Origin of the sequence: Streptomyces sp. NPDC059787 (assembly GCF_042732315.1) — a bacterium.
GTDB classification, from domain to species: domain Bacteria; phylum Actinomycetota; class Actinomycetes; order Streptomycetales; family Streptomycetaceae; genus Streptomyces; species Streptomyces atrovirens.
Genome location: NZ_JBHWHX010000008.1, coordinates 71,808 through 159,562 on the forward strand (window position 1 = coordinate 71,808; position 87,755 = coordinate 159,562).

Sequence of the window (87,755 nt, forward strand, 5' to 3'; positions counted from 1 at the left end):
GAGGCGGTCCCGAGCTTCCGGGGCGACCTGGTGGTGCCGGAGCGCGCGCCCGAGACCGTTCCCGAGGAGCCGGACCCCGAGCCCGAGGCGGAGGAGCCGCCGGCCCCCGCGGCCTCGGCCGGGGCCGCGTACGCGGACGTCCTCATGCCGCGTTCCGTCAGCAGCCACCGGGACCGGCTCATCGGCTCGACCGACCGTCAGGCCGAGGCGGACGGCGTCCGTCCGGGCCGCCGCGCGGCGGTGCCGAGCTGGGACGAGATCGTGTTCGGGACGCGACGGAAGAAGCAGGAGTAACTCGTTCGGGCGGTCCGTGTCCGCGGCCGACCGACGACATGAGGGCGCTCGCCACATCCAAACCCCCCGCACAACCCGCCCCCGGCCGCCGACAGGAGCGGATCTCCCGGCGGAACGGCCCGCCGACGGCGTGTCGCCGGGAGATCCGCTCCCCTCACAGCCCGAGGGCCCGCGTCCGGACTCCGGTCCCCTGCTCTACTGCGGATCCGGGCCCACCGCGACCGGCCGCTCCGGGTCGGAGGACCACTCCGACCAGGAACCGACGTACAGCGCCGCCGGGACGCCCGCGACCGCCAGCGCCAGCACCTCGTGCGCGCCGGAGACACCCGAGCCGCAGTAGACGCCGACCGGTGCCCCCTGGGACACGCCCAGTTCCCTGAAGCGGGCGCCCAGTTCTCCGGCGGGCAGGAAACGGCCGTCGGCGCCGACGTTCTCCGTCGTGGGCGCCGAGACCGCGCCGGGAATGTGCCCGCCCACCCGGTCGATCGGCTCCACCTCACCGCGGTACCGCTCCCCCGCGCGGGCGTCCAGCAGCACCCCCGAACGCGCCAGCGCCGCCGCTCCGTCGGCGTCGAGCAGCCCGTCCGCCCCCGGTACCGGTACGAAGTCCCCCTCGGCCGGCTGCGGCACCGACGTCTCCAACGGGCCCTGCCAGGACGGCAACCCGCCGTCGAGGACTCGCACGTCCGGGTGACCCGTCCAGCGCAGCAGCCACCACGCGCGGGCGGCGCCCCAGCCCAGGCCCCCGTCGTACACGACCACCGGCGTCCCGGACGACACGCCCGCCCGCCGCATCGCGGCTCCGAACACCGCGAGGTCCGGCAGCGGATGGCGGCCGTGCCCGCCCGGAGCGGAAGCCAGTTCCTGGTCCAGGTCGACGAAGACGGCGCCGGGAAGATGCCCGGCCCCGTACGCGGCCCGTCCGTCGAACGGCGGCTCACCGGCCGCCGTGGCCAGGCTGAGCTGCCAGCGGACGTCGAGCAGTACCGGCGGGTTGGCGCCCGCGAGCGCGCCCGCGAGGTCGGATGCGGAGATGATGGCGTTCATGGCCACCATCCTCGCGCACGGGGTGGCCGAGCCGCCCGCGTCCGGCTACTCTGCTCGGCCGGACAGGACCGGTCACGAGGCGTACCGGATCGGGCACATACTGTGTCGACCGCGGCGCGGGAACGATCCGTCGGGACGCGAGAGGACAACGGCCGGTACACGCGGCCGAGAAGAGAGTGACGATGACCGACGCACGGGGGAACGCCCGCCCGAACGGCGGGGCGCCCGCTCGGCACACACCCGGCACACCCTGCTGGGTGAGCCTGATGGTGCACGGCCTGGATGCGACCGAGGAGTTCTACGGGGCGCTGTTCGGCTGGGAGTTCCACCCCGGCCCCCAGCAACTCGGCCCGTATGTGCGTGCCCTGCTCGACGGCCGTGAGGTGGCCGGCATGGGGGTGCTGCCGCCGGACCGTGATCTGCCGGTCGCCTGGACGCCGTACTTCGCCTCGGACGACGTGGATCTGACGGCGGACGTGGTGCGGTCGTGCGGCGGCACCATCGGGGTGGGCCCGCTGGACGCCGCCGACGCCGGCCGGCTGGCGATCGGCTCCGACCCCGGCGGTGCCGTCTTCGGCGTCTGGCAGGCGGCCACGAGTCCGGGCACCGCCGCCTCCGGCGTGCCCGGCACCCCCGCCTGGAACGAGCTGACGACCTTCGAGTCGGCCCGTACCGCCAAGTTCTACGAGACCGTGTTCGGTTACGACGAGGAGCCGGCGGTCTCCGCCGACCCCGACCACGTCACCCTGCGCCTGAACGGCCGCCCGGTGGCCGGCGTCCACGGCGTGGGCAGGTCCCTCCCCCGGGACCGGGGCCCGCACTGGACGACGTACTTCACCGTCGCCGGCACCGACGACGCGGTGGAGCAGGTCCTCCGCCTGGGCGGCCGGCTCCTCGCCCCGCCTCACGAGGGCCCCCACGGCCGCGTCGCCACGGTGACGGATCCGGAGGGGGCACGGTTCGCGGTGGTGGAGGGCCCGCGCTGACGCGCGGACTCCCGCCTGCCACCGGTGGAACTCGATCTCGTGCTCGGCGTTGTCCGCGCTCTTCATCGGTGGAGCGTAGAGTCGATCGGGTCACGCGGACCGTACATGAGTACGAGGCAACTCCTTCTGGTCCTGGACGGGTTCGGTGACGGCGCCGCATCCGGTCCACCCCCGTGGGTCCGGAATGCGGCGGCAGCACAGAGTCTTGGCGGTCGGGTCCTGTCCGGCAACGATGTGCGATGTCCGGGACAGAACGAGACTGTCCGGCCTGGTCAACGACTTGCCCTGACCGTGCGGTCGGGCTGTCCGATAACCGCCGGACACCGGTTGCCCGTTGTGGCGGGTGTGACGAGAATGACCGCATGGTGGTCTCGGGGGGCGTGAACCCCGCAGAGGCGCGGACGGCGCGCGAGTATGTCGCCCTGCTGCGGGAACTCAAGGAGCACAGCGGGCTGACCTTCCGTCAGCTGGAGCAGCGGGCCGCCGAACGCGACGAGGTACTGGCCCGCAGCACCCTGGCGGACGCCCTGCGGCGGGACGCGCTGCCGCGCGCGGAGGTGGTCGCGGCGCTGGTCCGGGCGTGCGGTGCCGGGGAGGACGTACCGGAGTGGCTCGCGGCCAGGGAACGGCTCGCGGCCGGGGAGGAACCCGCGGCCGCCGGTACGGATCAGGAGCCGGGCCCCCCGGACGGGCCAACGGATCAGGAGCCGGAGCCCCCGGACGGATCGCCGGAACCGTCGGACCCCCGCCGCGGCAGGACCGCCATGACCGCCATGCTGGCCTCACTCGGCACGGTCGTCCTGCTCGCCGTCGGCGCGGTGGTGCTGCTGCCACAGGACGACGGGACCGAGAACACGAAGTCGACCGCCACCCCAACGAGTTCGGGCTACTCACGCATCCGCCCGGCGCGCGCACCCGAGTTGTGCCTGACCGACGGGGACGTCCGCGTGGACGGCGAGTCCAAACTCCTAGCGGTGCAGCGGCCTTGCGCGGAGGCCGTCCCGCCGCGCGTGTACCTCCAGCGGGCGGACGACGGCCGTTACCAGATCCAGTTCCGCCACCCGGAGCACGGCACCGGCTGCCTCACCGTCCTGGGCGACGGGGTGTTCAAGGGCACGCTCGAACCCTGGGAGGACTGCCGGGCGGGCGGGAACTCCCAGTGGTTCCGCGTCGAACGGGCCGACGGCGGCGACCGGTGGCGGTTGCGGTCGGCGCAGGACGACGCGCTGTGCGTCGGCGTCCGCGGGAGTGCGGAGGAGGCGGGCGCGGCGGTCGCGGCGGAGCGCTGCGCGGAGCGCGGCGGTGACGATCAGGTGTTCCTGATCGGGCGGGAGTGACGGGCCCGGTCGCCCCCTCGGCCCGCCCCGGGGTGTGTCAGTGGTGGTCGGCGGTGGCGAAGTCCGGCAGTTCGGTGGAGAGCAGCTCGGCGGCGGCACCGTCGAGGAGCCGGGCCGTCTCCGTGGAGCGGGGAAGCATGGTCTTCTCGTAGGCGCGGACGGCTTCGCCGACGGTGTCGTGGTGGGCGAGGGCGAGGGCGAGTTCGCTGGCGTCCAGCATGGCGAGGTTGACGCCGACGCCGAGCGGGGGCATCAGGTGGGCGGCGTCGCCGAGCAGGGTCACCGTGGGGTCGTGCTCCCAGGTGTGCGGGACGGGAAGGGCGTGGATCGGGCGGTCGACGTAGCGGCCGTCGTTGTCGGTGATCAGCCGGCGCATGCGGGGTGACCAGTCGCGGTAGCGCTCCAGGAGGTGGGCCCGGATGCCGTCGGTGTCCTGGAGGGAGAGGCCGCCGGCGGTGATCCAGTCGGCCGGGACGCGCTGGATGAGGTAGACGCGGATGTGGTCGCCGCCGTTGCGCTGGGCGAACAGGCCGCGGTCACCGTCGGCCGCCGCGGCGCTGCCCTGGCCGACGAGTTCGGCGATGTCGGGGTGCCGGGTCGTGACGTCGTGGAACCAGGCCTCCAGGAAACTCACGCCGCTGTACCGGGGAGTGGCCGGGGAGACGGCCCGGCGGACCTTGGACCAGGCGCCGTCGGCGCCGATGACGAGGTCCGCCTCGACGGTGGTGCCGTCGGTGAAGTGCAGTTGCCGGGGGCCTTCGGCGGGGCCGCCGACGGAGCGCAGGGTGTGGTTCCAGCACACGGTGCCGGGCCGGAGCGAGCCGAGCAGCAGGTCGCGCAGTCGGCCGCGGTCGATTTCCGGCTTGAACCGCTCGTCCGGCTCGGGGACGTGGTGGAAGAGGACCGTGCCGGCCGGGTCCAGCTGGCGCATCTCCTGCCCCTCGGGGCGGGACAGCCGGAAGAACTCCTCCAGGAGACCGGCTTCGCGCAGGGCGATCTGGCCGTTGTCGGCGTGCAGGTCGAGGGTGCCGCCCTGGTCACGGGCGTCGGGGCCGGCGTCGCGGTCGTGGACGGTGACGGTGATGCCGTGCCGCTGGAGGATGCGGGCGCAGGTCAGACCGCCGGGGCCGGCGCCGATGACGGCGATGCGGGGCGCGGGATTGGTGTTCATGGTGTGTTCCGTTCGTTCGGTGCGGTCCCACAGAGGGAAGAGCGGCCGGGCAGCGCCTCGCAGCCGCCATCCCAGAAAAACACACCGACTCAATAAGTGCAACAACTCAACTTTTGAAGTGGGTCAACCGGAGAGATAGGGTGCCGGTATGCCCAGAACGACGACCGACACCGCGACAGACCCCTCCCCCGCACCCGTGGGGCGCCGCGAACGCAAGAAGGCGGCCACCCGCCGGGCCATCGCCGACGCCGCGCTGCGCCTGTTCCTGGAGCGCGGCTACGACGAGGTCGGCATCCGTGAGATCGCGGACGCCGCCGACGTGTCCACCACCACCCTGTTCAAGCACTTCCCGGTCAAGGAGGCCCTCGTCTTCGACGAGGACGCCGACCAGGAGACCGAGCTGCTCGCGGCCGTCCGCGAGCGCCCCGAGGGCCGGTCGATCCCCGCCGCGCTGCGGGAACACGCCCTGACCACCCGGCTGGTCTCCGCCGACGGCGACGCCCGCTTCACCGCCTTCATCGACCTGGTGGCCGGCACCCCCGCGCTGCGCGACTACGGCCAGAAGATGTGGCTGCGCCACACCACCGCGCTCGCCCGGGTCATCGCCGAGGAGAGCGGCCTCCCCGCGGACGACCCCGCCTGCACCGCCCTGGCCCACTTCGCCCTCGAAGCCCCCCGCGCGGCCTACCCCCACGACACCCCCCGCGAGGTCGTCGACCGGGCCTTCGACCTCCTGGAACGGGGCTGGGGCGCACTCGCCCGGAGCGGGGCGTGAGCGGGCACGCCGCGGCGAAACGGCTTGCGGTCCGGGCGGGCGCCTTCAAGGGGCGCAGGGACCGGTGAGCCGGGTGGCGCCGGTGGGATCGACGGGTTTCGCCGTCATGACCCTCACGACCCCGTCGGTCGCTTAGCGTGATCAGCGGTGACGCTACGACATGGGGCGGCTGTACCCGTGTTGTACGCGCCTGTCGGAGCTGCGCGCCGTGACGGCGTCCCTTGCGGGGCGTTGAGCGAGAGAAGGCAGTGGTGGACATGGCGGAGCACACAGGTGCGGAGGCCGGAGCCCAAGAGGTCTCCTGCTGTTGCCCGTCGGCCTGGTGTCCGGAATGCAACTGCCACTGCGGATTGACGCGGTCGGGGCCGTGATGTTCCTCGGGCTGGTGCCGACGGCCGTCGCCCGCACCGGCTACTTCGCAGGCTTGCATCACGCTGGTGCAGCCGCCGGAGTTCTCGCAGTCCTCCTCGAACCACTCACCGCCACGCTGCCCGCGGTGCTGTTCGGCCACGATCGCCTGGGCGCGGCACAAAGCCTCGGTGCCTTCCTTGTCATGGTCTCAATCGGCACCCAGCAGGCTCCGGTCAGGACGACCGGCACATCGTGGACGTCCCCTGTCCGCCGGCGGTTGCCTCTCCCACGAGGCGCTGAGCAGGGTGCTCGGGCAAGCAGGACCGTCCATCACCCGAGCACCCTCACGGAGAGAAAACAAGCCGGCGAGCCCTCACCCCAAAAATGGCCCATCTCAAGCTGCCTCCCGGGCCATCCCACCACGCCCGAACTTCATCAGCCTCCTCCCCAACGGCCGAGCTGCGTCCGTGGTTTGACGCCACTGACCGTCAGACTCGGCGACTGACCGGGCTCTCAGAGAGGGACCCGTACCGTCTCCACCCAGCCCGGGGGCTGCGGCGCACCCTCGCCGATCAGGGCCGCGATCAGGCGGCAGGACGGGGTCTCGTCCGGCCAGGGGGTGAGCCCGTCGGTGAGGACGATGACGATCGAGGGGCGGTCACGGGCCGCGAGGGCGGCGTCGATGCCGACGCGCATGTCCGTGCCGCCCCCGCCGCCGAGGGTGATCTGCTCGGTGGCCGTCACCCGGGACACGGCGTGCACGTCGGCGTCGCAGGCGAGGACGGTGACGCGGTTGCCGCGCACGCCGACCTCCCGCAGGACACCCGTGACCTCGCCCAGGGCGGCGGCGAGTTCCGCGTCGCCCATCGAGCCCGAGGTGTCGACGACGACGGCCACCCGGGGCAGCGGACGGCGGAGGCTGGGGAGGACGACGCCGCGCAGCGCCGGGGTGCGGCGCGAGGGACGGCGGTAGGTGTAGTCGACGGCCCCGGCGGCCCACGCGGCGGCTTCCCGGACCGCGCCGGACAGGGCCTGCCGCCAGTCCACCGTGGGTTCCAGGAGTTCCTCGGCCCAGCGCCGCCAGCCCTCCGGGAGGGTGCCGCGGGAGCGCTGGTGGGCGCGCATCGCCTCGGCGGTGTGCCGCCGCAGCGCCTGGGCCTCGACGTCACCGAGCGCGGCGGGGCCGGCGGAGCCGGGGAGTTCCCAGGGCGCGGGACGGCCGTGGGCACCCGATCCGCAGTCGTGTTCCCGTACGTGCGGGGGCAGTTGCGGCAGGTACGCCTCGAACAGCTGCCCGTCGGGCAGGCCGAGGAGGCGGGGCTCGACACGTCCGGCGGGCAGGCGCAGGCCGTCGGCGAGGAGGTCGTCGTTGATCTCGCAGTCCTGGGCGACGTTGACGCGGTACCGGTCGCGCTGGTCGGCGGCGGGGAGCCGGCCGGCGCGGCCGTGGTGGTCGCGCAGCAGATGCGCCACCTCGTGGATCCAGACGCCCGCGAGTTCCTCCACGGGGGTCGCGTCGACGAAGGCGGGCGACACGTAGCAGCGCCAGTGACGGTCCACGCCCATCGTCGGCACGTCGGGGCTCGGCACGATGGTCAGGGCGTACAGGGCCGACGCCAGGTAGGGGCGGTCGCCGGCCGCGCGGTAGCGGGCGGCGAGCAGTTTGGTCGTGTCCAGGCCGCTGCGGGGGTCCGTCATGCCCGCGTGCCTCAGCGGCTGCCGGGCAGGGCCCCGGACATCCGCAGCAGGTCCAGGAACCCGTCGATGCCGGGGGGTACGGGCCAGTCCAGCCGGCGCATCGACGCGAGGTCGGTGGCGGCACGGGCGGCCACGTCCGGTACGCCCGCGTCCACGGCCTTGGCCAGGACCGTCCAGCCGGCCTCCCAGCGGGGCCGGGTGAGGTCGCCCTGGATGGCGGCGACGACCGCGATGAGGAAGGCGAGCTGGCGGTCGCCGCGCTCGGGCAGGGCGAACGCGTCGGGGTCGGCGAGGACCCGCTCGGGGTCGGGCAGATCGAGGTGCTCCAGGTACGACAGCAGTTCGATGCCCGCGCCGTCCCCGACGGCCCCGGTGAGCGCGGCGGCCGTGGCCTCGCGGCCGGCGCCGGTCGCGTATCCGGTCGCGAGCAGCCGCAGCGCCATCTCCCAGGTGCGCGGGGACGGCCAGGAGCGGCCCCGGCTCTCGGCGTCGGCGGGTATGTGGTGCACCAGGCCCGGACGGGCCGTGAGGAAACCGGAGACGGCACCGCGGGCCCGCGCGACGGCACCGGGCACCTTGGCCGGATCGACCGCCGGAACGGCCACCTCCGGCCAGGTGCCGGCCATGCCGCGGGCGACCGTGGCCGGGTCGTGGGTCCAGTCGAGGTGGACGAAGCGGTTGGCGAGCGGCGGGCTGAGGTGCCAGCCGTCGGCGGCGCTGGAGGGCGGGTTGGCGGCGGCGACGATGCGCACCGCGTCGGGCAGGACGAGGCTGCCGACCCGGCGTTCGAGGACGACCCGCAGCAGCGCCGCCTGCACGGCCGGTGGCGCGGAGGACAGTTCGTCGAAGAAGAGCAGGCCCTGTCCGGCGCGGGTGAGCCGGACCGCCCAGTCCGGCGGGGCCATCGGCACGCCGGTGGTGGCCGGGTCGTCACCGACGATCGGCAGTCCCGCGAAGTCCGACGGCTCGTGCACGCTGGCGATGACCGTCTCCAGCGGGAGGCCGAGTCCGGCGGCGAGCTGCTCCAGGCCGGCGGACTTGCCGATGCCGGGTTCGCCCCACAGGAGGACGGGCTGGTTGGCCGTCACGGCCAGGGCGAGCGCCTCCAGCCGGTGGTTGGCGGCGGGTTCGGTGCGGTGCGTGCGCAGCCTGCCGACGAGGTCGTCGGCGGCGGCCAGCGGGCCCGGTGCGGTGCGGTGGGTGGGGTAGGTGCTCAAAACGGCGGTTCCTTGCTGTACTCGACGGGCTCGTCGGGCTCGGGCTCGGACTCGTCGGGCTCGGCAAGCTCGTGGTCGTCCGCTTCCTCCTCCTCGTTGCGGTCCATGTACTCGTCCCACCACTCGGCCCCGAGGCCCGGGTGTTCCTCCCGGACGCGCTTCCGGAGGAAGGCCAGGTCGGAACGCTTGTAGCGGCGGACGACCTGGGCCAGCGACAGCTCCATCTGGTCTTCCACGTCGATCCGGGCGCCGGCGTCGAGGAGTGCCTCCACGAGGGCCCTGGAACCGCCGTCGTTGACCGCCACGAACAGCGGTGTTCGGTCCCGCTGGTCGCGGGCCTCCAGGTCGAGCCCCGCCGCGAGCAGCCGGGGCAGGAGCGGTTCGTGGTCGAGGAGGTGCAGTACGTGGAGCAGCGAGCGTCCGGAGGCGTCGCGGACCCGGGGGTCCACGCCCGCGTCCAGGAGTTCGAGCACGCCGTGCGTGTCGCCGTGCTGGGCGCGCAGGAACAGGTCCTGCCGCTGGGCGCGCAGCGCCTTCGGCAGCCGGCCGTCGCCGGACGCCCAGGTCTGCTCGACGGCGAAGCACCCGGCGACGGCGCCGCCGAACGCGCGCAGGGCCCGCTCGCGCTGCTGCTCCTCGTCGCTGTGCGGCATGCGGAGCAGACCGCCCGGACGGAAGCCCACCTCGTGCCATTCGCCGCGGCATCGCACCCGGACGGGTGCGGGGGCGGCGGGGCCCGGTGGGCCGCCGGTCCCACCGGTGACCCGGAGGTCGGGGAACAACGACTCGCGGACCAGCGGATGCAGGTGTTCCGGTTCGACTCCGCCGACGCGCAGCAGGTCGAGGTCGGGGAGCCTGCGCCAGAGCGCCTCGGCCAGGAGGGGCAGGCCGTCGGCCTCCTCGCGGCCGACGGCCCGCACCCCGAGACCGGTGGCCGTCGGCTCCAGCAGGATGCGCGTGCGCCAGTCGCCGAGGACGAGGAAGCGGTCCCCGACGCCCTCGTCCTTCAGCCGGCGGACCTCCCGCTCCAGGCGGGTGTGGTCGAGCGCGAGCCGGCCGAGGAGCGCCGGCGGATCGGCCCGGTACCAGCCGGGGCCGCCGGCCGGGGGTGTCAGGTCGACCTCGATCCCGGCCGCGGCGAAGGCCGCCTCGACCTCGCCCTTCTGGTGCAGCAGGGTGACCCACTCGGCCCGGGCCGCCGCGTCACCGGGGCCGGGGTCGGCGGCGGGCAGTTCGTCCGTACGGCACGGCCGGCCGTCGGTGTGGAAGAAGGGGAGCCGTTCGGTGCCGCCGCCGCACCGCTCGCGCAGTTCGGCGGTGTGCCGGGCGTCCCACAGGTGCCGGGCGTACCGCCAGTCCTCGATCCCGCCCCCGAAGACGCCCGCGGCCTTCTCGTCCGGGACCGTGCGGAACCGCAGGGTGACCCGCTGCGGGCCCTCCACCATCACGGGCGTGGTGAGGTGCAGGTACGGCGTGGAGCGGGGGCCTTCGCCCGCCCGCACCGGCCGGTAGCGGGCGAGGACGACGGTGCGGCCGGTGGCGAGGGTGGTCCGTCCGCCCAGCAGCCGGGGCAGGTGCCAGCGCACCAGGTCCGGGACCAGGTGGCGCAGGTCGTCCTCCAGCGCCGCGGCGACGTCGTCGCCACAGTGCTCGGCGACCTCCGGCAGGTCGATGTCGACGTCCACGCCGGCCGCCGCGCACGCGCCCCGCCAGTCACCGGCCGTACGGCGTTCGGTCGCGCGCTCGATCATCCGCCGGGGCACGGCGTAGCGGCGGACGCGTCGCCGGCTCGCCGCCTCCTCCGGTGGGAAACAGGGGAGTTCGGGGCGGCGGCTCACCGGTAGACACTTCCTATCGCGCGCAGGTCGGGGTGGGCCCCGGCCATGGGCCGCAGGCGCTGGGTGAAGGAGCGCTTCACCTTCCGGGGCAGTCCCGGTCCCAGGCCGACGTACTCCAGCGGTGAGCCGTCCGGCACGGCCGCCAGCAGGGACTTCGCGCCGCGCCCGGTGAGTCCGGTGTGGCACAGCTCCAGCCTGCGCAGCGGGCTGCCCGCGAGGGCGGCGGCCAGGGCGTGGGCGCCTTCGTCGCCGGTGGCGTTGGCGGGGGCGCCGAGGCTCCGCTCGGACATCGGCCGTCCCAGGTCGAGCGTCTCGATGGCGCCCAGGGCGTCGGCGAGGGCGCGCGCGCCGGCGGGGCCGATGCCGTTGCCGCCCAGGCCGAGGCGTACCGGCCGTCCGGCGTCGGCGGCGGCTGCCGCGAGGACGGCGGCGCCTTCGTCGCCGAGGTGGTTGGCGGGCAGGTACAGCTCGCGCACGCCCGCCTCCCTGATCAGCGCCGCCAGCAGGCCGGCGGCGTCGGCGGTCAGACCGTTTCCGCCGAGGAAGAGGCGTTCCACCGGGCGCGGGCGGCCGGTGAGGGCGTCGAGCAGGGCGCGCAGGCCCTCGGTGGTGACACCGGTGTTGACCAGGTCGAGGGTGCGCAGCGCGGTGTTGCGGCGGAGTGTCGCGGCGAGTGCCACGGCGCCGTCGTCGCCCACCGGGTTGCGCTTGAGCCACAGGGCGCGGACGGTGTCGTCCGCGGAGAGTGCGCCGGCGAGCACGGCGGCGCCTTCCGGGCCGATGCGGTTGCAGCCGAGGTAGAGCGTGTGCAGGCCGTGGCCGGCGGTGAGCGCGCGGGCGACCGTCGACGCCCCTTCGTCGCCGATGGCGTTGGTGCCGAGCAGGACGTGCCGGGCGTGCGGCGATGCGGCGGCGACGGGCATCAGCCGGGCGGCGCCGGCCGCTCCGAGGCCCTGCTTGCACAGGTCGACACGGCCGTCCGCGCGCACGGTGCCGAGCGGGAACGTCTCGTCGCTCTCCACCGCCCGGGCCGACCTCAGCCGGGCCAGCAGCGGATCCAGGCCTACAGGGTCACTGATCGGGATGTCCGGGTGCTCGATCGCCGGGCAGCGCACGGGTGTCGGCTGCGTCATCACCACTCCACCGGTCCATCGCCGGTGCCCGGCTCGCCGAGGGCGGCATCGCCCTCCGCCCGCCCAGGACGGACCGACGCCAATCGACGTTCCTCCACGACAAGGGCGGCAAGGCCGGTCGGATTCGAACCGACGTCCTCCAGCTTGATGCTAGGGCGCGACGACCTCTGCGCTACGGCCTTGCCGTGGAAGATCATAGCGGGATCGGCCGCAATGTCGATCACTTGTTTGAATAAAATCTCCGGGCGTCGTCCACCCGTAGGAGGCCGCCGGTGCGTCAGGCGGAAGAAACGGGCAGCACGTCGGGCGACAGTGCCGCCGCGCGGGCCACCGTGACCGTCATGCGGCAGCGTTCGGCACCAGCAGCCGCACGATCAGGGGTCCGGTCCCGGTGTCGTACTCCCAACGGGAGGCAGGGGGCATGGGCTGGGTGGACGCCCGAGAAGCCGTTCGGCTCACAGACCGTGTTCGTCCATCAGGCACATCAGGTTCCGCTTGCGTCTCTGGGCGATGCGCAAGGCGGTGACGTAAGCGGCGAACTCGTCTTCCGTACCCAGGCGGCGATGACAGTCGCGGATGCTCAGCAGCAGGCCGACGAGCCGCTCGTAGACCCTGTTGCCGGTCTCCTTGGCCAGCGGCTCCGCCAGGCGCAGGTAGACGCCGAGCGCGTCGGCGGGACGGGTGGCCCGCGACTGGTCGGCAAGTGTGAGCCACTGCCGGTCATGGGCACCGGTTTCGGTGGCGGCCTGCCAGGCGGCGTCGACGTCCTCGTCGTCGAGCAGAACGTCGACCAGGACGGGGCCGTCGTGCCGGCTCTGTCGCGGTCGCTCCGCGTCGGCGCGCAGCAGGGCGAGGGCTCCCTCGCGCTCGGCCGGCCAGCTGTCCGCGGCCCGCGCGGCGGCGCGCAGTTGCTGGTACGCGAGCAGCGAGCGGCGGGCGCCGAAGTGGTCGCGGCGCACGGCGACGGCGTCGGCGATCCGGCCCGCCCGCGCATAGCGGTCGCAGAGGTGGTCGACGAGGGCGGTGTCCACGGCGGAGAGTTCCCGGGCGTCCCGGATACCGCGTTCCGCCCACTCCAGGGCCTCGTCGAACCGTCGGGCGGCCTCCAGTTCGCGGGCGATGACCAGGTGCGTGTGGCCGCTCGGTGCGAGATCGGCCGCGTGCACGGCGATCACCGCGTCGACGTTTCCTCCGGCCTTGGCCAGACGCTCCATCAGGTACTTCTCCGCCCAACCGCGGCGGTTGCGCCGCCACGCCTCGGCGGCCAGCTTCCGCAGGACGGCCATGCCGTCTTCTCCGAGGACGTCCTCGTAGTCGAGCGGATCGATGTCGGTCAGGCCGTCGTCGGCGTCGCCGAGCACATGGCCGGCCAGCCAGCGTGCGAGCTCCTGGGGGTCGGGGCGTGCCGCGCGGCACGCGTCGAGGTGGGCGTCGGCGAGGTCCGCGCCGATCTGCCCGAGCCGGCCGTCGGAGTCGTCGACGGTCTTCACCGACTCGGCCAGCAGCCGCATCGCCTCCCGCGCCAGGGTGATCGCGTCGGCGGCCCGGCCCGAGCCGGTCAGCGCGCCGATCGCGGACACCGCCTGCCGGGCCTGGTCGGCGTAGGCGCGGGCATCGGCGTACTCGGCGTAGCCGTACTGCGCGAAGGGACCGATGTCGAGCAAGTCGCGGATACGGGACCGGACCGCGGTGAGGTCCCCGCGGGCGCTCGCGGCCCGCAGTTCCAGGCGTCGCCGCAACTGCCGGTCTCCATCGAGCTGTTCCCGCAGCAGGGCGAGCAACTCGTCCTTGGACAGGGCGGACAGCCACCCGTCGAGGTCCCGCGCGCGCTCCCGGGCCGCCTTCCGCTGCCGCGGCAGGCTCTCCGGCCGGGCGAGCACGGTCAGGCCGAGGGCGACCAGGTGCTTGCAGAAGTTGCCCTCGAGACCGTACGGGCAGTCGCACGCGCCGGACAGCCCGCCGGGCCCGTCCAGGGTCAGCTCCGCCTCGTACCGCTCCGTCCCGTGGACACTCGCGGTGACCCAGCCGTCCCCCACCTCGACCCCGGACACCGCGTCGAGATACCCGAGGGCGCGCTCGAAGGAACGGCCACCGGCCAGCGTCTTGAGGTTCGCCTCGGTGAGACCGCGCATGATTCTCTTCCGCTCTGCTGTGATGATGCAGTCAACGCCCCAGCCCAGGGGGCCGAGGTCGCGAGCCTACGGCTTCGCTGGATATGACCCTCAACTCGCCCGATGTCAGGGGTGGTCTGCCGCTCAGGCGCCCCCGGTCCTCGTGGGGTTCACGATCCCCGGCTGCCACCCGAGGACGATGACCGACCCGAGGCTCTGACTCTCGCAGTCTGCCAGGAGCCACGGCACTCTCAGCGAGAAGGAGTCCGCGTGCGGCCCGTCCGGCGTACGCCCACAACCCTCATAGAGGTAAGGTCCAGCTGTACAGATTCCGTTAAGGTCAACCTGAACGCTTTCGGAGAGGGTATGCCTGGACAGCTCGGCAAACCGGAGCGGCTGCTGGACCGTGATCACGAGTGGGCGCTGCTGAACGACTTCCTCGGCGACCCGGCCACCGAACTGCGGCTGGCCATCGTTTCGGGAAGGCGGCGGAACGGGAAGTCGTTCCTGCTGGAGGCGCTCACGGAGGCGGTGGGTGGGCTGTACCTGACTGCCGTGCAGGAGGAGGGCCGGGTGCCCGCGCTGCACCGGTTCACCGAGGCGATCGCCGCACACGCGGGAGTTCGGCCCGGGGCGATGCGACTGGACGACTGGCGGGATGTGCTCACCGCCGCGCTGGAGGTGGTGAACCGGGCCTCGGGGGCACCACTGATCGTCATCGACGAGCTGCCGTATCTGATGCAGCATTCCCCGGAGATCCCCGGATTCCTGCAACTGCTGTACGACCAGTCGCAGTCCGGCAAGGCACCCGGCGGCCGGATCGTCCTGTGCGGCTCGGCGATGAGCGTGATGTCCGAGCTGCTGTCCGGCACCAAGCCACTGCGCGGCCGAGCCGTGCTGGACCTGCGTTTGCCGGCCTTCGATTACCGCACCGCCCGTACCCACTGGGGGATCGAGGACCCGGCGGTGGCGCTGCAGGTCGACGCCGTGCTGGGCGGCGCCCCCGGCTACCGGCCGCTGGCCGCGGGGCCGGTGCCGCAGGACGAGGCGGAGTTCGGCCCCTGGGTGGAACGCACCCTGCTGGACCCGGGGCGGGCCCTGTACTCGCGGGTGGAGGCGGAGTTCCTGCTGCGCGAAGACCCGCGCATCACCCACCGCACGCTGTACTACGACGTACTGTCCGCCGTCGCCCGGGGTGCCTCGACCCCGGCGAAGGTCGGTTCGATGCTGGAGCGTTCCCGCTCCGCCATGGTCGCTCCGCTGGAGGTGCTCGAGTCCACCGGCTGCATCCGCAAGGAACAGGACCTGCTCAAGGCACGGCACCCGGTCATCAGCGTCGCGGACCCGGTGATCCGCTTCAACCAGCTGATCACACTGCCCACGGTGGACCTGGTGGAGCGGCGACGCGGAGCTCAGGTGTGGCAGTCGTCCCGGCCGACGTACCACTCGAAGATCCTGGGCCCGCACTTCGAGGAGACCGCGCGCGAGTGGGCCCGCTCCTTCGCCATCGACGAGACGGGGTTGTCACTCGGCGCGGTGGGTGCGGCGGAGATCGCCGATCCGGCCGCCCGGACCAAGCACGAGGTCGACCTGCTCGCCATGGCCCCCGGTGAGCGCCCGCGAAGCCCCCGGGCGGCCATCGCTCTGATCGGCGAGGCCAAGGCCACCGTCCAACCCCGTGGGCTCAAGGACCTCGAGCGTCTCGAACATATCCGTGGCCTCCTCGCCGAGCAGGGGCATCGGCCCGATGACGCCGTCCTCGCCCTGTTCTCCCTGCACGGCTTCCATCCCGACGTCATCGAGGCCGCCGAGCACCGCCGCGATGTCCTCCTGATCGACATCGAAGCGCTGTACGGCGATGGCCCCGTCCGCGGCCTGGCATGACAGGTGCCGGTGTCGTGGAACCGGCATGCCCACGGGCCCGGCCTCGGTGCCCGGGTCAGGGCTGGGCCGGATGCCGGCCAGGAAGGCGAACCTGTGGCCAGTACGTCCGCCGCCCCCGGTCATTCCGCCATGCCGGTGCACGGCAACAGCTCACACCCACGATTCCCTGCCCTCCCCCGAGCCCGCCGGTGCCTCGCGGCCGCCCGACGTGACCGGCAATACGTCGGGCGACAGTGCCGCCGCGTGGGCCGTCGCGACCGTCATGCGGCGGCGGTGGTGACGTCGGCACAGCACCTCGTAGCCGGCCTCCACGGCAGTGCGGTTCCCACCACCGACGACAGCCTGCTCGCCTTCACCACCATCTCGCCACGCACCATGCGGGCATGGTGCGTGGCACGCGCCCCACACCAGCACATCGTCTCCATCTGGAGCACCTCCATCGAATCCGCCGGCTCGATCAATTGCTGCGAGCCCGGGAAGCGCAGGTCGTCATGAAGGCATACATCCGTGGTGTCTCGACCCGCTCCGTCGATGGACCTGTTCAAAACCTTCGGCTCGGACGCCGGCATATCCAGGAGCGAATCCCCCGGATACGCCCCGGCCCCGACGAACAGGTCGACAGTGTCGAACACTGCTCCTCGACGACACCCGGGCGTCCTGACCCTGCGGGCTACCGCGCCGCCATTCCGGCTGTGGCCTCCGTGGTTCGCATGGCCCTGGTGACCAAGGCTTCGGCGACGTCGGCGGCCAGGAAGAACGGCAGTCGGCGGTTCACCTCGGCCTCGTGGTCGCGGTAGCGGGCGAAGGGGACCAGGGAGGCGAACAGGGCCCACTGGTATTCGAGTTCGTTGAAGGCCCAGTTCGCCTGTTCACAGGCCTTGAGAATGCCCCGCAGTCTGACGACACAGGCCAGGATCCGCCGGGTCCGGTCGTCCGCGGCCTCCGGGAGCACAGGGCTCCACAGGCTGTCACCGTGCAGCGATTCCGCAAACCACTGGCGGATCAAACCCACCTGTTCCGGGCTCCACACGAACGTCCGCGACCATAGGGCCGCTTCCAGGCGGGCGAAGTCCTTGGCGATGTGACCACGGTGGGTCGTCTCGAAGTCGATCACGTACAGGTGAGGGTCATCAGCGTCAGGGCCGCTGACCAGAATGTTCGAGCAGTGCAGATCGCCGTGCGAGACGCAGGTGAGGTACCGGGTCGTCAGACCGTGATTCTTGTCGTTCAGCAGCCAATCGAAGAGCCGGGTGCATTCCGGAGCGGGCCTCGCGACGTCCGCGATGTGCGCCACCAGCCAGAGCGGGTTGGTCCGCTCCTTGTCCGACGCGGTGCCGCCGACGAGAGTGGGGTCGCCCAGCAGCTCACCCAGAGTGCGAAGTCGCCAGGTCAGACCGTCCTGGACGCCGAAGACCGCGCCGGCCTCCGGTGACTCGAACTTGCGGAGTTCCGATTGCGCGTTCTTTCCGGGCCGGTATCCGGCGCGCTCGAAGCCGGCCGGCCGCAGAGCCGGATACTCGCCCCGTAGGTCACCGACGGTACGGCTGGCGTTGCTCAGCCAGGGACCGAGCGCCTTGACGAAGAGCTTGTCGATCACTCCGCCGAGCCGCTCTTCACCAACGGAGTTCGACCGCAGGAGCCAGTCACGGAACGTGCTCGGTTCGTCACTCTCCCGGAAGACGTACGACGTGAGGATCGCCTGGTGACGGCTGCCGTTGGTGCGGTTGACGATCGTCGTGGACGAGACCGTGCACTTGCTCGACCGGTAGAAGGGGGGCAGTAGTTCGCCGAATTCGTCGAAGTTGCGTTTCTCCCGCTGTACCTTGCTCGCCTCGTCGATCTTCAGCACGCCGACCGGACCGAAGACGTCACGTGTCAGGAACGTCGGCACACGACGGCCTGCGAACAAGGCGCCCTGCACCATGAGTCCACCGGGGCGGGAGGTCAATTCGGCGGCCATACCCTGGAGCAGCCTGGTGGGCAGCCGGACCACCTGGTCGTGCTCTGCCAAGGACATCAAGTCCGCTGTCTCCGAGGGCACGCCGCGCTCCCAGGCGTTCTGCACGACGCTCACATCCCGCACTCTTTCCAGCAGGTCGACGGCCTGCCGGCGCCAGAACCGACGGACGTCCACGGCCCGCGCCGGCAAAACCCCGTACGGGCGGTGGTACAGCCCCGTGAGCAGGCGTTCCAGCCGCTCCTCCTTCCAGGCCGAAAGGCCCAGCAGTACGAAGGCGGTGCTGTGCCAGTGCTCCGGCTTGTCAACCCATTGGTCCAGCAGATGGGTCGCCCAGTCTTCAGCGTCCACATCCCTCACACGAGGGTCGTACTTGCTGTACTCCGCATCCGCGGGATTGGAACCGCCGATGAGCAGCTGGATACCGACGGCATGCCGTAGCCAGCCACACACGTACGCCAGCCGCAGCTCCAGGTCGACGTCCTGCAACTCACTGACGGCGACCAGTGTGGTCGCTTCCGTGGCGGCCAGCAGCAGTTCGCGCTGACCACTGTTGCGCCGGTGCTCGGCCTGAATGGTCTGGAGATAGCCGACAACATCGGCCACGAACTGGTAGTTGTTGGACTTCAGATGGAAGCACAGACAGAAGTTCAGCAGCGCGCTCCGGAGGAACTGGATCCGGGTCCACTGTGCCTCGGACGCCGTGCCGCCTTTGACATAGCGGCCGAACGCCGTACGCGCCTGGAACCGGGCCGTCATCGCTCCCTGATGCAGGGGCGAGTACTCGTCGGCAGGGACCCTGACGCCGTCGAGGCCGTCCCTCAGCATCCGCAGATCCGCGACGATGAGGGGCTGCAGAAGCTCGGCGGGGGCCGGGGCGTGCGTGGTCACGAGCCCCCGGAGGTGTGCCTCGAATTCGTCGAGCCGTTGCGCGAAGGACTTCTCCCACGGCTCGTCGGACCGCCAACGGTCGAACGGATCCGCCGCAGGCTGATGGGCGGAGAGGGGGCCGCCGGGCTGCCTGGGAATCCCGTCCAGGGCCGGCTCCGCAGAGGTCTCCGGCTTGGCCCCGGGCTCGTCGGCCACCGGGTCACCGTCCCGGTCCGGGAGCACGGAATCGAGCTGCGCAAGCCCTGTGCTGCACTCCTCGATAGAACCCACATACCTCTCTGATTGGTGGAACTTGTAAAAAGGGACGGCCAGTTCGAACAGCATGCGGGCCCGCGTTGGGTCCACCTCCGTGTAGTGCTTCCCCGCGTGCTTCGCTGCGTTGGCGATCTTCCACGCGGGGCCAACGCGTTTGTCGGCCTTCAGTTCCTTTTCGGCCGTGACGAGATCACCGCGTGACTTTTCCAGATCCCGAACCAACCGCGGATCGGGATCGGCGACCTCCCGCAGGGCCGTCGAGACGGTATCGAACGCTCGATGGAATTCCTCTGGTGACAGCGAAGAAGTGATCATCAACCTGTTCCTTTCGAAGGATCGTGAAGGTTTCCCGGCAGGCAGAAGGCAGACCGGGGCGAAGTGGGTCAAGACAGGTGGCTCGGCGACGCATGCCGTCGAGCGGGCCGAGCCGCGGTACGCGCCGGGCTCCGCCGAAGGGGTTTCCGGACGGTGAACTACTGCGGGGCGCCTCAGGACGCCGCCGTCAGGTCCTCCCGGATCCGGCGGTCACCCGCGACGAAAGCCGACTGCGGCAGGACCAGATGGGTTTGCGACCGCCCGCGAGCGATATCGCGCCGGGTCACTCCGATGACCCGGGGCTCCTCGGCGTCCGCAGCCAGCTTCAGCACGGCCGACCGGAGTTCGGTCGACTCCGGTTTGTCGGGGACGAGGTCGTACACCTCGAAGAAGCGGATCTGCCGGTAGGTCTCCCCCGGCACCTTCCAGGGCCCGTCGATGCAGCTGTCGACGGCCCGGAAGCCGGCCTCCCTGGCCAAGGGGACGAGTTCCCTGTGGCCCACCTCGCCCAGCTCCTCGACGAGTTCGCGGCGCAGGCATTCAGTCGCAGCCTCACGGTCCGTGCCGCGCTGGAGCCAGCGTGTGAACCCAAGGACCCGCGGAGCGGGCAGAAAGCCGCGCAGATCGTGCCGCATTTCGGCGCGGGTGCGGACCTCTGGCTCGAAGCCGAGCCGCTCGAGCCGGGGCTTCGCCCCTTCGTGGTACTTCACCACGCCACCAGGCGGACCAAAGGCACCCGGGCGGGTGACGGAGGAGAACAGGACGTAGTGGTCCTCGTCGTTCACCCGCAGCAGCACGGCGACAGAGACGCGCACACGGCTCCATGGTGTGAGCAGGACGCAGAGCAGGGCGAGGTGCCGCCTGTTCTGCCAAAGTATCCGGCCTATCGCCGTGAGCAGAGCCACCACGATGCCACCCACGATTTTTTCTACCACCAAGACACCCTCACCGAAATGTGCACGTCTCCCTCATCGGAATCAACGCGTGTGCGGATTCCGCACCCCTGAGACCCACCCCGTGTATGACCCGTTGAACCGATCCGGACCAGCACCGGAGAAGCATGAGGTTCGGCTGAAGTGACCGGTTGCCATGCCCCGGGATCTCCGTAGTGACGACGCACTGCAGTGGGGTGAAGCCGCTGACCACACCCTGCCGGTCTGCTGTCAGCGGGGGCGATTGACCTTGAGCATCGGGGACTGCGAGGTTTGTTCGCCACCTGGCGGCAGCGGTCATAATCAATGAATCAATCTGAACGTCGGGGGAGGTAGTCCGCGTTGGCACGCAAGCCAGGGCGTCGGGAGCAACCGCTCGATCCGCAGGCGGGTCCGCTGGAACGCTTCGCGCTGGACCTGCGCGAACTACGTGAGAGGGCCGGACTCACCTACACGGAGATGGCCGATGTGGCCCATTTCGCGGCAAGTACCCTGTCTCAGGCCGCCGCTGGACATCGGTTCCCCACCCGAGAGGTACTCCGTGCCTACGTCCGCGCCTGTGGCGGGGATCCAGATCGGTGGGAAGAACGCTGGGACGGCGTACGGCACGACCTGTACGGGCTCGGGGAGCAGCGGGAGGCGGACCGCCTCGTCCCGCGTGACTTCGGTGACGTGGAAGCCACCAGTTTCGTGGGCCGTGAACCTGAGCTGGCCGCCGGCAGTGAGCTGCTGAAGCGATGCAGGCTGGTCACGTTGACCGGGATCGGCGGAGTGGGTAAGACCCGGCTGGCGAGGCGACTCCTTCGTGAGGTGGCTGAGTGGTTCGCGGACGGTACGTACTGTGTGGAGCTGGCCGACCTCAGCAGCGACCACGCCGTCGCCGAGGCGGTCGCCTCCACCGTGGGCGTACACGCCGGGGCGGGGCAGGACCCCTTGTCCGCGCTTGCCGGGGCGCTGCGCGGACGGAGCGTTCTCCTCCTGCTCGACAACTGTGAGCATGTACTGGACGGATGCGCCCGCACCGTGCGTGGGTTACTCACGTCCGTGCCGGAACTGCACATCCTCGCCACCAGCCGACAGCCACTCGATGTCGGTGCCGAGCATGTGCTGCAGGTGAAACCGCTGGGCCTGCCTGCCATGGCGAATGGGCACCTGCACGAGACACTCGCCGTGGAAGAGGGCCCAACGGCCTCGCCGGCCATGACCCTCTTCGCCGACCGGGCCGAGGCCGCCTCCCCCGGCTTCCGGGTCACCGAGGCGAACCGGCACACCATCGCTCGTGTGTGCCGGACGTTGGACGGCCTGCCCCTCGCCTTGGAGATCGCCGCACGACGACTGCGCACACTGACCCTTGACGAACTTCTGGAACGGCTCGACCGCAGGTTCCGTCTGCTCGGCCCGGGCGGCCGCGACCGCGCAGCACACCCTCGCCACCAAGCGCTGCGTGCGCTCTTCGACTGGAGCTACGAGTTGTGCACCGAGGCCGAGCGAATGGCCTGGCAGCAGCTGTCGCTGTGTTCCGGCGGCGTGCTGCTGACGGATGCCGAGCAGCTCTGCGGGCACGCCGAAGAAGGCGAGGTCCCCGATGGTGCCGCAGCCGACAATGCTTTCGAAGCATTGTCCGGGCTTGTGGACAAGTCACTTCTCACCAGCGTCGAGACAGGCGGTCGCACCCGTCTGTACATGCTCGAAACTGTTCGGGCTTACGGGCAGGAGCGTCTCGCGGAGAGTGGCCGGGCACAGCTCGCCCTGCTTCGTCACCGGGCGTGGTATCTCGACCTCGCCGCGCAGGCGGGTGTCGCTTATGGCACACCCGGGCAGGCCGCCTGGCTGCGTCGTCTGCGCGCCGAGCATCCCAATCTGCGGCAAATCATCACAGCGCCGACGCCGACCGATGAGCCCGCGGAAAGAGTGCTGTGTGCCTCCCTCGGCTTCTGGCTGCACTGTCTGACGTCGGCCAATGTGGGCGAGGGTGCTCACTGGATGCGAAAGATCCTTGAATGGCACCCGCGGCCTCCCTCCCCCGGGGCGACCGCCACTTGGTGTCAGGCCGCATGGGTGGCCGGCTTCTTGCTGCTCCTCCACGGAGACCACGACAGTGCCCACGAGGTGATCAGCCGGAGCGAACAAGCCCTGGCCGACATGCCGGCCATCTCGGATGCCGCGGACCGTTCGGCGCACTGTGCGAGCAGGGCCGAACTCACTGCCGCATTTCTACAGCTGCGCAGCTTGGCAGCACTGGTCACCGAGGACACGGAGACCGCAGCAAAGTACGCGGAGTCCTCCCTGGCAACCGGGCACTGGTCCGCCTCACTGCTGACACAGCAACAATGCATCGCTCAACTCGGTTTCTCCGCGGTCATCCAAGGTGACCATGCCCGCTCAACCGCCCTGCTCGAACAAGCACTCGCCCTGTCCGAGGCTCAAGGAAATGCATGGCACCGGTGCTATCTGCTATGGGCTCTCGCCGTCGACCATGGCGAAGCAGGGCAGCCGAAGATTGCCCTGCGGCTCCTCCACCGTGCGCTCCAGCACACCAAGGAGATCGACGAACGCATGGGCGAGGCAACCCTCAGCGAGACCTTGGCCTGGGTGCTCTCCTCCTACGGCAACGCACGCTCGGCAGCCGTCATCCTGGGAGCCGTGGACCGCGTTTGGCACCCGTCGGGCACTCCCCGACTCTTCGGTTTCGCCCAATTGACCGCACACCGCGAACGCGGTCTCCGGAACGTTCGTGGATCACTCGGCGAAACCGAGTACACACGGGCGTACGAGGAAGGCCGGCGTCTCGGTCTACGGCACGCGCTGGACAAGGCATTCCTCGACAGTGAGCCCTTTCAGGGTGGCCCCTGACCGGGTGCCGGGCTGGAGTTCAGCGACACACAAGGTCCCTGAGCCGTTGAGAGAGCGCATCGTCACCCGTGAGGTCGGCCTCCGCTGCCGGCTCCCTCCGCACCAGCCCATCTCGTCGGCCTGGTCTACTGCCGCCGGCACGACACGCCGGCACAGATCGCCGCGGGTTCGACATATCCGTCGGCGCCGCCCACTCTTACGCCGTCGTGGACCACCTGTACCAACAGGCCCCCGGCCTGCCGGCCGGCTTGTGGGAGACCGACCCTGACTGGGTCCTGCTCGAGGGAGCGCCCGCCGAGTGCAACCGGCCAGGTGACAGCCGGGCCCACTTCGCCAGGGCGTGCCCCTCCTCGCCGACCGCACCTGCACCGAAACCGGCCCCTGGGGACTTCGTCACCAGGCCGATCCCGATGTGGCGACCCCAGAAGCCCTCAACGAAGCCATCACGTCCCACGAACAACAACTGGCACACACCGCCCCGCTTACACTCTGGACAGAGTGCCGTCCACCGATGCCCCGCGGCCGCACGGTCAGCCGGAGGAGACCGGCAGCACGTCGGGCGACAGTGCCGCCGCGTGGGCCGTCGCGGCCGTCATGCGGCGGCGGTGGTGACGGCGGCACAGGACCTCGTAGCCGACCTCGTCCGCGGAGCCGGTGACGTCGCCGACGACCACCTGGGCGCCCTCGACGACCATGACCCCGCCGACCGTACGGGCGTTGTGCGTGGCGCGGGCGCCGCACCAGCACAGGGCCTCCACCTGGAGCACCTCGACCCGGTCGGCCAGCTCCACCAGTCGCTGGGAGCCGGGGAACAGCTTGGAGCGGAAGTCGGTGGTGATACCGAAGGCGTACACGTCGAGCTCCAGGTCGTCCACGACCCGTGCGAGCTGGTCGATCTGCTCCGGGGCCAGGAACTGCGCCTCGTCCGCGATCACGTAGTCCGCGCGGCGGCCCTGGGAGAGGTGGTCGACGAGGTACGCGTACAGGTCCGCGCCGTCGCCGACCTCCACCGCGTCCGTGACCAGGCCGAGACGGGAAGAGAGCTTGCCCTCGCCGGCCCGGTCGTTGCGGGTGAAGATCATGCCGACCAGACCGCGCGCCGAACGGTTGTGCTCGATCTGGAGAGCCAGCGTCGACTTCCCGCAGTCCATCGTTCCGGAGAAGAACACCAGCTCGGGCATGAGAGGTCGGGCACCTTTCGGCAGGGGTTGCGGGCGGATCGTCAGGAGTTCAGGAGCGTACTTCGAGCAGGGGGACCAGCTGCTCGGCAGGGGTCATCGAGCCGTGGTTGCCGACCATCGCCGACTCCCTGGGCTCCCGCTCGGAGGCGATCAGCAGGACGTCGTCCCGCGCGGCGGCGATCACGTCGCCGATCCGGTGGTACACGCGTTCGTCGACCGTCGGTCCGAACCAGCCCGCCTCGATCGCCTCGTCGCGCGAGGCCACCCAGAACTGCTCGCCGAGCACCTCGCGCCAGCAGGTCAGCACGTCGTCCGCGGCGCCCGGTACGGCGTAGACGTGCCGGGCGCGGCCCTCGCCGCCGAGCAGGGCGACGCCCGCCTTCAGTTCCCAGTCCTCGTCGAAGTCGACGCGGTGGTCCTCGTCGAAGGGGATGTCGACCATGCCGTGGTCGGCGGTGACGTAGAGCGCGCTGCGCGGGGGCAGTTGTTCGGCCAGGCGCTGGACCAGGCGGTCGACGTACATGAGCTGGCCGCGCCAGGTGTCGGAGTCGAGACCGTAGCGGTGGCCGGCGCCGTCGACCTCGGCGTAGTACGTGTAGACCAGGGCGCGGTCGGCGGCGGCGAGCTGCTCGGCCGCGGTGTCCATGCGCTCCTCCCCGGAGAGCCGCCCGAGGAAGGTGCCGCCGCTGAGCGCGACCTTGGTCAGGGGGGTGTTCGCGAAGGTCGGCGAGGAGACCTGGGCCGCGTGCACGCCCGCGCGGTGGGCCAGCTCGAAGACGGTGGGGTACGGCTGCCAGGGGCCGGGCGGGGCCCAGGGCTGCCAGCGCAGCTGGTTCATCAGCTCGCCGGTGTCCGGGTTGCGCACGGTGTAGCCGGGCAGGCCGTGTGCGCCCGGCGGCAGGCCGGTGCCGACGGAGGCGAGGGAGGTGGCGGTCGTGGCCGGGTATCCGGCGGTGATCGGACGCCCGGTGCCGCCGCGCGAGGCGGCGAGCAGGGACGTCATGAAGGGGGCTTCCTCGGGGTGCGCCTTCAGCTGCTCCCAGCCCAGCCCGTCGATCAGGAACACGCAGTTCCGGTCGGCGGGGGCCAGCTCGGGGATCGCGGCGCTCGTGCCGGGGACGCCCATGCCGGCGGCGAGCGTGGGCAGCAGGTCGGCGAGCGAACCGGTGCCGTACTCGGGCAGGGGCGCGGAGCCGAGGGCGAGGGGGCTCGGGTGCGCGTCGTCCCAGGCGGTGGGGTGCGGGGGCGGCGCAGAACGGGCGGAAGGCGTGGGACGCGCGGGAGGCGTCGGCCGGGCGGTGGACGCGGACTGCGGAGCGCGGGCGGGCGGCGCGGGGCGGGGAGCCTGCGGGCGGGGCACGGGCCGCGCACCGGGGGTCGGCTGCGCACCCGACGCGGGCTGGGCGCCCGGTGCGGGTCGCGCGCCGGGGGTGGGCTGTGCCATCAGCGCGTCTGATCCGCGGTCGCCTCGGACAGGGCCTGCGCGAAGGTGAGGGCCTGGCGCACCGTCTCGGGGCCGTCGCCGGCCTCGCTGACGCGCAGGCTCAGGTCGTCGGCCGTGGAGCTGCCCGTGTAGCCGTGGTCGGCCTCGCAGTTGGGGTCGCCGCAGGCGGCCGGCTCCAGGTCGATGCGGGAGACGGCGCCCCAGCCGATGGTGAGCACGATCTCGCGCGGCAGCGTGCCCGGCTTGTACGACTCCGGGTTGGCGACCACCCGGCTGACCACGATCGACGAGATCCGGCCGAGCTTGACCGACTCCGTGGACGTGGTGGCGTACGGCGTCGAGGAGGTGGTGTCCGCGGCCTGCTCGTCGGTGTGGCTGACGATGAAGCGGTTGCCGGTGAGGACGAGCACGGTGACGTGCCGCCGCACCTCGTTCTGGTCGAACGTCGTCTCCTGGTGGACCAGGTACGACCGGACGGGCTCGCCGCCCACGGCGGCCTCCACCGCCTCGGCCACGAGGGCCGGGTAGTAGCCGCTGCGCTCGATCGCCGCCCGCAGCCCCTGGGTCGTCGTACTGGTCTTGGCCATGACGCCCATCCTACGGGGGACCACTGACTGCGAGGCACCGGTCAGTACGCGGGGAGGGTCCGCGGGCCGAGGTCGTCACGGGCGGGCGGCGGGGCGAGGCGCACGGACGCGCCGAGGACGCTCACGCCGCGCGGGGCGACGACCACCGGTTCCAGGGTGATCGCGACGACCTCCGGATGGTCGTGGACCAGCCGCGACACCCTCAGCATCAGCTCCTCCAGCGCCGGGGTGTCGACCGGTGCCGAGCCGCGCCAGCCGAACAGGAGCGGTGCGGTCCGGATCGACCGCACCAGTGAGGTCGCGTCCCGGTCGGTGACCGGGATCAGCCGGTGCGCCATGTCCCCGAGCAGCTGGGAGGGCGCCCCGGCGAGGCCGAAGGACAGTACGGCTCCGGCGGCGGGGTCGATGACCGCGCGTACGACGGTGTCGACACCGCGCGGTGCCATCCGCTGCACCACGGGGCGCAGCTCCTCCGGGGCCCCGAACAGCTCCGTCAACTCGGTGTACGCCCGGCGCAGTTGCTCCTCGTCGGCCAGGTCCAGGCGGACGCCGCCCAGGTCGGCGCGGTGCCTCAGGTGGGGGGCGGTCGCCTTGAGGGCCACGGGGTAGCCGAGGGTGCGCGCGGCCTCGGCGGCGGTGCCGGGGTCCGGGGCGGGGAGGGCGCGGTGGACGTGAATGCCGTAGGTGCCGAGCAGGTCGCAGGTCTCGGCGGTGCCGAGGGTGAGGCCCTGGCCGCGCGAGAGCAGTCCGCCGATGAGGGCGGCGGCGCCCCGCTCGTCGATGTCGTCGTACTCCGGCACCTTGCCGGGGTCGGCGGCGTCCCGCCGCCACTGGCCGTACGCGACGGCCTGGGCGAGCGCCCGGACGGCACGCTCGGCGGCGGGGTAGGCGGGGATGAGGTGGGCGCCCTCGGGGGGTGCGACGGGGGCCGGCGGGCCGCCGTCGGCGGCCGCGCGGGCGCGGTCCGAGGCATCCGCGCGGGTCGGCGCACCGCTGCCGGCGGACGGCAGGACGCCCACGGCGGCCGAGGGCGGCGCGGCGCCGGACGGCCGGGACGCCGTGCCCGTCACCGTCACCGTCTGCGGCGCGGCGCCGGTCGCCGAAGGGGGTGCCGTGCTCGTCGCGGCCGACAGCGCCTCCGCGAGGCCGCCCAGTTCCACGTGGACCACCAGGACGGGTTTGGACGGGGTCGCGGCGGCGGCCGAACGCAGGGCCTGTGCCAGGGCCGCGTCGCCGACCGAGCCCTCCCCCACCGCCGGGATCGCGGTCACGACGACCGCGTCGCTCGTGTCGTCGGCCAGCGCGCGGGAGAGCGCCGCGTGGAAGTCCGCCGCCGAGGCGGCGGTGGTGAGGTCCAGCGGGCGGTGCGGACGCAGGCCCTCGGCGAGGCAGGCGTCGTAGGTGAGCAGGCCCAGGGACTCGGAGTTGCCGAGGATCGCCACCCGGGGTCCGGCCGGCAGGGGCTGGCGGGCGAGCAGCAGGCCCGCGTCGACCAGTTCGGTGATGGTGTCCACGCGGATCACCCCGGCCTGCCGCAGCAGCGCGGAGACCGTCGCGTGGGGCAGCCGGGTCGCCCGTACGGCGTGCCCCCGGGGCCCGGCTCCATGGCGTGCGCCCTGGACCACGACCAGCGGCTTCGCCGCCGCGGTGCGCCGGGCGAGGCGGGTGAACTTGCGGGGGTTGCCGATGGACTCCAGGTACATCAGGGCGACGTCGGTGTCGGGGTCCTCGTACCAGTACTGCAGGACGTCGTTGCCGGAGACGTCGGCCCGGTTGCCGGACGACACGAAGGTGGACACGCCGGTGACGCCGGTGACGCCGCCACCGCGCCGGTGCAGACGGGACAGCAGGGCGATGCCGATGGCGCCGGACTGGGCGAACAGTCCGATCCGGCCGGGTCGGGGCATCTCCGGGGCGAGCGAGGCGTTCAGTCGCACGTCGGGCGAGGTGTTGATGACGCCGAAGGCGTTCGGGCCGATGATCCGCATGCCGTACGAGCGCGCCTGCCGTACGAGGGCGCGCTGGCGTTCGCGGCCGTCGGGGCCCGACTCGGCGTAGCCGGCGGAGACGACGACGAGCCCCTGCACACCGTGCTCACCGCACTCGGTGACGATCTCGGGGACCCGCTCGGCGGGCACCGCGACGACCGCTAGGTCGACGGACCCGTCGATGTCCCGCACCGAGCGGAACGCGGCCACCCCGCCGAGTTCCTTCTCCCCCTCCCCCAGGGACTTGTTCACGGCGTACAGCCGGCCGGTGAACCCGGTGTCCCGGAGGTTGTCGAGGACGCTGCGGCCCACGCCGCCGGGGGTGCGGCCGGCGCCGACGACCGCCACCGAGCCGGGGGCGAGCAGCCGCTGCACCGAGCGTGCCTCGGCACGCTGTTCGCGCGCGTACTGCACGGCCATGGAGCGGTCGGTGGGTTCGAGGCCGAACTCCAGGCGGACGACACCGTCCTCGAAGCTGCGCCTCTGGGTGTACCCGGCGTCGGTGAACACCTTGATCATCTTGTTGTTGGCGGGCAGCACCTCGGCCGCGAACCGGCGGATGCCGCGCTCCCGCGCGACGGCACCGATGTGTTCGAGGAGGGCGGAGGCGACGCCCCGGCCCTGATGGGCGTCCTGGACGAGGAAGGCGACCTCGGCCTCGTCGGCCGGTGCCGACGCGGGCGCGCCGTCGGCGCCGATCCGGTCGTAGCGTACGGTGGCGATGAACTCGCCGCCGATGGTGGCCGCGAGTCCCACCCGGTCCACGAAGTCGTGGTGCGTGAAGCGGTGGACGTCCTTGGCGGACAGGCGAGGGTAGGGCGCGAAGAAGCGGTAGTACTTCGACTCGTCCGACACCTGCTCGTAGAAGCTGACCAGGCGCTCGGCGTCATCGACGGTGATGGGGCGGATGCGCGCGGTGCCGCCGTCGCGCAGCACCACGTCGGCCTCCCAGTGGGCGGGATACTCGTGCCGGTCCGACGAGGTCTGCATGGGCCCCAGAGTACGGCTCGCGTACGACAACGGCGCGAGGCAGTCTGTGGTGGACGACAGCCGGGCCGAGGCCGCGGTCCGGCTGTCACCGGGAGCGGGAGCTGATGCCGCTTCGGGCACGCTCCCGGCACGCTCCGGGCATGCTTCACGATGTGGGAAACTGGTCTAGACAACCCTGAACAGCGAAGGGCAGCAACACATGGCTGAGCGCCGCGTCAACGTCGGCTGGGCCGAGGGTCTCCACGCCCGCCCCGCCTCCATCTTCGTCCGAGCCGCCACGGCCGCAGGCGTCCCGGTGACGATCGCCAAGGCCGGGGGCGACCCCGTCAACGCGGCCTCCATGCTGGCCGTCCTGGGCCTGGGCGCCCAGGGCGGCGAGGAGATCGTCCTCGCCTCCGACGCCGAGGGCGCGGACGCCGCCCTGGAGCGTCTGGCGAAGCTGGTCTCCGAGGGCCTCGAGGAACTCCCCGAGACCGTCTGAGAACGCAATACCGAAAGGCCCGCCCGGACCACCGGGCGGGCCTTTCACTTTTTCCTCGCACGGGCAGCTTTCCCCTTTTACGGGCAGCATAAATAGTCCCCGAGAAATGCTCCCTCTTTGTATACGGCACCCGTGTTAATGACGAATGCTCGGCATGTTTACGGCATGTTGCGAGTTCCTCACACGGTCCGCGCGGCCGGCTCCGGAGGCGAAACGCAGGCGGTGCCCGGCGCTCGCCCGCTCGGTGTGCAGCGCCGTGACCGACCGCGCGCGGTCGCCGTCGCCGCGCGCCACGGCGTCCACGATCGCGCCGTGCTCCGCCCAGTACTCGACGGGATCGGACGGCCCCTCGGCGGCGTACATCCAGGCGATCTTGTGCCGCAGCTGGGTCAGTGTCGAGGTAAGTGCCGGGCTGCCGGTGGCCTGGGCGAGCGTCTCGTGGAACCAGCCGCTCAGGGAGCGCAGGTCGTCGCTGTTGCCCTGGCGGGCGCGTTCCTGCCCCAGCCGGACCAGGCCGCGCAGCACCTTCAGATGGGCCTCGGTGCGGCGCTGGGCCGCGCGGGAGGCACCGAGCGGCTCGAGGAGCATGCGCATCTCCAGCAGGTCGGCGGCCTCCTGCTCGGTGGGTTCCGCGACGCACGCGCCCGCGTGCCGCCGGGTCACCACGAATCCCTCGGCCTCCAGCGTGCGCAGCGCCTCCCGGACGGGGACGCGGGAGACGCCGTAACGGCGGGCGAGCACTTCCTCGGTGAGCCGGCCGCCGCGCTCGTGGACACCCGCGACGATGTCGTCCCGGATCGCCGTGCACACCGAGTGCGCGGGAATGCGCATGACGAACCTCCGGATTAATCCCCGTGAAACGCCGACGATTGACGTGTGTTCCGCGACTCTATTGCAATCGGCGGTAATTCACGACGGCGGGCCGGAATCCATGCATATTTTTTGGACAAGCGTTGCGGCGGTTCCCGGAAACACCGATGCCCCGGCTCGGGGAGCCGGGGCATCGGGAAGCGGACGGGTCAGAGGTTCACACCGTGCGCGCGGAGGTAGGCGACGGGGTCGAGGTCGGAGCCGTAATCGGCGCCCGTGCGGGCCTCGAAGTGCAGATGCGCGCCCGTGACGTTGCCGGTGTCGCCGGAGAGGCCGATCTGCTGTCCGGCGGCCACCTGCTGGCCCACCGAGACGCCGATGGACGACAGGTGGGCGTACTGGGTGTACGTGCCGTCGTGCATCTTGATGACGACCTGGTTGCCGTACGAGCCGCCCCAGCCGGCCTCGACGACGGTGCCGACGCCGACCGACCGGACGGAGGTGCCGCTCGCGGCGTGGAAGTCGACACCGGTGTGGCTGCCGGAGGACCACAGCGAGCTGCCGGCCTGGTAGCCGGTCGAGACGTACGAGCCGGGGATCGGGGAGACGAAGGTGTTGAGGCGCTCGCGCTCGGCCTCCCGGGCGGCGCGCTCCTTCTCCGCGCGGGCCTCCTCGGCCGCCTTGGCGGCCTTCTCGCGCGCGGCCTCCTCGGCGGCCTTCCGCGCGGCGGCCTCGGCCGCCTCCCGGGCGGCCTCGTGCTGGGCGGCCGCCTGGGCGTCGATCCGGTCGGCGATCGCGTCGCCGAGGGTGACGACGGGCGTGAGGCCGGTCTGTGCGGCAGCGGGCTCGGCGGCGAGTGCGGGGGCCGCGAGGGAGCCGACGACGCCGGTGGTGGTGAGCGCCGCGACGCCCGCCACGCGGGCGGTGCCGCGCTGCGTCCGGCTGGGACGACGGTGCTTGCCCGGGGCGCGGGTGAACGCCATGTACAGGCTGGTCCTTTCCTTCCCTCTCGCCTACCGGGTTAGCTGACGGGTTCGGAGCAGGAAGGTCTCCTACGGGCCCCCTCGCGACACGCGCGGGCGTCCGATTCACCCCAGGGACTGCGGTGGGTCCCCGGCTCCCCTGGCTCGCGCCGTAGGGGGACTCGGCGATGACTGTCCGGTGCCGCGGATGCGGCGCACTGCCCGACGAACAGCCCGGATGACGCTAAGCGGGCCGTCTCCCGATCCTCAAACGAATCCCGGTTTTTGTAGCGCATCCCACAGGTCAGACGGGCAACTTCCGCCCCGATTCGGGCATAAGCGGGCCCTGATGACTTTCGTGTCACCAGGGCCCCACGCGCGCGTGCGTCCTCGCCGCTCGCTACTCGGCCGTCACGACGGTGACTTCGCCGATGCCGAGGGCCTCGACGGGTGCCTTGATCTGCGCCGCGTCACCGACGAGGACGGTCACCAGGCGGTCCACCGGGAAGGCGTTCACGACGGCCGCGGTGGCCTCCACGGTGCCGGTCGCGGCCAACTGCCGGTACAGGTCGGCCTGGTAGTGGTCGGGCAGGTGCTGCTCGACCTGGTCGGCCAGGGTGCTCGCGACGGCCGCGGCGGTCTCGTACTTGAGCGGCGCCACGCCCACGAGGTTCTGCACCGCGACATCGCGTTCGTCGTCGGTGAGCCCGTCGGCGGCGAGCGTGCGCAGCACCGTCCACAGGTCCTCGAGGGCGGGGCCGGTGTTCGGGGTGTCGACGGAGCCGCTGATGGCCAGCATCGCCGCGCCGGTGCCGTCCGGGGCGGACCTGAGGACCTGGCCGAACGCCCGTACGCCGTAGGTGTAGCCCTTCTCCTCGCGCAGCACGCGGTCCAGGCGGGAGGTGAGGGTACCGCCGAGGCAGTACGTGCCGAGCACCTGCGCGGGCCACACGCGGTCGTGCCGGTCCGCGCCGACACGGCCGATCAGCAGCTGCGTCTGGACGGCGCCGGGGCGGTCCACGATCACGACGCGCCCGGTGTCGTCGGCGGCCACCGGCGGAACGGGCCGCGGCTGCGCCGAGGAGCCGGTCCAGGCGCCCAGGGTGTCGCCGAGCAGCGCGTCCAGGTCGATGCCGGTGAGGTCGCCGACGACCACGGCGGTCGCCGTGGCGGGGCGGACGTGCTTCTCGTAGAAGGCGCGGACGGCCGCGGAGTCGATGCCGGTGACCGTCTCCTCGGTGCCCTGGCGCGGACGCGACATACGGGCACTCGCCGGGAACAGCTCCTTGGAGAGCTCCTTGGCGGCGCGGCGGGAGGGGTTGGCCAGCTCGTGCGGGATCTCGTCGAGGCGGTTGCGGACCAGCCGCTCGACCTCGCTGTCGGCGAACGCCGGCGCCCTGAGCGCGTCGGCGAGCAGTCCGAGTCCCTTGGTGAGCCGGGAGGCCGGGACCTCCAGGCTGAGGCGGACGCCGGGGTGGTCGGCGTGCGCGTCCAGGGTGGCGCCGCAGCGCTCCAGCTCGGCGGCGAACTCCTCGGCGGAGTGCTTGTCGGTGCCCTCGGAGAAGGCCCGCGCCATGATCGTGGCGACACCGTCGAGACCGGCCGGCTCGGCCTCCAGGGGCGCGTCGAGGAGCACCTCGACGGCGACGACCTGCTGACCGGGGCGGTGGCAGCGCAGCACGGTCAGGCCGTTGTCGAGCGTGCCGCGCTCGGGGGCCGGGAAGGCCCAGGGCTTGGCGTCGCCCGCCTGCGGCTGCGGGTGGAAGTCCATCGTGGCGAGCTCGGTCACTTCGCCGCCTCCTCGTTCTCGTCGGTGCCGGCGGCTGCGGCGGCTTCCTCGGTGTCCTCGGCGTCTCCGGCTTCCGGGGCGACGGGCTCGTAGACGAGCACCGCGCGGTTGTCGGGGCGCAGGCGGGCCTTGGCGACCTCCTGCACCTCCTCCGCCGTCACCTCCAGGACGCGCTGTACGGCGGTCAGGGCGAGCTGCGGGTCACCGAACAGGACCGCGTACCGGCACAGTTCGTCGGCGCGGCCGGCGACCGTGCCGAGCCGGTCGAGCCACTCGCGCTCCAGCTGGGCCTGCGCGCGTTCCATCTCCTCCGCCGTGGGGCCCTCCTCGGCGAACCGGGCGAGCTCCTCGTCGATGGCGGTCTCGATGACCGGCACCTCCACGTCGCCGGACGTCTTCACGTCCAGCCAGCCCAGGGAGGGGGCCCCGGCCAGCCGCAGCAGGCCGAAGCCGGCGGCCACGGCCGTACGGTCGCGCCGTACCAGCCGGTTGTAGAGCCGCGAGGACTCGCCGCCGCCGAGGACGGTGAGCGCCAGGTCGACGGCGTCGCACGCGCGCGTGCCGTCCTCGGGCAGGCGGTAGGCGGCCATCAGCGCACGCGCGGGGACCTCCTCCTCGACGATCTCGCGCAGCTGCCCGCCCATGACGTCGGGCAGCGAGCCGTCGCGCGGGGCGGGTTTGCCGTCGTGGCCCGGGATGGAGCCGAAGTACTTCTCGATCCAGGCGAGCGTCCGCTCCGGGTCGATGTCGCCGACCACGGAGAGCACGGCGTTGTTCGGCGCGTAGTACGTGCGGAAGAACTGGCGGGCGTCCTCCAGGGTGGCCGCGTCCAGGTCCGCCATCGAGCCGATGGGCGTGTGGTGGTACGGGTGGCCCTCCGGGTAGGCGAGGGCGGTCAGCTTCTCGAAGGCGGTGCCGTAGGGGACGTTGTCGTAGCGCTGGCGGCGCTCGTTCTTGACGACGTCCCGCTGGTTCTCCATGGACTCGTCGTCCAGGGCGGTCAGCAGGGAGCCCATGCGGTCGGCCTCCAGCCAGAGGGCGAGCTCCAGCTGGTGGGCGGGCATGGTCTCGAAGTAGTTGGTGCGCTCGAAGCTGGTGGTGCCGTTGAGGGAGCCGCCGGCGCCCTGGACCAGCTCGAAGTGACCGTTGCCCTTCACCTGGGCGGAGCCCTGGAACATCAGGTGCTCGAAAAGGTGAGCCAGACCCGTACGTCCCTTGACTTCGTGACGCGAACCCACGTCGTACCAGAGGCACACCGCGGCGACCGGGGTCAGGTGGTCCTCGGAGAGCACCACGCGCAGGCCGTTGGCCAGGCGGTGCTCGGTCGCTGTCAGGCCGCCGGAGCCTGCCTGGGCTGTGGCCGTGTGACCCATGGGCATGTACGTCCCTTCGATCGCGGAGGCGGTCGTCGAAACCGCCGTTTCTGCCGGTCCTGCCACTGTATGCAAGCGCGCGGACCCCCGACGAAGTTCCCGCCCGGACCGGGATACGCCGAGAGCGAGAATGCCGGGGAACACGCGAGCACCCGAGTTTCCGCGTTCTGCGAACCGCAGCCCCCGTCCTCCGCGGGCAGCCGCCGCCACACGCCGCGTTCCCGCGGGCTGCCGCAGCCACCGCCCCGCGGTCCGCGGAAGCGCTTCCGCCAGGCACGAGCCGTGCCGGGCCCGGGCAGCGCTTCCGCGATCCGCGGGCAGTCGTGCCGCAGGACGGCACGGGTGGGCGCGCCGGCACCCCGCGAACGCCGGGCCGCGCGACGAACCCCCGGCCCACGCCGCCCCGATCACCAGGAACCCCCTGCGGAAGCGCACCGCACACGCCGCGTACCCTGCCCTCCCCGGAGCACCCACGACCGGGCCCTGGTCCCGCCTGTCAGTGCGACGGTCCACAATGGTCCGCATCAGATCCCGTCCCCACGCTTCAGCAAGGAGCCGGCAGCGATGGCCCGCCGCAGCACGAAGACCCCGCCGCCCGACGACTCGTACGAGGAGAAGATCCTCGACATCGACGTCGTCGACGAGATGCAGGGCTCCTTCCTCGAGTACGCGTACTCGGTCATCTACTCCCGCGCCCTGCCGGACGCGCGCGACGGCCTCAAGCCGGTGCACCGCCGCATCGTCTACCAGATGAACGAGATGGGCCTGCGGCCCGAGCGCGGCTATGTGAAGTGCGCCCGCGTCGTCGGCGAGGTCATGGGCAAGCTGCACCCCCACGGTGACGCGTCGATCTACGACGCCCTGGTGCGCATGGCCCAGCCGTTCTCGATGCGCGTCCCCCTGGTCGACGGCCACGGCAACTTCGGCTCGCTGGGCAACGACGACCCGCCCGCCGCCATGCGGTACACCGAGTGCCGGATGGCCGAGGCCACCAGCCTGATGACCGAGTCCATCGACGAGGACACGGTCGACTTCGCGCCCAACTACGACGGGCAGGAGCAGGAACCGGTGGCACTGCCCGCCGCGTTCCCGAACCTGCTGGTGAACGGCGCGTCGGGCATCGCCGTCGGTATGGCCACCAACATGCCGCCGCACAACCTGCGCGAGGTCGTCGCGGCCGCGCGGCACCTGATCAGGTATCCGAACGCCGATCTCGACGCCCTGATGAAGCACGTCCCGGGCCCCGACCTGCCCACCGGCGGCCGGATCGTCGGCCTGTCCGGCGTCCGGGACGCGTACGAGTCGGGCCGCGGCACGTTCAAGATCCGCGCGACGGTCACCGTGGAGGACGTGACGGCCCGCCGCAAGGGCCTCGTCGTCACCGAGCTGCCCTTCACGGTCGGCCCGGAGAAGGTGATCGGCAAGATCAAGGACCTGGTCGGCTCGAAGAAGCTCCAGGGCATCGCCGACGTCAAGGACCTCACCGACCGCGAGCACGGTCTGCGGCTGGTCATCGAGATCAAGAACGGCTTCGTGCCGGAAGCGGTCCTGGAGCAGCTGTACAAGCTGACGCCGATGGAGGAGTCCTTCGGCATCAACAACGTGGCGCTGGTGGACGGCCAGCCGCTCACCCTGGGCCTCAAGGAACTCCTGGAGGTCTACCTCGACCACCGCTTCAACGTCGTACGCCGGCGTTCGGAGTTCCGCCGCGGCAAGCGGCGCGACCGCCTCCACCTGGTCGAGGGCCTGCTCACGGCGCTGGTGGACATCGACGAGGTCATCCGCCTCATCCGTTCCAGCGAGAACTCCGCGCAGGCCAAGCAGCGCCTGATCGAGCGGTTCTCCCTCAGCGACATCCAGACCCAGTACATCCTGGACACGCCGCTGCGCCGTCTCACCAAGTACGACCGGATCGAGCTGGAGGCCGAGCAGGACCGGCTGAACGCGGAGATCGAGGAGCTGACCCGGATCCTGGACTCGGACGCGGAGCTGCGCAAGCTGGTCTCCGCGGAACTGGCAGCGGTCGCGAAGAAGTTCGGCAACGACCGCCGTACGCTGCTGCTGGAGTCGGCCGGCACCCCGGCCGTCGCCGTACCGCTGCAGGTGGCGGACGACCCGTGCCGGGTGCTGCTGTCCTCCACGGGCCTGCTCGCCCGTACGGCGGACAACGAGCCGCTCGCCGACGACGGCAAGCGGATCAAGCACGACGTGATCGTCTCGGCGGTGCCGGCGACGGCCCGCGGCGAGATCGGCGTCGTCACCTCGTCCGGCCGGCTGCTCCGGCTGAACGTGGTCGACCTGCCGCAGCTCCCGGGGGCGATGCCGACGCCGAACCTCGCGGGCGGGGCGCCCCTGGCCGAGTTCGTGTCCCTGGAGGACGACGAGCAGGTGGTGTGCCTGACCACGCTCGACGAGTCGTCGCCGGGCCTGGCGCTCGGCACGGAACAGGGAGTCGTCAAGCGCGTGGTGCCCGACTACCCCTCCAGCAAGGAGGAGCTCGAGGTCATCACGCTCAAGGAGGGCGACCGGATCGTCGGCGCGATCGAGCTGCGCACGGGCGAGGAGGACCTGGTCTTCATCAGCGACGACGCGCAGCTGCTGCGCTACCAGGCCGCGCAGGTCCGGCCGCAGGGCCGTCCCGCGGGCGGCATGGCGGGCATCAAGCTCACCGAGGGGGCGAAGGTCATCTCCTTCACGGCGGTCGATCCGGCCGTGGACGCGGTGGTGTTCACGGTCGCGGGCTCGCGGGGCACGCTGGACGACTCCGTCCAGACGACGGCCAAACTGACTCCGTTCGACCAGTACCCGCGCAAGGGCCGGGCGACCGGCGGCGTGCGTTGCCAGCGGTTCCTGAAGGGCGAGGACTGCCTGGCCCTGGCCTGGGCGGGCCCGCTCCCGGCCCGTGCCGCGCAGAAGAACGGCACAGCGGTGGCCCTCCCGGAACCCGACCCGCGCCGTGACGGCTCGGGCGTCTCCCTGCCGAAGACGGTGTCGGTGGTGGCGGGCCCGGTCTAGGCGGCCGGGTCCTCCGCCGCCCCCTGCACATAGCGGAGAACGCCCCACATGCCGTGGTCGTCGGCGTGTGGGGCGCCGTCGCTCGCGCACGCCTCCAGCTCCTCGCCGAGGCCGGTGGCGTCGATGCCCGAGCCGATGAGGACGAGCTGCGTGAGCCGCTCCCCGCCGGCCGGCCAGGGCTCGGGGTAGAACCGCAGGAACGGCCCCACGGCATGTACGGCGTACCGGTTGCCGGCGTCGTACGGACCGAAGTCGACGTACCCCTTGATCCGGTAGAGCCCTTCGGGCCGGCCGTCCAGGAACCGGATCAGCCGCCGTGGGTCCAGCGGGCGCTCGGAGACGAAGGAGACGCTGTCGTACGCGGCGTGCAGGTGCTCGGAGTGGTCGGCGTGATGCAGATCGTCGAACGACAGCTGCCCTACGCGCTCCTCGCTCGGCCTGCAGTCGAAGAGGAACTCGGGGTCGACACGGCCGTGCGTGGCGGGGACGACGGCCGCGCGGTCGACGAGGGACCGGACCAGGGTCAGTACGCGCGAGGCGTCGGTGACCCGGTCCACCTTGTTGACGACCACGAGATCCGCCAGGGCGAGGTGCCGGTCGATCTCCGGGTGCCTGGCCCGGGTGTCGTCGAACTCGGCGGCGTCCACGACCTCGACGAGCCCGCCGTACACGAGGTCCGGATGCTCGCTGGCGAGCACCATCCGCACGAGTTCCTGCGGTTCGGCGAGGCCGCTGGCCTCGATGACGATGACGTCGATCCCCGCGGAGGGGCGGGCGAGCCGCTCGAGGTACACGTCGAGTTCGCTGCCGTCCACGGCACAGCACAGACATCCGTTGCCCAGCGACACGGTCGAGTCACCGAGCGCCCCGGCGACGGCCATCGCGTCGATCTCGATGGCCCCGAAGTCGTTGACGACGGCACCGATGCGGCTGCCGCCGCTGCGGTGGAGAAGGTGGTTGAGCAGGGTGGTCTTCCCCGAGCCGAGAAATCCGGCCAGCACCACGACCGGAATCTGCCGACCGCCGCTCCGCACCACCACGCGACCCCTCTCACACCTGGGCGTACCCCGGCTCACGCCTGCGCGTACGCCCGGGGAATGACTGACGCACCAGGATACGAGCAGTGAGAACGACGGCGAAGTGAACGATTGTTAGCAGCATCCGCGGGGCAGACGTTGGGCAAGGCGCCGGTTTGTGCGACCCTCGCTTCCCTCCGTGCGCCGCCTGGCCGCCTTCCCGCCGATCAGAGCCGCTCGGCACCCTGGAAGGCGGCAAGCGCCGCCCACCGCTCGCCGGTTCCCTACAGTCGACCCGCAACCCGACGACCGGCGGACGGCGGCCTGATCGGGGGTTATTGACATGGCCACACAGAACCTTGGCCTGCGGGGACGCGGGGTCGCCACACGGGTGGGTCTCGCCTTCGCCGTGGGCGCACTGACCGCGGTCGTGGCACGGCGCGCACTGCGCGACGAGGCACTGCACCGGCACGGGGAGGGCGACGAGCGCCTGCAGGCCGGCTTCGCCCAGCAGCAACAGCTGCAACTGTATCTGCTGGACAAGGCCCTGGAGGACCCGGACCTGGCCGCCGTACTGAGCACCGTGGAGGTGGAATCCCCCACTCAGCGCCGCCAGTTCCTCTTCGCCAACGCGCTCTATTCGAACGCGTTGCTGGCCCACCGCATCGGCCTCGTGACCCTGGAGGAGCTGCACGGATACCTGCGCATAACCTGCCGCAACCCCATATTCCGGTCCTATTGGGAGGCGACACGCCCTCACCGGGCCAGTCTCGTCGAGTCGTCCGACGAGGCACGCACGGGGAGGATGGTCGACGCACTGATCGCGGACCTGGACGAGGCCGAGACCGACGAGTGGTGGGTCGTGGGCACCCCACCAGCCGAAGAGGCACCTTGACGTCAAGGGAACAGACCCGGGCAGAGCCGATCGTGGGGACTTTACGAGAGCTTCCACGAATTGCCAGCGGACCCCGTCACCCCAGCGCGATAATCCGCCCTGTTCTCTTGATCGACTCACACACGGATCGGGGCCTTCATTGAAGATCGTGCGCCGTCTCGGATCGTCACCGCGCGAACGAGGCAGCCTGAACGGCGAAACCTGTCCTGATGTCTTCGAACTGAGTGACGGCAACTTCGCCGTCATCGGCACGGAGGCCACAGCGGAACTCGACGGTGAGCTGCCGCCGGACGCCGGCCGCGCCGACTACGAACGCATCGTCGTCGTCTCCCGGGAGACGCTGCTGCGCGCCAAGGCCGACATTCCCGACGTCTGAGCCGAAGACCGCATCCGGGCAGCGAGCCCACCCTCGGCTCCGCCACGATCCGCCCTCCGCACACCATCGACGACGCAGGGCCGCCCTCGACCGAGCAGGCACACCGCTTCCCGCTCACCACAGCCTCCCGAGGACCGGCACGGACTCAGTGCCGGGCCTCGGGTACGCGCGGCGGTTGTGCCCCTCCGGCCAGGACACGGGCGGGCCGACGAGCCACACCAGGCAAGTCAGGTTAGGCTCACCTTTGTGAGTAGCACGTGCTCGAACGTCTCCCGTGAGTTCGATGAACCGGTCGCGGGAACCGCCGCCACCGCGCGGACCTGGCTGCTGCTGGAGCAGCCCGGCCCCTGGGGTGCCAAGGCGCTCACCTCCAGCCACCTCGACCCCGCGCTGGGCCGCGCCCTGGAGGCCGCCGCGCAGGGCAGCGGGGTGCGGATCGCACTCATACGGCGGCCCGGACGGCACGCGGACCGCCGGACGCCCGCCACGCGCCGGGTGTACGTGGCCCACACCGTTCCCGGAAACGTGTGGCTGTACGCCACCACCGTCACGAGCCCCGAACGTCTGCTCGACCTCGACTTCGCCGCGCTCGGCAGGGGCGAGCCGGAGTCCTTCGCGACCGCGCTCGGCGGACGGCCCCACGAGGGCGATCCTCTCGCCCTCGTCTGCACCAACGGCAAGCGCGACCGCTGCTGCGCCCTCCTCGGACGGCCCCTGGCGGCCGAACTCGCCGCCTCCGGGGTCGAGGGTGTCTGGGAGGTCACGCACCTGGGCGGTCACCGCTTCTCCCCCACGACGCTCGTGCTGCCGTACGGCTACGCGTACGGACGGGCCGAGGCTCACACCGTCAAGGAGGTGCTGCACGGCGTGCGGGAGGGCCGGATCGTCCTCGATGGATGCCGGGGAGGTTCCGCCTGGGAGCGGCCCGGTCAGGCGGCCGAGCTGGCCGTCCGGCGCGCGGTGGGCGAGTACGCCGCCGAGGCCCTGAGTGTCGTACGGACGGACGGCGCGGCACCCCGCTGGGAAGTGACCGTCGCCCACGGGGACGGGCGCCGGTGGCTGGTGGAGGTCGCCCGGGGTGCGTCCCTGCCGCCCCGTCCGGAGAGCTGCGGGTCGGTGCTCGGCTCGCCCGCGCGGATGGACGTCGTGGGCGTCCGCGAGGTGACCCTGGCGGCGTTGGCGGGCTGACCGTCCCCGCTCGCGGAAACCCGGGCCCAGGAGATCCCCGCCACACCCCTGCGGCCCCCCGCGCCCACCCACGTACCGTCATGGGTATGAGCTCCACTCCCCCCGCACGCCGCCTGCGCCTCGGCCTGCCGCGGCGGGTGTTCTCGCAGGTCCTGCTGATGCAGCTGGCGATCGCCGCGGGAGTCGCGGTGCTGGCCACCGGGCTGTTCCTCGCGCCGCTCGGCGACCAGCTGGACGACCAGGCGATGCGCCGCGCGCTCGCGATCGCGCAGACCACCGCCCAGCAGCCGCAGCTGGCGCGGGACCTGCGCGGCACGACGCCGTCCCCGGACGGGCCGGTGCAGCGGGAGGCCGAACGGATCCGGAAGGCCACCGGTGCCGAGTACGTCGTGGTGCTGGATGTGCGGGGCGTGCGCTGGTCGCACACCGATCCGGAGCGGATCGGCGGCCTGGTGTCGACCGACCCCGGTGAGGCGCTGGCCGGACATGACGTCATGGAGATCGACGACGGCACGCTGGGGCGCTCCGCGCGGGGCAAGGTCCCGCTGCGGGACGGCGGCGGGGAGATCGTCGGGGCGGTCTCCGTCGGCATCGCCTACGACAGCGTCCGGGCCAGGCTGATCCACGCCATCCCCGGACTGTTCGCGTACGCGGGCGGTGCCCTGGCCGTGGGCGCGTTCGCGGCCTGGCTGATCTCCCGGCGGGTGCAGCGTCAGACCCGCGACCTGGCCTTCTCGGACATCGCGGCGCTGCTCGCGGAGCGTGAGGCGATGCTGCACGGCATCCGGGAGGGTGTCGTCGCCCTGGACCGCACCGGCCGCATCCGCCTGCTGAACGACGAGGCGCAGCGTCTGCTGGGGATCGGCGAGGAGGCCGTCGGCCGCTCCCCCGACCTGGCGCTCGGCGCGGGACGCACCGCCGATGTGCTGGCCGGGCGGGTGACCGGTACCGATCTGCTCACCGTCCGCGGCCGGCGGGTCCTGGTCGCCAACCGGATGCCGACGGACGACGGAGGCGCCGTGGCCACCCTGCGCGACCGCACGGAGCTGGACCGGCTCGGCCGGGAGCTGGACTCCACGCGGGGACTCATCGACGCGCTGCGCGCCCAGGACCACGAGCACGCCAACCGCATGCACACCCTGCTGGGGCTGCTGGAGCTGGAGATGTACGACGACGCGGTGGAGTTCGTCGGCGAGGTCGTCGGGGACCACCGTGCCACGTCGGAGCAGGTCACCGAGAAGATCCGGGACCCGCTGCTCGCGGCGCTGCTGGTGGGCAAGGCGACGGTCGCGGCCGAGCGCGGCGTGGCGCTGTGGGTGTCGGACGGGACCCGGCTGCCGGACCGGCTGATCGACCCCCGGGGGCTCGTCACCGTCGTCGGCAATCTGGTCGACAACGCCCTGGACGCCGTCGCCGGCACTCCGCACGCGCGCGTGGAGGTCGAACTGCGCGCCGAGGGCCGTACGGCGGTGCTCGTGGTACGCGACACCGGGCCCGGAATTCCGCCGGAGCACCGCGAGTCGATCTTCACCGAGGGCTGGTCCACCAAGGAGCCGCCGGCCCACCGCGAGCGGGGCATCGGGCTGCCGCTGGTGCGCCGGCTCGCCGAGCGGCAGGGGGGCGGCGCGGACGTGGGCGAGGCGCCCGGCGGGGGCGCGGAGTTCACCGTCGTGCTGCCCGAGGCCCTGACCGAGCCGGGCGCGGAACCCGCGCTCACCGGGGTGTCCGTCCCCGGGACCGCCGAGGAGGAGTCGGAATGATCGAGGTCCTGGTCGTGGACGACGACGTGCGGGTCGCGCGGGTCAACGCCGCGTACGTCGAGAAGGTGCCCGGCTTCCATGTCGCCGGCCAGGCGCACAGCGCGGCCGAGGCGCTCGGCCGGCTGGAGTCGCTGCCCCGGCTGGATCTCGTCCTCCTGGACCACTACCTGCCCGACGAGACGGGGCTCGAGGTGGTGCAGGCGATGCGTCGGCGCGGGCACCAGACCGACGTGATCATGGTGACGGCCGCCCGTGACGTGTCCACGGTGCAGGCGGCGATGCGCCAGGGCGCCCTGCAGTACCTGGTCAAGCCGTTCGCCTTCGCCGGGCTGCGCGCCAAGCTGGAGGCGTACGCGGAGCTGCGCCGCACCCTCGACGGCGGCGGCGAGGCGGAGCAGGCGGAGGTGGACCGCATCTTCGGCGCGCTGTCGGCGTCGTCCGAGCCGCAGTTGCCGAAGGGGCACTCCCCCACCACCGCCGAACTCGTACGGCAGTCCCTGATGAACGCGGGCGGTCCGCTGTCGGCCCAGGAGATCGCCGAACGCACGGGGGTGAGCCGCCAGACCGCCCAGCGCTACCTGAAGCTCCTGGAGCGCACGGGGCGGGCCACGCTGACCCTGAAATACGGTGACGCGGGCCGCCCTGAACACCGTTATGTGTGGGCGACCCGCGCCTGAGGACACGGTCCATGGGGGCGGGGAGGGAACTTCCGCGGACGGCGGCGCCGTCCGTCTCCGCCGGGCGCCCTACGCGGCCCCCGCGCCGGTCAGTGAGCGCACCTCGGTCTCCGCGTGTTTGGCCTCGTCGGGCACCTCGGGCGAGGTGAGCGTGCCGAGCCAGCCCGCGAGGAAGCCCAGCGGGATGGAGACCAGACCGGGGTTCTGCAGCGGGAAGAGCTGGAAGTCGGTGCCCGGGAAGAGGGACGCGGGGCTGCCCGACACCACGGGGGACAGCAGCACCAGCACCACGGCCGGGATCAGCCCTCCGTACACGGCCCACACGGCACCACGTGTGGTGAAGCCGCGCCAGAACAGCGAGTACAGCAGCACGGGCAGGTTCGCGGAGGCGGCCACGGCGAAGGCGAGACCCACCAGGAACGCGACGTTGAGGTCGCGGGCCAGCAGACCGAGGCCGATCGCGACCAGGCCGATGCCGACCGAGGCGACGCGGGCGACGGCCACCTCGCTGCGCGGCTTCCCGCGCCGGCGGCGCAGGGAGGCGTACAGGTCGTGCGCGACGGACGCCGAGGAGGCGAGCGTGATCCCGGCGACCACGGCGAGGATCGTGGCGAAGGCGACCGCGGCGACGACCGCGAACAGGATCGTTCCACCCGTGGAGCCGGCGCCGCCGCCCAGGTCGAGCGCCAGCAGGGGCACCGCCGTGTTCCCGGACGCGTTCGAGGCGCGCACGGCGTCCGGCCCGATGAGGGCGGCGGCGCCGAAGCCGAGCACGATCGTCATCAGGTAGAAACCGCCGATGAGCCCGATCGCCCAGACGACCGACCGCCGTGCCGCCCGCGCGGTGGGAACGGTGTAGAAGCGGGACAGGATGTGCGGCAGCCCGGCCGTGCCGAGCACCAGCGCGAGACCGAGGCTGATGAAGTCGAACCGCGCGGTCCAGTCCCCGCCGTAGGCGAGACCGGGCGCCAGGAACGCCTCACCGTGACCGCTGCGTTCGGCGGCGGTGAGGAGCAGCCGGTTGAAGTCGCCGTGGAAGCGCAGCAGGACGAGGACGGTCAGCGTGACGGTGCCGCCGAGCAACAGGACCGCTTTGACGATCTGGATCCAGGTGGTGGCCCGCATCCCTCCCAACGACACGTAGACGACCATGAGGACGCCGACGCCTACGACGGTCCAGGCCCGGGCCGCCTCGCCCGTACCGCCGAGCAGCAGCGCGACCAGGCTGCCCGCGCCCACCATCTGCGCCACCAGATACAGAACGGACACGGTGACCGACGAGGTTCCCGACGCGATGCGCACCGGTCGTTCCCGCATGCGCGCGGCGACCACGTCGGCGAGCGTGAACCGCCCGCAGTTGCGCACCAGTTCCGCGACCAGGAACAGGACCACCAGCCAGGCCACCAGGAAACCCACCGAGTAGAGCATCCCGTCGTAGCCGACGAGCGCGATGAGTCCGGAGATGCCGAGGAAGGACGCGGCCGACATGTAGTCGCCCGCGATGGCAAAACCATTTTCCATCGGGGAGAAGAGCCGGCCGCCCGCGTAGAACTCCTCCGCCGAGCCCTGCCGGTGGCGGCTCACCCAGGTCGTGATGCCCAGGGTCACCGCGACGAAAGCGCCGAACAGCAGCAGCGCCGCCAACTGGTGATCGCCCGTCATGCCGCGCCGCCTCTCCCGCGCGCCAGCTCCTGGGCGTCCCAGCGCAGTTCCAGCGCCGCCCGGTCCCGACGCAGCCGCGCGTGGCGGACGTAGGCCCAGGTGAGCAGGAAGGTGGTCAGAAACTGGCCGAGCCCGGCGAGCATGCCCAGGTTCACGGCGCCCGCGACGGGCCGTGCCATCAGTCCCGGCGCGGTCGTGGCGGTCACGACGTACGCCACGTACCAGGTGAGGAAGGCGGCGACCGCCGGGACCACGAACCGCCGGTAGCGGCTGCGCACCTCCTGGAAGGCCGCGCTGCGCTGTACTTCTAGGTAGACGTCGGCCCCGTCCGCGCGGCGGGCCGGCGGCACCGCTTCCGTCGGGCCGGCCGACTCGCCCCAGCCCGAGGCCAGGGCGTCGTACCAGGGATCGTCGTACCTCACGTCCCCCGAGTTGCTTCGCTGCATGCCCAAGGATGGACAGAACGGGAAGATCCCCGACTCTTCTTCCCGTTCCGCTTCACCCCATCAGGTGACTGGTCCGTGCGCGCGTCCCGCGTGCCCGCCAGGACCTGTCCGGCGGATCGCGCCGGAGACGCCGGGTCCGGCGCGCCCTCCCCCACTGCCTGAAGGGCGTGCCGGACTCCACTCACCTGGGCCGCAGGGCGCCGCCGGTTCCCTCCGACTTGATCAGGCGTCGATGCGCGACCGGTCCAGCGTCGCCGCGGAACTGGAGATGAACTCCTTGCGCGGGGCGACGTCGTTGCCCATCAGGAGGTCGAAGACCTGCTCGGCGGCCTCCAGGTCGGTGAGGTTGATCCGGCGCAGGGTGCGGTGACGCGGGTCCATGGTGGTCTCGGCCAGCTGGTCGGCGTCCATCTCGCCGAGGCCCTTGTAGCGCTGGATCGAGTCCTTGTAGCGGATGTTCTTGCTCTGGAACTCCATGAGCTTGTCGCGCAGTTCCCGGTCCGAGTACGTGTAGACGTACTTGTCCTGGCCCTTCTTGGGCTGGATCAGCTCGATGCGGTGCAGCGGCGGCACCGCGGCGAACACCCGGCCCGACTCGACCATGGGCCGCATGTAGCGGTGGAACAGGGTCAGCAGCAGGGTGCGGATGTGGGAGCCGTCGACATCGGCGTCGGTCATCATGATGATCTTGCCGTAGCGGGCCGTGTCGATGTCGAAGGTGCGCCCCGAGCCCGCCCCTATGACCTGGATGATCGCGCCGCACTCGGCGTTCTTCAGCATGTCCGTCACGGACGACTTCTGGACGTTGAGGATCTTGCCGCGGATCGGCAGAAGCGCCTGGAACTCGGAGTTCCGGGCGAGCTTGGCCGTGCCGAGCGCGGAGTCTCCCTCGACGATGAACAGCTCGCTGCGGTCGACGTCGTCGCTGCGGCAGTCGGCGAGCTTGGCGGGCAGCGAGGAGGACTCCAGGGCCGTCTTGCGGCGCTGCGCGTCCTTGTGCTGACGGGCCGCGATGCGGGTCCGGGCCGCGGCGACGGCCTTCTCCATGACGACGCGGGCCTGCTGGGCGTCGTCGCGCTTGGTGGAGGTCAGGAACGCCTTGAGTTCCTTGGAGATCACGTTGTTCACGATGCGGCGGGCCGCCGAGGTGCCGAGGACCTCCTTGGTCTGGCCTTCGAACTGCGGCTCGGCCAGACGGACCGTGACCACCGCGGTGAGGCCCTCGAGGGCGTCGTCCTTGACGATGTCGTCCTCGGCCACGCGCAGCATCTTCTTGGCGCGCAGCACCTCGTTCATCGTCTTGGCGACGGCCTGCTCGAAGCCTGCGACATGGGTGCCGCCCTTGGGAGTGGCGATGATGTTGACGAACGACCTGAGCGTGGTGTCGTAGCCGGTGCCCCAGCGCATCGCGACGTCGACGCCGAGCTCGCGGGTGACCTCGGTGGGCGTCATCTGGCCGTGCTCGTCGAGGACCGGGACGGTCTCCTTGAAGGTGCCCTGTCCGGTGAAGCGGAGGGTGTCGCAGACGGGCCTGTCGGAGGCCAGGAACTCGCAGAACTCGCTGATGCCGCCGTCGAAGCGGAACGACTCCTCACCCTTGCTTCCGCCCTCGCCGAGCCCGTACTCGTCGCGGACGACGATGGTCAGGCCGGGGACCAGGAACGCGGTCTGGCGGGCGCGCTGGTGCAGCGTGTCCAGGGCGAGCTTGGCGTCCTTGAGGAAGATCTGGCGGTCGGCCCAGTAGCGCACGCGCGTGCCGCTGCGGGTCTTGGGGATCTTCTTGGCCTTGCGCAGTCCGCTCCCGGCCTCGAACTTCGCGTCCGGGCCCACGGCGGCGAAGGCTCCGGGGACACCGCGCCGGAAGCTGATCGCATGGGTGTGCCCGCCGCGGTCCACCTCGACGTCCAGCCGCGCGGAGAGCGCGTTGACGACGGAGGCGCCGACGCCGTGCAGACCGCCGGAGGCCGCGTACGAGCCGCCGCCGAACTTGCCGCCGGCGTGCAGCTTGGTCATGACGACCTCGACGCCGGAGAGGCCGGTCTTGGGTTCGACGTCGACCGGGATGCCCCGGCCGTTGTCCCGGACCTCCACCGAGCCGTCGTCGTGGAGGATCACGTCGATGTGGTCGCAGTAGCCTCCGAGGGCCTCGTCCACGGAGTTGTCGATGATCTCCCAGAGGCAGTGCATCAGACCGCGGCTGTCGGTCGACCCGATGTACATTCCGGGGCGCTTCCGCACGGCCTCGAGCCCCTCGAGGACGAGCAGGTGCCGCGCGGTGTAGTTGGAACCGTCCCGGTCTGCTCCTGCCAGCAGCGCTGTGGACGGCACGGACGTCTCGGCGGTCACGCGGTTCGCTCCTCGCTGAATTTCAGATGCGGCCCTCTTGGGTAAGGGCGCGGCTTCAGTCACCGGTGAGAGGGTACCGAGGCCTGGTAGAGCCGTTGTAACGCCACCCTCGCTTCCGCCCACCCTAGTCCAGGGTCGCATGCATGTTCGATCCCTCGATGGAGTGAAGCACACATCACGTTCCCTTCGAGGCATGAACCATTTAGGCTCCGGGCACGTCCTCATGAACAACCGGCAAGCCAGCCGGGAGGGCCGACCACCGATACGAACGCGAATCCGTACGACACATCAGACACGCACTACGGCACATTCGCCGCCAACCGGCAACAGCCACCCACCTCGGAAATTTTTTTCGAGGAGAAGCCACGAGCGGGAACGTTTTGGGGCTGGTTGGATGTTGACCCTGGTACGACAGCTCGTCGAGCTAGAGAAGAGGCGACGTGACTACTGTTCTGACCCCCGCGAGCCCACTGACGGCCGCCGATCGCTGCGACCGCTGCGGCGCCCAGGCATACCTGCGCGTCGTCCTGCTGAGCGGCGGAGAACTGCTCTTCTGCGCCCACCACGGCCGCAAGTTCGAGCCGGAACTCAAGAAGATCGCCGCTGAGATACAGGACGAGACGGAGCGGCTGACCGCCCCTCCGGCGACCGCTCCCGACGAAGAGCGCTGACAGAGCGCCGACACCTCGCGTCCGACGACGAGCAGCCCGGCACAGGCCGGTGAGCGGGCGGCTGCCTCCACTCCGGAGGCGGCCGCCCGTCTCATGCCCGTACCGGCCAGGAACCGCTCAGCGGCCCCCCTGCGCCCTTCCGGCTGTTCTCAGCCCCGCGGCCATCCGAGGGTCCGCAGGATGTCGGAGACGCGCGTGTACACCCCGGGGCTGCCCGCCCAGCCGCACCCCGTCCCCCAGGAGACGAGACCTATCAGCCGTCCCTGGGCCACCAGCGGCCCCCCGCTGTCCCCCTGACAAGCGTCCCGGCCCCCCTGCTGCTCTCCCGCGCACAGCATCGTCTCGGCGCGGTAGGTGCCCTCGGAACCGCCTGGGTACGCCTTCCCGCACAGCGCGTCGGGCTGCACCCGCACGCGTGCCGCGTGCAGGCTGCCGGCGTACGCCCCGGACCCCGTGGTGTCCCCCCACCCGTAGACGGTGGCCGCGGTACCCGCCCGGTACGCGGGATCACCGGCCCCGGCCATGGCTATCACCGAGCTCGACGGCAGCGGCTCGGCCAGGCTGAGCACGGCGTAGTCGCCGGAGTTGGTCACGCCGTCGTAGTCCGGGTTCACCCAGGTGCCGCGTACGGCGATCTCCCGACCGCGCTCCGAGAGCAGTTCCGTACGCCCCGTGATCACCTTGAGATCGCCCACGCGGCCCGGGGGCGCCCCCAGCACCTCCTCGTCCATGCAGTGGGCCGCGGTGAGCACGGTGGTCCGGCCGACCGCCACACCCCCGCAGAACTGTCCCGCTCGCGTACCTCCGAACCGGTCGCGGCTGGACAGCGCCACCGTCCACGGACCCTCCGAGACGTCGACGGGGAAGCCCCCGACGACGATGCTGTCGGCGGTCGCCGGGACAGCCGAGGCCAGCGGTATGACGGTCGCGGCGGCCGCGAGGGCCAGCGGCCGGGCCAGGGCCCGGGCAAGACGACGTCGCATGCGCGCTCCTCACACTGGGGTGATCCTGAAACACCCACAGTGATGGACCCCGTCCGAGCCCGCACCCGCGCGACAACGCGAAGGCCCGGCTCCCCAGGACGGGAAACCGGGCCTGACGCGAACCGGCACACGACGGTGCGCCGTGGCGGGCGGACCTAGTCGAGGTAGTCGCGCAGCACCTGGGAGCGCGACGGGTGGCGCAGCTTCGACATGGTCTTGGACTCGATCTGGCGGATGCGCTCGCGCGTGACGCCGTACACCTTGCCGATCTCGTCGAGGGTCTTCGGCTGACCGTCGGTGAGACCGAAGCGCATGGAGACGACGCCCGCCTCGCGCTCGGACAGGGTGTCCAGGACGGAGTGCAGCTGCTCCTGCAGCAGCGTGAAGCTGACCGCGTCGGCCGGGACGACCGCCTCGGAGTCCTCGATGAGGTCACCGAACTCGCTGTCGCCGTCCTCGCCCAGCGGGGTGTGCAGGGAGATGGGCTCGCGGCCGTACTTCTGGACCTCGATGACCTTCTCGGGGGTCATGTCGAGTTCCTTGGCCAGCTCCTCCGGGGTGGGCTCGCGGCCCAGGTCCTGGAGCATCTGACGCTGCACGCGCGCGAGCTTGTTGATGACCTCGACCATGTGCACCGGGATACGGATGGTGCGCGCCTGGTCGGCCATCGCGCGGGTGATCGCCTGGCGAATCCACCAGGTGGCGTACGTGGAGAACTTGTAGCCCTTGGTGTAGTCGAACTTCTCCACCGCGCGGATCAGACCGAGGTTGCCCTCCTGGATGAGGTCCAGGAAGAGCATGCCGCGGCCGGTGTAGCGCTTGGCCAGGGAGACCACCAGGCGGAGGTTGGCCTCCAGGAGGTGGTTCTTGGCGCGGCGGCCGTCCTCGGCGATGATCTCCAGCTCGCGCTTGAGCTTGGGCGCCAGCTTGTCGGAGTTGGCCAGCTTGTCCTCGGCGAACAGACCCGCCTCGATGCGCTTGGCGAGCTCGACCTCCTGCTCGGCGTTGAGCAGGGGGACCTTGCCGATCTGCTTGAGGTAGTCCTTGACCGGGTCGGCGGTGGCACCGGCGGCGGCGACCTGCTGGGCGGGCGCGTCGTCCTCGTCCTCGTCGGAGAGCACGAAGCCGGCGTTCTCGGCGCCCTCGGGCTCCTCCGCGGCCTTGGTGTCCTCGAGGACCTCCTCGTCGCCCAGCTCGGCGTCGTCCTTCTTGGCCGTGGTCTTCTTGGCGGCCGTCTTCTTGGCCGTGGTCTTCTTGACGGCCGCCTTCTTCGCGGTCGTCTTCTTGGCAGCCGCCTTCTTGGCGGGTGCCTCCTCCTCGGCGGCGGGGTCGGCGGCGGGCGCCGCCGGAGTCGCGGTGGCGGTGGCCTTCCGGGTGGTCACCGTCTTGGCGGCGACCGTCTTGGTGGCGGTGCGCTTGGCGGGACTCTTCGCTGCGACGCTCTTGCGGGTGCGCTTGGGCTCTGCGGCACTGACCATCAGCGTCACACCCTCTTCCTCGAGGATCTGGTTGAGGCTGCGCAGTACGTTCTTCCACTGAGTGGCCGGAATCTGGTCAGCTTCGAAGGCCCGACGCACGTCATCGCCGGCGATCTGCCCCTCAGCCTTTCCCCGCTCAATGAGCGCCATGACAGAGACGGACTCGGCGATCTCCGGCGGGAGCGTACGGGATGTGCTGGCCGACACGAACAACCTCTCGGAACGTTGGAAAACGGCTTCCGGCCCCGTCCACAGTGGACAGGAGCCGACCGCCGGCTTGGGGATGGGCCGACGGTGCGGGCGGGGGCCGGGGAAGATGCACAGCGCCATGAACGGCGTCCGTATTCCCTCCGCGGCTGTCACCTCTTAGGTCATCGCGTTCTTCCCAGGAGCGTTACGCCCAATCCGCGTGGCCCGAGTCACACCCCGCAAGCGCACACAATCGGTCAAACAACCACGAAAGCGTTCACTCAGGGGCGAGGAGGTCACCTCTCCGAGTCTGCCACGCCGTTCTGGGCATCGGACCCCGCGGGATCGTCGATGATCCCGCGGGGTCCGACGGGGGACGGCTCATCGGTGGGGCGCTGCCACAGGAGGGGGATGGCATGCCGGACCGCGCCGTCCGCGGAACGCGGTCAGTGCTCGCGCGGGGCGGGCACCACGCGTTCCACCTCTGGGTGGACCGTGAGCAGTTGCCGCATGGCCGCCTCGGCCGCCGCGCCGTCGCCGCCGGCGAGGGCGTCGACGATCCGGCCGTGCTGTGCCAGGGACGTCTCGTTCGGCCGCTCACAGCCCGTGGCCGGGCCGCCCGAGACCTGCAGTGCGGCGGACACGATCCCGGAGAGGTGCTCCAGCATCCGGTTGCCGGCGACCTGGATGAGCAAGGAGTGGAACTCCGCGTCGGCGCGGGCGAAGGTCAGGGCGTCGCCTTGACCCATGGCATGGCCCATGATCTCGACCATGTCGGTCAGCCGCTGCTGGACGTCCTCCCGCCCGTGGCCGGCCGCCAGGCAGGCGGCGAGCGGCTCGATCGTCCAGCGCAGCTCGCTGAGCTCACGGCGCTGGTCGTCGCGCTGCGGCCCGAAGGCCCGCCACTCGATGATGTCCGGGTCGAGGAGGTTCCAGTCGCTGACGGGGCGCACGCGCGTGCCGACGTTCGGCCGGGCGCTGACCAGGCCCTTGGCCTCCAGGACGCGGAGCGACTCGCGGACGACGGTGCGGGAGACCTCGAAGCGCTGGCCGATCTCCTCCGGCACCAGCGGGCGGTCGGCGCCCAGGTCCCCGGAAACGATCATCTGACCCAACTGCTGGACGAGTTGGCCGTGCAGTCCGCGACCGCGGCTGCCCGCGGCCCGTCGGCCCACACGGCCCAGCTCCGGGTCCGCGCCGTCCCAGGCAGGGGCCCCGACGCGGTCGACGGCGGGCGTCTCGGCGTAGGGGTAGCGGTCGAGTCCGCCCGGGCTCGCGAGGCCGGAGTCTGCGGAGCGGGCGGCGGTCATCATGGTGTGCGCAAGGGTACTCACGCATCCTTTGTCGGCTCCGCTTCCAACTCCCTTAAGGTCTTTGGTGAAAAGCACACGAAAGGGTGATCGCTCACCCCGTCGCAATTGACGCCTTATCGGAAAGAAATGGGCTTTCTGCGGGGAGTTGTGGCCAGGGGCGGGCCGATGTGTTCGTGGACGGTCGTTATCGGACTCTGCTCCGCAGACCGGTGAGCACGTACGCGCACAGCAGCGCCGCCAGCGACAACGTCAGGGCCCCGCCGACGGGTTGGGCGACCAGGCGCAGGACCGCGTCCAGGTGGCGTTCGCCCCCGAAGGGCCACCGGAACGGCACACCGTCCCGCAGCCGCGACGCGAGCGGGGCCGGGGTGCGCGCCGCCGGCCCCTCCGTCACCTTGTGCACGAGCGGCACGACGAGAAGGGGTACGGCGACGACGACGGCGAGACCGGCGGTGGTGGACCGGAACACGCCCGCGGCCAGCACACCGGCGCAGGCGCACCCGGTCACCAGGCCGAGCCAACCCGCACTCAGCGGCAGCCAGTCGGCGGGAACCTCGACGGTCTCCCGTCCGTAGACGAGGTAGAGCAGCTCGGCGTCGCACCCGACGGTCAGGACGGCCAGCACCAGCGCGGTGGCCGAGGCCACGAGGAGTTTGGCGGTCAGCAGCCCCAGCCGCCGGGGCACGGTGCCGCGGTCCGCCGCCAGCGCGGGGTGGCGGAACTCGTCGCCGAAGGCCAGCGCGCCGAGCAGTCCCGCGCCGAGCGCCGCGGGCGGCAGCGGCAGCTCCCTCGGCCACGCGGCCAGCAGGCGCGGCTGCGGGGTGTGCCCGGCCCGCGCCAGCAGTACGGCGGTGAGCGCGGACACGACGAGCACGGCCGCACCGACGAGGAACCCCGTGCCGACACCCGTGGCGCGGCGGAACTCGTAGCGCAGCGGGCGAAGGGGCCTGGGGGCGGGGCGGACGGAGACGGGAGGGGGAAGCCCGGCAGCGGCGTCGCGTGTGCGGGCGGCCCGGCGCGAGCGGGCCCTGGGGGCCGGGTGGGCGTCCTCGGCGGCGGATCCGTCCGGCGCCTGCTGCGGCGGGGACACGGACACGGGGGAGCCTTCGCCGGCCGGGGCGCCGGGGTGGTGGCCCGGATCGCGTGCCGTGTCGTCCGCGGGCACGGGTTCCCCGGCCTCCCGGACGGCGGTGCCGGCCGGGGTCGCCTTCTCGTCCGGCGCCGGTTCGCCCGCTCCGGCACCGGGCCCCATGTCCCCGGTCTCGTCCGCCAGTTGGTGCACGACGATGCCGTGCCGGAACGCGACCTCGCCGACGTCCGCGCAGGTACTGCCGTAGACACAGAGGCGGTTGCCGCCCTCGTGCACGGCCTCCACGGACCGCCGGGTGGCGCGGGCCTCCTGTGCGAGCAGGGCGGAGAGGCGGGCGGCGTGCGGGCTGCGGACGGCGACGCGGGGACGCAGCCGGGTCCGCGAGAAGTCCGCCGCCTCCTGGTCGGCGACGAGTCTCCCCCGTTCCAGGGTGACCACGTGGTCCGCGATCCGCGCGGCCTCCTTCGGGTCGGCCGTCGTGCACAGCACCGTGCCGCCCTGGGCCGCGTACGCCCGGAGCGTGCCGTACAGCCAGCGGTGCTCGGCGGCGGAGAGCCCGCGCGCGGGCTCGTCGAGCACGAGTGTGTGCGGGTCCGGCAGCAGTGCGCAGGCCAGTCCCAGGCGGCGGTCCATACCGCGCGACAGGGTGCCCAGGCGTTCGTCGCGCAGGCTCACGAGCCCTGCCGCCTCGAGGACTTCGTCGGCCCGGCGGACCGGGACGCCCGCGGCGGCGCACAGCATGCGCAGGTGCCCGCGGACGGTGCGGGCGGGGTGGCCCGGCACCTCGCCGAGCAGCACGCCGACTTCGCGGGCGGGATGGGGGATGCGGTGCAGCGGGCGGCCCCTGAAGTGGGTGACGCCACGGCCGCGTTGGAGTTCGAGCATGAGCCGGAGCGCCGTCGTCTTGCCGGCGCCCGGTGCTCCGAGCAACGCGGTGACGCGGCCCGCGTGCGCCTCGAAGGAGACGTCGTCGACGGCGGGCGGAAGCTCTTTGCGAGGGCTGCTGGTCAGTCCGGTGGCCTGGATCACCCGATGCAAGATAGCGCGCCATATCGGATTTTCCGGGCATCTCGCGGCCGGTCGGCGGAGGGGAAGGGCGCTGCCCCGCCGGGCCCGTTGGCCGGGTCCGGCCGTGCCGCGTCAGACCTCGGGGCGCAGCATCGGGGGGTTGAGCAGGGTGGCGCCTCCGGCCCGGAAGAGCTGGGCAGGGCGACCGCCCTGCCTGGTGGTCGTGCCACCGGTGGGGACCAGGAAGCCCGGCGTGCCCGTCACCTTGCGGTGGAAGTTGCGCGGGTCGAGCGCCACGCCCCAGACCGCCTCGTAGACCCGGCGCAGCTCGCCGACGGTGAACTCGGGCGGGCAGAAGGCCGTCGCCAGCGACGAGTACTCGATCTTGGAGCGGGCGCGTTCCACCCCGTCCGACAGGATCCGGGCATGGTCGAAGGCGAGTGGCGCCACCGGCTCGCCGTCCCGGCCGTGACCGCCCTGCTGCAGCAGTTCCTCCACGGGCGCCCAGCGTGCGTTGCTGGCGTCACCGCCCGCCCGGGGCGCGGGCAGGTCGGGGGCGAGGGCGAGGTGGGCGACGCTGACGACCCGCATCCGGGGGTCGCGCTCGGGATCGCCGTACGTGGCGAGCTGTTCCAGGTGAGCGCCGTTGTCCTGGGCGGGGACGGCGGGATCGTGCACCCGCAGCCCTGTCTCCTCGGCCAGTTCCCGGGCCGCCGCCTGCGCCAGGTCCTCGTCGTCCCGCACGAAGCCGCCGGGGAGCGCCCAGCGCCCCTGGAACGGCGCCTCGCCCCGGCGCACCGCCAGCGCGCACAGGGCATGGCGGCGTACGGTCAGCACGACCAGGTCCACGGTGACGGCGAAGGGGGGAAAGGCTGACGGGTCGTAGGGCATGCGGTGATCATAGTCGTCTGCCTGACGATAAACACTCCCTTCGCCGACCGTGACACCAACTGATCCACTTCGCTCCGGCGGGTCCGTCGTTCCGCTCTCCCCGCCACCCGGCGAGGATGTGCCCCACCGGATCAGGCTCCCAACTGGAGTCCGTCGGCCGCTTCCTCGACCATGACGAGACCGAGCCGGCTGATCCGTACGGCGAAGGGGGCGCCCGCCACGCGCAGTCCCGTCAGGACCGTCTCGCCCAGCGGGGCGCCGCGCACCGGGCGCAGCGCGACCGTCCGGGCCGGGGCGTCGGGGCGGACCCCCGCGAGCGTGGTCAGCAGCAGGACTCCGGCGGCCGCCGCCGTGGCCGCCGGGCGGCAGGCCGCCGGGTGCGGGAGCGGAGCGCTCCCCTCGGTCCGCTGCTCCCCCGCGTACATCTCGGGCAGCCGGTGGCCGAACGCCTCCGCCGCCCCGAGCACACCCCGCAGCAGGGACGCCGCCTCCCTCTCGTAGCCGGCGGCCGCGAGTCCCGCGACGGCGAGCGCCGTCTCGCGGACCCGCACGGCGCCGGAGCGGTGTCCGAACGGGTTGTATCCCTCCTCCTCCACGCCCATGCCGCGCAGGCCCCAGCCCGAGTCCAGGTCGGGACCGCCCAGCAGCCGCGCCAGCCGCTCGGTCCGCACCCTGCCGAGGAGGCCGGGCGCGAGTTCGCCCCCGCCCAGCAGCCCGGTGTCGAGGAGGTGCGCGACCGGTGCGCCCAGGTGCGGGACGGGGCGGCCGTCCGGGGCGCGGGCCGCCGCCGGCCGGTCTCCGCGCAGGCCGTCGATCCAGAAGTCGTCGTGGAAGGCCCCGCGCAAGATCCGCGCCCACTGCCGCAGTCCGGCGCCGCCCGGTCTGCCGTACGCGTCGAGCAGGTCGGCGCCGAGCAGGGCCGCCCGGTGGGCCTGGGCCTGGGTCTCGCAGCGGACGGGCCCGCCGGGCTGCGGGTCGGGCAGGTAGGCGCCGTCGCCCACCGTGTTCCGCAGCCAGGCCAGACAGCGTTCGGCGGCCGGAAGCAGCTCCTCGGTCTCGCGTCCGGGAAGCCCCCAGCGGCGGGCCTCGGCCAGGAGCACGGGGAAGAGCAGCGTGGCCTCCGTTCCCGTGCAGCCGGGAGGCAGATGGGGCCCGGCGTCGCGGCGCGGGCCGGGAATCATGCCGGCCTTCGGTCCCGGCCCGGGGAGTTGGGTGCGGGCGAGGACGCGCAGGGTGCCCGCGGCGAGCCCGGTGCCGAGCGGCAGGGCCATCCGGGCGGCGGCGAGGGCCTCGGCCGGGGCGAGCCCGCAGCGCCAGGGGGCGCCGGCCGCGAGGTGGAGGTCGGCGGGGTGCTCCGGGTCACGCAGCAGGAGGGCCCGGAGGTCGTCGACGCTCGCCCGCAGCAGGGCGGGAACCCGCGGGTCGTCTCCCGTGGCACGCGCCGGAGCGAGCGGGCTCGTGGCCGTGCGGCCCGCGGAACGAAGAGGCGCCGCTCCGTCCTGCCGTACGCGCAACTCGATGCTCGCGCTGCCGCCCGGGGGCAGGTCGAACTCCCAGCGCAGCAGTCCGGCGGAGGCCAGCGCCTCGGCGGGCGGCGGTTCGGCCGTGACCGACGCGCGTGCGCCGGCACGGGACCAGCGCAGGCCACAGGCGTGGACATCGGCCGGCAGTTCGGGCCCCGCGCGGCCGGCGGCGATCGCCCCGAGGTCGGCGAGATCCGTACCGAGGGCCACCTCGACGGGCAGGCGCAACGGACGCGGGGCCGCGCTGCGCAGCGTGATCCGTTCCGTGCCGTCCGCGCAGCGTGTCCGCTCCACGATCACGTCCGGGTCCGGGCCGCCGCCTCGCGGGGACACCCGCAGCGTCCCCACGAAACGGGCCCGGTCGGCGGCCACCATCCGCGCCTGGACCGCGAGCGGCTCCCGCCCGGCCACGCGGACCTGGAACCGGGAGAGGAGCCGCCGTCCCGCGCGGTAGAACCCTTCCAGCCCGCTGCCGGTCTGCTGTCCCTGTTCCGTCGAAATGGCGAGGCCGGGCAGGGCGACACAGATCATGGCGGTGTGCGCGGGCGGCAGCTCGGCGGGCCACCGACGGGTGGGGTGGTGATCCCGCTGTCGTGGCAGTGGTGTCCCCGTGCCGGTCAGGGCTCCGGCGCGAGCGGCGAAAGAGGCGGGCGGAGCCGGCTGGTGCATGGGAAGGCTTTCTCTGTGCTCGGTGTGGCTCGGGCGGGCCCGTCGCCGACAGGTTTCGGTCAGGCCGGTGGAAGTGGAATACGACGTCACGTCCCGTCCAGGCGTTCCGCCACTCAGGTGAACGGAACCGCCCGTCTCCGGGTCACGCCCACGCCCACCCACACCGCGAGCAGCCGTGCCTGAACGGCCTGGGAAGTACTCCCAGGGCGATGGGGGTCCCCCAGCTCGAGCGGAGCCGAGAGCGGGGGAAGGTGGGCGGTGGGGTGCCTCCCGCTCACGGGGGTCTTCCGCTCGATCGAAGTCGAAAGCGGAGGAGGCACCCCGCCGACGCCGGGCCGCCCAGCCTCCCCGCCCGCTCCGGACAGCCGTCGCCTGTCCGGAGCGGCCCCCGGACGGCTCCCGGCCCGACGGCACAGCACGGACAGCACCCCCGCCACCGCCCACCACACCTCCTCGAGGCCGGTTCCCGCGCAACGAGCGCAACACCTCAGCTCGTTCACTCCTCCCGGTCACCGCCCTGGTGACCGGTCTGCGCGCCCGGCCGCGAGGCACCGCGGCGACGCCCCGCGCCGGGACCCGTTCCGCTCTCGTCCGCGCCGCCCGCCGCGGGGTGGGCGCTCGCCGCCGGCGTACGCGGATGCGGAACCCGTCGTCCCGGTCGGCCGCCCTCCCTGCGGACCCGGCGAGGGAGAGCGCTGGCGGTGCCGGGCGCACGGGTGCGGCGCCGGCGGGGCAGGGGAGCCGCTTCGGGGCCCGGGACCGCGGGTTCGGCAACCGGCGGCTCCGTGGTCACGGCCGCCGGCTCGTCCGGCGTCACCCGCCCGCGGTCCCCGCGCTCGGACCGCAGGCAGCGGCGGATCGACTCCGGGTCCAGTCCCTCGTTGCACGCCTGGTGCAGAAGCCGGGCGAAGAGGTAGTCGGGGTCGGCGCCCAGGGCCATGGCGAGTGCTTCCCGGGCCTCCAGTTCGTCACCGGTGGACCAGGCGACCCACCCGGCGAGGGTGAGGGGTGCCGCGGCGTGTTCGCCGTACGCTCCGACGCAGCGGCGGGCCAGGGCGCGCCACAGGCGAAGGGCCGGGCCCGCCTCGTCGTCCTCCATCCACTCGGCCGCGCGGTCGCGGGTCGTGCGGTCCTGCAGGCCGAGGATCAGCGCCGCGGCCTCGTCGTGCCCGAGCAGTTCGTCGTCCCGCAGGTCCGCCGGGAGCATGCCGGGCACGGGCGGGGCGTCGGCGAGACGGCCCAGGATCCGCTCGGCCAGCCCCAGTGTCTCCCCGGCGACCTCGTGCCGGCCCTCCGCGTCGAGGATCCTGGGGATCAGAGCCAGGCCGGCGGCGTCCAGGGCGGCCTCCTGTTCCCGGGCGGCGGAGTGCTCCCACGGCTGGAGCCTGGCGCGCAGTTCGCGCAGGGTGCCGCGGACCTGGAGCCCGGCGTAGGTGGCGGCGGCGGCCAGCACCGAGGTGCCGGGCAGGCCCATCGGTGTCCCCTCGGACGGGCAGCAGCCCTCGTCGTCGCAGCAGTACGACCAGAAGCGGCCGTCCGAGACGCACAGGGCCTCGACCACCGGGATGTCCAGGGCGCCGCACTCCAGGCGCAGGGCGTGGGCGAGCGGGCCCAGCCGCTCCTTGACCTGCCGGCCGGATTCGCCCCGGCCCGGTTCGTGGCAGAGGAAGACGACCATCTGCTCGGGCCGGGCGCCCCGGCGTTCGCTGCCCGTCACCAGGCCGTGGGTCAGTTGCCGGGCGGCGGCGGGCCAGTCGTCGGGGTTGGCGGGGACACCGAGCCGGGCGCGGCCGCCGAACCGGCCCCGTCCGTCCTTGTCGTGCAGGGCGACCAGCACGATGCTGTCCTCGGGGCGGTAGCCGAGCAGGTAGGGCAGGGCGTCGGCGAGTTCGGCCGGGGAACGCAGGGTGACCTGCTGTCCGTCGCCATGGCTGTCGTACGCGGTGCAGGTGATGTCCTGCGGACGCGGTGCGCGGTCTTCGTCGCCGCCGGGCGTCCGGGGACCGGTGTCACGCCCGGAGATGTCACCGTTTTCGGGGGATCCAGTGGTTTCGCCGTGGTTCGTCATGCGAAGACGATCTCGCGGATTGCGGCCTTCCGGTTTGCCCTGTGGATAACTTCGAGCAGGAACATGCCACCGACCTCGGGGTCGCAGGGGGCCGCTCCCCCGCACCCGCCCGCATGTCAGTGGTGTCCTGTTGTATGGACCCATGGAGCACACGAGCAACGCGGATCTCCGCACGGCCGCCGACGCGGTTCTCGCCCGCCTCGTCGGGGACGCCTCGGGCGGGGCCCGGCTGCGCGAGGACCAGTGGCGGGCGATCGAGGCGCTGGTCGCCGACAAACGCCGGGCCCTGGTCGTGCAGCGCACGGGCTGGGGCAAGTCCGCGGTCTACTTCGTGGCCACCTCGCTGCTGCGGGCGCAGGGCAGCGGTCCCACCGTGATCGTCTCCCCGCTGCTGGCGCTCATGCGCAACCAGGTGGAGGCCGCGGCCAGAGCCGGAATCCGCGCCCGGACCATCAACTCCTCCAACAGCGAGGAATGGGACTCCGTCCAGACGGAGATCGCCGCGGGCGACGTCGACGTACTGCTGGTGAGTCCGGAGCGGCTGAACAACCCCGACTTCCGCGACCAGGTGCTGCCCAGGCTCTCCGCCGCGACCGGGCTCCTGGTGGTCGACGAGGCGCACTGCATCTCCGACTGGGGGCACGACTTCCGCCCGGACTACCGCCGGCTGCGCACCATGCTCGCCGACCTCCCGGACGGCGTTCCCGTCCTCGCCACCACCGCCACAGCCAACGCCCGTGTCACCGCCGATGTCGCGGAACAGCTGGGTACGGGAGGCTCGTCGGACGCGCTGGTGCTGCGGGGCCCGCTGGACCGGGAGAGCCTGAGCCTGAGCGTGCTGCGCCTGCCGGACGCCGCACACCGGATGGCCTGGCTCGCCGACCACCTGGACGAGCTCCCGGGCTCGGGGATCGTCTACACGCTCACCGTGGCCGCCGCCGAGGAGGTCACCGCCTTCCTCCGGCAGCGCGGGCACACCGTCGCCTCGTACACCGGCAGGACGGAGAACGCCGACCGGCAGCAGGCCGAGGAGGATCTGCTCGCCAACAAGGTGAAGGCCCTGGTCGCCACCTCCGCGCTCGGCATGGGCTTCGACAAGCCCGATCTGGGTTTCGTGGTGCATCTCGGCTCACCCTCCTCCCCCATCTCCTACTACCAGCAGGTCGGCCGCGCCGGGCGCGGTGTCCGGCACGCCGAGGTGCTGCTGCTGCCGGGGAAGGAGGACGAGGCGATCTGGGAGTACTTCGCCTCGCTCGCCTTCCCCTCGGAGGACCTGGTGCGCCGTACGCTCGACGTCCTCGCGCGCTCCGACCGGCCCGTGTCGCTGCCGGCCCTCGAGCCGCTGGTGGAGCTGCGCCGCTCCCGGCTGGAGACCATGCTCAAGGTGCTCGACGTGGACGGGGCGGTGAAACGGGTCAAGGGCGGCTGGATCGCGACCGGGCGGCCGTGGACGTACGACGCCGAGCGGTACGCGTGGGTGGCGCGCCAGCGAAAGACCGAACAGCAGGCGATGCGCGAGTACGCGGCGAGCACGGACTGCCGGATGGAGTTCCTGCAGCGCCAGTTGGACGACGAGGGCGCCAAGCCCTGCGGACGCTGCGACAACTGCGCGGGCCCGCGGTACACCCCCGAAGCCTCCTCGACCGCCCTCGAGGCGGCCCGCGTGGATCTCGGCCGGGCGGGCGTCGAGGTGGAGCCCCGGCGGATGTGGCCCACCGGGCTTCCGGCGATCGGCATGGACCTCAAGGGGCGTATCCCGGCGGGGGAACAAGCCGCTCGGGGCATGGCGTTGGGGCGTCTGTCGGACATCGGCTGGGGCAACCGGCTGCGACCGATGTTCGCGCCGCAGGCACCGGACGGGCCGGTGCCGGACGATGTCGCCCGGGCCGTGGTGGGTGTGCTGGCCGACTGGGCCAAGGGGCCCGGCGGCTGGGCTCCGGGGGCGGCGGACCCCCAGCCGCGGCCGGCGGGGGTGGTCACCCTCGCCTCCCGCAGCCGGCCCCGGCTGATCCACTCGCTCGGGGCGCGCATCGCGGAGATCGGGCGGCTGCCGCTGCTGGGATCGGTGGATTACACGGGTGAGGCGCACTCCGTCTCCCGGAGCAACAGCGCCCAGCGCCTCAAGGCCCTCGACGGGGCGCTGACCGTGCCCTCCGACCTCGCCGCCGCGCTGGCCGAGGCGCGGGGCCCGGTTCTCCTCGTGGACGACTACACGGAGACGGGCTGGACTCTCGCGATCGCGGCGCGCCTGCTCCGGCGGGCCGGTGCACAGGGTGTGCTGCCGCTGGTGCTGGCCGTACAGGGCTGATGGTTCGGACCACCCGGCGGGTGGGGATATTAGCCGTGGAACATCCGATACCGGACCGCTGCATCAATTGCTCGTTGCCGCATCCAAGTTCGACAGGAAGAATTGAAGGACGCACCCGCACGGCTCGCCCGCCGATCAGGTAGGGCTCTGTTGCGTGCGCGCTCCCCCGAATCCGACCCCGCCCGCAGTCCGGGCGTAGCCGAAGGGAGAACCGTGACCTTCGGATTCGCTCCGTCCTCGGCGGCATCGCTGTCGACGTCCGCCGCTTCCGCCACTCGTGTGCTCGAACCCGCGGAGTGGGCCGCCGCGGGAATCCCGCTGCTGGGCAGTCCGCGGGAGGTCGTCAGCGGACTGCACGCCCGGCACCGTCCCGGTCCGGCGACCGCGGTCGTCGCCGTACTCGATCCGGACGAACGGGTGCGGGCGAGCGCGTCGTTCACCCGGCGTACCGCCTCCGCGGACGGCTGGTTGCTCCGCAATGTGCTGCTGTCCCAGTTGCGCCGGGTGATCCCGCACGACCTGCGCCGCCGCACCCCGGTGCGCACCGCCGTGCTGCTCTACTGCCGTGACGGCGACGCTCGCTGGACGGAGGAGGACGGTGCGTGGATGTGGGGGCTGCGGGACGCCTGCACCCTGCACGGGCTGCGCTGCGGTGCGTACATCACGCTGACCCGTAACGGGTGGCAGGTCCTCGGCGAGGGGCGTGGCGGCCGTCACCCCAGCGCCGGCTCGGCGCCGGAACCGTTCGCCACGTCCGCGGCACCGCCCCGGATACCGCGCACCGGTGGTGCCGCGTCAGAGGTTCTGCGCCGCGCGGCGGCACGCTGACGGTACGGGACGCCGCCCGGACATCCAGGCCTCACATGGTGGCGTGGGGCGGGCCGTACCACGGCGCGTCCGCGCGACGCCGGACCCGGCCCGGTACCGGGGTGGCGAAGACGCCAGAGCGTCGGCCCCTCCGGTCCCGGGCACGCCGAGTCCCCGGTCGTACGGACACCGCGACCGCGGCGTCCGTTTCCCCCTCGGCGTCCGGCCGGACGCCTTGGCGCCGGCTCAGACGCCCGCGCCCAGCACCGAGTTGATGCGCTGCGGGTCGCCGCAGACGATCAGCAGGGTGCCGGCCCGGGCGTGCGCCACCGACAGCGCGGAGGCAGCCGCGGGTTCCGGGCCTCCATTGACGGCGACCACGACGACGGGGCGCGCACCGGCACGCTCGGCGACCTTGGCGTCCGTGTAGAAGACGTCGTCACCGGCGTCGTGCTGGGCCCAGTAGGAGGCTTCGCCGAAGGACAGTTCGTGGGTGGCCCACGGGTGCGGGTCACCGGTGGTGATCACCAGCACGTCGCCGGGGGCGCGGCCCGCGTCCAGCAGCAGGTCGACGGCCTCTTCGGCGGCGTCGAGCGCCCCCTGGGCCGAGGCCGGGATCAACTGGAGCTGCGGGGTGGCCGCCGCGGGCGGAGCCGGGGGAACGGGCTTGGCCGCGTCGCGCGACGCGCGCTGCACCGGCGGCGCGGGCCGCGGCGGGCCGGGACGACCAGGACGCGACGGAGCCGCGGGGCGGGGACCGGGTACGGGGCGGGGGGTCGGCGCGGTGCGGGGACCCTGGGCACTCTCGTGAATCTGAGGCTCCTCGGGAATGAGAGGCATGGGTTGATTTTTATCAAACGTTGGTACGGCTCGCGCCGCCGGGTGGCACATGAGTGCGAGCGGTCCGTCAGAAGTCGAAGCCGAGCTGACCCTCGATTTCCGGAACGCGCCCTTCCGTCAAGCTGCGGACCTTCTTGAGGTGCCGCCACTGGGGCAGCGCATCAAGATACGCCCACGACAACCGGTGGTACGGGGTGGGCCCCCGGACCTCCAGTGCGGCCTTGTGCACGGGCGACGGATACCCGGCGTTGTCCGCAAAACCGAAGTCTGCATGGTCGACGCCCAGTTCGGCCATCATTTTGTCGCGCTGAACCTTGGCGATCACCGAGGCCGCCGCGACGGCCACACACGACTGGTCACCCTTGATGACCGTACGGACCTTCCAAGGCGTGCCGAGATAGTCGTGCTTGCCGTCGAGGATCACCGCGTCCGGCCGGACCGGCAGCCCCTCCAGCGCACGCCCCGCAGCCAGCCGCAGCGCGGCCGTCATCCCCAGGGCGTCGATCTCCTCGGGAGAGGCGTGCCCCAGGGCGTACGAGGTCACCCAGCTCCGCAGCGTCTCGGCGAGCTCGGTGCGCCGCCTGACGGTGAGGAGCTTGGAGTCCGTGAGACCCCCCGGTGGCCGGCGCAGTCCGGTGACCGCCGCGCAGACGGTGACAGGGCCGGCCCACGCGCCGCGCCCCACCTCGTCGACACCTGCAACGATCTTCGCCCCGGTCGTGGCACGCAGAGAGCGCTCGACGGTGTGAGTAGGTGGTTCGTACGGCATGGCGCCCTTAGCGTACGCCGCCCGCGGCGGCCCGCGACACCCCGGTCCCCGAGCGGCGCCGACGACTCGGGGAAATCGCGGTCAGGAGCCGGCCGGCCGCAGCAGCGGAACCATCAACTGGTCGATCATCTCCTCCAGATCGACGTCCGACCATTCGCTGCCGCACATCTTCGAGCGATACATCATCATCGCCGGAATGGCGTCGAAGACATATCCGTTCGCCGCGTCGGCACGCACCTCTCCCCGCTCTATTCCACGCTCGATCACGGCACGCAGCATCTTGATGGTGGGTTCCACGACCCCTTCGAAGATGACGGCGTGGAAGCGCTCGGCCTGGAGCGTGTCACATTCGTGAATCACCGAACGCAGAGCGTACCCCGGCTGGGAGAACATCGCGTCGCGCGCCTTCAGACACAGGTCCAGCAGATCCTCGCGCACACCGCCCAGGTCCGGCGCCTCGTCGAACTGCGGCAGCCCGGCCCGCAGCGCGTCCGCGACCAGATCCTCCTTGGACGGCCAGCGCCGGTAGACGGCGGCCTTTCCGGTCTGGGCGCCCGCGGCGACGCCCTCCATCGTCAGGCCGTTCCAGCCGACCGTACTGAGCTGCTCCAGGGCGGCATCGAGGATCGCACGTTCCAGCACGGCACCGCGGCGGCGGGAGGCGGCCGTCCGATCCTGGGCGGCCACCCAGCTCGAAGAAACCATCTGACTCTTCTCCAACGAGCAGAGGAAGCGGACATTCGGGGATGAAGCACGCGTCGCGCGACAACCGAGGGGGACGCGCCGAGCGACAACGCATTCAGTGAACGCTTGCGTTCACTGTCGGGGACTCATACCGTTGGCGCAACAGTGAACGCGAGCGTTCACTGACGCACTCGTGGGGGACCCATAGTGACAACCTCTCCTTTGACTCAGACCCAGAAGCCAGGTGCGGCCCGCCGGGACGGGCGTCCCGGCATCGCGCTCACCGTCATCGCGGCCTGCCAACTCATGGTGGTACTCGACTCGACGATTGTGAACATCGCGCTGCCGCACATCCAGAACGCTCTCGAGTTCAGCACCACCGACCTCACCTGGGTGATCAGCGCCTACACCCTGACCTTCGGTGGCCTGCTGCTGCTCGGCGGCCGGGCCGGCGACATCCTCGGCCGCCGCCGTGTCTTCATGACCGGCATCCTGCTGTTCACCCTCGCCTCGCTGCTCGGCGGGTTCGCCCAGGAGCCGTGGCAGCTGCTGGCCGCACGCGTCCTGCAGGGCGTGGGCGGCGCCATCGCCTCGCCCACCTCGCTGGCGCTCATCACCACCACGTTCCCGGAAGGACCCGAGCGCAATCGCGCCTTCGGCATCTTCGCCGCGGTCTCCGCGGGCGGCGGCGCCATCGGCCTGCTCGCGGGCGGCATGCTCACCGAGTGGCTCGACTGGCGGTGGGTGCTCTTCGTCAATGTGCCGATCGGCCTGCTGATCGTCGTCCTCACACCGATGTACATCAACGAGTCCGAGCGGCACACCGGCCGTTTCGACATCGCGGGCGCGGTGACCTCGACGGCCGGCATGGCCTCTCTCGTCTACGGCTTCATCCGCGCGGCGGAGGAAGGCTGGCGGGACGGGCTGACCATCGGCTCCTTCGCGGCCGCCGCGGTCCTGCTGGTGGCCTTCGCACTGATCGAGTCCCGGGCCAAGGAGCCGATCACCCCGCTGCGGATGTTCACCGACCGCAACCGCGCGGGCACGTATGTGATCATGCTCAGCCTGGCCGCGGCGATGTTCGGCATGTTCTTCTACATCGTCCTCTTCGTGCAGAACGTGCTCGGCTACAGCCCGATCGAGGCCGGTCTCGCCTTCCTGCCGGTGACGGTCGTGATCGCGCTCGGAGCCGGCCTGTCGCAGCGGTTCCTTCCCGTGTTCGGCCCCAAGCCGTTCATGCTCGTCGGGTCGGCGCTCGCCGCGGTCGGACTGACCTGGCAGACGCTGATCAGCTCCGACAGCTCTTATGTCGGCGGCATCCTCGGCCCCATGCTGATCTTCGGCTTCGGTATGGGACTGAACTTCGTGACGCTGACGCTCACCGCGGTCTCCGGGGTGGCCCAGCACGAGGCCGGCGCCGCGTCCGGGCTGCTCAACGCCACCCAGCAGGTGGGCGGGTCGGTGGGACTGGCCCTCCTGACGACGGTGTTCGGCACGGCCAGCAAGGACGAGGCGGAGAAGCAGATCCCGGGCTTCCTCGCGGAAGGGACGGCGGAGCAGAAGGCGGAGTTCGCCCAGACGCAGCAACTGCCCGCTCCCTGGGGCCATGAGGTGCTCACCGAGGGCATCTCCACGGCCTTCGTCCCGGCTGCCGCGATGGCCGTACTCGCCCTGGCCACCGCGTGGTTCGTCATACGGGTCCGCAAGAGCGACCTGGAGGCGCTGTCCGGCTCGGCCGGGCCGGGCATGGGCTGAGAAGGGAACACCACGGGGCCGGCCCGGCGGCTCACCGGCCGACGTCTTCGGACTCGGCCGGCGAACGCCCGGCCGGCCCGTACCCGTCAGGGCGAGCAGAACCCCGAGCAACGCTTTCACGATCACCACCACGGCCTCTCCCCCCACACCACTCCCGCACGACGGACCCGTCTACACGTGTCAGACCTCATGCCTCACACAGCGGATGTCTCGACAACGAGCGGCCGGTCACGGAGAGTTCCCGGGACGCACAGAGAGTTCCGAACTCCGCCCCGGACCGAGGCGGAGGCCGGTGCCCGCCCTCAGACCGCGGTCCGCATCCACTCCGGCAAGGGCTCGACCCGGTCGGCCCACTCGGCGGGCGGTGCCCCCGCCTTCTCGGCGGCGACCACGCCGCCCACGATCGCACAGGTCGTGTCGACGTCCCCGCCCACCTGCGCGGTCGTCCAGAACGCCCGCTCGTAGTCGCCGAGAGCCCGGGCCGCCGACCAGAGGGCGAAGGGCACGGTGTCATGCGCCGTCGTACGCCGTCCGCAGCCGAGCACGGCCGCGACGGTGGCCGCGTCCGCGTAGTCGAGCATGTCCCGGGCCCGGCGCAGCCCCGCGCCGACCGCGCTCCTCGCGGGCACCAGCGCGATCACCCCGTCGAGGAGGGCTTCCGAGCCGGGCGGCCCGCCGGGCGCGGCGACCAGCGCGGCCGCCGCCGCGACGGCCATGGCGCCGACCACGGCCTCACGATGCTGGTGCGTGGGGTAGGCGGAGATCTCGGCCTGATGGGTGGCCTGTTCCGGGTCGTCCGCGTACCAGGCGCCCAACGGCGCGATCCGCATCGCGGCGCCGTTGCCCCACGACCCCTGCCCGTTGAAGAGCGCGGCGGCGAGTTCCCGCCAGTCGCCGCCCTCGCGGACCAGGCGCAGCAGCCGGTTGACCGCGGGCCCGTAGCCCCGGTCGAAGTCGTGATGCGTGGCGAAGGACCGCGCGAGGGCGTCCTGGTCGATCCGGTGGTGCGTGGCCAGGACGGAGACGACGGAGCACGCCATCTCCGTGTCGTCCGTCCACTGCCAGGGCGCCGGGGGCAGTTCGCGGCGCTTGAGCAGCGGATAGTTCACCGGCACGAAGAACTGGGAGCCGAGCGCGTCCCCCACGGACACGCCACGCAGGCTGGCCAGGGCGCGGTCCAGGCGCCCGGCGGGAGAGGAATCAGCGGTCATTGCCCTGCCACTCTATCCGGTGACCCTCTGTCTATCCGGTGATCCCGTAGGGTTCCGGATCCCGCCAGCGCCCGAAGGGCCGGTCGAGGGTGTACTTGCCGTTCTCCCCCAGAACGAGCACGCGCATCTCGGCGTTCCCCGGGTTCGACAGCGACTCGAACTCCGCCACGGTCCAGTGGAACCACCGCATGCAGAACAGCCGCATGGCCAGACCGTGGGTGACGATCAGGACGTTCGGGGGGTGGTCGGGGGCCTCGAAGCTGCGGAACAGGCTCTCCAGGAAGCCGCCGACCCGGTCGTAGACGTCGGCTCCGGACTCCCCCTGGGCGAACCGGTAGAAGAAGTGCCCGTAGGCGTCACGGTAGGCCTTCTGCAGACGCACGTCCTCGCGGTCCTGCCAGTTGCCCCAGTCCTGCTCGCGCAGCCTCGGCTCCTCGCGCACGCGTATCCGCCCCGGGTCGAGCCGGAAGGCGCTCAGCGTCTGGTGCGTGCGGCGGTAGGGGGAGACGTAGACGCTGACGCGCTCACGGCCGAAGAGTTCCCGCAACCGCTCGCCCGTCTCCTCCGCCTGCAGTCTGCCCCGTTCGGTCAGGGCCAGGGCGTGATCGGGTTCGCGCTCATAGACGGAGTCATCAACATTGCCCGTTGATTCGCCGTGTCGGACAAGGACGATGCGCCGAGGTCGTACCATGCCAAGACCCTAGATCGGGTGACGGCCGGACGAGCACCCGTACGGGCCCCGTACGGCGTAGGTCACACATGTCCCGCACCCCGCGTCACACCGGTACACACCGTTCCGCGTCCGGAGATCAAACCGTCCAGGCCGATTCCATCTCCACGATGTCTCCCGCGAGGGCCGCGACGTCGGCCTCCGTCTGCGCCCGCAGGGCGAGGCGTTCCACCCGCTCGGTGCGGTACTTGCCGTGCTCGGCGGCCGCCCGCCACATCGACAGCACCAGGAACTCGTGCCCGGGCGCCTCTCCGAACAGCCCCCGGACCATGCCTGGAGAGCCGGCCATGGCCGGATTCCAGACCTTCTCCTGCATCAGTACGAAGTGCTCCGACCGCTCCTCGTGCACGCGGCACAGCGCCACCCTGAGCAGGTCGGCGTCCGTGAAACGCGGTTCGAAGCCGGTCTTCACGTCGAAGCGGTGGTCGAAGAGCCTGACCTGGGCGTCCTTGAACGTGCCCGACTGGGCCGAGGCGAGCCGGTCGTGGGAGCGGGCCATGAACGAGTCGTAGAAGGCACGGCTCTCCCAGAAGGAGAAGATGTGCGCCACGTCCGGCCGCCCCCGGCTCCAGCCTCCGCCCTGCCCGCGAAACCCCGGCTCCCCCAGAAGCCCCGCCCACTTCCGCTGCCCCCGCTCGAACCCACGGCGGTCCACCACGGTGCAGCGAATCCACTTGACCAGCACCGCGCCATCGTAAGGCCAGGGAGCGTGGCGCCGGTCACTCTCGGAGTGACTGCTTACCGTCGTCCGCCGCCACGCGCGTGGCAGGATGGACAACCCGCCGGGAACGCCCGGCAATCGGGGTGAGCGGGCAGGACGGTCACGGGGAAGGGGAAGACTGGTGAACGGCCTCAACAAGGGCATCCGCAAGGTCGAGATCGCGCTGAGGTGGGACCCGAGTCCGTCGGGGGAACCCTCCACCGACCTGGATCTCGTCGCCGCGCCCTATCCGGCGGGCGAGACGCACGGCGCTCCCGCCTACGTGGTGCACTTCGACAGTCGTTCCCCCGACGGCACCATCACGCTCAACCGGGACAGCAAGGACGGCCAGGGCTTCGGCTACGACGAGGTCATGACGCTGGAGCTGGACCGGCTCGACCGGCGGTACGCGCGCGTGGTGGTCGGCGTCGTCATACAACAGCACCAGGGGCGGCGGACGTTCTCCGGGGTGGGCAACCCCGGTCTGCGCGTCCGCGAGGGCTACACCGTGCTGGCCGAGGACGACTTCGGCGGTGTCCTCGGGGCCACGGCGGCGACGGTCGCGGAGTTCGTCCGGGACGGGTCGGGAGCCTGGGAGTTCCGCCCCGGTGTCCAGGGGTTCGAGGGCGATCCGGCGGACTTCACCCGTGCGATGGGGACGTCGCGCCGGGCCTGACCGCAGAAAACACCGAGGGCGGTGGCGCCGGGACACCGGCACCACCGCCCTCAGCCGTTCCTCACCCCCGGGCAGCGCCCGGACGTGCCGGCCGCGTCAGCTGCAACCGCTGGTCGAGCCGCAGCCCTCGCAGATGTAGCAGGAACCGGCGCGCTGCATCTTCGTACCGCAGGAGAAGCACAGCGGGGCGTCCGCCTGGATGCCCAGCTGCATCTCGACCAGCTCGGCACTGGTGTGGGCCTGCTTCGGGGCCGGCTTGGCCGCCTCGGCCTCGGCCTTCGGCGTGGCCACCGCCTTCAGCTCCTGGGCACGCGGCGCCGACTGGGCCAGGCCCTCGACGTCGACCTCGTCGTCGGACGGCTCGTACGAACCGGTCTCAAGGTGACGCTGACGCTCCTCGGCGGAGTGGATGCCGAGCGCGGAGCGCGTCTCGAAGGGCAGGAAGTCCAGCGCCAGGCGGCGGAAGATGTAGTCGACGATCGACTGCGCCATCCGCACGTCCGGGTCGTCCGTCATGCCGGCCGGCTCGAAGCGCATGTTGGTGAACTTCGAGACGTACGTCTCCAGCGGCACGCCGTACTGGAGGCCCACCGAGACGGCGATGGAGAAGGCGTCCATCATGCCCGCGAGCGTCGAACCCTGCTTCGACATCTTCAGGAAGACCTCGCCGAGACCGTCGTCCGGGTAGGAGTTGGCGGTCATGTAGCCCTCGGCGCCACCGACCGTGAAGGAGGTGGTGATGCCGGGGCGGCCCTTCGGGAGGCGCTTGCGGACCGGGCGGTACTCGACGACCTTCTCGACCGCGGCCCGGATCGTCTCCTCGGCCTTCTCGGTGACCTCGGCCTTCTCCTTCTCCTTGGTCTTCGCGGAGAGCGGCTGGCCGACCTTGCAGTTGTCGCGGTAGATGGCGAGCGCCTTGACGCCCAGCTTCCAGGCCTCGAAGTAGATCTCCTCGACCTCCTCGACGGTCGCCGTCTCCGGCATGTTGACCGTCTTGGAGATGGCGCCGGAGATCCAGGGCTGGATCGCGGCCATCATGCGGACGTGGCCCATCGGGGAGATGGCGCGCTCGCCCATGGCGCAGTCGAACACCTCGTAGTGCTCCTGCTTGAGACCGGGGGCGTCGATCACATTGCCGTTCTCGGCGATGTGGGCGACGATCGCCTCGATCTGCTCCTCCTGGTAGCCCAGGCGGCGCAGGGCCTGCGGAACGGTGCCGTTGACGATCTGCATCGAGCCGCCGCCGACCAGCTTCTTGAACTTCACCAGCGCCAGGTCGGGCTCGACACCGGTGGTGTCGCAGGACATCGCCAGACCGATGGTGCCGGTCGGGGCGAGCACGGACGCCTGGGCGTTGCGGAATCCGTTCTTCTCGCCGACACGGACCACGTCCTGCCAGGCCTCGGTGGCGGCGGCCCACACCGGGCTGTCCAGGTCGTCCATGCGCACGGCGGTGCCGTTGGCGTCGGCGTGCTGCTTCATGACGCGCTGGTGGGCGTCGGCGTTGCGGGCGTAGCCGTCGTACGGGCCGACGATCGCGGCGAGTTCGGCGGAGCGGCGGTACGCCGTACCCGTCATCAGGGAGGTGATGGCGCCGGCGAGGGCACGGCCGCCGTCGGAGTCGTAGGCGTGGCCGGTCGCCATCAGCAGGGCGCCGAGGTTGGCGTAGCCGATGCCGAGCTGGCGGAAGGCGCGGGTGTTCTCGCCGATCTTCTGGGTCGGGAAGTCCGCGAAGCAGATCGAGATGTCCATCGCGGTGATGACCAGCTCGACGACCTTCTGGAAGCGCTCGGTCTCGAACGACTGGTTGCCCTGGCCGTCGTCCTTGAGGAACTTCATCAGGTTCAGCGAGGCCAGGTTGCAGGACGTGTTGTCCAGGTGCATGTACTCACTGCACGGGTTCGACGCGGTGATCCGGCCGGACTCGGGGCAGGTGTGCCAGTTGTTGATGACGCCGTCGTACTGGATGCCGGGGTCGGCGCAGGCCCAGGCGGCCTCGGCGAGCTTGCGGAAGAGCGCCTTGGCGTCGACCTCCTCGATGACCTCGCCGGTCATCCGGGCGCGCAGGCCGAACTTGCCGCCCTGCTCGACCGCCTGCATGAACTCGTCGTTGACGCGGACCGAGTTGTTGGCGTTCTGGTACTGGACGGAGGCGATGTCGTCGCCGCCCAGGTCCATGTCGAAGCCCGCGTCGCGCAGGACGCGGATCTTCTCCTCTTCCTTGACCTTGGTCTCGATGAAGTCCTCGATGTCCGGGTGGTCCACGTCGAGGACGACCATCTTGGCCGCGCGGCGGGTAGCACCACCGGACTTGATCGTTCCGGCGGAGGCGTCGGCTCCGCGCATGAAGGAGACCGGGCCGGAGGCGTTGCCGCCGGAGGACAGCAGCTCCTTGGAGGAGCGGATCCGGGAGAGGTTCAGGCCGGCGCCGGAGCCGCCCTTGAAGATCATGCCCTCTTCCTTGTACCAGTCGAGGATCGACTCCATGGAGTCGTCGACGGACAGGATGAAGCAGGCGGAGACCTGCTGCGGCTGGGGCGTGCCCACGTTGAACCAGACGGGGCTGTTGAAGCTGAAGATCTGGTGCAGGAGGGCGTACGCCAGCTCGTGCTCGAAGATCTCGGCGTCGGCGGGCGAGGCGAAGTACTTGTGGTCCTCACCGGCCTTCCGGTACGTCTTCACGATGCGGTCGATCAGCTGCTTGAGGCCGGTCTCGCGCTGCGGGGTGCCCACGGCGCCCCGGAAGTACTTGCTGGTGACGATGTTGACCGCGTTCACCGACCAGAAGTCGGGGAACTCGACGCCGCGCTGCTCGAAGTTGACCGAGCCGTCGCGCCAGTTGGTCATGACGACGTCACGGCGCTCCCAGGCCACCTCGTCGTACGGGTGGACTCCGGGAGTGGTGTGGATGCGCTCGACACGCAGTCCCTTGCCGGCCTTGTTGCTCTTGGCTCGGGAACTCCGTGCCGGACCGCTCGCCGTCTCTGTCATGCCGCCTCCCTGTACGGGCGAAAACGCCCTGAAGTGCCCCGATTGTTCCCGTGGCACGGTGTTCTGTCTGGTGCTGCGGGCGCATGCTCGTCTGCCCGCAACAGGTCTTCTCATCGCCGCCCGGCCGGTCCCCGCGTCTGCCGCGCGGGGCCGGCCCGCCGGTCAGCCGGCGGCGGGAGCGGGTTCGGGGACCTGGGCGGTCCCGCCGGACCCGCTGTCGTCTTCCTGGCCCCCCGGGGCGGCTCCCTCGCCACCCCCGTCGCCCGCGGCGGGCCGCTCCGCCCGCCTGAGTTCCGCGATCGCGGCCTCGAAGTCCTCCAGCGAGTCGAACGCCCGGTAGACGGACGCGAACCGCAGGTAGGCGACGAGGTCGAGTTCCTGCAACGGGCCGAGGATGGCCAGCCCCACGTCGTGAGTGGTCAGCTCGGCGCTTCCGGTGGCCCGCACCGCCTCCTCGACGCGCTGCCCGAGCTGGGCGAGGGCGTCCTCGGTGACGGGCCGCCCCTGGCACGCCTTGCGCACACCGTTGATGACCTTGGTGCGGCTGAAGGGCTCGGTGACTCCGGACCGCTTGACCACCATGAGCGAACACGTCTCCACGGTCGTGAAACGACGGGAGCAGTCCGGACACTGGCGGCGCCTACGGATCGACGTGCCGTCGTCGGTCGTACGGCTGTCGACGACACGGCTGTCGGGATGCCTGCAGAAGGGGCAGTGCATGAACTCCCAACCCTCCTCACAGCAGACTCAATGGCCTCACGAGGTCTCTCGGGCCTCACGAAGCAGCACCAGCATAGGCGATCGCGGAGGGCCCGAAGACCCGGGGGACCACAACTTCTGGGCCGCTGCCGCAATCCAACCACTAGATGTGGGGATTGGCTCATACATCCACACCGTGCACGCGTGTCGCGCACGTCAGGGCGGGCAGGGCACGCCGGACGCCGCACGATGAGGGGGGTGCCGTGCCGGAGGCGGGGAGGAGGTGTGCGACTCCCGAAGAGAGCGGGGGCCGCTTCACGCTCCACGGGGCGTCCGATGGCAGACTGAGGACCGCCGCCGCGAGGTCACCGCCCCGGCGGTGAAGGGTACAACAGTTGGCCCGTTCATCCGGCAGGAGGCGTGGCGACCAATACACCTCGACAAGAGATCTCGTACAGCAATTCGCGATTTTTCACTCGAACGTGTGTTTGGCGCAACCTTTCGAAAGCAACTACCGTTGTGCTGCAGGGAGACCATCGAGAGGGGCCGACGTGACCACCACCGCAGACAGTGCCGCCATCACTGCCCAGGACCGCCCCCAGGGCCGGATCGAGCCGGTGCACGCGATGAACGAAGCCACGAATCCCGAGGGGCACAAGCGCTCCCTGCCCGGCCGACCTCCCGGCATCCGGGCGGACAGCTCAGGACTCACCGACCGCCAGCGCCGGGTGATCGAGGTCATCAGGGACTCGGTGCAGCGTCGCGGCTACCCGCCGTCGATGCGCGAGATCGGCCAGGCGGTCGGTCTCTCCAGCACCTCCTCCGTGGCCCACCAGCTGATGGCCCTGGAGCGCAAGGGCTTCCTGCGCCGCGACCCGCACCGCCCGCGCGCCTACGAGGTGCGGGGCTCCGACCAGGCCGCCTCCGTGCAGCCCACGGACACCGCCGGCAAGCCGGCCGCGTCCTACGTACCGCTGGTCGGCCGTATCGCCGCCGGTGGCCCGATCCTCGCCGAGGAGTCCGTCGAGGACGTCTTCCCCCTGCCCCGGCAGCTCGTCGGTGACGGTGAGCTGTTCGTGCTGAAGGTCGTGGGTGACTCCATGATCGAGGCCGCGATCTGTGACGGCGACTGGGTGACGGTCCGCCGCCAGCCGGTCGCCGAGAACGGGGACATCGTCGCGGCCATGCTCGACGGCGAGGCGACCGTCAAGCGCTTCAAGCGGGAGGACGGTCATGTCTGGCTGCTCCCGCACAACGCGGCCTACGAGCCCATCCCGGGTGACGACGCGACCATTCTGGGCAAGGTGGTGGCCGTTCTGCGGCGCGTCTGAACACGGCGCGGGGCCGGCCCGGAGCGCCGCCCCCGCCCTCTGACCGGGCCCCGGGACCCCTGCGCCGGTTCCGGGGTCCTGTGCTGTCCGGACGGACCCGGCTGCGGCTGCTGCTGCCGGTCGGTGGCGTGCCGCAGCACGCCACCTCCCTCACTGCGCCGCCGTCCCGGCCTCCGCCCCTTGTGCCGCCGCGTCGATCGCGGCCAGCGACTTCCTGACCTGGTTGCGGTCCGTGGTGTACCAGAAGTCGGGCAGCGAAGCCTTCAGATAGCTGCCGTACCGGGCAGTGGCCAGCCGCTGGTCCAGTACGGCCACCACGCCCCGGTCGCCCGAGGCGCGTACGAGACGGCCGGCGCCCTGCGCCATCAGCAGCGCCGCGTGGGTGGCGGCGACCGCCATGAAGCCGTTGCCGCCGGCTTCCTCCACGGCCTTCTGGCGGGCGCTCATCAAGGGGTCGTCCGGGCGTGGGAAGGGAATCTTGTCCATGACCACCAGCTGGCAGCTCGGACCCGGCACATCGACCCCCTGCCACAGCGACAGCGTGCCGAAGAGGCAGGTCTTCGGATCGGCTGCGAAGTTCTTGATCAGCTCGCCGAGCGTCTCCTCGCCCTGGAGGAGGATCGGGAACTCCGGGATGCGGGAGCGCAGCTCCTCGGCGGCGAGCTGAGCGGCCCGCATCGAGGAGAACAGCCCCAGGGTGCGGCCGCCCGCCGCCTGGATCAGCTCGGTGAGCTCGTCCAGCATGTCCCCGCGGTCACCGTCACGGGCCGGGCGCGCCAGATGCTTCGCGACGTAGAGAATGCCTTGTCGGGGGTAGTCGAACGGCGAACCGACGTCGACGCCCTTCCACTGGGGGAGGTCATCGCCTTCGGCGCCCTCGGGACCGAGCCCCAGGGACGCTCCCACGCCGTTGAAGTCGCCACCCAGCTTCAGCGTCGCGGACGTGAGGATCACGGAACGGTCGGTGAAGAGCTTCTCGCGCAGCAGGCCCGAGACGGACATCGGGGCGACACGTAGGGACGCCCCGAAGCGGTCATGCCGCTCGTACCAGACGACGTCCCACTCCGAGCCGTTCGTAATCCGCTCCGCCACGTCGTGAACACTCTCCACGGAGGCCAGCGCCTGTTTGCGGACCGCGTCCTCGTCCTGGACGGACTTGTCGCGGGTGCTGCCGATGGCGGAGATGACGGTGCGGCAGGCGTCGCGCAGCGCCATGAGCGCGTAGCCGAGGTCCTCCGGGATCTCCTCCAGCCGGCCCGGAAGGGCCAGCTCCATCAGCCGTTCGAACCCTTCGGCGGCGGTCTGGAGCTGGTCGGCGGCCTTCTCGTTGACGAGCTTCGCGGCGCGCCGCACCGCACGGCTGACCTGCCCGGGGGTGAGCTCCCCCGTGGCGACCCCGGTGACCCGGGAGACCAGCTCGTGGGCCTCGTCGACGATCAGCACCTCGTGCTGCGGAAGCACCGGCGCGCCCTCGATGGCGTCGATCGCGAGCAGGGCGTGGTTGGTGACGACGACCTCGGCCAGCTTGGCGCGCTCACGGGCCGTCTCGGCGAAGCACTCGGCGCCGTAGGCGCACTTCGTGGCGCCCAGGCACTCCCGCGACGACACCGACACCTGGGACCAGGCCCGGTCGGACACGCCCGGCGTGAGGTCGTCCCGGTCGCCGGTCTCCGTCTCGTCGGACCAGTCACGCAGGCGCAGCAGGTCCTGGCCCAGCTTGCTGGTGGGCGCGGCCGCCTCGAACTGGTCGAAGAGGCCCTCCTCCTCGTCCTGCGGCACGCCCTCGTGCAGCCGGTGCAGGCACAGGTAGTTGGAGCGGCCCTTGAGCATCGCGAACTCCGGGCGACGGCGCAGCAGCGGATGCAGCGACTCCACCGTACGCGGCAGGTCCCGCTCCACCAGCTGGCGCTGCAGGGCCAGGGTGGCCGTCGCCACCACCACCCGCTCCCCCTGCGCGAGCGCGGGCACCAGGTAGCCCAGCGACTTTCCGGTGCCGGTACCGGCCTGGACCAGCAGATGGGCGTTGTCGTCGATCGCCTCGGCGACGGCTTCGGCCATGGTCACCTGGCCGGGGCGCTCCGTGCCGCCGACGGCGGTGACGGCGGCGTGCAGGAGTTCGGGGAGTGAGGGCTTCGTCATAGCGCGACCACCCTACGACCCTGCACTGACATTCGTGCGATCACGGCGGGGGCTGGGGACGCGGTCAAGACGGGGCTCCTCTGTCGAACGGTGCGAGGGGTGTGAAGTCGCCGGGGCGTGGGACGGACGGGTCGTGCCGGGGCCCGCGGCCGGGATCCTGCCGCGGCGCGAGTGGGAACCGCGGCGGCGTGAGCGGTGTACCACATACGAGAGCGCGGTGACGGAGCGCTACATCAGATGACACAGGGAACGGTCCCGGACCATGAGGGCGGCCCGCTTGGTGGGCAGGTCGACCTCGGCCGAGAAGTAGAAGCCGGCGTTGAGGAAGGCGGTGACGGAGGGGATGTTGCGAAGGTCGGGCTCCGCGACGACACGTGGCGAGGCGGGCCTCCTGGCGAGGGCGAGGGCGCTGACCGTCCTGAGCAGGATGCTGCCGAGGCCCCGCCCCCGGTCGCCGACGGCACCGATGAGGACGTGGAGTCCGGTGTCGTGCGGTCGGGCCGGGTAGTGGTGGGCCAGGGGATCGAGATCCGCGCGGTAGATCTCCCAGTAGCTCATCGGTGTTCCGTCCAGGACACCGAGGCACGGAACGCTGTGTCCGTCGCCGGTGAGCTGGGACCGCACATGGTCGGCCGTCACGGCCGGCGGTCCGGCGAGTTCCCAGAACATGGCGACGGCGGGGTCGTTCATCCACCGTGACAGAAGGAGCAGATCGCGTTCGACACGGACGGGGACCAGCTGGAACAGGCCTGCGGAAGTCCTGGCAGGGCCCCAGTCACCGAGGGGGGCGGACATCATGAGTGCAGGGGGTTGGCGATGGTGACGTAGACGGACTGGGTGTCGACCGGGCCTACGAGTTCGTCGAGGCCGTGCAGCCGGGTCAGCAGGTTCGCCTTGCAGCGCAGGACGGGTGAGTCCAGCAGACGGGTGGGCAGCGTGCTGCTCGTCCGGGCCGGTCCGGACGAGACTCCGGTGAGGAACCGGCGGAGGCCTGCGAGCAGCAGCCGTTCGTCGGCCAGGCGCTGGGAGCCGAAGGCACCGATGAGACCGAGGATGTTGTTGATGCCCAGGTAGTAGGCGAAGCGTTCGTCGGTCACCTCGTCGGAGACGAAGGTGTCGCTGTGCTCCCCGATGCCGGGCAGCCAGGCGTCGAGTTCCGCGCGTCGCGACGCGCGGAAGTAGTAGCCCTGGTTGTCCCGGTAACGTCCGCCTGCGGGCCAGCCGTCGGCGTCCAGCAGAAGCAGGGTGTTCTGCTGGTGAGCCTCGAGGGCGATGCCGGCCTCTCCGTCCAGCCACAGCACGGGCCGCACCACGTGCTCCAGGTACCGCAGGAACCACTCGGCGGCGACGGCCCCGGACGGCCGCCCCGTGCGAGCGGCAAGGCGGGTGACGATCTCGGCCAGCCTGGATCCCGTACGGCCACCGGGGCGGGGCCGCGGCGAGAGCAGCCCGGCGACGCAGGTGACGTCGTCGTGCGGCCGGAACGGGTTGTGCCGGATCACCGCGTCGAGTCCGGGCACGGGGTCACCGGCCGGTGTGTTCACGGCGATCCAGGCCGGGTCCCGGACGATGTCGAAGCCCGGGTGCGCGGCCCGCCACCGCTGGGACAGTCCGGTGCGCAGCAGACGGTGGACCTCGACCCCTCGGTGGAGTTCCTTACGGAGGTTCTCCCGGCGGGAGTTGGTGATGCGCAGGCCCAGCGACAGCTTGAGCATGGCCGGGGCGCCGGTTCGGTGGACGGTGCGTACGGAGGAGGTGGGGTACCAGGGGTCGCCGTGGCCGCCGAGGTCGCGGAGCAGTCCGGCGTCCAGCAGCGCGGCGGTCTCGGGGCGGTGGCGGACCTGACGCAGTTGCCAGGGGTGCACGGGGAGAGCCGCGTAGCCGTCGGGCAGCGGCAGTCCGGGGCCGGCGAGACGGGCGGTGAGGCGGGCCGCGGTGACGGGGCGTCCGCGCTCGGTCCAGGCGGAGTCGGCGGTGAGCAGAGACGGGGCGACGGCGATCCAGTGCAGCGGGAAGGAGCCGCGGGACTCGGGCGAGTACCGCTGTGCCTCGGCGTCGGAGAGGCCCTCACGGCTCTTCGGATCGGGGTGCAGCGGATGTCCGAGGACGAGTGACTGCTCGGCGGCGAGGAAGAGGTCGGGGTCGTCGGCCGTGTCCGCCCGTCGCTCGCCGACGAAGGCGGCGGCACGTCGTACGGAGTCGGCGACCCGTGCGACCAGGTCGGTGCCGTCGTCGGCCGGTGGCCGTGCCGGTGCCGGAATGCCGGCGTTCTCTCTGCTGAGGAGGGCGGCGAGCAGGACGGCGTCGACGGGTGGGGCGGGGTCGGGGGCGTCGGCCAGATAGGGCAGGCCGAAGCGGTGCCAGCCCGTGGAGGACCAGTACAGGACGGGGACGAGGAGGGCCGTGCCACTGGCCGGCAGAGGGAGGCACAGGATGTCACTGCCCGGAGCGCGGACGCCGGTTTCGCGTACCCAGCAGCGCAGAAGGTTCTCCGTGGCCGCCGCGTGGGCCGCCCTGCGCGGGTCGGGATGGCTCAAGGGGCAGGCGCCGGTGCCTCTGAGCCAGTCGGTGTCGGGCAGTTTCCGGTGCTGGTGCGGTACCAGGGAGCTCGGGCGGTCGGCGGGTGTGGGGGTCGTGTGCAAGGCGGATCCTCGTGGGGGTGGTGCGCTAGCGGGGTCAACCCGTCCGTACGGGACGGCCTTCGGGTACGCCGGACTCCTCATGCGTGTCGTGGCGGCGGGCGGGGCGGTCGCGAGCCGCCGTGTGCAGGGCGTCGGCGAGTCGGTCCAGGACCGCGGCCGTCTGTTCCTCCGTGATCGTCAGGGGCGGGAGCAGTCGTACGACACTCGCGCGAGGACCGCCCAGGTCGACGATCAGACCGCGTCGCAGACACTCCCGCCGTACGGCGGCAGCGAGTTCGGGCGCGGCGGGGCGGTACCGGTGTGGGCCGTCGGGCGGCGTCTCCGGGTCCACCACCTCGATCCCGATCAGCAGCCCCCGCCCCCGTACGTCCCCCACGCAGGCGAGTTCACCGGCGAGCGTTCGGAGCCGGTCCAGCATGGTGGCGCCCAGGGCGGCGGCGTGTCCGGCGAGGCCGTTCTCGCGGATGTGGGCGAGGGTCGCCGTGCCGGCGGCCATGGCGAGTTGGTTGCCGGTGTGGGTGGGGGGACCGGGCAGGTCGAGGTCGTCACGGTGGACCATGACGGCCAGGGGCAGGCCGCCCCCGACGGCCCCGGACAGCACCATCGCGTCCGGTGTGGTGCCGCCGCGCTCCACCGCCCAGAAGGTGCCGGTCCGTCCGACGCCGGTGAGTGTCTCGTCGGCGACCAGAGGGACGGGCCGGGCGTCCGGCACCGGCTCCACGATCACCCCGGCAGGACGGCGCGCATCCGGCGCGGTGTCGTCGAGTACGGATTCCATTCGGCGGAGGGCGGGTTCGGCTCCGCGCTCGCCTCCGGCCCGTCCGGTCGCCGCTCGTACGAGCCGGAGGGCGGTCGCCACCGCGTCGTCGCGGCCCGGTCCGCAGAAGCGTACGAGGGCGCGGTCGGCGAGACCGGGTGGCAGGGTGCGCGACAGTTCGGTGACGAAGGCGTCCTTCACCGGGGTCGTCAGGCCGGGGACGTCGAGCGGCGCGCCCGAGTCGATGATGCCGCGGATCGCCTCCAGCACGACGGGGTGGTTGTGTCCGAGCGCGAGGGTTCCCGCACCGGAGAGGCAGTCCAGGTAGCGGCGGCCGTCCGCGCCCTCGATGGTCATTCCGCGCGCCCGCACCGGGACGATCGGAAGGGCGCCGGGCCCCCGCCCCTCGTACGTGGATTCCGCCACCGTCCTTCGTCCCCTCCCCTGTGTTCCCGCCGAACCACGGCACGGGGGAAGCCGCGTGCGGGCAGCGGACCCCCACCGCTACCAACCGCGGACCACCCACCGGGTTACGGGTTGCTCCGGGATCGCCGGCCCCCTGGGCCGGCAACTCGGGGCCCGCCGACCTCAAATCGGCGCATCTCCGGACGATCGGCCAGGTCAGGCGGCTTGTAGCCGAACCGTTGCCGTTCCGTCGGGCGTCCCCCACAGCGAGCGCATAGTGTGTGGTGCCGTTCCCGAAGGCCGTGGGAGCGCCCCCGAACTCCGTGCGGACCAGGGGCGGAACCGCAGCCGAAGCACCAAGTCCGTTCATTTCAGGGGGAGTCAGATCATGCGATCCATACGGCCGTCGTCCACCGCTCGCCGAGGGGGGAGAGCGCGCCGGACCTCCCCCGTCCTGGCCGCTGTCGCGCTCGCCTCGGCGCTCGCCCTCACCGCCACCGCCTGCGAGTCGGGGGACACCGACGCGAGCGCCGGGGCCTCCGCGACCGCCGCCGACGACGGCAAGCTCAAGATCCCGGACGACATCAAGGACCGGCTCAAGGAGCACGGGATCGATCTCGACAAGTGGAAGAACGGCGCCTGGAAGGACTGGAGCAAGGACGACTGGCTGCGCGAGGCGCAGGACTACGTCAACCCGATCATCGAGGACCTGTGGGACCCGGACCGCATGCGGGACGCCGAGGAACCGGACCAGGGGGTCGACGAGAGCGACATCTCCGGTGACCAGGGCGTGACGGACCCGACCCCGGAGCCGGTGCAGGCGGAGGCCATCGCCCCGTCGTACCACGCCAACGCCCCCACGGCGGGCAAGGTGTTCTTCGACTCCCCCGAGGGCACGATGGTCTGCTCGGCCACGGTCGTGCAGGACCCGGCCAACCCGGGCAAGTCCAACATGGTGTGGACGGCGGGCCACTGTGTGCACGCGGGCAAGAAGGGCGGCTGGTACCGCAACATCGCCTTCGTGCCGTCGTACAACGACGCGGGCAAGTCGGCTAAGGAGCTGGAGACCGCCACGAAGGAGGAGATCGCTCCGTACGGCGTCTGGTGGGGTGACTGGGCGCAGACCTCGGACCAGTGGATCGAACAGGGCGGCTCCACGGGCGGTGACGGTGCCTCGTACGACTTCGCGGTCATCCATGTGACGCCGGAGAAGGGCGGCGACGGCAAGTCGCTGGAGGAGACGGTCGGTTCGGCGCTGCCGGTGGACTTCGACGCTCCCGCGGTGCCGAAGGTGGAGGAGATCACGGCGATCGGTTACCCGGCCGCCCCGCCGTACGACGGCCAGACGCTGTACGACTGCCAGGACGAGCCGGGCCGGCTGTCGCTCAGCGCGTCGGACCCGACGATGTACCGCATCGGGTGCAGCATGACCGCCGGTTCGTCCGGTGGCGGCTGGGTCGCGACGGGTTCGGACGGGAAGCCGGCGCTGGTGTCCAACACCTCCATCGGCCCGGTGACGTCGGGCTGGCTGGCCGGTCCGCGACTGGGTGACGAGGCCAAGGGCGTGTACGACGCGGTCAGCGGGAAGTTCGCCGGGCAGTGACCGGCGTGCCCGGTCCCGCGTGCCACCGCGCGCGGGACCGGGCGGGACATCAACACTCGGTACGACATTCATTCGTTTCAACGGGGGTCATCGCACCATGGGTTCCACACGTACGTCCGCGCCACTCGGGCGTGGCCGTCGCACCGTCCTCACCGCCGCCGGACTGGTCGCCGCCCTGGCGCTCACCGCGACCGCGTGCGGCGGTTCCGAGAAGGACAAGGCGAACGACAAGCCCGACGCCACCACCTCGCAGGCCGCCGACAGCGGCGACGGCGAGGTGAAGATCCCGTCCGACATCGCGGACCGGCTCAAGGAGCACGGGATCGACGTCGACAAGTGGAAGAACGGCGCCTGGAAGGACTGGGACAAGGACAAGTGGCTCAGTGAGGCCGAGGACTTCGTCAACCCGGTGATCGAGGGCCTCTGGAAGCCCGACCGGATGCGGTCCGCGAAGGAGGCCGACAAGACCCTCTCGGTCAAGGACGCGACGGCCGCCCAGGGCGTCAGCGACCCGGAGCCGGACCAGGTCCGGGCGGAGGCCGAGAAGACGCCGTACCACGAGAACGCGGCGCCGGTCGGCAAGGTGTTCTTCGACTCCCCGGAGGGCCCCGCCGTCTGCTCCGGCACCGTGATCAAGGACGTGAACCACCCGGGCAGGTCCAATCTCGTCTGGACGGCCGGACACTGCGTCCACGCCGGCGGCAACGGCGGCTGGTACCGCAACCTCGTCTTCGTACCGGCCTACAACGACCTCGGTCGGTCCGCGGCGGACCTGGGCAGCGCGAGCGCCACCGAGATCGCCCCCTACGGCAACTGGTGGGCGGACTGGGCCTCGACGTCCAACGGCTGGATCCAGGGCGGTTCGCAGTCCGGCGGCGACGGAGCGGCGTACGACTACGCGGTGCTGCACGTGAAGCCGGAGCAGGGCGCCAAGTCCCTGGAGGAGACGGTCGGCGCCGCGCTGGACGTGGACTTCTCCGCGCCGTCCGCGGCGGAGGCCGGCGAGATGGGCGCCTGGGGCTACCCGGCCGCGCCGCCCTACGACGGCCTGCAGATGTTCAAGTGCCTCGACGCTCCGGGCCGGTTCTCGCTCGGCTCCGGTCTGCCGACGATGTACCGCATCGGCTGCTCCATGACCGGCGGCTCGTCCGGCGGCGGCTGGTTCCGGGTGCTGAACGGCAAGACGGTGCTGGTCTCCAACACCTCGATCGGCCCGATGGACAACACCTGGCTGGCGGGCCCGCAGCTCGGCGAGGACGCCGAGGCGCTGTACCAGAACATGAGCAAGACCTACGGCGGTCAGTGATCCGCGCATGACGAAGGCCCGCCCCCTGCCGTGAGCAGGGGGCGGGCCTTCGCTCTGCCGTGCGGGATCAGCCGGCCGGGGTCGGAACGTACGGCGTGAGTTCCGCCGCCAGCTCCTCGTGCACCCGGACCTTGAGCAGGGTGCCCTCCGGGGTGTGCTCCTCGGAGATCACCTCGCCCTCGTCATGGGCGCGGGCGACCAGCTTGCCGTGGGTGTACGGCACGAGCGCCTCGATCTCCACGGACGGGCGGGGCAGCTCGTTGTCGATCAGTGCGAGCAGCTCCGTGATGCCCCGGCCGGTGCGGGCCGAGACCGCGATGGAGCGCTTCTCCGTCCGCAGCAGCCGCTGAAGGGTCAGCGGGTCGGCCGCGTCGGCCTTGTTGATCACGACGATCTCGGGTACGTCGGTGGCGCCGACGTCCCTGATCACCTCGCGCACGGCGGCCAGCTGCTCCTCGGGGACCGGATGCGAACCGTCCACCACGTGCAGGATCAGGTCGGCGTCGCCGACCTCCTCCATCGTGGAGCGGAACGCCTCGACCAGGTGGTGCGGCAGGTGCCGGACGAACCCGACGGTGTCGGCCAGCGTGTACAGCCGCCCGCTGGGGGTCTCGGCCCGGCGCACGGTCGGGTCGAGGGTCGCGAACAGGGCGTTCTCGACCAGGACGCCCGCGCCCGTGAGGCGGTTGAGCAGCGAGGACTTGCCGGCGTTGGTGTAGCCCGCGATGGCCACGGACGGCACCTTGTGGCGCCTGCGCTCCTGACGCTTGATCTCGCGGCCGGTCTTCATCTCCGCGATCTCCCGGCGCATCTTCGCCATCTTCTCGCGGATCCGTCGCCGGTCCGTCTCGATCTTGGTCTCACCGGGACCACGGGTGGCGAGGCCGCCGCCCTTGCCGCCGCCCATCTGCCGGGACAGCGACTGACCCCAGCCGCGCAGTCGCGGCAGCATGTACTGCATCTGCGCGAGCGCGACCTGCGCCTTGCCCTCGCGGGACTTGGCGTGCTGGGCGAAGATGTCCAGGATCAGGGCCGTACGGTCGATGACCTTGACCTTGACGACGTCCTCGAGGTGGATCAGCTGGCCGGGGCTGAGCTCACCGTCGCAGATCACGGTGTCCGCGCCCGTGTCGAGCACGATGTCGCGCAGCTCCTGCGCCTTGCCGGAGCCGATGTAGGTGGCGGCGTCGGGCTTGTCGCGGCGCTGGATCACACCGTCGAGGACGAGGGCGCCGGCCGTCTCCGCGAGGGCGGCGAGCTCGGCCAGGGAGTTCTCCGCGTCCTGCACGGTTCCCGAGGTCCACACACCGACGAGCACGACCCGCTCCAGGCGGAGCTGCCGGTACTCGACCTCGGTGACGTCCTCGAGCTCGGTGGAGAGGCCCGCGACACGGCGCAGGGCCGCACGCTCGGAGCGGTCGAACTGGTCGCCGTCCCGCTCTCCGTCGACATCGAGGCTCCAGGCGACGTCCTCTTCCATCAGGGCATCGGCCCGAAGACCCTCGGGGTAGGTGTGCGCGAAGCGCTTGGTGTCCTGGGAAGGGGAAGAAGAGGAGGTCATTGGGTCCTTACGTCGTTGGGTAACCGTATGCGGCGACGGAGCCGGTCCGTGGGACCCTCCGTCACTGTCCACAACGTCCGGGAGGCCCGGGAGATTCCCGTGTCCCGTGCTGTGCGGACCTGACGATGGTCGCACGGTACGGCCCGTCTCGTCACCGTGTTATTCCCGGCCCGCGCCCGGTCGATGCGCGGGCGTGACCGGCCGCCGGGCGGGTGTCGCGGACCGGGCCGCGGACTTCCATTCCGGGTGGCCGGGCATCGGCGGGGTCGTGGCCCCGTACAGCCAGGGGTGCAGGAAGCCGGTCAGGTCGCGTCCGGCGGTGCGGGACGCCAGCCGGACGAAGTCGGAGGTGGAGGCGGTGCCGTCGCGGTGGCGGGTGACCCAGTCGCGCTCCAGGCGTTCGAAGGCGGTGCGGCCGATCTCCTCGCGCAGGGCGTACAGCACGAGGGCGGCACCGGAGTAGATGTTCGGCCGGAAGATGCCGATCTTCCGGCCGGGCTCCGGGGGCTTGGGCGCGGCGGGCGGTCCGCCGGCCGCGCGCCAGCCGTCGGATGCCTCGTAGGCGGCCTTCATCCGGGCCTCGAGGGTTCCGCCGCCCCGCTCCTGCGCGTACAGCGCCTCGTACCAGGTGGCGTGGCCTTCGTTGAGCCACAGGTCGGACCAGGTGCGAGGGCTGACGCTGTCGCCGAACCACTGGTGGGCCAGCTCGTGCACCATGATCGACTCGACGTACCAGGCGGGGAGGGCCGGATCGGTGAACAGGTCGCGTTCGAAGAGGGAGAGGGTCTGGGTCTCCAGCGCGAAGCCGGTGGACGCGTCGGCGAGGAGCAGGCCGTAGGTCTCGAACGGGTAGCGGCCGGCCCTCTCCTCCATCCAGGAGATCTGGGCGGGGGTCTTCGCCAGCCATCGTTCGAGCTTCCCGCGGTGCGCGGTGGGCACGACGTCCCGCAGGGGCAGTCCGTGCGGCCCGGCGCGGTGCAGGACGGTGGAACGGCCGATGGAGACCTGCGCGAGTTCGGTGGCCATGGGGTGGCGGGTCCGGTACGTCCAGGTGGCGGCCCCGCGCGTGCGGCCGACGCCGGCCGGCAGACCGCCTGCGACGACCGTGTGGCCGTCGGGGGCGGTGATCCGAAAGGTGAACATCGCCTTGTCCGAGGGGTGGTCGTTGCACGGGAACACCAGGTGGGCGGCGTCGGCCTGGTTGGCCATGGCGAGGCCGTCGGCGGTGCGCACCCAGCCGCCCTCGCGGTCCTCGGCGGCCACGGGGTCGCTGGTGTGCCGGACGGTGATCCGGGCCCGCTCGCCCTCGTCCAGGTGGTCCTCGGGTGTGATCACCAGGTCCTCTCCGGCACTGGTGAAACCGGCCGGATCACCGTCGACATCGACGGAGTGGACCGTGCCGTGGGCGAAGTCGAGGTTGATCCGGTCCAGGTCGGCGGTGAGGCGGGCGTCGATCGTGGTGACGGCTTCGAGTGGCCGGTCGTTGCGCCCGGGGTAGCCGAGAGCGATGTCGTACGACAGCACGTCGTACCCGGGGTTGCCCAGGTACGGGAAGAGCCGGTCACCGACGCCGAGGGGGACGGCGGGGGCACTCGCGGCGACGAGGCAGACGGAGACGGCGGAGGCGAACAACGCGGCGACCGCCCGACGCCGCCGCACGTGACCTCCCCCGGCGCGGGCGCTCCGGCCCCGGGCGGCCTGGCTGCGGGACGCCTGGGCCTGGACGGCGTGCCTGCGCGGTGCCTGGGACTGAGCAGTCCGCTGGTGCGCTTGGGCCTGGGGGCGGTGGCTGTGCGCCGGCCGGCCCTGGGACGCGTGGCCGTCAGGGACCTGGGCCCGGGAGCCTCGGTCGAGCGGCGACTGGCCGTGCAGGTGCCGGCTGGATGTGGTCCGGTCAGGGGAGACGTCGCTGTCGGGTGTCTCGGGC

At 71.8% G+C, this 87,755-nt stretch carries 65 protein-coding genes, 1 pseudogene and 1 riboswitch (1 of these 67 only partly in view); of the genes and pseudogenes, 22 read left to right on the forward strand and 44 right to left on the reverse strand.

The annotated features are described in order from the left end of the window. Nucleotides 1-294, forward strand: the final stretch of a protein-coding gene (gene sepH / locus ACFV5H_RS09970) for a septation protein SepH (protein ID WP_385045754.1). The gene continues 756 nt to the left of window position 1, outside the view; 294 of the gene's 1,050 nt are visible here — the last part of the coding sequence; the start codon falls outside the window, past its left edge; its stop codon occupies nt 292-294. 195 nt (nt 295-489) lie between these two features. On the opposite strand, the gene ACFV5H_RS09975 is transcribed toward sepH, so the two are convergent. Beyond that, a complete protein-coding gene (locus ACFV5H_RS09975) occupies nt 490-1,341 on the reverse strand; it encodes a sulfurtransferase (RefSeq protein WP_385045756.1) in 852 nt (283 codons plus the stop codon). A 182-nt stretch (nt 1,342-1,523) separates the two neighbouring features. Here ACFV5H_RS09975 and ACFV5H_RS09980 point away from each other — a divergent pair, with 182 nt between their 5' ends. Next, nucleotides 1,524-2,327: a VOC family protein gene (locus ACFV5H_RS09980; RefSeq protein WP_385193894.1), complete on the forward strand. Its 804-nt coding sequence runs from the start codon at nt 1,524-1,526 to the stop codon at nt 2,325-2,327. A gap of 362 nt (nt 2,328-2,689) precedes the next feature. Then, entirely contained in the window at nt 2,690-3,664 is a 975-nt protein-coding gene (locus tag ACFV5H_RS09985; RefSeq protein WP_385045762.1) for a helix-turn-helix domain-containing protein, read from the forward strand. Nucleotides 3,665-3,701: 37 nt separating this feature from the next. Here ACFV5H_RS09985 and ACFV5H_RS09990 read toward each other — a convergent pair whose 3' ends face one another. Next, nucleotides 3,702-4,835 (reverse strand): FAD-dependent oxidoreductase, encoded by a 1,134-nt coding sequence (locus ACFV5H_RS09990; protein ID WP_385045765.1) that lies wholly within the window; start codon nt 4,833-4,835, stop codon nt 3,702-3,704. 148 nt (nt 4,836-4,983) lie between these two features. On the opposite strand from ACFV5H_RS09990, the gene ACFV5H_RS09995 reads away from it, so the two are divergent. Beyond that, a complete protein-coding gene (locus ACFV5H_RS09995) occupies nt 4,984-5,610 on the forward strand; it encodes a TetR/AcrR family transcriptional regulator (RefSeq protein WP_385193897.1) in 627 nt (208 codons plus the stop codon). A 307-nt stretch (nt 5,611-5,917) separates the two neighbouring features. Then, the gene (locus ACFV5H_RS10000) at nt 5,918-6,466 is read left to right on the forward strand and encodes an EamA family transporter (protein ID WP_385193900.1); all 549 of its coding nucleotides are present in this window, start codon (nt 5,918-5,920) and stop codon (nt 6,464-6,466) included. A gap of 8 nt (nt 6,467-6,474) precedes the next feature. Here ACFV5H_RS10000 and ACFV5H_RS10005 read toward each other — a convergent pair whose 3' ends face one another. The 6 genes from ACFV5H_RS10005 to ACFV5H_RS10030 form a co-directional block, all read right to left on the reverse strand. Beyond that, on the reverse strand, nt 6,475-7,659 hold the full coding sequence (locus ACFV5H_RS10005; protein WP_385193902.1) for a VWA-like domain-containing protein: 1,185 nt from the start codon (nt 7,657-7,659) through the stop codon (nt 6,475-6,477). 11 nt (nt 7,660-7,670) lie between these two features. Beyond that, nucleotides 7,671-8,876, reverse strand: a complete 1,206-nt coding sequence (locus ACFV5H_RS10010; RefSeq protein ID WP_385045784.1) for an AAA family ATPase — start codon at nt 8,874-8,876, stop codon at nt 7,671-7,673. Continuing rightward, nucleotides 8,873-10,714, reverse strand: a complete 1,842-nt coding sequence (locus ACFV5H_RS10015) for an ankyrin repeat domain-containing protein (RefSeq protein WP_385193905.1) — start codon at nt 10,712-10,714, stop codon at nt 8,873-8,875. Before ACFV5H_RS10015 ends, ACFV5H_RS10010 begins: the two co-directional genes overlap by 4 nt. Then, complete coding sequence (locus ACFV5H_RS10020; RefSeq protein WP_385045790.1) at nt 10,711-11,847, reverse strand: gala protein; 1,137 nt, start codon at nt 11,845-11,847, stop codon at nt 10,711-10,713. Before ACFV5H_RS10020 ends, ACFV5H_RS10015 begins: the two co-directional genes overlap by 4 nt. Next, a complete protein-coding gene (locus tag ACFV5H_RS10025) occupies nt 11,847-12,071 on the reverse strand; it encodes a hypothetical protein (RefSeq protein WP_344566993.1) in 225 nt (74 codons plus the stop codon). The genes ACFV5H_RS10020 and ACFV5H_RS10025 overlap by 1 nt, the downstream gene beginning before the upstream one ends. A gap of 231 nt (nt 12,072-12,302) precedes the next feature. Further along, nucleotides 12,303-13,979 carry an SWIM zinc finger domain-containing protein gene (locus ACFV5H_RS10030; RefSeq protein WP_385193908.1) on the reverse strand — a complete coding sequence of 559 codons (1,677 nt, stop codon included), beginning with the start codon at nt 13,977-13,979 and terminating at the stop codon, nt 12,303-12,305. Between the two features lie 345 nt (nt 13,980-14,324). Here ACFV5H_RS10030 and ACFV5H_RS10035 point away from each other — a divergent pair, with 345 nt between their 5' ends. After that, a complete protein-coding gene (locus tag ACFV5H_RS10035) occupies nt 14,325-15,842 on the forward strand; it encodes an ATP-binding protein (RefSeq protein WP_385193910.1) in 1,518 nt (505 codons plus the stop codon). 150 nt (nt 15,843-15,992) lie between these two features. On the opposite strand, the pseudogene ACFV5H_RS10040 reads toward ACFV5H_RS10035, so the two are convergent. The 3 genes and pseudogenes from ACFV5H_RS10040 to ACFV5H_RS10050 form a co-directional block, all read right to left on the reverse strand. Further along, a pseudogene (locus ACFV5H_RS10040) lies at nt 15,993-16,387 on the reverse strand (thymidine kinase); the annotation flags it as partial. A gap of 125 nt (nt 16,388-16,512) precedes the next feature. Continuing rightward, entirely contained in the window at nt 16,513-19,260 is a 2,748-nt protein-coding gene (locus ACFV5H_RS10045; RefSeq protein WP_385193913.1) for a phosphotransferase, read from the reverse strand. Between the two features lie 173 nt (nt 19,261-19,433). Beyond that, nucleotides 19,434-20,180, reverse strand: coding sequence for a hypothetical protein (locus tag ACFV5H_RS10050; protein WP_385193915.1), 747 nt, complete (start codon nt 20,178-20,180; stop codon nt 19,434-19,436). A 354-nt stretch (nt 20,181-20,534) separates the two neighbouring features. Here ACFV5H_RS10050 and ACFV5H_RS10055 point away from each other — a divergent pair, with 354 nt between their 5' ends. Then, on the forward strand, nt 20,535-23,045 hold the full coding sequence (locus ACFV5H_RS10055; RefSeq protein ID WP_385193918.1) for an ATP-binding protein: 2,511 nt from the start codon (nt 20,535-20,537) through the stop codon (nt 23,043-23,045). Nucleotides 23,046-23,575: 530 nt separating this feature from the next. On the opposite strand, the gene ACFV5H_RS10060 is transcribed toward ACFV5H_RS10055, so the two are convergent. The 4 genes from ACFV5H_RS10060 to ACFV5H_RS10075 are packed head-to-tail and all read right to left on the reverse strand — an operon-like array spanning nt 23,576 to nt 29,235. Then, on the reverse strand, nt 23,576-24,226 hold the full coding sequence (locus ACFV5H_RS10060; protein WP_385045796.1) for a thymidine kinase: 651 nt from the start codon (nt 24,224-24,226) through the stop codon (nt 23,576-23,578). Nucleotides 24,227-24,275: 49 nt separating this feature from the next. Further along, on the reverse strand, nt 24,276-25,670 hold the full coding sequence (locus ACFV5H_RS10065; RefSeq protein WP_385193920.1) for an alkaline phosphatase family protein: 1,395 nt from the start codon (nt 25,668-25,670) through the stop codon (nt 24,276-24,278). Further along, nucleotides 25,670-26,257: a DUF5998 family protein gene (locus tag ACFV5H_RS10070; RefSeq protein ID WP_385193922.1), complete on the reverse strand. Its 588-nt coding sequence runs from the start codon at nt 26,255-26,257 to the stop codon at nt 25,670-25,672. The genes ACFV5H_RS10065 and ACFV5H_RS10070 overlap by 1 nt, the downstream gene beginning before the upstream one ends. Nucleotides 26,258-26,298: 41 nt before the next feature. Next, entirely contained in the window at nt 26,299-29,235 is a 2,937-nt protein-coding gene (locus tag ACFV5H_RS10075; RefSeq protein ID WP_385193925.1) for a GNAT family N-acetyltransferase, read from the reverse strand. A gap of 199 nt (nt 29,236-29,434) precedes the next feature. On the opposite strand from ACFV5H_RS10075, the gene ACFV5H_RS10080 reads away from it, so the two are divergent. Beyond that, on the forward strand, nt 29,435-29,716 hold the full coding sequence (locus ACFV5H_RS10080; protein WP_385045807.1) for an HPr family phosphocarrier protein: 282 nt from the start codon (nt 29,435-29,437) through the stop codon (nt 29,714-29,716). Nucleotides 29,717-29,851: 135 nt separating this feature from the next. On the opposite strand, the gene ACFV5H_RS10085 is transcribed toward ACFV5H_RS10080, so the two are convergent. From ACFV5H_RS10085 to ACFV5H_RS10100, 4 genes are all read right to left on the reverse strand, one after another. Continuing rightward, nucleotides 29,852-30,547 (reverse strand): GntR family transcriptional regulator, encoded by a 696-nt coding sequence (locus ACFV5H_RS10085; protein ID WP_344567005.1) that lies wholly within the window; start codon nt 30,545-30,547, stop codon nt 29,852-29,854. 188 nt (nt 30,548-30,735) lie between these two features. After that, nucleotides 30,736-31,509 (reverse strand): M23 family metallopeptidase, encoded by a 774-nt coding sequence (locus tag ACFV5H_RS10090; RefSeq protein WP_385045809.1) that lies wholly within the window; start codon nt 31,507-31,509, stop codon nt 30,736-30,738. 12 nt (nt 31,510-31,521) lie between these two features. Then, a riboswitch (cyclic di-AMP (ydaO/yuaA leader) is annotated at nt 31,522-31,686 on the reverse strand. A gap of 202 nt (nt 31,687-31,888) precedes the next feature. Beyond that, the gene (locus ACFV5H_RS10095) at nt 31,889-33,277 is read right to left on the reverse strand and encodes a M16 family metallopeptidase (protein ID WP_385193928.1); all 1,389 of its coding nucleotides are present in this window, start codon (nt 33,275-33,277) and stop codon (nt 31,889-31,891) included. Then, nucleotides 33,274-34,656, reverse strand: coding sequence for a M16 family metallopeptidase (locus ACFV5H_RS10100; RefSeq protein ID WP_385045815.1), 1,383 nt, complete (start codon nt 34,654-34,656; stop codon nt 33,274-33,276). The genes ACFV5H_RS10095 and ACFV5H_RS10100 overlap by 4 nt, the downstream gene beginning before the upstream one ends. 558 nt (nt 34,657-35,214) lie before the next feature. On the opposite strand from ACFV5H_RS10100, the gene ACFV5H_RS10105 reads away from it, so the two are divergent. Beyond that, nucleotides 35,215-37,665 (forward strand): DNA topoisomerase (ATP-hydrolyzing) subunit A, encoded by a 2,451-nt coding sequence (locus tag ACFV5H_RS10105; RefSeq protein ID WP_385045817.1) that lies wholly within the window; start codon nt 35,215-35,217, stop codon nt 37,663-37,665. Here ACFV5H_RS10105 and ACFV5H_RS10110 read toward each other — a convergent pair. Further along, a complete protein-coding gene (locus ACFV5H_RS10110) occupies nt 37,662-38,705 on the reverse strand; it encodes a CobW family GTP-binding protein (RefSeq protein ID WP_385045820.1) in 1,044 nt (347 codons plus the stop codon). The two genes, ACFV5H_RS10105 and ACFV5H_RS10110, sit on opposite strands and share 4 nt — an antisense overlap. A 319-nt stretch (nt 38,706-39,024) precedes the next feature. Between ACFV5H_RS10110 and ACFV5H_RS10115 the strand changes: the two genes are divergently transcribed. The 5 genes from ACFV5H_RS10115 (at nt 39,025) to ACFV5H_RS10135 (ending at nt 43,577) form a co-directional block, all read left to right on the forward strand. Continuing rightward, nucleotides 39,025-39,576, forward strand: coding sequence for a DUF6082 family protein (locus ACFV5H_RS10115; protein WP_385045822.1), 552 nt, complete (start codon nt 39,025-39,027; stop codon nt 39,574-39,576). A 139-nt stretch (nt 39,577-39,715) separates the two neighbouring features. Beyond that, nucleotides 39,716-39,952 carry a hypothetical protein gene (locus ACFV5H_RS10120; protein ID WP_385045824.1) on the forward strand — a complete coding sequence of 79 codons (237 nt, stop codon included), beginning with the start codon at nt 39,716-39,718 and terminating at the stop codon, nt 39,950-39,952. Nucleotides 39,953-40,198: 246 nt separating this feature from the next. Then, entirely contained in the window at nt 40,199-41,140 is a 942-nt protein-coding gene (locus ACFV5H_RS10125; protein ID WP_385193930.1) for a sucrase ferredoxin, read from the forward strand. A gap of 86 nt (nt 41,141-41,226) precedes the next feature. Next, the gene (locus ACFV5H_RS10130; protein ID WP_385045829.1) at nt 41,227-42,900 is read left to right on the forward strand and encodes an ATP-binding protein; all 1,674 of its coding nucleotides are present in this window, start codon (nt 41,227-41,229) and stop codon (nt 42,898-42,900) included. Then, nucleotides 42,897-43,577: a response regulator gene (locus ACFV5H_RS10135; protein WP_385193933.1), complete on the forward strand. Its 681-nt coding sequence runs from the start codon at nt 42,897-42,899 to the stop codon at nt 43,575-43,577. Before ACFV5H_RS10130 ends, ACFV5H_RS10135 begins: the two co-directional genes overlap by 4 nt. Before the next feature lie 69 nt (nt 43,578-43,646). Here ACFV5H_RS10135 and ACFV5H_RS10140 read toward each other — a convergent pair whose 3' ends face one another. From ACFV5H_RS10140 to ACFV5H_RS10150, 3 genes are all read right to left on the reverse strand, one after another. Then, the gene (locus tag ACFV5H_RS10140; RefSeq protein ID WP_385045832.1) at nt 43,647-45,239 is read right to left on the reverse strand and encodes a cation acetate symporter; all 1,593 of its coding nucleotides are present in this window, start codon (nt 45,237-45,239) and stop codon (nt 43,647-43,649) included. After that, complete coding sequence (locus ACFV5H_RS10145) at nt 45,236-45,685, reverse strand: DUF485 domain-containing protein (RefSeq protein ID WP_385045835.1); 450 nt, start codon at nt 45,683-45,685, stop codon at nt 45,236-45,238. The genes ACFV5H_RS10140 and ACFV5H_RS10145 overlap by 4 nt, the downstream gene beginning before the upstream one ends. Nucleotides 45,686-45,907: 222 nt before the next feature. Further along, nucleotides 45,908-48,031 (reverse strand): type IIA DNA topoisomerase subunit B, encoded by a 2,124-nt coding sequence (locus ACFV5H_RS10150; protein ID WP_385045837.1) that lies wholly within the window; start codon nt 48,029-48,031, stop codon nt 45,908-45,910. Between the two features lie 440 nt (nt 48,032-48,471). Between ACFV5H_RS10150 and ACFV5H_RS10155 the strand changes: the two genes are divergently transcribed. Beyond that, on the forward strand, nt 48,472-48,702 hold the full coding sequence (locus tag ACFV5H_RS10155; protein ID WP_159536152.1) for a hypothetical protein: 231 nt from the start codon (nt 48,472-48,474) through the stop codon (nt 48,700-48,702). A 149-nt stretch (nt 48,703-48,851) separates the two neighbouring features. On the opposite strand, the gene ACFV5H_RS10160 is transcribed toward ACFV5H_RS10155, so the two are convergent. The 7 genes from ACFV5H_RS10160 to ACFV5H_RS10190 all read right to left on the reverse strand — a co-directional run bounded on the left by ACFV5H_RS10160 (nt 48,852) and on the right by ACFV5H_RS10190 (nt 59,914). Then, nucleotides 48,852-49,685, reverse strand: a complete 834-nt coding sequence (locus ACFV5H_RS10160; RefSeq protein ID WP_385045840.1) for a S1 family peptidase — start codon at nt 49,683-49,685, stop codon at nt 48,852-48,854. A gap of 155 nt (nt 49,686-49,840) precedes the next feature. Further along, the gene (locus ACFV5H_RS10165) at nt 49,841-51,370 is read right to left on the reverse strand and encodes an RNA polymerase sigma factor (protein WP_385193936.1); all 1,530 of its coding nucleotides are present in this window, start codon (nt 51,368-51,370) and stop codon (nt 49,841-49,843) included. Nucleotides 51,371-51,798: 428 nt separating this feature from the next. Continuing rightward, on the reverse strand, nt 51,799-52,686 hold the full coding sequence (locus tag ACFV5H_RS10170; protein ID WP_385045845.1) for a FadR/GntR family transcriptional regulator: 888 nt from the start codon (nt 52,684-52,686) through the stop codon (nt 51,799-51,801). 163 nt (nt 52,687-52,849) lie between these two features. After that, nucleotides 52,850-54,784, reverse strand: a complete 1,935-nt coding sequence (locus ACFV5H_RS10175; protein WP_385193938.1) for an ATP-binding cassette domain-containing protein — start codon at nt 54,782-54,784, stop codon at nt 52,850-52,852. Between the two features lie 111 nt (nt 54,785-54,895). After that, on the reverse strand, nt 54,896-55,654 hold the full coding sequence (locus ACFV5H_RS10180) for an NUDIX domain-containing protein (protein ID WP_385045851.1): 759 nt from the start codon (nt 55,652-55,654) through the stop codon (nt 54,896-54,898). Nucleotides 55,655-55,785: 131 nt separating this feature from the next. Next, nucleotides 55,786-57,846 (reverse strand): glycogen debranching N-terminal domain-containing protein, encoded by a 2,061-nt coding sequence (locus ACFV5H_RS10185; protein WP_385193941.1) that lies wholly within the window; start codon nt 57,844-57,846, stop codon nt 55,786-55,788. Nucleotides 57,847-58,342: 496 nt separating this feature from the next. Next, nucleotides 58,343-59,914: a DUF4192 domain-containing protein gene (locus tag ACFV5H_RS10190; RefSeq protein WP_385193944.1), complete on the reverse strand. Its 1,572-nt coding sequence runs from the start codon at nt 59,912-59,914 to the stop codon at nt 58,343-58,345. A 142-nt stretch (nt 59,915-60,056) separates the two neighbouring features. Between ACFV5H_RS10190 and ACFV5H_RS10195 the strand changes: the two genes are divergently transcribed. Continuing rightward, nucleotides 60,057-62,222 (forward strand): RecQ family ATP-dependent DNA helicase, encoded by a 2,166-nt coding sequence (locus ACFV5H_RS10195; RefSeq protein WP_385193946.1) that lies wholly within the window; start codon nt 60,057-60,059, stop codon nt 62,220-62,222. Nucleotides 62,223-62,435: 213 nt separating this feature from the next. Further along, the gene (locus ACFV5H_RS10200; protein ID WP_385193949.1) at nt 62,436-63,050 is read left to right on the forward strand and encodes a hypothetical protein; all 615 of its coding nucleotides are present in this window, start codon (nt 62,436-62,438) and stop codon (nt 63,048-63,050) included. Between the two features lie 225 nt (nt 63,051-63,275). On the opposite strand, the gene ACFV5H_RS10205 is transcribed toward ACFV5H_RS10200, so the two are convergent. From ACFV5H_RS10205 to ACFV5H_RS10215, 3 genes are all read right to left on the reverse strand, one after another. Further along, nucleotides 63,276-63,869 carry a hypothetical protein gene (locus ACFV5H_RS10205; protein WP_385193951.1) on the reverse strand — a complete coding sequence of 198 codons (594 nt, stop codon included), beginning with the start codon at nt 63,867-63,869 and terminating at the stop codon, nt 63,276-63,278. A gap of 67 nt (nt 63,870-63,936) precedes the next feature. After that, a complete protein-coding gene (locus ACFV5H_RS10210) occupies nt 63,937-64,638 on the reverse strand; it encodes a ribonuclease HII (RefSeq protein ID WP_385045867.1) in 702 nt (233 codons plus the stop codon). A gap of 81 nt (nt 64,639-64,719) precedes the next feature. Beyond that, on the reverse strand, nt 64,720-65,343 hold the full coding sequence (locus ACFV5H_RS10215; protein ID WP_385193954.1) for a TetR/AcrR family transcriptional regulator: 624 nt from the start codon (nt 65,341-65,343) through the stop codon (nt 64,720-64,722). Nucleotides 65,344-65,529: 186 nt separating this feature from the next. Here ACFV5H_RS10215 and ACFV5H_RS10220 point away from each other — a divergent pair, with 186 nt between their 5' ends. Then, nucleotides 65,530-67,077: an MFS transporter gene (locus ACFV5H_RS10220; RefSeq protein ID WP_385045873.1), complete on the forward strand. Its 1,548-nt coding sequence runs from the start codon at nt 65,530-65,532 to the stop codon at nt 67,075-67,077. Between the two features lie 302 nt (nt 67,078-67,379). Here ACFV5H_RS10220 and ACFV5H_RS10225 read toward each other — a convergent pair whose 3' ends face one another. From ACFV5H_RS10225 to ACFV5H_RS10235, 3 genes are all read right to left on the reverse strand, one after another. Beyond that, entirely contained in the window at nt 67,380-68,288 is a 909-nt protein-coding gene (locus tag ACFV5H_RS10225) for an ADP-ribosylglycohydrolase family protein (RefSeq protein WP_385045876.1), read from the reverse strand. Nucleotides 68,289-68,319: 31 nt separating this feature from the next. Continuing rightward, nucleotides 68,320-68,979 (reverse strand): histidine phosphatase family protein, encoded by a 660-nt coding sequence (locus ACFV5H_RS10230; protein WP_385045878.1) that lies wholly within the window; start codon nt 68,977-68,979, stop codon nt 68,320-68,322. A 118-nt stretch (nt 68,980-69,097) separates the two neighbouring features. After that, complete coding sequence (locus ACFV5H_RS10235; RefSeq protein ID WP_385045881.1) at nt 69,098-69,703, reverse strand: YdbC family protein; 606 nt, start codon at nt 69,701-69,703, stop codon at nt 69,098-69,100. Nucleotides 69,704-69,860: 157 nt separating this feature from the next. Here ACFV5H_RS10235 and ACFV5H_RS10240 point away from each other — a divergent pair, with 157 nt between their 5' ends. Further along, nucleotides 69,861-70,394: a TerD family protein gene (locus ACFV5H_RS10240; RefSeq protein ID WP_385045883.1), complete on the forward strand. Its 534-nt coding sequence runs from the start codon at nt 69,861-69,863 to the stop codon at nt 70,392-70,394. A gap of 96 nt (nt 70,395-70,490) precedes the next feature. On the opposite strand, the gene ACFV5H_RS10245 is transcribed toward ACFV5H_RS10240, so the two are convergent. Both ACFV5H_RS10245 and nrdR read right to left on the reverse strand, forming a co-directional pair. Further along, nucleotides 70,491-73,385 (reverse strand): vitamin B12-dependent ribonucleotide reductase, encoded by a 2,895-nt coding sequence (locus ACFV5H_RS10245; protein ID WP_385045886.1) that lies wholly within the window; start codon nt 73,383-73,385, stop codon nt 70,491-70,493. A 162-nt stretch (nt 73,386-73,547) separates the two neighbouring features. Continuing rightward, nucleotides 73,548-74,105 carry a transcriptional regulator NrdR gene (gene nrdR / locus ACFV5H_RS10250; RefSeq protein WP_385045889.1) on the reverse strand — a complete coding sequence of 186 codons (558 nt, stop codon included), beginning with the start codon at nt 74,103-74,105 and terminating at the stop codon, nt 73,548-73,550. Nucleotides 74,106-74,635: 530 nt separating this feature from the next. Between nrdR and lexA the strand changes: the two genes are divergently transcribed. Further along, complete coding sequence (lexA, locus tag ACFV5H_RS10255) at nt 74,636-75,415, forward strand: transcriptional repressor LexA (RefSeq protein WP_030227721.1); 780 nt, start codon at nt 74,636-74,638, stop codon at nt 75,413-75,415. A 150-nt stretch (nt 75,416-75,565) separates the two neighbouring features. Here the strand turns inward: lexA and ACFV5H_RS10260 are convergent, their stop codons facing one another. The 4 genes from ACFV5H_RS10260 to ACFV5H_RS10275 all read right to left on the reverse strand — a co-directional run bounded on the left by ACFV5H_RS10260 (nt 75,566) and on the right by ACFV5H_RS10275 (nt 81,379). Beyond that, nucleotides 75,566-77,554 (reverse strand): ATP-dependent DNA helicase, encoded by a 1,989-nt coding sequence (locus ACFV5H_RS10260; RefSeq protein ID WP_385045893.1) that lies wholly within the window; start codon nt 77,552-77,554, stop codon nt 75,566-75,568. A 228-nt stretch (nt 77,555-77,782) separates the two neighbouring features. After that, the gene (locus ACFV5H_RS10265; protein ID WP_385045988.1) at nt 77,783-78,454 is read right to left on the reverse strand and encodes a GNAT family N-acetyltransferase; all 672 of its coding nucleotides are present in this window, start codon (nt 78,452-78,454) and stop codon (nt 77,783-77,785) included. Further along, nucleotides 78,349-80,277, reverse strand: coding sequence for an IucA/IucC family protein (locus tag ACFV5H_RS10270; RefSeq protein ID WP_385193957.1), 1,929 nt, complete (start codon nt 80,275-80,277; stop codon nt 78,349-78,351). The genes ACFV5H_RS10265 and ACFV5H_RS10270 overlap by 106 nt, the downstream gene beginning before the upstream one ends. Next, the gene (locus ACFV5H_RS10275) at nt 80,231-81,379 is read right to left on the reverse strand and encodes an aminotransferase class III-fold pyridoxal phosphate-dependent enzyme (protein WP_385193959.1); all 1,149 of its coding nucleotides are present in this window, start codon (nt 81,377-81,379) and stop codon (nt 80,231-80,233) included. The genes ACFV5H_RS10270 and ACFV5H_RS10275 overlap by 47 nt, the downstream gene beginning before the upstream one ends. 367 nt (nt 81,380-81,746) lie before the next feature. Here ACFV5H_RS10275 and ACFV5H_RS10280 point away from each other — a divergent pair, with 367 nt between their 5' ends. Then, nucleotides 81,747-82,961 (forward strand): trypsin-like serine peptidase, encoded by a 1,215-nt coding sequence (locus tag ACFV5H_RS10280; RefSeq protein ID WP_385045901.1) that lies wholly within the window; start codon nt 81,747-81,749, stop codon nt 82,959-82,961. 97 nt (nt 82,962-83,058) lie between these two features. Next, nucleotides 83,059-84,267 carry a trypsin-like serine peptidase gene (locus tag ACFV5H_RS10285; protein WP_385193961.1) on the forward strand — a complete coding sequence of 403 codons (1,209 nt, stop codon included), beginning with the start codon at nt 83,059-83,061 and terminating at the stop codon, nt 84,265-84,267. Nucleotides 84,268-84,334: 67 nt separating this feature from the next. Here the strand turns inward: ACFV5H_RS10285 and hflX are convergent, their stop codons facing one another. After that, a complete protein-coding gene (gene hflX / locus ACFV5H_RS10290) occupies nt 84,335-85,828 on the reverse strand; it encodes a GTPase HflX (protein ID WP_385045906.1) in 1,494 nt (497 codons plus the stop codon). A gap of 159 nt (nt 85,829-85,987) precedes the next feature. After that, nucleotides 85,988-87,487, reverse strand: coding sequence for a M1 family metallopeptidase (locus ACFV5H_RS10295; RefSeq protein ID WP_385045909.1), 1,500 nt, complete (start codon nt 87,485-87,487; stop codon nt 85,988-85,990). Nucleotides 87,488-87,755: the final 268 nt, after the last annotated feature.

Excerpts from the sequence above, each read along its gene's own strand:
- ACFV5H_RS10185 (WP_385193941.1), bottom strand. The coding sequence starts at position 57,846 with ATGCACCAGCCGGCTCCGCCCGCCTCTTTCGCCGCTCGCGCCGGAGCC.
- ACFV5H_RS10130 (WP_385045829.1), top strand. The coding sequence starts at position 41,227 with ATGAGCTCCACTCCCCCCGCACGCCGCCTGCGCCTCGGCCTGCCGCGG.
- ACFV5H_RS10065 (WP_385193920.1), bottom strand. The coding sequence starts at position 25,670 with ATGGCACAGCCCACCCCCGGCGCGCGACCCGCACCGGGCGCCCAGCCC.
- ACFV5H_RS10060 (WP_385045796.1), bottom strand. The coding sequence starts at position 24,226 with ATGCCCGAGCTGGTGTTCTTCTCCGGAACGATGGACTGCGGGAAGTCG.
- ACFV5H_RS10245 (WP_385045886.1), bottom strand. The coding sequence starts at position 73,385 with ATGACAGAGACGGCGAGCGGTCCGGCACGGAGTTCCCGAGCCAAGAGC.
- ACFV5H_RS10190 (WP_385193944.1), bottom strand. The coding sequence starts at position 59,914 with ATGACGAACCACGGCGAAACCACTGGATCCCCCGAAAACGGTGACATC.
- ACFV5H_RS10210 (WP_385045867.1), bottom strand. The coding sequence starts at position 64,638 with ATGCCGTACGAACCACCTACTCACACCGTCGAGCGCTCTCTGCGTGCC.
- ACFV5H_RS10105 (WP_385045817.1), top strand. The coding sequence starts at position 35,215 with ATGGCCCGCCGCAGCACGAAGACCCCGCCGCCCGACGACTCGTACGAG.
- ACFV5H_RS09980 (WP_385193894.1), top strand. The coding sequence starts at position 1,524 with ATGACCGACGCACGGGGGAACGCCCGCCCGAACGGCGGGGCGCCCGCT.
- ACFV5H_RS10070 (WP_385193922.1), bottom strand. The coding sequence starts at position 26,257 with ATGGCCAAGACCAGTACGACGACCCAGGGGCTGCGGGCGGCGATCGAG.
- ACFV5H_RS10090 (WP_385045809.1), bottom strand. The coding sequence starts at position 31,509 with ATGGCGTTCACCCGCGCCCCGGGCAAGCACCGTCGTCCCAGCCGGACG.
- ACFV5H_RS10075 (WP_385193925.1), bottom strand. The coding sequence starts at position 29,235 with ATGCAGACCTCGTCGGACCGGCACGAGTATCCCGCCCACTGGGAGGCC.
- ACFV5H_RS10085 (WP_344567005.1), bottom strand. The coding sequence starts at position 30,547 with ATGCGCATTCCCGCGCACTCGGTGTGCACGGCGATCCGGGACGACATC.
- ACFV5H_RS10230 (WP_385045878.1), bottom strand. The coding sequence starts at position 68,979 with ATGGTACGACCTCGGCGCATCGTCCTTGTCCGACACGGCGAATCAACG.
- hflX (WP_385045906.1), bottom strand. The coding sequence starts at position 85,828 with ATGACCTCCTCTTCTTCCCCTTCCCAGGACACCAAGCGCTTCGCGCAC.
- ACFV5H_RS10260 (WP_385045893.1), bottom strand. The coding sequence starts at position 77,554 with ATGACGAAGCCCTCACTCCCCGAACTCCTGCACGCCGCCGTCACCGCC.
- ACFV5H_RS10195 (WP_385193946.1), top strand. The coding sequence starts at position 60,057 with ATGGAGCACACGAGCAACGCGGATCTCCGCACGGCCGCCGACGCGGTT.
- ACFV5H_RS10160 (WP_385045840.1), bottom strand. The coding sequence starts at position 49,685 with ATGCGACGTCGTCTTGCCCGGGCCCTGGCCCGGCCGCTGGCCCTCGCG.
- ACFV5H_RS10205 (WP_385193951.1), bottom strand. The coding sequence starts at position 63,869 with ATGCCTCTCATTCCCGAGGAGCCTCAGATTCACGAGAGTGCCCAGGGT.
- ACFV5H_RS10045 (WP_385193913.1), bottom strand. The coding sequence starts at position 19,260 with ATGATCACTTCTTCGCTGTCACCAGAGGAATTCCATCGAGCGTTCGAT.
- ACFV5H_RS10030 (WP_385193908.1), bottom strand. The coding sequence starts at position 13,979 with ATGCGCGGTCTCACCGAGGCGAACCTCAAGACGCTGGCCGGTGGCCGT.
- ACFV5H_RS10080 (WP_385045807.1), top strand. The coding sequence starts at position 29,435 with ATGGCTGAGCGCCGCGTCAACGTCGGCTGGGCCGAGGGTCTCCACGCC.
- ACFV5H_RS10100 (WP_385045815.1), bottom strand. The coding sequence starts at position 34,656 with ATGCCCATGGGTCACACGGCCACAGCCCAGGCAGGCTCCGGCGGCCTG.
- ACFV5H_RS09985 (WP_385045762.1), top strand. The coding sequence starts at position 2,690 with ATGGTGGTCTCGGGGGGCGTGAACCCCGCAGAGGCGCGGACGGCGCGC.
- ACFV5H_RS10225 (WP_385045876.1), bottom strand. The coding sequence starts at position 68,288 with ATGACCGCTGATTCCTCTCCCGCCGGGCGCCTGGACCGCGCCCTGGCC.
- ACFV5H_RS10285 (WP_385193961.1), top strand. The coding sequence starts at position 83,059 with ATGGGTTCCACACGTACGTCCGCGCCACTCGGGCGTGGCCGTCGCACC.
- ACFV5H_RS10280 (WP_385045901.1), top strand. The coding sequence starts at position 81,747 with ATGCGATCCATACGGCCGTCGTCCACCGCTCGCCGAGGGGGGAGAGCG.
- ACFV5H_RS09990 (WP_385045765.1), bottom strand. The coding sequence starts at position 4,835 with ATGAACACCAATCCCGCGCCCCGCATCGCCGTCATCGGCGCCGGCCCC.
- ACFV5H_RS10020 (WP_385045790.1), bottom strand. The coding sequence starts at position 11,847 with ATGACGCAGCCGACACCCGTGCGCTGCCCGGCGATCGAGCACCCGGAC.
- ACFV5H_RS09995 (WP_385193897.1), top strand. The coding sequence starts at position 4,984 with ATGCCCAGAACGACGACCGACACCGCGACAGACCCCTCCCCCGCACCC.
- ACFV5H_RS10145 (WP_385045835.1), bottom strand. The coding sequence starts at position 45,685 with ATGCAGCGAAGCAACTCGGGGGACGTGAGGTACGACGATCCCTGGTAC.
- ACFV5H_RS10135 (WP_385193933.1), top strand. The coding sequence starts at position 42,897 with ATGATCGAGGTCCTGGTCGTGGACGACGACGTGCGGGTCGCGCGGGTC.
- ACFV5H_RS10270 (WP_385193957.1), bottom strand. The coding sequence starts at position 80,277 with ATGAGGAGTCCGGCGTACCCGAAGGCCGTCCCGTACGGACGGGTTGAC.
- ACFV5H_RS10180 (WP_385045851.1), bottom strand. The coding sequence starts at position 55,654 with ATGCCCTACGACCCGTCAGCCTTTCCCCCCTTCGCCGTCACCGTGGAC.
- ACFV5H_RS09975 (WP_385045756.1), bottom strand. The coding sequence starts at position 1,341 with ATGAACGCCATCATCTCCGCATCCGACCTCGCGGGCGCGCTCGCGGGC.
- ACFV5H_RS10035 (WP_385193910.1), top strand. The coding sequence starts at position 14,325 with ATGCCTGGACAGCTCGGCAAACCGGAGCGGCTGCTGGACCGTGATCAC.
- ACFV5H_RS10215 (WP_385193954.1), bottom strand. The coding sequence starts at position 65,343 with ATGGTTTCTTCGAGCTGGGTGGCCGCCCAGGATCGGACGGCCGCCTCC.
- ACFV5H_RS10005 (WP_385193902.1), bottom strand. The coding sequence starts at position 7,659 with ATGACGGACCCCCGCAGCGGCCTGGACACGACCAAACTGCTCGCCGCC.
- ACFV5H_RS10115 (WP_385045822.1), top strand. The coding sequence starts at position 39,025 with ATGGCCACACAGAACCTTGGCCTGCGGGGACGCGGGGTCGCCACACGG.
- ACFV5H_RS10140 (WP_385045832.1), bottom strand. The coding sequence starts at position 45,239 with ATGACGGGCGATCACCAGTTGGCGGCGCTGCTGCTGTTCGGCGCTTTC.
- nrdR (WP_385045889.1), bottom strand. The coding sequence starts at position 74,105 with ATGCACTGCCCCTTCTGCAGGCATCCCGACAGCCGTGTCGTCGACAGC.